The following is a 115,343-nucleotide window of genomic DNA, read 5'->3' as shown; positions in this document are numbered from 1 at the left end:
TCATGTTGTAGATTTGCGACATAATACAGAATTAGATAAGATCCTTGCAGATGAAAACGGCAGGGTAAGGGCGGTCACGACAAAAGATGGGGAAGAGATCGAATGTCAGCTAGTAGGCCTTTGTGCCGGCGTACGACCTAATATAGATTTTCTAAAAAATTCTAAACTGGAAACAGACAGGGGAGTACTGGTCAACGAATATTTGGAAACCAATATTCCAGATGTATATTCCATTGGTGACTGTGCCCAGCAACGAAATGCTATAGGTTTAAGAAAGCCGGTGGAAGCCGTATGGTATACGGGCAGGATCATGGGTGAAACTCTCGCCCAGACCTTAGTTGGAAAAAGGACTGCATATGAACCCGGTAACTGGTTTAATTCAGCTAAATTCTTCGACATCGAATATCAAACTTATGGCTGGGTCTGGCCTGAACCGAAGAAGGGTGAGGAACATTTTCACTGGAGGCATAAAAAGGAATTTAAGGCAATCAGCATTTCATATGAAGCAGAAAGTAGAAGATTTTTAGGTATCAATACTTTTGGGATCAGGATGAGACAGGAAGTCTTTGATCGCTGGCTGGATGAAAATAGATCTGTAGATCACGTGATGATGAATTTGAGCCTGGCTAATTTTGACCCGGAATTTTACGACACTCATGAAGATGAGATTTTAAGCAATTTTAAAAATAATTTACAGAAAGTATAGCATGAGCAGGATAGAACACAATATGTCCATGACCGGTGACGCACCGCGATCCATCAATACTCAGCAGAAAATCGCCACCCTTATTGGAATGTCTGGGTTAATGATACTGGTCCTTGCTGCTTTCAATCTTAATTTTCCCAATAAAACTCTCTGGCTTAGCCTGTCTTTAGCGGCGATTTCCGGAGGTATAGTCTGGTTTGCCCTGGCTGCCTATGCAGATAAACACCCGGGCATTAAAAATGATGGGCTATGGTTCAAGTCTATGACCAACAGGGGATACCTGGCCTGGTTGACGGGGATTGCGCTCACCGGTTTTTACATTATCCTTTATTTTTATCCGGAGTATCTAGGATTACAGGCAGAAGGAGATAATACCGGCCTTATCTCGCTTTTTGACCCGTTAAGCAAATTGCTGAGCGGTAATCCAGCCAGCCAGTGGTTTGTATATGGAACGCTCTATACCATAGCGATCCTGGCCTTTGGTGTAAAATTCATGTGGAAATACAGGCATAATCGGTACGAAAAAATAAGAACAGTATCTGTAATGTTCTTCCAGACGGCTTTTGCATTTCTTATTCCTGAATTCATGTCGAGATTAAACGGGAAGGGATTTTCCCTGCCTTATTATGATCTAAAAAATATCTGGCCCCTTAATTATTATAATTTTGAACAATACCGTGTCAATGATTTTTTAGATTCAGGCACAATTGGTCTTATTCTATTATTATTCGGGATAGCTTCTATTTTTATCATTACCCCCATCCTTACTTATAAATATGGTAAAAGATGGTATTGCAGCTGGGTGTGTGGTTGCGGTGGTCTGGCAGAAACTGCCGGCGATCCCTACCGTCATCTTTCAGATAAAAGTCTTTTTGCCTGGAAGGTAGAGCGCTGGGTGATTCATAGTGTACTGGTCTTCGTGGTCCTTATGACCACCGCGGTGATTTATTCGTATCTGGGGTATGATGCAGATAGGTACTGGTTAAACCGTGATGTGTTTCTCATTGGGGTTGGAACATTTCTAACCCTGTTGTTTGCCGGCATCTGGTATTTTAAAAGAGAAGAGCTTGAAAAGGATGCCAGGTATGGAGCCATAGGTTATTTGGTGATCATAATTTCTCTTATAGGGTTTCATTATTTCAGTGGCAGTAATCTCTTTCTGTTCAATGCGGAAACGCTGCGGCAAAGTTATGGCTTCCTTATAGGTGCCATTTTTAGCGGGGTAATAGGTACAGGATTTTACCCGATTTTTGGAAACAGGGTATGGTGCAGGTTTGGATGTCCCATGGCGGCAATTTTAGGAATGCAGCAACGATTGTTTTCAAAATTCAGGATCACCACCAATGGCGGGCAATGTATCTCCTGCGGCAATTGTTCAACCTATTGCGAGATGGGAATCGATGTAAGAGCTTATGCCCAGAAAGGTGAAAATATTGTAAGATCCAGCTGTGTAGGTTGCGGGATCTGTTCAGCCGTATGTCCAAGAGGAGTGCTTAAACTGGAAAATGGCAGTCATAAGAACCGGGTGGAATCTCAGGAAGCAGTGATGGGAGATAACGTGGACCTATTGGATCTCATCAAACAGAATAGCAAATAATTTGTAAGGAAATATACTATTTTTGCACTGCTTATCTAAAAAATAAATATTGCATATCCCCAATCCGCCTTATATCAAGGTAATTATTCCCGCATTCAACGAAGCAGATTCTATAGCAAGAGTGATCGCAGATATACCAGATCTGGTGGATGAAGTGATCGTGGTTAGCAATAACTCTACAGATGCTACAATAATCAATGCAAGAAAAGCCGGAGCCACCGTTCTTTCTGAAGAAAAAAAAGGATATGGTTATGCCTGTCTGAAGGGAATGGCTTATGTCGCAGATTTGCAAGAAAAGCCAGATATCTTGGTCTTTCTGGATGGTGATTATTCAGATTACCCTGATGAATTGCCAAAAATTTTACAACCAATTTTAAGCGAAGGCAAAGATTTCGTGGTGGGAGCGAGGGTTAGACAGTGGAGAGAGCAAGGTTCTATGACCTTCCCGCAGATCTTTGGGAATAAACTGGCAACAACCTTAATGAAAATCTTCTTCAACTCCAGGTTTACAGATCTGGGACCATTCAGGGCGATAACCTATGAAAAATTACTACAGCTGAAGATGGAAGATAAAACTTATGGCTGGACCGTTGAAATGCAATTGAAGGCATTACGACAAAACCTAAGCTATACCGAAGTTCCTGTGCATTACCGAAACAGAATTGGCGTTTCAAAAGTTTCGGGAACCGTCAAAGGTGCTATCTTTGCAGGTGTAAAAATTCTCGGTTGGATTTTTAAATACAGTTTTAAATGATAGATTTAGCGGTAATCATAATTTATACTCTTGCCTTACTCGTTATATTTATTTACAGCCTTTCCCAGCTTCACTTATTGATAAATTATCTGAAGGCGACCAAAGCCACTGATAACTCTGAAAAGTTCGATTTTTCCAAGGAGGACCTTCCCCTGGTTACAATTCAGTTACCTCTTTATAATGAATATTACGTAGTCGAACGGCTACTGAAAAATATTGCTGAGATCAATTATCCCCAGGATAAACTTGAGATCCAGGTCCTGGACGACTCTACAGATCATTCCTTGGAAAAGACGGCGGGAATTATAAAAGAGCTTCAAACAACCGGGCTGGATATCCAACATATCAGGCGAGAAATCAGATCTGGGTTTAAAGCAGGTGCTTTAAAAGAAGGACTAAAAGTTGCCAAAGGGGAATTTATCGCAGTTTTCGATTCAGACTTTGTGCCGGGTGAAAAATGGTTGATGGAAACCCTTCCATATTTTAAGAATGAAAAAATTGGGGTGGTGCAAACCCGTTGGGGGCATTTAAACCGCAACTACTCCCTGCTTACAAAGATCCAGGCCTTTGCGCTGGACTTTCATTTTATCCTTGAACAAACCGGAAGGAATTTTGGCAGGAATTTTATCAACTTCAATGGAACGGCCGGGATCTGGCGTAAAGCATGTATTCTTGATGCCGGCAACTGGAGCGGGGATACTTTAACTGAAGATCTTGACCTGAGTTACAGGGCCCAGATGAAAAAATGGGAATTTAAATACCTGGAAGATGTAGAAACTCCGGCAGAATTACCGGTGGTTATTAGCGCAGCCAGGAGTCAGCAATTTCGATGGAATAAAGGCGCGGCAGAGAATTTTAAAAAGAATTACGGGAAGCTGTTGAATGATAGATCGGTTTCCTTTAGTACTAAATTTCATGGTTTTTTCCATTTGCTTAATTCCAGTATGTTTTTGATCGTCCTTTTACTGGCTGTTTTAAGCGTGCCCGTCCTTTATATTAAACATAATAATCCGGCCTTTTCCTGGTATTTCAATGTTCTAGCCGGTTTTGCCATTAGTACTCTTATCTTTTTTGCCTGTTACTACGTGGCCTATACTAAAATTCACGGTAGGAGTATCAAAAGCTTTTTTAGCTTCCTCGGAATGTTTCTTACCTTTTTCTCCATCGCCATGGGCTTCTCAGTTCATAATACTCTTGCAGTTCTTGAGGGGCATTTTGGTAAAAAATCAGAATTTATCAGAACACCCAAGTTCAACATTAATTCTATGAAGGATTCCTGGAAAGGAAACAGGTACCTGACCAATCGCTTTTCGAAGAATGTGATCATTGAAGGCTTACTTTTCCTCTATTTTGGATTTGCCATCTGGAGCGCTTTCAAACTGAATGATTTTGGGCTTCTTATTTTTCACTTAATGTTGTTCACCGGCTTTGGCTTTGTATTTTTTAAAAGCATACGAGCCTGATTTTTTCTATTTTAGCGCAAAGCCCGCAGCTCTGCAATGAATCTGAACATCTTTAAAGCCTACCAGACTCCTATTATCCTGGCACTTGCTTGTGCGGTATTTCATTTCAGTTTTGCCCACGGGCTTGAAAGAACAGATTTTATAAAGCTCATCTCGTTATACGCAGCCTTGTTTTACCTGAGCTTTAAACTAATCCAGATACAGAAACATAATTTCTGGTTCCTGGCGGGGCTGGCTATAATTTTCAGGTTGATCCCCTTGTGGTCTTTACCTGAATTATCCCAGGATTTTTACAGGTTTATCTGGGATGGCAGGCTTATCGCGAAAGCCTGGAATCCATATCAGTTTGTGCCAGATGATCTTATTCTAAGACCGAATTTCAGCATTGCACAGGCTTCAGAATTATTAAAGGGGATGGGAAGCCTGAGTTCAGGGCATTACTCCAATTACGCGCCCTTAAATCAGCTCATATTCGCTATTGCGGGTTGGCTATCTCCTAAAAGTATCACCGGGGCAGTAATTATATTCAGGATTGCCATCATTCTGGCAGATGTAGGTATTCTATATTACGGCAGAAAACTTCTGAGATCTATGAAGATTCCTGAATACAGGATCTTCTGGTACATTTTAAATCCTTTCGTTATTATTGAAATGACCGGTAATCTTCATTTCGAATCGGTTATGGTGTTTTTGCTGGTACTTTCTGTTTATTTACTGCATCATGGGAAATGGTTCTGGAGTGCAGTATTTTTAGGAATGTCAGTTTCAATAAAATTATTGCCGTTGATGTTTCTACCATTGCTTTTCAAATATTTCATTCAGGCTGTGGGTAGTCTAGGGATGAAAGGTTTCCGGAGACTTCTCTTATATTACCTGGTTTGTATTTCAACAGTAATTATTTCATTTATCCCGTTCTATTCTGCGGAAGTGGTTTCGAATTTTTTCAGGAGTGTAGGTCTATGGTTCGGTAAATTCGAGTTCAATGCCAGCATATACTATATCGTGCGCTGGATAGGATTCCAGGTGAAGGGCTATAATATAATTGAGACCGCGGGAAAGATACTTCCATTCATTACGATTCTGATCATTCTTGGTCTTAGCTTATTCAGAAAAAATAAGAACACAAAACAGCTGTTAACCAATATGCTTTTAGCCGTCACCGCATATTTACTTCTTTCAACTACGGTTCATCCATGGTATCTGGCGATCCCCTTGATTCTGAGCGTTTTTACCGAGTATAAGTATATGATCATCTGGACTGCCGTAGTGATGCTAAGTTATTTTGCCTATTCCAATGCCGATTACAGCGAAAATCTATGGCTTATCACCCTGGAATATCTACTTGTATTTTTCTATATGCTAAAGGAAAGCCTATTAAAGCCTAGGCCTGTTTCTGCTTAGTGGAATTTTGCAAAAGGTACATATCCCTGATGTAAATAATGCCCCCAAAGAAATGTGCAGCGATGAGGACGGGATCATGGCGAAAAATGCCATAAGTGAATAGAAGAGCTGCACCTATCAGGCTCAATATCCAGAATCCCATAGGTAATGAAGACTCATTATTAACTTCAGAATAATACCATTGATAAAAGAACCTGGAAGTATAAACGATCTGGGCGATTATACCTAAGCCTATAAGCCAGCCCGGAATATTACCGGTACTCAACAAAACATCAGACCAGGTAAGGGAGCCAAAGAACATAATATAAGCTGCGATACCAAAGGGAAAAATGATTACAAGTCCTTTAAAAAACAGGTTTCTTTTCTTCCATTCATTCATCAAGACCAGGTTACGCCAGTATACACCATAAATAAGGAATTGGCCGAGCATGATTGCGAAATCCTCTCTTAGGTAGCCGTAGGTGAAAAGCAAAATGGAAGCTAACAAGCTTAATTTCCAGAATAGAACCGGAGTTTCCACTTTCTGAGATTTTTCAGACAGAAACCATTGAGAGATTAGCCTCGCCGAAAATAGCAACTGGGCTAAAAATCCGATAGCAAAAATTGGCCAGTTTTCCATTAATTTAAATTATCGATACGTCTAAGGATCTTTTTTAAACTCTTTTTCAGCATTGTATTAGAGGAAACCCCAAAAGAAAAATCCTGGGAATCGTCACGATCCTGCAAATATGCACGCACCCTGGAATAAAATATAGTTCCGGGATTGTTAAGATCGAAGATCTCCAGGGCAACAAATGTTTCATTACTATCAGACGGCGCAAGATTTCCAATTTGCATAGCGTCTATATTGTCACTGGAAATATTTGCTTTTATGTTAATCAGGTAATCAAAATCTCCGGTCGTAGCGCTTATATCCTTGATTTTTTCTGAACCCGGGTTTTCCGGGATATTGACCGGGAAAATCGCCACTCCTGAATTTTGCGCCAGGTGGGTATTCTTAGGAAATTTCTCCAGCAGCATATCCTGAAACTCTGTTCTTACCGCTTCCGGGGAATCGATATAATTTACCAGGTATTTTCCTTCTATTGGTTGAAATGAATTTGAGGAATTCCGAGTGAAAGTATAACTGGGAGTATGACAGGAGGTAAGACTAAGAAATAAGAAAGCTGAAAGTAACAGGAACCGTTTCATTAATATTCGAAATTAAAAAAGCTGTCCAATATTACTAATAATGTAATACTGAACAGCTATAACTCAATGCAATTATTTGTTAATTACATATCCAGGAGATATGCAAAAACCAGGGGGGCAACTATAGTCGCGTCACTTTCTATGATATGTTTAGGGGTGGTAATATCCAGTTTACCCCAGGTGATCTTTTCATTTGGGACAGCGCCCGAATAGGATCCGTAACTGGTCGTAGAATCTGAGATCTGGCAGAAATAGCTCCAGAAAGGAGTGTCTGTTCTTTCCATATCCTGGTATAGCATTGGTACTACACATATAGGGAAGTCACCGGCTATCCCACCACCAATCTGGAAGAACCCAATTCCTTGCTTAGAATTTTCCGTATACCAGTCTGCCAGGAAGGTCATATATTCAATACCAGATTTCATGGTGCTTGCTTTCAATTCACCTTTTAATACATAAGAGGCGAAAATATTACCCAGCGTAGAGTCTTCCCAGCCTGGAACTACCATGGGCAGGTTCTTTTCGGCGGCAGCATACATCCATGAATCTTTAAGATCTATTTCATAATGCTCTTCCATCACTCCGCTTAATAGCAATTTGTGCAGGAATTCATGCGGGAAATAACGCTCTCCTTTTTCTTCGGCACCTTTCCAGATTTTGAAAATATGCTCCTGTATTCTCCTGAAAGCTTCCTCTTCAGGAATGCAGGTATCGGTCACACGATTAAGTCCTTTTTCCAATAGATCCCATTCCTCTTGCGGAGTAAGGTCACGGTAATTAGGAACTCTTTTATAATGTGAATGCGCTACCAGGTTCATCACATCCTCTTCCAGGTTAGCACCTGTACAGGAAATAATATGAACTTTATCCTGGCGGATCATTTCAGCAAAAATCTTCCCGATCTCGGCGGTACTCATCGCCCCGGCAAGAGAAACAAGCATTTTAGCGCCTCCTTCAAGCTGTTTTTCGTAATCTTTAGCCGCATCTACAAGGGCAGCAGCGTTAAAGTGTAAATAATATTTCTCAATGAACTGAGATATCTGTCCTTTACTCATCTTCGTCTTCTTCGTTGTAATTTTGGTATTTAAATTTGTAGCTCAACATCTTGTAGTAAAGTTTTGCCGCCAGGAAATCTGAAGATTTTTCTTCCTTATTCGGGCAAAGCTCTACGATATCAAATCCTACAACATTTTTCTTTTTGAACATCATTTTAAGGAATTCCAGTGTTTCATACCAGAATAATCCACCCGGCTCAGGAGTTCCGGTAGAAGGCATGATGCTTGGATCGAACGCATCAAGATCTATCGTGATAAATACATTAGGCGTCATTTGTCCTATCGCATCTTCCTGCCAGTCTTCATAAAGGTCATGAGCAAAATAGACCTGGTTTTCGTCCATATGGTCTTTTTCTGAAACATCCATAGAGCGTATACCTACCTGTACGAGATTCGTATTTTTACTGGCTTCGTGCAAAGCGCAGGCGTGGTTACATTTTGAACCTTCATACTCTGGTCTAAGATCGGCATGTGCATCAAGCTGAACCACCGTAAGGTCTTCGAAGGCTTCATTAAAAGCTCTAATGCTTCCAATTGAAATTGAATGCTCTCCTCCAAAAAGGGTCACGAACTTCTCCTGTTTGATGTAATTCTTGGTGGTCATATAAACTGCCTCAACCATCTTTTCTGGTGAAGAGTTTTCTGTTACCGGCGGGGCAAGATAAATACCTTTTTTATAAACCTCGCTACGGGTTTCGATATCATACAGCTCCATATTTTCTGAAGCATCTAAAAATGCCTCCGGGCCTTTATCGGCGCCTTTTTGCCAGGTACTGGTACCATCATATGGAACAGGAATCAATACCACTTTTGCTTCGTCTATACGAGCGTATTTTTCGGGTATCCCGGCATAATTCTTTTTGCTCATGGCTAATTGAATTGATTAGTTAGTTGATTATTAAAGCGTTAAAATATTAATTGTTTCTGTCATAGCCCAAAATGTTCAGCATATCTTCAGAATTTTGTTGTTCACGAAATAACCTGCTGGTTAATTCTCCGTTTTCATCAAAGTCTATTAATATATGTTTAGGCTGTGGAATAAGGCAATGCTGTAATCCCCCAAATCCACCGATGGTATCCTGATAAGCTCCGGTATTAAAGAAGCCTATATAAAGTGGTTTGTCTTTTTTAAACTTCGGTAGGTAAATAGCATTTGTATGTTGCTCAGAATTGTAATAATCATCGCTATCGCAGGTCAAACCTCCCAGTAATACCCGTTCATATTCCTCATTCCATCTATTCACCGCCAGCATTACGAATTTTTTGCTAATAGCCCAGGTATCAGGAAGTGTCGTGATAAATGAAGAATTGATCATATTCCATTTCTCACGGTCATTTTGTTGCTTCTGGTAGAGAACCTCGTAAATAGCTCCTCCGCTTTCACCGACCGTAAAACTTCCGAATTCGGTAAAAATATTTGGAACATCCACATGGGCTTCTTCGCAGGTAAGCTTGATCTGATTCACAATCTCGTCTACCATATATGCATAATCATATTCAAAAGCCAGAGAATTCTTAATTGGGAATCCTCCTCCAATGTTCAAACTATCCAGATTGGGACATATCTTTTTTAACGCGATATATACTTTTAGACACTTGTTCAACTCATTCCAATAGTAGGCTGTATCGCGAATCCCGGTGTTAATGAAGAAGTGCAGCATTTTAAGCTCCACATTTTCATTGTCTTTTATCTGCTTATTATAAAACGGCACGATATTTTTATAACCAATACCAAGTCTGGAGGTATAGAATTCAAATTTTGGTTCTTCTTCTGAAGCAATTCGTATCCCCACCTGGAATTTTCCTTCGATCCTTTCAGAAAGAAGGTCCAGCTCTTCATAATTATCTATTATCGGAAGGCAGTTCTTGTGACCACCATTAAGCAAACGGCTGATGTTTTCAATATACTGGTCTCTTTTAAAGCCATTACAGATCACCCAGCGGTCATCAGATATTTTCCCGGATTTCTTCAGTTTTTCCACGATGTTAATGTCGAAAGCTGAAGAAGTCTCGATATGAATATCATTCTTCAATGCCTCATTAAGAACATGCTCAAAATGCGAACTTTTGGTGCAATAGCAATAATTATATTTCCCTTTATAATCATGCTTCTCTATAGCCGCTTTGAACCAGCCTTTAGCTCGATTGATATTCTGAGAAATTTTTGGGAGATAAGTAAACTTTAACGGAGCTCCGTATTGTTTAACAAGTTCCATAAGATCTATGTCATGAAACTTCAACTGGGATCCATCAAGGTTGAATTCTTCCTGCGGGAAGTAATATGTCTGGTCTATTAAATCGCTGTACTTTGTATTCAATTTGTTAAATAAATTTAGGGCAAGAAATTAGAGAATAATTTATAGGGTCGAAAGGATCGACTGGTAAATTAATGTTAAGAAACGAATTCCTGGAGGTCTCAAAGCCAGCGAAAGAATATCGGGACTTGAGATTTTGAGAGACTGAAACAAATCCAGTCTTGGAAATAATGATTCTTTTCAATTACATAAAATCAAAACGAAACATTAGTTTTTGCCTCGTTCTTTAACGCGGTAAATGTATTAAAAAAATAAAAGGAAAAATTAAAAAAAATGTTAGTGCATACCGAGGTTAATTACCTCTTGCTGAGTAAGATTTCTAAATCTTCCGCGTGGAAGATCCTTTTTGGTAAGTCCGCCAAAAACTACACGATCAAGACTTTCCACCTCGTAACCTAAACTCTTAAAAATACGGGTCACGATATGCTCCTTGATGCTGTAAAGTTCGATGCCAACTTCGTTGTGAGGTTTGTCATCAATAAAGCTTACATTGGTAATGATCACTTTAGATCCTTCCAGGTAAACTCCTTTCTGGATATTTTCAAGGTCTTCTTTTGTTAGGTTCTTGTTCAAGGCAACATGATATATCTGCCTGATCCCGTTTTTCGGCTTGGCCAGTTTTTTGGCCAGGGTACCATCATTGGTGAAAAGCAAAAGTCCTTTAGCCTGGTTATCCAGTTTTCCAACTGGACTTACCTTGGCTTTAGTCGCTCTGGCCACTAATTCCATTACCGTACGGCCACCTTTCTCCGGATTACCGGTTACAAAGAAGCCTGCCGGTTTGTTTATGAGAATATATTCTGGTTTTTCAGGATTTAGTCTTCTGCCGTCAAAACGAACGTCGTCTTCCAGTTTAACCCGGTAGCCCATTTCAGTAACAGATTTACCATTCACCGTTACATTACCGGCGGCAATATACATATCTGCATCACGACGGGAACAAACCCCGGAATTGGCAATATATTTATTGAGCCTTATTCCCTCTGTATTGGTCAATGGGCTTTGCTCCATTTTTGGTTTGATAGGGGCATTACCGCGGGCCTGGGACTTCTTGCGAATTCCACCACCCTGACGTCCACTTTGTTTTCCTCCAGAAGAACGGTCGCTTCTGCTACCTGTATCTTTATTAGTTTTTCTGCCTGAAGATCTATCGTGTCTGCTCATACCAAATTTTTTGCAAAGATACATTATCCCCAATGAGGAAGGCAAGTATTTGAGAAAAGTTTTAGACTGAGCGGTTTATCTAAAAAACCCGGTTAAGTACCTCGTCGAGATCGATCAGCAAAATACTGAAAACTCCCACCACGATGATAAGCTTCAGGATATTATGAAGCAGTAAATACTGCCATTTAGCCTTGCTGAAATAGAGTAGAAGCATGAACACGGTTAGCAATATAAGCGAGACAAAAAAGTAATAGTCCATATATCCAAGTTCAAACCGGGTTACTAAAAGGTAGATAGGGATGACCGCACATAAGGTACATATTGCTAAAAAAAATTTGCTCCACTTTTCCCCGTATACCAGAGGAATAGTATGATAATTCTGCACCAGATCACCCTGCATGTTTTCCAGGTCTTTTACCAGTTCCCGCATTACGATCATAAGGTATAGAAAGGTTGCGTGGATGAAAATGACCGTCTCAAAATTCTTGTAATAAATAAATATCACAAAGAATGGGGTGATTGTAAGTATGGAAGCAACCAGGTTGCCCAGAAAAAGGATTTTCTTGAGCCTGTGTGAATACAGCCAGATGACGAATATGTAGATCGAAAAGAAAACAACCGCTCTAAAGGAAACGTAGCTTGCAAAAAAGATGGCCGCGAAATTCAGGATAAAATATACCGAAAGTTTGGTTCTCTGGCTCACCACTCTGTCCAGCATGGTTTTCTTGGGCCGGTTGATTAAATCCTTCTCACTATCGTAGAAATTATTAATAATATATCCAGAAGCGATCACACTGGAAGAAGCGAGGATAAGAAAGAAAAGATTAGGGTCAAAAAGTATATCTCTAAGGGGTTTTTCTGGCGCGAGGATAAAAGCTGAGGTGAGATATTGCGCAATAACCACTACCAGAATATTATATCCCCTTACCACAGAAAATAAACTGAATATTTTCAGTAGCAGGCGCTTGTTCGCTGAAGCTGCCATAAGATCTGTTTAGAAGTTATAAACCACTTCTAAATTATAATCTTTCAAGGCTTTCCTGGCTTTGTCTATATCCTCGGTAAATCCAAGAATATATCCACCGCCACCGGAACCACAAAGTTTAAGGTAATAATCGTTGGTTTCGATCCCGTTCTGCCACAATTTATGGAATTGAGCAGGGATCATTGGTTTGAAGTTATTTAATACCGTGTGCGATAATTTCTTAACATTCGAGAAAAGAGATTTTACATCTCCTTTAAGAAAATTGTCTACGCAGGCATCGGTTTGTGTAATAAACTGTTCTTTCAGCATTTTTCTGAAAGGTTCCTGCTTCATGTTTTCCATAAAGATGCTTACCATAGGAGCTGTGTCCCCGGTAATTCCACTATCCAGTAAGAATACTGCGCCGGTTCCGTTCGCTGTTTGCGAAGGTATACCTGCCGGTTCTATATTCTCTTTAGAATTGATAAGAATTGGAATGCTTAAATATGAATTCAAAGGATCAAGTCCCGAAGATTTTCCATGGAAGAAAGATTCCATTTCTCCGAAAATCTTTTTCAACTTCAAAAGCTTATCCCGGGTAAGATTCTCCAGTACGGTGATCTTGTCCAGGGCATATTTATCATAGATAGCCGCTACCAGGGCTCCACTACTTCCAACCCCATAACCCTGGGGGATACTCGAGTCAAAATACATTCCTTTGGAAATATCTTCCCTAAGATCATCAAGATCAAACTGGACCAGATCTGGATTGTTTTCCTGTAAACTTTCCAGATGAGAAGCAAATTTCCTAAGATTTTCGTTAGACTTTCTGGAGGCTTCATCAGGATTCTCATCCAGTTTAAGCGCGCCATTATAAAAGTTATAAGGAATAGATAAACCCTTGGAATCCTTGATGATCCCATACTCTCCGAAGAGAAGGATTTTCGAGTAAAAAAGCGGTCCTTTCATAAGTATCTAAGATTCTTTCAGGCAGTTAATGGGCTGAAAACTGATTAAAATTACAATTTTTTCGCTCCACCTCCAACTTGGTCGCAAATATAGTGCCCGTTTTGACAATACACAACTAACTCATTATTAATGAATTCTAAAATTTTAGTTTCATGATTTTCAGGGTATAAAACGTGCACATTTGCTCCTGCATCCAGGGTGAAGCAGACTGGGATTCCGGTAGTTTCTCTGTAAGACCAGATTTTGTTGATGATCTCCAGGGTATTTGGTTTCATCAGGATAAAATAAGGCAGGCTGCTCATCATCATCGAGTGCAGGGTAAGTGCTTCGCTTTCCACGATCTTTATGAATTCTGTAGTGTCTCCGTGTTTCAGGACAGGGATTAGTTTATCCAGATTTTCATGTGCCTGTGCAAAGCGATTTTCAGCAAAAGGGTGACCATGCATCAGGTCATGACCAACGGTACTGCTTACCTGTTTTTCCCCTTTATCTACTAAAAGGATTGTATCCCTGTAATTTTTAAAAATGTCATGAATCTCAAAAGGAAAAGGGATCGCATACTCATTAGATGAACCCGGAATATTCTTATGTTCACCCCAAACCACCAGGCCACCGTCTATGCTTCTCGAAGCACTACCAGATCCTAATCTGGCCAGGAATGAGGATTTCTTTGAGAAATAATCCTTTTCCATACCCGGGTATAATTCTTTCTCAAGGTGCATGATACATAAAGCAATAGCACTCATGCCACTTGCAGAAGAGGCGATCCCGCTGCTATGTGGAAAAGAATTTTCGCTATGGATCTCAAACTTATATTCCCTCAGGTAGGGGCAGTATTTTTCTATTCTCTCGAAGAACTTGAAGATCTTTGGTTTAAAATCCTGTTTGGCTTTTCCTTCAAAATAAAAATCAAAGTCAAATCCTGAAGTTTTTGACGCTTCCTTTATTCTGGAATACTTAAGAGTGGTTGTACTTTGGCAATTATCTAAAGTGAAACTGATAGATGGGTTGGCCGGAATCTGATTCTCCTTTTTCCCCCAGTACTTAACCAGCGCTATATTGCTGGGCGATTGCCAGGTAACTTCTCCAGACGCTTTGTATTCAGGTTGCTGTCTGGGAATAAAATCCTTTTGGGTCATCCTCTAAAATTTTTGCCAAAGTTAAACTTTTATGGCTTGGATTCCTGATATGGCAATTCAAATAAATTCCTATTTTAGTACAATTAACCGGACCGGTATGAACAGTAAATTATTCATAAGGAGTTCTTTTGCAGTCGTGATCTGTCTCATTTTTGGATTTATGGGGACGGTTGCTACCCAGACCGGCCTTGCAGAATGGTACCAGCATCTGGAAAAACCATGGTTTCACCTGGATGTAGATCTCTTTAGCTGGGTATGGATCTTTATGTATGTTTTAATGGGAGTTGCTGCCGGAATCGTCTGGTCCAAAGGATTTTACCATAAATGGGTAAAAACAGCTTTAATCCATTTTGGATTTCAACTTTCTTTAAATGGATTCTGGTTCCTGATTTTCTTTGCTTTAGAACAACCGTTGATCGCACTTCTTGACCTTATAATCCTTTTTATAGTTATCTTATTTACTATTAAATGGTTCAGGATTGTAAGTTCAACGGCGGCATATATGCTTATACCATATGCGGTCTGGGTATTATTTGCGATCGTATTTAATTTCGAGATCTGGAGGCTTAACTCATAGCTTTTGCCGCCAGGTAGCCTCCCGTCCAGGCATTCTGAAAATTAAAACCACCGGTGATGGCATCAATATTCAGGATCTCTCCTGCGAAATACAGATTTTTGTGAAGCTTGCTTTCAAAGGTTTTAAATTCTACTTCCCGTAGATCTATACCCCCGGCGGTAACAAATTCCTCTTTAAAGGTGCTCTTGCCATCAACCTTATAAATTGCTGAGGTTAGTTGTTTTGCCAGGGCGAGTAATTGTTCTTTGTTAAGATCTGCCCATTTGGTTTCCGGTTTTATTAAAGAAGCAGTGGTTATGCTTTGCCACAGTCTTTTTGGTAATTCGAACTGAGCTCTTTTAGAGACCTGCTGCTTTGAATTCGCAAATTTGAGCTCTTTAAGTTGGTCCAATATCTCGCTTTCAGAATAACCGGGCAGCCAGTTGACATTCATGCTGAATTTATAATTCATCATATTTAACTCCCGTGCTCCCCAGGCAGATAATTTCAGAATTGCAGGACCACTCATACCCCAATGTGTAATTAGCAAGGGTCCCGAACTCTGCAGGTTCCCGCCAGGGATAGTAACTTCAGCATCTGCTGCGATGCCGGCGAGGTCTTTTATTCTTGTATCCTTAATATTGAAAGTGAACAGGGAAGGGACGGCCTGGACTATAGCGTGTCCCATTTTTTCTAAAAGGTTCCAGACTTTGGAATTGCTGCCCGTGGCCAGCATTAATTTCTTCGTGATAAAATCTCCTGCGCTGGTCTGTAAATTCCACTCATCACCAGACTTCTGAAAATTCTTAAGACTATGACCTTTTTGAATTTCGATGTTGAGCCGGGTACATTCCCTGGTAAAACAATTGATTATAGTTTCAGAACTGTCGGTAATAGGAAACATACGGCCATCCTCTTCAGTTTTTAGTTCTATGCCACGTTTTTCGAACCACTCTATGGTATCACCGGTCATGAATTTATGGAAGGGGCCCCGAAGTTCTTTCTCTCCGCGGGGATATCTTTTTACAAGTTCTGCAGGGATGAATTCGGCATGGGTAACATTACAGCGTCCACCGCCGGAGACACGAACTTTGGTAAGCACCTCTTTTCCTCTTTCGAGAATTAGAATTTTTGATGCGGGATTATTCTCAGCAGCGTTTATGGCTGTAAAAAATCCGGCTGCACCACCACCAACAATAATTATATCATAAAGAGCCAAATCCTGCAATTTTTTTGAAGGACAAAAATAGGCAGATAATCCGGGCTTAAGAAATTTGTCAGGACTTCAAAGCCAGCGTGGGATTATGCAGCCGGTTTGGATAGTCTGAAATGATACCATCCACTCCAAAATCTATCATTCTCTGGATATCTTCCCTTTCGTTAACGGTCCAGACATTCACTTTAAAGCCCGCGTCGTGGCTAAGTCTGGTATTATCCCTGGTTATAATGCCTAAGGAAGGATGAATTGCGATCGCGCTCAATCTTTTGCCCACTTCAATAGCTTCGGGCACACTGGCTTTACTCAGGACGGCAATTGGAACATCGGCATTTAAATTTCTTATTTCAAAAAGTTCATTTTTCTGAAAACTGGAAACGATAAAATCTTCATATTTCCATGTTCCTGCGGCGACTTTTTCCTGTAAAACACAATGAACCGGTGCAGCCGTATTAAGACCTTTTAATTCTATGTTGAGCATACAGCTGCCTTCCAGTAAGTCCAGCACCTCAGATAATAATGGGATCTTGTATTTACCTTCTATTCTTAATTTACGGATCTCTTCTGCAGGCCGTTTGGCAATTTCTCCACTTCCATCTGTGGTGCGATCCAGGGTGAAATCATGTATGACCCAAAGTTCGCCGGTGGCACATTTATGTACATCAATTTCTATAGCATCCACGCCCAGTTCGAGCGCTTTCTGAATACTTTCAAGAGTATTTTCAGCCAGATGACCCTTTGCGCCTCTATGGCCTATTTTTAAAAAATCAATCATATTCAAATTTATTCAATTAATTCATTTGATCACATTATTAACGGTATCAAGGCTATAAATGTAATATTGACAAAGGTTTATGAGTGCTTAACATTTAGTTAGAGGTGCAGCTGATTAATTTAGTGATCTAACCAATTTCAACAGATATGAAAAAGCGAAAATCTATTTCAGGTTTAAGTTTTAATCTGCAGGATTTATATTTCAAAAAGCAATAATTATGGAAAAATGGTTTCAGTTCAAAGAAGCGAACCTTCTTGCAATTTGTCTTACGGCTATTGGAATATATATAGCAATCATTGTTTATACCAGGCTAGCGGGGAAGCGAAGTTTTTCCAAAATGTCAAGTTTTGACTTTGCTATGACCGTGGCAGTGGGTTCCATGATCGCCACTACAGTATTATCCAAGAGCGTGAGCTTGTGGGAAGGTATAGTAGGTCTTGGTATGGTCTATATTTTACAAATATCGGTGGCTTTACTTCGGCGTTTTAAAACGGTTAAGAGAATGGTGGATAACAATCCTCTATTATTAATGGATGGTAAAGAGATTTTATATGATAATCTAAAAAAAGCAAGGGTAACCGTAGGTGACCTTCGCTCTAAACTGCGGGAAGCAAACGTCATCAAACTGGAAGAGGTAAAGGCGGTGGTTTATGAAGCTACCGGAGATATTTCAGTATTGCATAGCCAAAACTATGACCAGGATCTGGCAGATTGGCTTTTAAAGGATGTAGAGAGGGAGCAACATATTGGTTTTTAGATCATAAAGATAACGGCGCCTGTGGCAAATAATATATGAGCGATCAATAACTGGAAATAGAATTCTTTCATAGTAATCTCGGCGGGATTATTAGACAGGCTGAACATTAAATACCAGCTCAGGATAGATAGGCTTCCGGCAAATATTCCGTAGATAAAAATAGAAAAAAAGGAAATTTTAAAGGTGAAAATAAGATGGAACATATAGAATAAGGTCATTAGAATAATGCCGATAGAAAAATGTACCACCCAGCCGATCAGGGAATTGTTTGAGGGGTTCATGCTATCTGAGGTAGACCTGCGCAGGATCATATTTAGCAATTGCGGTTCGCGGAATTGTTTAGCCCTCAGCCTGGGAATTAAATAGCTAAAAGCAGTCATTAGTAGGGTTCCGAGAATGCCGGCCAATATAACCTTAAGAAGTTCCATTTGATCAAAGCTAGTTTTCGATTATATAAATTACTTAAAATAAGCATATTATGGAAATAAATTATGAAGTTCCTGTGAAGGGATCAGGAAAAGGTTCCAGGAAGAAAATGAAGATAAGGAAGGAATTTGAAAATTTTATTCTAGGCCAGGATCATCCATGTATCATGGCGAAGACTGTATTTAGTATGGACCAGGTGGAAATGCATACCTATCCAGATTTTGGAGAGTCGGGCAATGCAAAAACAATTCTAAAAGATCTCAGGGAATATATCCGGGACTATGATTTTGAATCAAATGATTTTAAAACTTTCCTGGCAGTATTTCCAGATTCGCCTGATTATTCCGAACTTGAATTCGAAAATATTTTATGGAAACAACTGGAAAACCTGCACCTGGCAGATGATGCAGAATGGGATAAGGAGGTAAGTCCAGATCCTGAAAGTGAACATTTTAGTTTTAGTCTTGCCGGGAAAGCTTTTTATATCGTAGGGATGCATCCCGGAGCTTCCAGAATGGCCAGACAGGCTCCTTATACGGCCATAGCTTTCAACCTGCACTGGCAGTTTGAGAAATTACGGGAGATGGGAAGTTATGAAACAGTTCGGGACAAAATAAGGGAGCGTGATAAAGAATTACAGGGCTCCATTAACCCCGTATTACAGGATTTTGGAAAAGATAGTGAAGCTAAGCAATATAGTGGCCGGAAGGTAGAAAAAGAGTGGAAATGCCCCTTCCATAATGCTAATTAGAATAAATGTACAGACCTGAAAAATATATAAAAGACGATAAGGATTTCGTCTTTTCCTTTATGCGAGAAAATCCTTTTGCTAGTTTCATTATGAAAGTGAAAGAGTTGGTGGGTACCCATATACCCGTTCTGGCCGAAGGTGATGAAAATGAGTGGATCCTTTATTCCCACATGGCAAATCATAATAAGCAGTCGAAACTACTCGAAAACGGAGCTGAAGCTCTGGTTATTTTTCATGGCCCGCACAGCTATATATCTTCCTCCTGGTATAAAGAAAAGGATATCAGCACATGGGACTATTCCGCGGTTCATGTCAATGCGAGGATAAGATTGCAAACCCGGAAGGAGCTGGAAGTTTCCCTGGAAAAACTTGTGAGGCATTTTGAAAAGGAACAACAAGAACCGCTATTCTATAAAGATATTCCGGAGGATATGCTATCCTCACATTTACCACTTATTACCGGCTTCTGGCTTGAACCCTATAAGGTTGAGGGGATTGCGAAATTACATCAATCCTACTCTTCTGAAGATATTTTAAGGGTTACCGATAAACTGGAGCAGTCGGGTGAATGTATGCATAAAAAAATTGCTCAGGATATTATGAACCAGAATAAGAATAAACTAAAATCTTAAAATGAATACCATAGAGAAACAAACCGGTACCGCTTTTAAATTGAAGAATGGGGAAAAACTTAAGGTAATAGATCCAAAAGGGCAGCAGGTAAGTGATATGGTTCTTTTCAATGCGAAGGATCCCCGGGAAAAAATATCTGGTGGAAAAACACTTGATTTTGAAGAATCCATTCTTATAACAAAAGGAGATCATCTATGGAGCAACCGAAGCAACAAAATGATGGAAATCATTGAGGATACCAATGGCAGGAATGATTTTTTGCTGGCTCCCTGTAGTCCGGAAACTTTTAAGATCATGTATAAAAATGATGCATATCATCCCAGCTGCTTTGAAAACCTTCATACCAACCTGGCTAAATTTAATATAGAGCCAGATGATATTCCTACAGCTTTCAATATTTTCATGAATGTTCAATTTGCTGCAAATGGAAAATTAAGCGTTGATCCACCCCTAAGCAAGCCCGGAGATTATGTTCTTTTTGAAGCTAAAATGGACCTGATCGTGGGTTTAACAGCTTGTTCTGCTGAAGATAGTAACGGTGGCAGCTTTAAGCCTATACATTACGAAATCATCAACCAGTGATGGTTTTTAATATGACTATTGAAACTTGTCTTTTCAGGTGTTTTTCTTCCTGTATCTCATGTTCAGCATTTCTATGGCAAGAGAGAAGAAAACCGCGAAATAGATATACCCTTTAGGAACATGATAATGAGCGCCTTCCACGATAAGCATGACCCCGATCAATATTAGAAATGAAAGAGCCAGGATCTGTATGGTGGGGTGATCATTTACAAACTCCCCTACCGGTTTCGCAAAGATCATCATAACAATGATCGCAATTGCCACGGCGATGATCATAAGAATGATCTCATCTGTAAGACCCACCGCGGTTAAAATCGAATCGAAGGAAAAAACCAGGTCCAGTAATACAATTTGAACGATCGCAGTAGAGAAGCTCATCATCTTCGTTTTCTTTCCTGTTTCAAGGTTCGTTTCCTGTCCTTCTACTTTATGATGTATTTCCAGAGTACTTTTCACAAGTAAAAATATACCGCCGGCAATTAGAATAATATCCCTCCAGCTTAGTTCAAAACTTGCTACCGTAAGTACCGGTTTGGTAAGACCAATAATCCAGGTGATGCTTAATAAAAGCAATATTCTCATCACCAGCGCAATCGTGAGACCGCCCAGACGAGCCTTTTTCTGACTTTCTTCTGGTACGCGCCCGGCCACCAGCGAAATAAAAATAATATTATCTATTCCCAGAACTATTTCCAGAAAAGTCAGGGTAAGTAAGGCTACCCATGTATCGGGTTGTAAAAAAATTTCCATTTAATAGCGATTGGCGAAGTATCAAAATTATTGAAAAAACAATAGCATGTAGTTAAATAAATTACAAAGCAACTGCTATAAAATGGTTAAAAATTGATCACTCGAAGCCAAATTTGATACTGATACCACCATAAACCGAGATCTGGTAAAAGTCATAATCTGTTCTCCAGCGGTTCTCCCCGCGCAGATATACAAAAAACCTGTCGAAATGATATTCGGCCCGGGCATTAAGTGCCAGGGAGGGATAAGTCTTCCATGGTCTTCTAATGAATGAAAGGGATAGATCTGCGGCCGGAGTAAATTTTTTGCCAGGTCTCAAAACAAACCCCGGATTAACGCCCATAGATTCATATTCTATAGCCTGGAAAGTTTCGTAATAAGCAAGAATACTAAAACCTACATTGCGGTACCCGATACTAAATGTGCCGTCATAAGATGCATCATTTACAGTGCCGCCTATGGTGGCATTTCGTAAATCTACCCCCATGCCGGCGAACCAGTAAACTTCTTCCCGGGTGAGCCAGGATTGCGAATATGTGGTCTGGGAAAGCAGCAGCACTAAAATAAAAATTAACCTTTTCATCCAATCTCGTCTAATAGCAACTTTGCGATTTACCGCCCGCCTGCCGTGAATTAGTCGATTTAAGTTGTTGGTTTAAGGTTGATTATGAAGATACTAATAATAATTGACCGGGTTGCTTTACATAGTAATTCTTAACTTAAATATAAGTCACTTTTAAGTAATCGGGATGGAGATGATGAGCAGAATTAGCAAAATTTGGAAAAGGTATTACGGGAGGTATTATAGAAAGCAATTTTCGATATAAATGAATTTTCTACTTTACTACTGCAAGAACTCACTGCATGAAATTAAAAAAGCTCTTTCATTACGTAATTCACAATAAATCTGTTTCAAAGCAAATTATTCTGGAATAATATAATGCTGGAACATTATCACGTGCTGGACAGTCTGGCGGTCAAAATTATAGATAGTACTGGTTAGGGTTTTAATAGATCCTTGAAATTACCGCAGACTATTTTGTTCAAATTACAGGAGTTTGTTAATTTCATTAAAATTATGATTAGTTCATGAAGAACATTCTTTACCTCACAGATCTCTATTACGAGGCTAATGGCCGAGTCTATTCTGAAGAAGATCTTTATATAACCTCCAGGTTAAGGTCGCATTTTGACATCACTATTGCCCATCCCCTTGAAGCGATCCCGCTGCTGAATGAGACAGACCTGGTGGTATTTAGAAATACCGGACCGGTCATTGGTTATCAGGAATATTTTAATGAATTCCTTAATGCAGTAAAGCAAAGAAGCATGCTGACTTTTAATTCCTTCGACGGAAAAGGGGATATTAAAGGGAAACAATATTTACCAGAACTCACCAAACTGGGTTATCCTGTGATTCCAACTATTGAAGATAAAGACCAGCTGCATCAACTGGGGGAACATGAAAAATATGTGCTGAAATTGAAGAATGGTGCCGATTCTATTGGAATGCAGATCTTGAACGCACAGGAATTAGGAAACGCAGATGTTACCGGAATGCTTATCCAGCCTTTTATAAATTTTACCTATGAAGTATCGTTCTATTTCCTGAATAATAAATTTCAATATGCCTTATACGCTCCAAATCCAAATAAACGCTGGGAGCTTTCAGCTCACGAGCCAACACAGGAGGATCTTGATTTTGCTGAAAAATTCATAAAATGGAATAATATGACTCATGGAATAACCCGGATAGATGCCTGTAAATTACCCGATGGTTCATTACTGCTCGTAGAACTGGAGGATCTAAATCCATATCTTTCCATAGATCGTCTTAACGATGAAAAGAGAGAGCGGTTCATAAAGAACCTTCAGGAAGTCCTGACAGATCTGAAAGAACCACTGGATAAAATCATGCCTCAGGAAATATGATTTTAAGACCTCAAATCAAAATATTAAAGCTTCAGAACTAAATTTTAATTTTCTTATATGATAAGCAAGAATCAACATCCAATGAAGTTAGCTATGGTTAGTATCTTCGTCGAAGATCCTGCCAAGGCTTTTAAATATTACACCAATACGCTTGGTTTTCTTGAGGTTATGTTCTCTCCGGAAAATTATATTGCTATCATAAAATCTCCTCTGGGAACAGACCCTACTACCATTTTGCTGGAACCAACTGAGCCTAACGGTATACAGGTTGCCAGGGATTACAAGAAGAAATTATATGAAATGGGTATCCCGGTGATCAGCTTCAGTGCACAGGATATTCATGAAACTACCCGGGAACTAAAAAATAAAGGAGTGGTTTTTAAAAAGGATCCGGTTAAAACTGACTATGGTTTTGAAGCGGTTTTTGACGACGATAACGGGAATTATATTCAGCTTTTACAAATGGATTAATAGTCCTTCCCGAAAAGGGCTTATTTAACCTGTTTCTGGTATTTCCAAAAGCCGAAATCAAAAGGTTTTCAAAACTACCGTTTTATATGGTGACAGACTCTCCATCCGGTACTAGAAATCTGGAACCTAATTTCCAGCTCGATCGAAATTAATCTGCTTTCTCCTAAAATACCCGGGAAAAACCATTGACCTCGGATAACATTGCTCATTATATGAATTACAGCATATAGTAATGTTGCAGGGTTTCTGCCTTAGGATTGCGAAAAAGGTAGATCTTAAATCTGAACCTGAGTTATTCATGAACTCACGGCTTTTTTATGAATTTAAATGAACTAAATTTCAGGTAGTTTGATAAGCATTATCAACACATAAAATATTCTAAATATTTGATTACCTTTAACTTATGCCGATCTGCCTCACGGTTTTAATTTCAAAACTTTAATAAAACAATTCAAATTATGAAAAATTTCATTTTATCTCTGGCGCTTATTTTATTGAGTGGGAATATGCTCTTGGCTCAAAGCAGTTCGATCGAAAAGGATGTCGAAATGTATAACCGGGTTTGGGATGAGGTCATTAATAGTGGCGACTTAGATCAAATAAATAAAGAGCATTTTCAGGAAGATGTAGTTCTCGTGAACACTCCAGAGAACATTGTAGGTATAGAGGCCTTTAAAGCCCATTACAAAAATTTTATCACGGGCTTTTCAGAGCGTGAATTCACGGTAAAAAACATTTTTGGAGAAGGAGATAATATTGCAAAACACTGGCATTTTAAAGGCAAGCATAGCGGAACTTTTTTTGGTATTCCAGGAACGGGGAAGGAAGTGGATGTGGAAGGAGTTACTCTGGTGAAAATGAAAAATGGAAAAATAGCCAAGGAACATGATTTTATGGATAGTATGGTCTTTCTTCAGCAATTAGGCCTGATGTCTAACCCGGACAATGTTAAAATCGTTGACGGTTTGTATAAATCTTTTAGTGCTGGAGATATTCCCGGTGTACTTGCTAAGATGGATAAAGATATAGTATGGAATGAGGCAGAAGGTAATGATTATGCCGATGGAAATCCTTATGTGGGACCAGATGCTGTATTGAATGGGATTTTTGCCAGGGTAGGAGAAGACCATGAATATTTTAAACTCACAGACATTAAATTGCATGAAATGAGCAATAATCAGGTGCTGGCCACTTTAAGGTATAATGCCAAAGTGAAAAAGAATGCGAAAACCTATGACGTTCAGGCGGCCCATTTATGGACCCTGAATGATGGGAAGATCATAGCTTTCCAGCAATATGTAGATACAAAGCAACTCAGCGAAGCCAATGCAGATTAGAATCCGGTTCTGGAGAAGGTTAAAGTTACCAGGCCTTATCCAATCCGTAATTGAGCTTTTTAAAATGTGATAAAGAGAGGTAATATGAAAATTTTAAAATTACTTTTTATTACGCTTTTTCTGGCCTTTAGTTCCTGCGAGTCCAATGCAAAAAAAGAAAGAAAGCTGGAAGAGGTTGAAAAAGAAATGGCCCATACCAGGATCGAGCGTATGGAAAAGGATATCGGTGCTACTTTAAATGATATTCAGGAAGCATGGAATACAAATAATAAAACCTTATTTAGAAAAGTCACCAATGAAGATCTAACCCGGTTTACCAATGGAAAAAAAGAAATTTCTACACGTGCAGAATACCTTAATATGATGAATTCTTTTCATGAAGGTTTCTCCAATGTGAATGTTGAAATTACCGGCGAGACTCAATTTGCAGACCATAAATCCTATTCCAGTTTTATATTTTCCGGGGATAATACAGGTGATTTTATGGGAAATCCACCAACTCAGCGATCTGTGAGTATAATTGGTTTTTCCATCTGGTCATATAATGAGGATGGCATAGCTATTCAGGAAGAAGTATATTATGATAACCATGAACTTCTTAATCAGCTCGGCTACGTTACAAGCTTTCCGGAATAGTAAGCGTAATTATAAATTAGCGGTGAGAAAACTTTACATCCATATCTTCATTTATTAAATATAAAACACTGAAAATCAAATACTTTTAACTAACTTTAAGAATAGCTCCGGATTTTTATGTTAAAAATTCGACCTCATGAAAAAATATATCATTTTCCTCGCTTCCTGCATTCTGTTTTCCGCCGTATCACTGGCGCAAAAAAAAGAAAAGGTCAAAGGTGATAAAGAAGTAATTAGCACCAGCAACGAGATCATTGGTGAATTCAACCATCTTGAAATTTCTGATAACCTGGAAGTCGAAATACAAACCTCGAACAGGAATTCTTATGTTCTTACCACAGACCAGAATCTCGCCGAGGAGGTTGAGGTGAGAGTAAGTAACGGGGTTTTGAAAGTTTACACCCGCAGTAAAATTGTAAAAAATAAAAAACTCCATATTTTCCTTAACCTTACGGGTATAGAAAGTATTACTATAAATGATGATGCGGTGCTCGAGACCAGCTCTGAATTCGATACAGACAAGATCACCATTTATGCAAACAATTCTTCACAATTTGATATTAAACTGGATGTAAATTCTTCAGCAGAGATCATTATGAGTGATAATTCCAAAGGGAAATTAGATTTACGTGCCGGGAATATTGTGATTAATATGGAGAAAAGATCAGATCTAAAGGCAGACCTTCAAACCGATGATCTAAATGTAGTGCTGAATAAATCTGCAAGTGCGAAACTAGATGGAAAGGCCACTAATGTGGTTTTTAACCTGGAAGGAAATTCAAACCTGAATGCTAAGAAACTCAATGCTCAAACGGCTGTTTTAAATTCAAAGAACAAGTCTGATATTTACGTTGATGCCAGCAAAAGTATCGAAATAGATGCCGAAGGAAAGAGCACTATTTATGTATATGGTAATCCTGATATTCAGGTAAAGGGGTTAACCGATAAATCGAAAATCATAAAAAAATAAACGGAGCATCAACCGCATTAAATATATAATTCAAATTTTCTTCCGCTCCGGCATTAGTAATTTTTAAAGTAACAATCTCTTCAAATCTATAAAATGAATGCTGACTTTCCAGGCTGGGAACAGAATCATTAATACAATACACAATTTATGAAACGTAGAGAATTCGCCCGCTTAGCGGGTCTTAGTGTAATCGCGATCTCTGCAACAGGATTTCTAAAATTTAATGGTGAAAATTATGTGGCAGATTGCGTGACCACCACAGATATCTTAGGTCCTTTTTATCGCCCGGACAGTCCTTTAAGAACTAATCTGGTAATTAAGGATATGCCCGGAGAAATAGTGGAACTATCCGGAAAAATAAGGCATAAGGACTGTTTGACGGCTTATAAAAATGCAAAAATAGAACTATGGCATTGTTCCCATGATGGAGTCTATGATAATAGTTCAGATGAATTCAGGTATCGTGGAACCACGATTAGTGATGATGAGGGAAAATATAAATTCATCACCCAGATGCCGGTGCCCTATGATACCGGTGGTGGAAATTACAGGCCGGCACATTTTCATTTACTCATTACCGCCAACGGTTACAAGAGTTTGATAACCCAGATATATTTTAAAGACGATCCTTATCTTCTTTCAGACCCTTCTTCCTCCAGTCCTCAGGCTAAGGAGCGAATCCTGAAACTTAAAAAAAATAATGATATTTACAAGATCGGTTTTGACTGTAACATGAACGATGTGCTAAAGGTTACCGACGATTCTATTCAAAAAATAACCGGTGAGTATAGGAATATTGGTACTGGAACAGTTGTAACGTTTTTTGCCCGGGATGGCGATTTATGGGTTAAGAATGAGGTCTTCGGAAAAATATATACCTACAGCGGGAATAATTCTTTTGAATACGGAGGCTTGCCAGAAGGAATGTTTGAAAAACTGGATTTTAAGCTTGAAAAGGATGGAGAAGTAAGCCTCACTAAAACAACTTCTTATGGTGATGGCAAACAAAAGGTGAACAGATTTAAAAGATTGAAAGCTTTATAAGAGTTTTTTATTTACCGGACTTTCTAAATTTAACTTAGGTTTGCAGCGATTTTATTATCAAGCCTGAAGTTAATATGAGATCTGAATTAGATATTTCTACCTGGAATCGTAAAGAGCATTTTGAATTTTTCTCAAAATTTGAAGAACCGTTTTTTGGAATGGCGGTGAATGTCGATTGTACCCTGGCTTATAAAAAAAGTAAGGAAGAGGGCATGTCCTTTTTTCTATATTATCTCTATCTGGCTTCCCGGGCTGTTAATTCCATTGAAAATTTTAAGTACAGGATATCCGGGGAAAAGGTTTTTATTTACGATAAGATCAACGCGTCGGCGACAATAAGCCGGGAGGATAATACCTTTGGTTTTTCGAATATTATCCACGATGATGATCTCAAGGTTTTTTTACAAAATGCCGAAAATGAAATTGCCAGGGTAAGGTTTGGCAGCGGCTTGATGTTAGACGAAATTCGTCTTAATGAGGTACATTATTCTGCAATTCCCTGGGTAAATTTTACCTCGCTCTCTCATTCCCGGAGTTTTACCGGCCAGGACAGCTGTCCAAAAATATCATTTGGTAAATGTATTTCTGATAATGGTAAAAAAATAATGCCGGTTTCCATACATGCTCATCACGCATTAATGGATGGTTACCATATAGGATTGTTTGTAGAAAAGTTTCAGGCACTCCTTAATGATTAGACGAAACAGATCTGCTAATTAAGTCTTTCCTAACCTTTTTTTCAATCCTCCAGATCTGGAGAATTATCGCTTCTGGCTCCAGTATTTGCAGCATAATATCTAACAATCAAATACAAAGATATTTTCAGTCTAACGCATCATGGTTAATGTAATCAATTAAAAATCATATATTTATGATTGATTGGTGATCCTTTCAGGACCTGTGTTATGTCAGAATTTTTACTAATGTTGTTGATTACCCCTGGAAATACCAGATGACCATTTTTCCGCCCCTGCTTTAAACACGCCTTTGCAAAAAGTGTAATTTTTATTTCTGTCGATATGAATTTGAAAAGATCTATGATCATAGGGATTGTTGGTGCCTTAATAGGCCTTGTTGCCTGGGAAATATATTGGAGAAATCACAACTTGGTACCAGATCTTGATGATGATGACGACCTATGGGTGATCCATAGGGAAGCCGTAGAAGATGCGACTGAAGATGATGTGGTCATAGTTGGGTCGTCAAGAGTATATTTCGACCTGCAGCTTGATAAATGGGAGGAAGAAACCGGGAAAAGACCAATACAACTGGCCATTGAGGGTACTTCGCCCTTATACGCCTTTGACGACCTGGTGAATAATACTGACTTTAATGGTACCATTGTGGTAGGTGTAACTGCAGGGCTGTTTTTTTCCACCCTTTTTCCAGAAGCTCCTCCCAATGAGAAGGTGGTGAGCAGAATCAAATATTATGAAGACCGTACCTATGCTGATAGATTAAACTACAACCTTTCCATACCATTGCAAAGTTCATTTGCATTTATCAGTGATGTTTCGGGAGTTGACGGAATCAAACTGAAAGCATTGCTCGATGAAATAGAAGTAGGTCAGCGGGTTCCCGATCCTATGCCTCCTTTCCATAAATTTTCAGAGGTGGATATCAATAGAAATTTGAGGATGACCACTAGAACCGCTACAGATACTGCTTTTGCTGGTACTATAAAGAAAGTCTGGCTTTTCTTCAACCAGGCTGGATCTGAAAATGTTCCGGAAAAAGAAGCGACCACCAATTTTTTTATAGAAAATGTAAAGAAATTCAAGAATAGAGGAGGCGAGGTTATTCTCGTGCGATGTCCATCTACTGGAGAATTGAGAGAACACGAGAATCAGGTTTTTCCGCGTAATGAATTCTGGGATCCATTGGTGGAAAAATCAGATGTTCCTGCTTATCATTTTGAGGATTATGAATCACTAAGAGGATTTGATTGTCCCGAATGGTCCCACCTTTCAGCTGAGGATGCAGATATTTTTACCGCTTCCCTGGTACGTATTTTAGTAAAGGATGGGTATCTGTCTAAATGAATTTTAAGCTTTAATGATCTAATAAATTAGAATATGCTATTTAACTCTTTGGGTTTTATTTTGTTCCTGGGACTGGTTCTTTTTCTTTATTATACCGGGATATTAAGCTGGACGAACAGAAAGCGAATGCTTTTACTGGCAAGTTATCTCTTCTATGGATTATGGAACCCACCCCTAGTGATCCTTTTATGGATTTCAACAATCGTAGATTGGACAGCCGGAAATAAACTGGCCGTAGAGAAAAATAGTGGACGTAGAAAAATGTGGTTGCTGTTGAGCATGTTTACCAACCTGGGCTTCCTTGCCTTTTTTAAATACGGAGACTTTCTTCTTGAAAATTTCACAACTGGTGTTAATGCCCTAGGAATGACCTATGAACCACAACCCATGGATATTATTCTGCCAATGGGGATTTCTTTCTACACATTTCAAACCATGTCTTATACCATAGATATGTATTATCAAAGAATAAAACCGGCCAGGACATTTCTGGATTTTGCCCTCTATGTAACTTTTTTTCCCCAATTGGTGGCAGGGCCAATCGTACGCGCAAAAGATCTCATAAGCCAGTTTTACGATGAGAAAAAAGCAACTGCAAATCAATTCATGTGGGGCAGCTTTTTGCTGACTATTGGATTATTTCAAAAGGTAGTCCTTGCAGACACGTTGTTATCTGGCACAGCAGATGCGGTATTTGGAGCCGGTGTGGTTTTGAATGGCCTCGATGCGTGGATTGGAACACTTGCATTTTCAGGACAGATTTTCTTTGATTTTGCCGGTTACTCCACCTGTGCTATCGGAATTGCTTTGATGTTGGGGATCATCCTGCCAGATAACTTTAAATATCCCTATGCGGCAATAGGTTTTTCAGACCTGTGGAGCAGATGGCATATCTCACTATCAACCTGGCTAAGAGATTACCTTTACATTCCTTTGGGAGGAAATAAAAATGGAATAACCAGGATGTATGTTGCTCTTATTCTCACCATGCTTCTGGGAGGTTTGTGGCACGGGGCGGCCTGGACCTTTGTGGTTTGGGGGGCACTGCACGGTTTATACCTCGTAGTTGAAAGGTTTCTCAGATCTAAGGTTAGACTCAAGATCAACCCAATAAATGGTATTTTTCTGGCGCTGTTAACCTATACTTGTGTAAATATTACCTGGGTTTTCTTCAGGGCCAGGGAATTCGAAACTGCCAGGAACATGATAAGTTCTATGTTCTTTATCAATAACGATGGGGTAAAACTTTTACAATATTTCGATATTTTCAAGGTGATGGTGGTGGTTAGCCTTTTGTTTATTTGCCATTATTTAATGCGAAACTCTTCTTTAAAGGAACTTTCGCTTAAAGCCCCTGCCTGGTTATTCGGAGTAGGATGGGCCATCATGCTATTTCTTATAGTAATCTCACAGGGTAGCGGGCAACAATTTATTTATTTTCAGTTTTAGGCATCTGGATAAACAATGAAAAATGGAAATACTTAAAACCGATCTGGAAAGATTCAGACATATAGAAGATTTTCCTTACAAGGAAAACCATATAAAATTCGGAGCGCTGGACATGCATTATATCGATGTAGGGGAAGGTGAGGTAATACTCGCTTTACATGGCGAACCCACCTGGTCTTACCTCTACAGGAAATTCGTTCCTGTTTTAAAGCATTACCGCTTTATAGCTCCAGATATGATAGGTTTTGGTAAATCTGATAAGATCGTAGGCTGTAAGAACTATACTTTTGATCTTCATTTTAGATCGCTTAAAAATTTTATTGACAAACTCGAGCTGAACGATATAACCTTGGTAGTTCAGGATTGGGGTGGTCTTTTAGGTTTGAGCCTGGTTGGCGAATTGCCTGAAAGATTCAAAAGGGTGGTCATATTGAATACGTTCCTGCCCAAGGGAAAAAAACTTCCCTGGTATTTCAGGTTATGGCAAATGTATGCCCGGTATCACCCTTGGCTTTCAGCTGGGCGAATAGTAAAATTCGCCAGTTTCGGAAAGATCTCAAAGCAGGTTAGAAAGGCCTACGACAGTCCTTTCCCTTCCAAAAAATACAAAGATGGGGCCAAAGCCTTTCCGCAACTGGTGCCTTCGAGCCCCGATGATGAAGGAGTAGATAGGATGATAAAGGCCAGAAAAGTCCTTTCAGAATGGAATAAACCGGCATTGATCATGTTTTCTGATAAGGATCCCGTATTTAGTGGTTTGGAAAACTTCTTTCATAAACTAATTCCGGGAAGTATTGGTGATAAACCAATCATCATAAAAGGAGCCGGACATTTTTTACAGGAGGAGAAAGGAGAGGAGATAGCTGCTTATATAGATAGGTTTATGAAAGGAGAAAAAGTAGAAGCTGAGTCCTGATCTTATGTAACATTCTCATCTTTGAGCGTCCTATAAATAGAAGATCATAGAATATGGATCGATTAAGACTTCCGCAAAACTACCTGGTTTTTGGCCTTCCCCTGTTAATGATCTCCGCCATGGTCGTTCTTTCAATGACAGCAACTTTTAAAGAGAATGTTGAGCTCTTTTCTATAGGTGTTAGCTTCGACCTATTAATCACTATTCCGCTGGTTTATTTTCTATTAATCAGGAAAACCAGGATCCCGAAAACTACCCTTGTTCCTTTACTGGTTTTTTCTTTAATCATAGGCAAATATATTATCCCGGGTGAGCACCATTATTACCTTGATCTTTTCAAGATTTGGGGACTTCCAGTAATAGAAATATTCGTTTTAGGCTTCGTTATTTTAAAGGTTCATAAGGCGATTAAGCAATTTAATCTGAATAAAGAAAATGAAACTGATTTTTACAGCATATTAAAAAAGAGCTGTAATGAGCTTTTTCCTAAACCATTTGTAGTTCCTGTGGTTACCGAAATTGCTGTTTTTTATTATGGATTTCTATATTGGAAAAAAAGACCAATAAGAACAAATGAGTTTCTATATCACAAAGAGAGTGGCTCGGTTTCTTTACTGGCCGTGTTGATCTTCCTGATCATAATTGAAACCATCGTACTGCATATTCTTTTGGCTATGTGGAGTAATACTTTCGCGTGGTTACTTTCATTACTTAGTGCTTATTCATTGATCCAGATATTTGGCTTTATGCGTTCTATGTCTAAAAGGCCTGTTATTATTGGGCAGAACAAGTTATATCTACGATATGGGATAATGAGTGAAGCGGTTGTAAAAATAGAGGATATAAAAGCAATCGAAATTTCATCTAAAGACATCGAATTGAATTCCGAAACCAGGAAACTTTCATTTCTCGGTTCTCTTGAAAGCCATAATCTGGTCCTGTATTTAAAAAGGGAAAATACTTTATATGGACTTTATGGAAGAAAAAGTACCTTCAAGACACTGCTTTTACATATTGATGAGAAACATAAATTTAAAGAGCAAATTGAAGTCTCTGTAAACTTTAATGCTGAATAAAAACTTCTCATATCTTTATTTTAATCCCGGGTTTCTGAATCGCGTTTCGAGGTCTTAGCCACTTGAACTTTTCTTTTTTGTATTTTAGAAATCAATTAAGGATTTCCAAAAAATCAATTCACATGAATCTTAGATCTATTTTAATTTTACTGCTTTGTATTTTACCAATAATTTCATTTTCACAACTAAACAGGAAAGAAAAGAAGATTGTGAAATCTGTTGATAAGCATGAAGCTGAAGCTCTGGAATTATTGACTAAAGCGGTAAACATTAACAGCGGGACCATGAATTTTCAGGGTGTCAGGGAGGTAGGAAAACTGTTTCAGAAAGAACTGGATAAACTGGGATTTGAAACTAAACTCACTTCGGGCGAAGCCTTTGGAAGGGCTGGACATCTCGTGGCTACTCATAAGGGTAAACCTGGTCTCAAATTGCTTTTAATAGGTCATCTTGATACTGTTTTTGAACTCGATAGTCCGTTTCAAACTTCCACTAAGGTCAATGATTCGGTAATGAAAGCGCCGGGAGTGGCAGATATGAAAGGCGGGGACGTGATTATAATTCTGGCGATGCAGGCTCTTAAGGAAGCCGGAGTGCTGGATAATATGTCTGTTGAAATTGTAATGACCGGCGATGAAGAGAAGAGTGGTTCTCCTCTGGATCTTTCAAAAAAGGATCTCATAGATGCAGCAAAATGGGCAGATGTGGCTTTAGGTTTTGAGAATGGTGATGGTAATCCAGAAACTATCGTAGTGGCCAGAAGAGGTTCTGCGGGATGGAAACTGGAGGTAACCGGGAATGCTGCACACTCATCCCAGGTTTTTTCTGAAAAGGTGGGAACAGGAGCTATCTATGAAACTTCAAGGATTCTGAATGAATTTTATCAGCAATTATCGAAAGAAGAAAATCTAACTTTTAATCCAGGATTTATTCTCGGAGGAACCTCAGTGGATCTTAAGGAAGATGAAACCGGGGGCACAGCATTTGGTAAAACTAATGTCGTAGCCGAAAAAGCTGTGGTTAAAGGTGATATCCGGGCAGTTTCCTTAGAACAGCTTGAGATGGCTAAGAAGCTTATGAATAATATAGTTTCAGAAAATTATCCCGGGACAAATGCCAAACTCACCTTCGACCCTGGAGGTTATCCTCCCCTGGGTCTTACTGATGGGAATACCGAATTATTAGAATATTACAGTCAGATTAGCCAGAAGCTTGGTTATGGAATTGTTTATCCTGTAAACCCGCGCAATGCCGGTGCAGCAGATATTTCATTTACCGCTGGTCATGTAGATATGGCCGTGGATGGCCTTGGGCTCAGTGGAGCAGATGACCATACGGTCAATGAAACAGGTAATATTAATAAGCTTGGGGTTCAGGCGAAAAGAGCAGCTTTATTGATGTACCGTTTATCTGAAATGAAAAAATTTAAAGAGTAATAGCCAGTTAAAATATTTGTAAGAATTTTATTAAATTCACCTATTACCTGTAGAGAAGGAATTTGGCTAAATAAGATTCAGGTATCAGCTTTAGATATTAATCTTCAATCTTATATATGGAATTCGCCGGAAAAAAAACAGTTACCATTGGTACATACGTTCCTAAGCCAATCGACAGGATCTGGGAATTATGGACAAATCCTGATCATATTAAAAAATGGAATTCTGCGGGAGTAGACTGGCATTGCCCTAATGCCGTTAATGACTTAAAACCTGGCGGAAAATTTAACTGGCGCATGGAGAATGTCGATGGCAGTGACGGCTTTGATTTCTCGGGTACCTTCAGAAAAATATCCGATAAGCATAAGATTATTTTGAAATTAGACGACGATAGAATGGTAACTATAGATTTTACCAGGCTTGAAAATGGAACCAAAATAACGGAAACCTTCGAGGTGGAAGATGAAAATTCTATAGAGAATCAGAGAAAAGGCTGGCAGGCAATTCTGGATAATTTTAAGGTTTATGCCATGAACGAAAGTGCTGACAATCCTTAATTAAAACAAAGTCTTATTCAGACCATTTCCTAACCTCTGTCCATATTAACCTGATAAAACTTCTTCTTTTTATCTTGCCTGCAATAGGTTACAATTTTCCATATCTGAAAAAAATATAATTTTCCTACTTCTGAAGTTTAGATTTCGAAAATTAATACTTAGTTTTATCGTTCAAATCGGGCCTTCATCTATTTTATGCTATCCCTACGGCGCACATTTGTAAAGGTCGCAAATGATAACAATGAATTTAATCCGGATCGTAGGTATAGGGGCAATTATCGTGGGAGTTCTTCTGGGATATTTTTTCGACAGGACAGAGATACATTTATTATCGGGAGTGCTCATTGGTGTGGGTATTGGCTGGGCTATAACCGGTAAATTGAATACTGGATCCAGGCCTGTTGGATCTAAGGTACGTTCTGAATGAATTACTCCTTCTTCCTTGAATTTATTTAGCAGCTAATTTTCAATATTAGTAGTCATACTGCTTTTTTCCAGATTCTTCTTAACTCCGTTCACATAGTACATTTTTAGGATCCGCTGATTTTTCACCTCGACTTTACCCCGGTATTCGCAGTCAAACTGGTCTTTCACCAGTTCGTAAGTATGTTCTGATATATTTATCCTGCCAATTTCTGAATGGGATTCCATTCTGGAAGCAATATTGACCGTGTCGCCCCAGATATCATAAGCGAATTTCTTGATTCCCACGACTCCGGCGACTACCGGACCTGAATTCAAACCTATTCTTACTTCAAAATCTGCATCATCGAAAAGCGATTTTTCCTTGGTTTCCCTGACAAATTCGGTCATTTCAAAAGCTGCCTGGAGCATTTTCGTGGCGTGATCATGTGCAGGAAAAGGCAACCCGCTTGCAGCCATATAACTGTCACCTATAGTTTTTATTTTTTCGATACCATATTTTTCCATTATGCGATCGAATTGTGAAAAATAATAATCGATGGTCTTTATCAAACGTTCTGGAGGTAATTTCTCTGCAACAAGAGTAAACCTTTTAAAATCTGCGAAAAGTACAGTAACAGAAGCAAATTTTTTCGCCTTTACCTTACCATTGGTTTTTAATTCTTTCGCCGTTTCTTCAGGAAGTATATTTAATAGTAAACTATCAGATCGGTTACGCTCTGCCTCTATAATTGAGCTGGTTCTTTTAATAAACCTGTTTCTGCGATATAATCCGAAGGCGATAAGACAGACCAGAAAGGAAGCTATAGCAATAGAGATCACTACCAATTGCTGATTTTCCTGCTTAGCATTCAACAGGTCTACCTCGGCCTGTTTTTGCGAAACTTCATAGTCTGCACGTATACCGGCCATATCCTGTGCCGTGGATACATTTAATACGCTATCACGGTACGTGATGTATTCCTTATAATATTCATAAGATTCCGGTATGTTTCCGGTTTTCTCATAGATCCTCGAAAGTCTCAGGTTAGCTTCCCGAATTTCGTTTTTAAATCCATAGGCTTTGGCAAGCTCGCGGCTTATCTGGGCATATTCAATAGCGGTTGAATCCAGACCTCGTTCAGTATAAATATCTGCCATTCCAATTAAAAATTCACAGATGGGGGAAAAATCTTCTTCTTTCTCTATGGTCTGTATAGCTTCCTGTAAGTTAGCTTCGGCATCGGCATACCTGCCCAGCCTTGCATAGGCCAGGCCCAGAGTGCCTTTACAATAGGCCAGCCCGAGGCTAAAATTCTCTTCTGTAAAAATCTTTTCAGCTTCTTTTAAATAAGATATAGATTTCTCTATCTGGTTATTTTTAAGATATTCATCACCAGCATTAAAGAGAGCCCTTCCCAGGGTTTCATTATCATTTATTTCCCGGAGAATTTCTATTGCTTCATTATAATAATTAATGGATCTGTTGTGATTTTTAGAAAGGGAATAAACATCTCCCAGGGTAACCTTGACCACTGCCAGATCTTCTTTGCTCTCTGCCAGTGTAGCTGCGCTGAAAAAATTTTCCAGGGCTTCCTTGTTGTTCCCTTTATTCATGTGACCATACCCCATATTAAAATAGGCGTGAAAGAAATACTCTGGAGCATCTTTTTCACGGGCGATTTTCAAAAGTTCAGCACTATATTTCAGTTTTTTATCCGGTTCAGTAGAATTTGATGCCAGTCCCTTAAGAATCTCAAGATCTTTTTTTGCCCTTTTACCTGAGTTATATTTAACCTCAAGACTATCCTGCAAATCCTGATCCTGGGAAAATGCAGTTCCAGTGATAAACAACGCCAATAGAAAAACTGCAGAAAATATCCTGCATTTAAAGTATAGGTGGAGTTTATCACTTATCTGCATATTAAAACCTATTTATATTAATTCATTTTGAGCTTTGGATCAATAAAATATTCTGTCCAGTCACCTCCACTTTTCCTTACCTTTATCACAAGCATATATTTTTCCACTTCATTCGGTACACCCTGTACAATGGTTCCTTTTATCCTACCAAAAGTTACAGGTATCGAATCTTTGTTAAAAAATTTAAGGCCGCTTTCGTGTTTAAATTTTTCCAGTTTGACTTTGCCGCTATTATCTGCTGCTTCCTCTGCCTTCCATTTAATCTCATCGCCGAGGTCCACAAGGGTAGTATAATCGATAATGCTTGTTCCCTCAGCCTGATCTTCGAACCTGCAGGTCTCAGAAATATTATCCTGGGTAATAATATCTGTTTCCACGATTAATACTAGATCTATCTTTTTCTGGCCATAAGAAAATGCCGAAAGAAATATTAAACTAAAGATCAATGGAATAAAATTCTTTGCTTTCATAATTGTTGGTTTTAGTTAGTTATTAGTAAGTAGGAAAAAGATGCTGATATAGAAAATCAGAATGCGTAGCTGCGGGGGTTAGTTTAAATTAATAAATGAACTGATAGAGGTTTACCCTTCTCAGAGGCTAATAAAGATAGAAAATTAAATCAAATAATTGATAGTCAGCAATATATATGCCTTGTATTAAGTGTTATTTATACATGAAACCTATCCTGGAGGGAAGGTAAAGTACAGAATTCATTATCAATAATTGGAAAGTAAATTAAATTACATGATTGCCAATAAGGCATAGGTAAACCCGGGTCTAATAGGGAAATCGGATATACAAGATCCTTAATTTTTAAAATGGACGCTGAGGCTAATGTCAGGTATTTAAATTTTGGGAAAGCCACAATTCATATCAAGCTCCTGGTAATAATACCGGTTAGTTAAAATAATTAGGATTATTTAAAAAGCCGACAAATATGTCGGCTTTTTGCTTCAGGAGAATAATTAATCGATTACGATTATTCCTGTGAGAATTACAATTTCAACCAATTCATCATCCTCAAATTTTTCTTCTTTAATAAACCCTGTTCCAGGCGCATAATATTTTAATTCATACACACCACTTTCAAATGGGTTTATATCCTTGGTTACCAGGACATTTTCAAAAGTTCCAACATCGAGAATCACTGTTTCGTTCAGGGCTATTACTTCCGCCCAATCTTCTGCTTCACCTTCATAAAACTCCTGATAATAGCGCTGGCCTACTTGCGGATTTCCAGGTAACCAATAACCAGGTAGAGCTCCGTCTACACCTGTCTCCCATGAGCCTTCGGTATCTAAGAAATTCCCCTCATCATCATAATTCAAAGACAATTCACCCATATACCAGAGATTGCCTTCGTCGTCCTGCGCCAGCCAGTCGTCTGTGTCTTCAATTATTACGCCATCTTCAGCCACATAATCTCTTTGAATTACCGTGGAAATACCAAGAATATTTTTATTTTCTGCCCTTCTTTCTACGATAATCACTTCGGAAGGTTCGTCGGGAAATTCTCCGTCTTCAATTTCGTATCCTTCGTATTCGTAGATGTATCCTTCATCCGGACCATAATATGGATTAGTAATATTTGTCGGGTCTGAAAAAACCGCTGATTCAAAATCTGGTAAATCTATATCTGCAACCTGTTCATCGCAATTGATAAAGATATGCTCATATTCCACGTTATCATCTCCATCAAATTGGTCTTCAATATCCTCAAGACTAAGACTTCCGCTAATTTCCTGAGGTTCATTAATAGTGTATACTTCATCCCAGTCCAGCAGGGTAATAGCATAGTCTATATACTCCTCATCATCTTCAAATTCTGATAAAACCGGAATTGCTGCGCAAAGTGGCTCTGCAAAATAGTTTCCCGCTTCATTAATACCTGTAGTATTTACTTCAGAATAAATTATAATGTCATTAATGGAAATTTCTAATGAATACCTTGCAGGATAATGCCTGCCGCTATCATCACAATAATTCGCGAAGAAGCAATATGGCAAAAGAGGGGTGGCATCAAGCTCAAAAAACAAATATCCGTACTCATTGACATCGCGATTATCATAACATAATACCGGGACGTCTATATATGGTTTGGTTCCTGCCAGCAACTCTATATCAATTGGAAGAGGATCACTCGAAAATAATGCCATATCACCATTATTTTTAGGCGCCAGCCACAGGAGATCTCCAGCTTCATTGTGTACAGAAAAATGCTCCAGGCTGTAATTACCTGGCGGAAGTTCGAGTTCAGAAGAATATTTAGTAAAAAGTTGTCCGCTGGCAAGGTCTATTCTAAAAGGATCCTGGCTACTGCCAACAATTTCTATATCATCCTGCATTAGAATAATCTCCACGAAAAATGGGGTGTCCTCAGAACATTCTGGTATGTCATTAATAGACTGTTTTTGAATACTTTGCCTGGTGAGATCATGAATGATCATGTTGAAGGATAATGTGACCAATTCGTCTGATGGAGGGTGGACATTTTCGTCTTTGCTACAGGAAATAAACAACAGAGTAGCTATGAATATAACTATCGTGCTAAATTTTGAATGTTTCATTATTGAAAAAGTTTAAAATAAAGAATCAGTTAATAGTCTTTATGGTAAACTTGAGAAGACGGATTGAGCAAGGATAGCAGAAGATTAAGTATCAAAAGGAATTTAGCAATTAAAGTCCGGTTATTTATTGGGTATTTCCCCTTGTTTTTAGGAATGTTAGTAGAATTTGTAGAATGGAAATAAGGTCGAATCGCACCCCGAAATTCAAATCTATATATTCAGTAAATAAGTCTCAATGCTTCCAAACTTCTCTGAAGCTTTTTCTGTGTTCGGGCGATAGCCCCGATGCTTCGGGGGAACCTCCAAAACCTGTTTGAATTTTAATTTTGAGAATAGTGTAAATAAAAAAAGCTCCAGATTTCTCTGAAGCTTTTTCTCGGTGCGGGCGATAGCCCCGACGCTTCGGGGGGACCTCCACACTTGTTTATTATTATTTTGAGAATAGTGCAAATAAAAAAAACTCCAGATTTCTCTGAAGCTTTTTCTCTGTGCGGGCGAGAGGACTCGAACCTCCACACCTCACGGCACTAGATCCTAAGTCTAGCGTGTCTACCAATTCCACCACGCCCGCATTTAAAGTTTCACAACACTTAGGACTCGTTGTGATCCCTGCTTAATTACCTAAGCGGGTGCAAATATAATTATACTTTTTAAATATCAAATAGTGATAGCAGAAAATATTGAAAAATTTTGATTCAAAATTTAATCGATTTTAAACTATGTTTTCAAGGTGCTGATATTCAGTAATTCCTGTAAAGGAAATTTTTAGTGAATTTTTTTAAAATTTAGCTTAGGCTTATAAAAAGAGGGCAGGATTGGATTACAGTATCCAATCTTATCTTATTAACTTTACGCAAACTTGAAATTAAATTCATGGATTCAATAAAACAATATTTAGAGAAAAATAAAGACAGGTTTCTAAATGAGCTGGTTGAGCTTTTAAAGATACCTTCAATTTCAGCCGATCCCGCTTATAAAGGGGATATGCTAAAAGCAGCCGATGCGGTAAAAGCAAGACTTTTGGAAGCCGGTTGTGATCATGCCGAGGTTTCTCCCACTCCGGGTCATCCTGTAGTATATGCTGAAAAAATTATCGATAAGAATTTACCAACGGTGCTGGTGTATGGGCATTATGATGTACAGCCACCAGATCCATTAGATCTTTGGGATTCGCCGCCTTTCGAGCCAGTTATCAAGGAAACCAGGATACATCCTGAGGGTGCTATTTTCGCCAGGGGATCCTGTGATGACAAGGGCCAGATGTATATGCATGTGAAGGCTATGGAATATATGACCCAGAACAATGAACTGCCTTGTAACGTGAAGTTCATGATCGAGGGTGAGGAGGAAGTTGGTAGTGAACACCTGGACTGGTGGATCAAGGAGAATAAAGATAAACTTCAGAATGATGTTATCCTTATTTCAGATACGGGAATGATCTCTAAAGATACTCCTTCAATTACCACAGGTCTTCGCGGACTTTCGTATGTTGAAGTTGAGGTTACCGGGGCGAACCGTGATCTGCATTCAGGATTATATGGTGGAGCGGTGGCCAATCCTTTGAATATTTTAAGTCAGATGATCGCTTCCCTTACCGATGAGAATAATCACATCACTATTCCTGGATTTTATGATAAAGTTCAAAATCTGAGCGAGGAGGAAAGGTCAAAAATGGCAGAAGCACCGTTTAGTTTAGAAGAGTATAAAGAGAAGCTGGACATTAAAGATGTTCATGGGGAAAAAGGCTATTCTACCCTGGAAAGAGGTTCCATTAGACCAACCCTGGATGTGAATGGTATGTGGGGTGGATATATTGGTGAAGGTGCCAAAACTGTGCTTCCATCTAAGGCTTATGCAAAGATCTCCATGCGACTGGTGCCAGACCAGGATTGGAAAGAGATCACCGAATTGTTCAAAAAGCATTTTGAAAGTATCGCTCCAGATAGTGTCAAGGTAGAAGTGAAGCCACATCATGGTGGGTACCCTTATGTAACTCCAATTGATACTGTGGGCTACCAGGCGGCAAGTGCTGCTTATGAGGAAACATTTGGTAAAACACCAATTCCACAAAGAAGTGGTGGTAGTATCCCTATCGTATCGCTTTTTGAAAAAGAGCTGAAAAGCAAGATCATTTTAATGGGCTTTGGTTTGGATACAGATGCGATACATTCACCAAATGAACATTTTGGGATCTGGAACTATTTGAAGGGGATAGAAACCATTCCATGGTTTTACAAGCATTTTACTGAAATGAGTAAAAAATAGTTTTACCTGTGGAGGCGTCACCCTGAACTTGTTTCAGGGTCTTTAAATTGAGAAGCTGAAACTAGTTCAGCTTGACGATAAACTAAAAATGCAGCGCGTCACCCTGTCCCTAAGCCTCGGGAGTTTCAGGATCTACTAAAAGGATTTTTTTATAAATACCGGGGAATCAGATTTTTTAAGATTTGATTCCCCGTTTTGTTATCTTAGCGCCTCAAATTTTTTAACAACATGAACAAAATATTAAGTACCTGTCTGCTGGCAACCGCGCTGACCTTTGTATCCTGTAATGAGGATAAGAAGGATTCAGACCTGGCTCAGACAGAAAAAACTTCACAGGAAGATTTCAATTTTAAAGCCGATGAATTTGCAGATCTTAAGATCCTGCGTTATCAGATCCCGGGATGGGAAAACCTTAGTCTTAAGGAACAAAAACTGGTTTATTATTTAACTCAGGCGGGACTTGCCGGTCGTGACATTATCTGGGATCAGAACTATCGTCATAACCTGACAATCCGTGAGGCTTTAGAGAATATTTATGCGAATTATGAAGGGGATACATCTTCAGAAGATTGGAAAGCTTTCGAAACTTACCTGAAAAGAGTTTGGTTCAGCAATGGTATTCACCATCACTATTCGAATGCCAAGTTGAAACCTGGATTCAGCAAAGAGTATTTCGATACTTTGCTAAAAGAAACCAATACCGATCTTACCGGAGAAGCTTATGAAGTGATCTTCAACGATAAGGATGCTAAAAAAGTGAATCTTAATGAAGCTGATGGACTTATTGAAGGTTCTGCAGTGAATATGTATGGTGAAGGGATAACTGCTGCTGAGGTAGATGCATTTTATGCTAACAAAAAATCTCCAAATCCTGAAAAACCACTTGCTTATGGCATCAACACAAAACTGGTTAAGGAAAACGGGAAACTGGTTGAGAAGGTATATAAAAGCGGTGGACTTTACGGAGATGCTATCGATGAGATCGTAAACTGGCTGGAGAAAGCTAAAGGAGTTGCTGAAAATGAAAAGCAGGCAAATGCTTTAGGTCTGTTGATCAAATATTATAAGACCGGGGATCTTCAAACTTGGGACGATTATAACGTGGCCTGGGTAGAAGCAACTGAAGGGAATATCGATTATATAAACTCATTTATCGAGGTTTATAATGATCCAAAAGGATATACAGGATCTTACGAGAGCATTATCCAGATCAAGGATTTCGATATGTCTGAGAAAATGAGCGTTGTAGAAAAGAACGTTCAGTGGTTCGAGGATAACTCACCAATTATGGATGAACATAAGAAGGATTCTGTAGTAGGGGTAACCTACAAAACCGTGATCGTTGCCGGTGAGGCAGGAGATGCTTCTCCAAGTACACCTATCGGGGTAAATCTTCCAAACTCAAGCTGGATTAGAAAAAACCATGGTAGTAAGTCTGTTTCCCTTGGAAATATTATCCATGCTTACGAAAGTGCTGGTGGAACTGATAAGCTGAAGGAATTTGCTTATGATGAAGAAGAGATCGCTCTTTCTGAAAAATATGGCAACCAGGCAGATAAATTGCATACAGCCCTTCATGAGGTAGTTGGTCATGCTTCCGGACAAATGAATCCTGGAGTAGGGGAAACTAAAGAAACATTGAAGAGTTATGCTTCTACTTTAGAAGAAGGTCGTGCAGATCTTGTTGGGCTTTATTATTTGATGGATCCAAAACTTGAAGAGCTAGGACTTACAGATGACTATGAAAAGCTTGGAAAAGCCGCTTATAACGATTATATCCGTAACGGACTGGCAACTCAGTTGGTGAGACTTGAGCTTGGAGACGATGTTGAAGAGGCTCATATGAGAAACCGCCAGTGGGTTAGTGCCTGGGTTTTCGAAAAGGGTAAAGAAGAAGGTGTGATCGAAAAAGTTAAAAAAGACGGAAAGACTTATTACGACATCAAGGATTACGCAAAACTTCGTGAGCTATTTGGAGAGTTGTTAAGAGAGACTCAGAGAATTAAATCTGAAGGCGATTACGAAGCTGCCAAAAATCTTGTAGAGAACTACGGAGTGAAAGTAGATCAGGACCTTCATAAAGAAGTGCTTGACAGAAACGCGAAATTCAAGTCGGCTCCATATAGCGGATTCATCAATCCGGTATTGGTTCCTGAAATGGATGAGAACGGTGAGATTACTGCGATCAAAGTGACCCAGCCAGAATCTTTTGAAAAGCAGATGATGGATTACTCTAAAAATCATAGCTTCTTAAATCAAAAGAAAGAAGTGAAAAAAGAAGAAGCTGTTGAGGCAGCTGAAATGTAATATTTCATTCTTCTGAAATATAAAAGCCCGGCAATTGCCGGGCTTTTTGTTGTCATCATGAACTTGTTTCAGGATCTATTTTAAATGTCATTTCGACCAGAGGGAGAAATCTCTTCAAGGTTAGATTTCTCAGTCGTTTCACTTCTTCGAAATGACAGTATTTTAAAAATCTGTTTTCAAATAAAGTCTTTCCACTTTTTCCCTTGCCCATGGTGTTCTTCTTAAGAATTTAAGACTGGATTTAATGGTCGGATTACTTTTAAAGCAATTGATATTGATGCGATCTGCAAGGCCATCCCATCCGTAATGAGCGTGTAGCTTTTCCATGATGGTAGCCAGCTTTACTCCGTGCAGCGGATTGTTTGGTTGCTCGTTCTTATTAATATTTTCGCTCATACTTTTTGTTTTATGTCATTCCGATCCCCATTTATCGGGAGTAGGAATCTCATTTGAGAAGCTGAAACGAGTTCAGCTTGACGATTTTTAAAAATTGGTTTTTTCTGCCAGCGTCATCCTGTCCCGAAGCATCGGGAGTTTCAGGATCTCTTGGAACAATCTCTAATTCTCAATCGAAACTAAACTTTTTTGACAAATTTAGTAAGGATCACGATCTGCTGCCCTTCTACCTTACCTTCTATCTGTTCGGCATTATCATGAACCAGTGATACCCTTCTTACAGCAGCTCCCCTTTTTGCGGTTAAACTAGAACCTTTTACGTTGAGGTCTTTAGTTAAAACCACAGTATCTCCAGCTTCAATGATCGCTCCGTTACTGTCTTTATGAACTATTACATTTTCAGCCTTTTTTTCCTGAATTCCGGCCTTCGCCCATTCTTTTACCTCATCTTCCATATACATCATATCCAGAAGGTCTTGCGGCCATCCTTCAGATCTCAATCTATTGAGCATTCTCCAGGCCATCACTTGCACCGCGGGCACAGTGCTCCACATAGAATCATTTAAACAACGCCAATGGTTAGGTTCGGTTTTTTCCGGATCTTCTAACTGGGTGTGGCAGATATCACAAATAAGAATTTCCTTTAGAAGTACCTGTTCAGGAGAATTTGGTATCTCGTAAACTTTAAGGGTTTCCTTGTTTCCGCAGAGTTCACAGGAGGAATCACTGCGCTGTTTTAGGCTTTGTTCTAAGGTCATTTTTTCTAAATTTCGCTGCAAAGATAGTTTAAACTCAGGCTATGAGTCTTATAAAGATCTAAGAATTAGATTTGATATACTCCATCACCCTTTTCTCGAGAATTGGTAAGGTCAATACTCCTTCTTCCAGGATCACTTCGTGAAATTTCCTGATATCGAAATCGGCTCCTAAAGCTTCTTCCGCTTTCTTTCGCAGTTCACGGATCTTTAGCTCCCCGATCTTGTATGAAACAGCCTGCCCCGGCCAGGAAATATAACGGTCTACTTCGGTATTGATCTCGTGAATGGAAAGTGCAGTATTCTTTTTCATAAAATCTACGGCCTGGTCTCTTGTCCAGCCCTTTGCATGAATTCCGGTATCCACAACCAGTCGGCAGGCACGCCATTGTTCGTAAGTAAGTTTTCCGAAAACCTCATAAGGATTACGGTAAATGCCCATTTCTTCCGCCAGAAATTCCGAATATAATCCCCAGCCTTCACCAAAAGCGGAGATATAAAACCTTCTCCTGAATTCAGGAATTTCATCTCCAAGTTCATTGTTTAAGGAGATCTGTAAATGATGTCCCGGCACGGCTTCATGCGCCGTTAATGAGGGTAAAACATATTTTGGCCTGCTCGGCAGGTCGTAAGTGTTTACCCAGTAATATCCCGGCTGAGTTTCATCTGAAGCGCCAATATACCTTCCGGTGGTATACTTCGGAGCAATTGCCGCAGGAACTTCTGCAACACCATAAGGCTTTCTTGGCAGTTTGGTGAAATATGCCGGTAATTTCGCGTCGATACGTTTAGCGATATCCCTGGCGAACATGAGCAGTTCCTCAGGGGTTTCAGCATAGAATTGTTCATCTGTTCTCAGGAAGTCAAAGAATTCAGAAAAAGAACCTTTAAAACCGGTTTCGGCCATCACCTTTTTCATTTCGGTATTGATTCTTTGCACCTCGTCCAGTCCGATGTTATGAACTTGATCGGCACTTAGGTCTAAAGTGGTATAATATTCCAGTAGGTAATCGTAATATTCTTCTCCATTGGGGATTTCTGAAACTCCTAAAGCAGTCTTAGTTTTTGGATAATATTCAGTTTCAAAGAATTTTTTGATGCGCTTGAATTCAGGAATCACGTTTTTTGAGATCGCTTTTTCAGCAGCAATTAAAACCGAATCTTTTTGCTTTTTAGATAAAGTTGCAGGCAGGTTTTCAAAAGGTTTATAGAAATAGCTGTCCTTATAATTATCTACGATCTGAGAATCATACGTATTCTCATAACCTTCGAATATTATTAGTGGTTGGGTGATCCCTTCTTTTAAACCTTCACGCAATAACTTAAAATGCTGATCTACATATTCTGGAATCGCATTTAATTTATTCAGGTAGGCCCTGACCTGTTCATAATTGTTCAGGTCACGGATTTGATAATTAAGGCTTAGGTGAAAGCCGGAATCAGATAAAAGCGGATTCAGATAAGCCTTGAATTCATAAGTTTTCACTGTGTTCTTCAGATCATATTTCAGAAGATCAGCAGATATTTTTTGAGATTCTGAAAGTTGAGAATAATCTAAATCCTTTATTTCTTTCAGCAATGTTTCAGCAAAATCAGCTTCCTTTTTATAATGCTCTTCAGTATAAAGCCCAAGCGGATATTCTGAGCGTTTAAAAGGCTCGTGTTTCTGAAATTTCGTAATGATCTTTTCGAGGGCTATAGAATCCTTTTGAGCGTAAACCGAAGCGGAAAAAAACATGAAAATGGCCAGAAGTGCCGGGAGAAATCGCATAAATAGAATTTTTTCCTAAATATACTGATTTGTAAATTCTAGAAGATCAAAGAAAAAAAAGTGAAGTTGAGATTTAAAATCACTGTCTCTGCGCAGGAACGAAATAACTTGAGCAGTTTTATTATTCAAAGTTCCAAAAATGAGATTGTTTCGCTCCGTTACACTCCGCTCGCAAAGACTCTTAAAAGGTGAAAGAAATAGATTGAATTCAAAGATTATTAGTGCATTAGTGGCAATTTTAATGAATTAGGATTAATTACCGAGAATACGTGCCCAAAGTCTCGGCAGAAAATTCTTGGCATCGGTCATTTCCTTTTCAGTTTCAGTTGCGGTTAGTTCACCGTGTTCTTCGGCTAATTTGTAGCTGAAAATAAATTCGGAATCAGGATCTTCGATATCCATATTACCAAACCTGAGGTCATTGAAATAGAGATCGCCGTTCTTTTCTGAAAATGTATACCAGCCATCACTTATCTGGATCAACCTGTTCAGGTTGGGATCATCAGCCAGATCGGCGGCCAGATCATAGTTTTTGGGGACGGTATAAAAATCTATTGGCTGAGTATCAAAAACAGAATAATTCCCGATAAGAAAGGATTCATCTGTTTCGATATTGGCAGTCCATAAAATCGAATTTAGAGGCGTTGGCCTGGTGTCCATTCTTTCATAAGTGATATTTTGCTCTTCCAGGGCAGCTTCAAATTTTTGGAAAGTATAGAATTTTAATGCCGGAGTGATCACTAACAAATAAATACTACTCACAATGAGCCCAAGCCGGTTGTATTTCCTTCTTTTTGGATCTGTCCGGTTAAATCTCATGGCCATGATTAGAAAGAACAGAAACGGCAGGGTGTAAAGCGGATCTATTACAAAGATATTCTTGTAGGCAAGTCTCAGATCGAAAGGCCAGAAAAGCTGGGTTCCCCAGGTAGTATGTGCATCGAGTAAGGGATGTGTGAACAAGCCCCAGAACATTAACCATGACCAGTTCTTCCAGGTAGCTTCAGAATTCGATTCGATCTTTGAAATGATCCAGCCAAATATGGGGGCAAAGAGGACCGCGAAAACTATGGAATGGGAAAAACCACGGTGAATTTCAATAGCCGTGATGGTATCAAAAAAGTTGCCGACCAGCGTATCGAGATCTGGAATGGTCCCGGCAATTGCTCCGTAGAGTATTGCTTTTTTACCGACTTTCTTACCAAGAACAGCTTCTCCAACAGCTGCTCCTAAAACGATCTGGGTTACTGAATCCATATTTGGTAAAGATAGTTTTACTTTACAAAAGATCCTGAAACTCCCGAGACTTCGGGACAGGGTGATTTTTAACTAATTGTCATGCTGAGCGGAGTCGAAGCATTAATCATGATATCACATTTCGACTGCGCTCAATGTGACATAAGTCATCGCGAATGTAATGAAGCGATCTCAGGCTAAAATTGCGCCAACCGCCTTACTTCTTCGAACAGATCTTACAGGTATTAAAAACCTGTGAAGTCTAATCAACTCAATCTTCCACGATCTTCATCTTCCTCAGTAAAAAGGAAGCATTCATATTCTGACACACGCCATCTTTTAAATGATAATCAAAGTGAAGTTCATTGTTCACGATTTCAGCATCAAAATAGAAGTTCTCCACCTGCTCTAATTCCTGACTTATCTCACATAAGCTCAGATCATGCGTCGCAATGATTCCGGTGGAATTAGTACCTACCAGGCGCTGCACAAATTTCCTTGACCCTATTGCTTTATCGGTACTGTTGGTTCCCTTCAGGATCTCATCCAGAATGATGAAATAATCTTCAGTCTGTATCTTATCAACAATAAACTTCAACCTTTTTAATTCTGAAAAGAAATAAGATTCATCATCGCCCAGGGAATCGCTGGTACGCATACTGGTAATGAGTTTGGTAGGAGCATAGCTGCAAGATTCAGCACAAACCGGAAGTCCGATATTTGCCATCACGATCTGCAGCGCGACCGTTCGCAGGAATGTACTTTTTCCGGCCATATTCGCACCGGTAATAATAAAGAACTGTTCCCCATCGATCCTGAAATCATTGTTCACGCGCTTTTGTGGATGCAATAATGGATGGCCTAAATTTTTGGCGGTAATACCTTCTCCTGTTTTCAGAATTTCAGGGAAATGATAGGACTCGTGGTTAAAGCTGAAATTCCCCAGGCTGTTATAAGCATCTGTCCTTTCTACAGCTTCAAACCAATGTTCCACTGCTGTATGATGATGCTGAATCCATTTTTCCAGTCGATAGCATTGCCTAAGATCCCAGAGAAAGAATCCGTTAGCGAATATCCCGAAAAGGAAATTGTTTCGTTGATCCAGCGCATCTATGGCCCGGGAAAATTCCTTTAAAATGACGGAAGCTTTTTTAGATTCTGAAGTAATGGAATTCTTTACTTCTTGCATTAATGCCGATTCGAATTCTTCTTGTTCAAGGAAATCCAGTAACTGGTGATATTGCTGAAATGTATCCTGCACCTTGCTTACAGTTCCAGACAGGTCATTGACTTTTTTCAGAAAAACTCCGGTTATAAGTACGCCAATTATAAACCATAGCAGCACCTGGGAGCCGCCAATGATATCGAAATAGAATAGCGCCAATACGGCAATCGATAATATTGAAAATACCGCCGGAAACCATTTCATGTATTTCGGCACAAAACTTTTGTAATTCTGTATCCAGTTAAGGATGAATTTGGAATCGGTTTCGGTCTTTACCAGGGTGGCCGTGGCAGAATAATTCTGTCTCCAGTCGGCTTTTAAAGCCAGTTCTTTTACCGCTTCCTGTTTCTTTAGAATGTCTTCGGTTTTATTCGCGAGTAGAATTTTAGCGAGCCTGGCCTTTCCTTCTTTTAAAGCGGTTCTGTTGAGAAACTGGAAGAATGATTTTCTGCCAAAAAGGTCGATGTCCCGGGCATACTCGTGATCCTCAGGTTCAAACTTTTTTCCGTCTGGCAGATCTGAGAAATCCCTTGTTTTAAGGATCCTAAGTTCCAGTCTGTTGATATCGATCAAAGCAGCAAGCTTATCCCGTTCTTTTTTCAGATCGGTATGCCTTGAAATTAAGAATATGAAAACAGCTATAAGCGCAATTACCAGGGGTAACTGGATAGTAATATTTCCGAAGAAAAAATAATTTGAGGCGCAGATCGCCAGAAAGACTACTAACCTTAAGGTGCTTGACAAAGCTAATTTCCTGGAGATCTGTTTTTTTAATTCGGAGTATTTCGCCTGTCGCGAGGAGTAAAATTCTTCAGCTTTTGTCATTATAAATCTTCAAGTTCCTTTTTCAGCTTTGCGGTGAGTCCGTTAACTACAAGTTCGTAAGAATGGTCAATCAATTCAAAAACCAGTTTTGGATCCAGCCGACCATCCAGTACCAGAGTATTCCAGTGTTGTTTATTCATATGATAACCCGGCAGAATATTGTCTTCATATTCTTCCCGAAGCTCTATGGCCCGTTCTGGATCACATTTTAAATTTGCCCTAAGCGGCACCTCGTCCAGAGAAACGATAGAAAACATCTTGCCCATTACCTTTAAAACGAGATTATCCGGACCAAAGGGAAGGCCTTCGGTAACTCCTTTTTTTGCCAGGCAATAATCTCTGAATGTATCGATGTTCATGTTTTAATTCTTAGACCCTGTAACGAGTTCAGGGTGACGTTCAAAATGGTATTTGGTAATCGTCATGCTGAACTTGTTTCAGCATCTCATAGTTCAGAGAATAAATCTCTCATCTCTGGATTTTCAGTTTTGATCAAATTCAATTTCCAATCCTTATGCCAGTTTTTCAATTGTTTTTCTCTTGCTATTGCCTGATTAATATCTGAAAATTCTTCGAAATACATCAGGTCGTAAATTTTGTATTTTCTTGTGAAAATTGATCCTTCACCATTTTTATGCTGTATCTGTCTTGATTTCAATTCAGAAGTTACGCCTATATAAAGTACAGTTCTTGTTTTATTTGCCAGTATATAAGTATAACTGTTTTTCATTTTTTAAAAGAAAGACCCTGAAACAAGTTCAGGGTGACGTGGTAAAACAAATTAAAATATTAGGCGTTATACCTAACTATTTACAGCATCTCCTAATTTCACTTTTCAATCTTTTTGTTTTCAGTATTTTCAATCGTCAGAGCCGTGTAATCCAGTTTCCAGCCAATGGTTTCAACGATCTTTTCCATGAGAAGAATAGTATCCAAAGCTTCAGCTTTCGCTTTGTCCAGCAGCCCGCTTTGAGGGATCTTATCTACAATGGTCTTTTTCGCGTCACGGTTAATATCGGTTAGATCTGAAGTTGTAAACGGGTTTGCCCATCCTTCACGTTTGTCGTAATATTTGAAATCTGTTTCAATAGTTAACAATTCCGGCTGCGGAAAATTGGTGAGGATGATCTTTTTATTCTCATTGTCACTATCCATCCTGATCTTACTCAGGTCGAAACCTACATGCGCTTTAGCAGTTACCAGGACAATGGCTTTTTTCTTTCCGAGGATGAGGCTAAGATATTTCTCCTTCAGATTTTCATAATGATAGATCTCAGAAAAATCGCCTTCCACGGTAATGAATTTGCAAACACTTTTGATCTTATCCATTAAAACAACTGATTGTTCGCTGGTCTTTGATCTTGAGCGTTCCTTATTAAAAGCTGCAAAAATGAAGTATGCTGCCACGGCGCCAATGGCCAAACCTATAAAGAGTAATTCCATATTAATTTCCTATTTCTCCCAGATGTGTAAATTTAAAGCCTTTTTCGAACTTCAATCCGTATCCAAGCAAGCGGTCAAAGCTGGAATGCGCGAACAAAATAATGCCGGCAACTTCCAGTTCCTGCAATTTAAGATAATATCCAGTTAAGCCAATGACAATCGCCAGGCCTTTAAGGTGAAAGAAATTATAGAATAAAGCGCCCCATTTATTATTAATAAGGTAGCCCAGCATTCCAACATCTGGTACGAAGAACAAACCAATGAACCACCACCAGCTGAGGTCCTGAAGGCTAAATGCCCAGGTTGCCAGAAGGAGCATGGCAAGTTCTTCTAGTTTTATGGTAGTTTTCATCACTCAATAATTTTATACAATACCGGCTTGCAGGGAGCGGCGTCATTTTCAAACGAAGCGGGTTGAAGATTTAAGAAGTAATCTCCATCTTCGATCTTATTCGGAACATAGATCAATTCTGTAATTGTCGCATCAAACCTGGTGTTCTTAGGATAATCCCAGAAGGCCCGATGAGCAAGTAGCTTCCCTTCATCTTTTTCCCTGTCGACTGAAGGCTGGTCGGTCAACAAATGTTTAATGCCTAATTCACGAATATAGATCATGGCATTTTCCTCAATATATGGCCAGTTGGTATGCGAATGATTTTTAGAGATCTTCCCGATATAATTCGGAAGTGTTCGCAGCACAAGCGCTTCAGCCTTGAAATCTTTTAGTTTCTTTTGTAACTGCTCTTTAGTGAAAACGAGATCAGTTCCTTTTTTCTGAGGTTCAATAGAAATAAGTTCCGCCTTAAAAAAGAAGGTTTTCAAATGTTGCTGAATAGTATGTGTTTCGCTGCTAATGTGGCCCACACATTCGGTATGCGTGGCATGAGCATGCGGATTAAACCAGATATTATTGAAATTCACCGAAGATCCCTTGCTCACCTTACCAATAAAATCACCATCAATTACAGGTTCGATCTCCGGATGCTTTAAATACCAGGCCATTGGATTCTTATTATCCCCGCGTAGACTGATGGAAATATCGAGTGGATGAGAGAAATCTATTTTATATGAATTACCGTGATGGCTTATGTTCGCTAACATGTTGTTTGATTGGTCCTAACAAATGTAGTATTGTTAGTTGATAATTGACAATGGACAATTGAGATTTATCTCGATTTTGATAAAATCGTCATGTTTTCCTGAAGCTTCGGGATTTTCAACATCTTATGAGGCCCTGAGACTCCTGATCAATTTTGATAGTAATGACTGGTATAAAGCAGTGCGTCATGCTGAACTTGTTTAACTTCGTTGAATCTTTGATTACAGCATCTCAGGAGACCCTGAAACTCCCGAAGCTTCGGGACAGGGTGACGAAAGTATTAAGTAAGTGAGGTTTTAATCAATATAAAAAAGATCTGCTGCGATCCCGTCACTAAGGAATTTTCCTTTTGTGGTAATATGAAAAGTGTTTCCAATTTTTTCCATGAGTCCGTCATCCAGGAATTTACCGGTTTCCTTAAAAAAGTGATCACGGTATTTTTCTCCAAATTTTTGCTGAATATCATCTGTGGAAACACCGAATTTGGTTCGCAGCCGGGTCATTACATATTCGTTATAAGAATCGGTGGTGGAAAGTTCTTCGGTTTGCTGAGGTAGATTTCCGGCCTCAATGGCTTTTATATACAGCGTATTATTACTGATATTCCATTTTCTGTAAGTACCATCGTAGGAATGGGCTGATGGACCAATTCCCAGGTAAGGGTTTCCCAGCCAGTAAGCCATATTGTTCTGAGAATGAAAACCCGGTTTTCCGTAATTCGAAAATTCATAATGCTCAAATCCGTTTTCGCTGAGCTTGTTTACCAGAATATCGAATTGTTCCCGATAAGTTTCATCTTCAACAGGCTTGACTTTCCCTTTTTCTATGAATTTTTCAAGGGCGGTTTTTGGTTCTACGGTGAGCGCGTAACTTGAAATATGTGGAATACCAAGCTCAACGGCTTTGTTTAAATTTTCTATCCATTGTTCATTGGATTGCCCGGGAATCCCGTAGATAAGATCGATACTGATATTATCAAAATATTGCTTTGCTAGCTGAAGAGAGCTCAATGCTTCCTCAGAATTATGAGCCCGGTTCATCAATTTAAGGTCCTCTTCAAAAAATGACTGAACTCCAATACTTAATCGATTTACCGGAGAAGCATCAAGCATTTTGATCACTTCTTCTGAAAGATCATCGGGATTTGCCTCCAGAGTGATCTCGGCGTTTTCAGAAACATTAAAGTTCTTATAGATTGCATTGAAGATGGAATTTAATTCTTCAAAATTCAGTAGGGAAGGAGTTCCTCCACCAAAATAGATGGTTTGAATGTTCTGTCCTATTTCGTCCTTCCTAATTTCCAGTTCCCTACAGAGCATTTCTACCAACTCTGTTTTCTTCTTCGTGGAAGTGGAAAAATGAAAATCACAGTAATGGCAGGCCTGCTTGCAAAAAGGAATATGTATGTAAATTCCGCTCATATTATATAGGAGACGATAAGATAGGATAATTCGAAACTTCCTGCTACATAGATCAACATGGCGATGAGAAACGCCAGAAATGATTTAACTCCTATCACAAATCTATTACCCTCAAAAAATCTAATGCAGCAGTAGATAAAATAAACTAATGCTAAAAGGATGATTACAGGCTGGATTTGCTTGCTGCCATAAACTGTAATGACCGTTCCAAAAATGGTAAGCAAAGTATAAATCCCTGCGATATAAAAGGCTATCACCCAATACTCAATAATACGCAAGCGATTATAAAAAAAGAGCTTTAATGAGATGCCTAGCCCAAATACCAGTAGAAATAAAAACTTATTGATATTTAAGATCATAAATACCGTCGCCTCCTTTTGTACATCGGCTGTATTCTCATCTACCGTGGCAATGGTGTCCATATTTGTTTCAAAACCTATTAGTGATCTAACCAGGAGGTATAATGCCGTCATTAAAATGAAAAATGCAACCGGGCGGTAATATTTTTTTCTACTACCATTCAAATATTCAGAAAATAGTTTTTCAGGCTTTAGAAATAAAGTTTTGAGAGTAATTGCTATAGGAGATTCTACAGAAAATAAACTTTGAGAAAAATCCTCCCGTAGTTCTGAAAACGTAATGGGTCCAATTTTAGCACGCTGGCCGCAAGTTGAGCAATAATTCCCAGACAGTCTGGCGCCACAATTATTACAGATGCCACTCATTACTTTATTATTCTTTTTTCATTTTGCTTTACAAACGCATCCCAGCCCGTATAGCTTTTTCCTATTTCGGTCTTGCCGGAATTATAGAAATGACAAACCGCGGCAGCGAGACCATCTGTAGCATCCAGGTTTTTGGGAAGCTTTCCAATATTAAGCTGACTTTGCAGCATTTTTGCCACCTGTTCCTTACTGGCATTTCCATTACCGGTAATGGCCATTTTGATCTTTTTGGGAAGATATTCTGTGATAGGAATTTCCCTCGATAGCCCGGCGGCCATGGCTACTCCCTGCGCCCGTCCCAGTTTCAGCATGGATTGTACATTCTTTCCGAAGAAAGGAGCTTCGATTGCGATCTCATCAGGATGATAATTATCTATAAGTTCAATAGTGCGTTCAAAGATCAGTTTCAGCTTTTTATAGTGATCACTGTATTTGCTCAATTGAAGTTCATTCATCTGGATAAAACTCATCTTTTTGTTCTCCACTTTTATGAGTCCGAAACCCATAATAGTAGTTCCCGGGTCGATGCCGAGAATGATCCTTTCGCCTTTCAAAACTGATTTTTCCGAAGATTTGCTCACTAAAATTACCTAATTTGGGACATTCACAAAGCTAAACAATTCTGCTTTGGCAGCATCAAACTAATCGGTTATGCTTTTACTGATCTTTTTCGGACTTATTACAGCTGCCTACCTGGGGCTTGTTATTTCATTCCTTTACGGGTGGAAGCGTTTGCCAGATTTTGATTTAAAAGGCCTGCCTGCGGAAAATACATTTTCCATTATAATCCCTTACCGCAATGAAGCCCATAACCTGCCACGGCTTTTTAACTCTCTGACCAGCCTGAATTATCCGGGTAGAAAATTTGAGATCATACTGGTTAATGATAAGTCGACCGACCATTCTTCACAGTTAGCAGAAATTTTTCAACATGACTTTCGGGAGCTTAATATTCAATTGCTGGAGAATAAAAGGAGAAGTGCTTCCCCAAAAAAGGACGCGATACTTACAGCTATTGAAGTTTCCAGATTTGATTACATCGCAACCACCGATGCTGATTGTATATTACCTGCAGACTGGCTGCATTATTTTGATGAGGTCATTCAGCTGGAAAAACCTGAATTAATTGCAGCACCGGTTGGTTTTGCTTCTTCCGGAACCGTTCAAAAAAGACCATATTTTCAAAATTTTGAGGAGATGGATTTTATGAGTTTGCAGGCATCTACTATTGGAGCTTTTGGGATCGATAAAGCCTTTATGTGTAATGCTGCTAATCTTTGTTATAGAAAAGAAACTTTCCTACAGAAAGCCGGATTTACTGAAAATAGTGAGATTGCTAGTGGAGACGACGTTTTTTTATTGCAGACATTCCGTAGGCAGGGTAAGAAGCTATTCTTTATAAAATCGAGGAAAGCCGGTGTTTTGACCAATTATCAGGAGAGCCTTGGAAGCCTGATCAGCCAGCGGATACGCTGGGCTGCAAAAACTTCTTCCTATACCAGTATACTGGCAAAGTTTACCGGTGTTATTGTTTTCCTAATGAATTTTTCTCTAATCTTTTTTATGGTTTTAACCTTTCTGGATCTATTCTCTTACCGGTACTTAATGTTGGTGTTTCTTCTCAAATTTAATGTGGATTTTATCCTGATTTTCAAGGCCGCAAAATTCATGAACCGGGAGAGCTTAATGCGTCATTATTTCTGGTGCAGCATCGTTTATCCTTTTTTTACAGTGTATGTGGCTGTCGCTTCGCTATCTGGAGGTTATGATTGGAAGGGGAGAAGGTTTAAAAAGTAATTGAGAATGAGATTCCTTTACTTCGTTAGAAATGATAAAATTAATATTACTTCGTCATGCTGTCCCGATGCTTCGGGAGTTTCAGCATCTCAACCAAAAACAATTAAACTCCCGAGGAATCAGGACTATGTGACGTCAGCTTAATAGAAGAAACTTAAAAATTTTAATTATGAATTACTACATACTTAATTACAAACTAGCCGATAATTATCTTCAAGACCGAGGTCAGTATAGAGCTGAACATCTGGAGATGGCCCAAGAAGCTGCCGGGAAAGGTGAGCTTGTTCTGGGTGGAGCACTTGATGAACCGGCAGATGAGGCATACCTGATCTTTCGCAGCGAAAATGAGGATGCGGCAACTGCTTTTGCAAAGAATGATCCTTATGTGAAAAACGGTTTGATCAAGGAATGGACCGTTAGAAAATGGAACGCCGTGGTAGGTAGTAACATTCAGAATTGAGAATGAGATTTCTCTTTGTTCGAAATGAAAAAATCCAATAGTTGGGACTTCGTCATGCTATCCCGATGCTTCGGAAGTTTCAGCATCTTTTTGAGACCCTGAAACAAGTTCAGGGTGACGTTTCCAAATCTCTTTATATTCCAACTTCTTCCTTCTAAATTCGAACTTCGGTTTATTCAGCCTTTACTACTACGGGCATTTTAAACATGGTTGAAACCGGGATGCCGCGTTTACTTGCAGGATAGATCTTTGGAAGTGAATCTATGCTTTGTCTTAACCATAGTTCTATGTCTGGAAGCTGCCTGGTTACGGTGGAATCTATTAAAACTGAATCTATCTGAGGTTTCCCTTCTTTTGTGATCTCGAGGTATAGAATGATAGTATCATTAATGCTTTCGGTAACGACGGGTTGCTGACTAGCCAGAAAGGAATAAATTGTTGTGGCTACCTGGCGTTCAAAACAAATTTTAGCAGCCTTGAGCCCCGATTTTTGCTGGCAGTCTTCGAACGCAGGATATTCATCAACTTCTTTCCAATTCAAAGACCGCGATTCCTCCTTAAAAACATCTTCTGCAGAGATCTTTTTAGTTTCAAAATTGCAGGAGGTAAGTATTAAAGTAAATACAAAAAGTAGAACTTTTTTCATTGGCAATCCGCTTTCGGATTTCAAAAATAGTGAAATATAGGAGCTTAGGAAAAAAATATGTCATTCGGCCATATGTATTTCCTTTTTCAATTCACTAATTCTGTATTCGGCAAGCGAAAGCATATCTTTTCTGCCTTCCTCATGGTAATTATTCAGGTAATTCTGATATAACTTTAAAATCTCCTCTTTATCCTCAAAATGAGCATCAGCGGCAATGGCCTGTTCCAATAGCGCCCGTTCGTTTTCCGGATTCTCTTCCAGGGCCCTGGTAAAGCTAAGGTATGCGCTTCTATAATCCTCCTGTCTTTTATAGGTAAGACCAAGATTAAGATATTCGCGATCTACAGGTTGCTTTTTAATAAGAAGTGCCATGGTAAAATGTTGCTGTGCTTTTCTGATTTCATTTTTGTTTAAATAGATTACGCCAAGGTTGGAATGAACTGCACTATTTGCATCATTGATATCCAAAATCATCTTATAAGTTTTAATAGCTTTATCAACTTGGGAAGTCTGGCGATAAGAAATCGCTAGTTTTTCCAGAATGAATTCTGAACTTTCCCCCATATCTATGAGTTGCCTGAAAGGTTTAATTGCTTTCCCAAATTGTAAGTTAGAAAAATAGGCCTGTCCCAGAATTGAAAGTAAAGAGACGTTGTTGGGACGTACATTTAAACCTGTTTTACATAAAGAAATAGCATTGTTGGATTTTCCCGTTTTCAACTGATGTTTTGCTGTTTTATATAACGCTCCCTGATGGGTAGAATCCAATTGTATGGTTTTAAAGAATAGCTCCATGGCAGTGCTGTCTTTTCTTTTTTCTCTGGTAAGGCCTAATCTGTAAGTAAAACCAGCATTAGTTGGATATTCTTTGGTTAGATTGTTGAAAATACTATCTGCCTGTTCAAGTTTTCCAGACTCAAGAAGTAATTCGCCATAATCAAGGACAGTTAGAATACGATCGGGATTTTCGACCAGCACCTTGCGGTAATTTAGTAGGGCATCTTCTGTCTTGCCTGCAGCCTGTTGAAATTTAGCCAATTTGAGCAGGATAGAGACAGATTTAGGATTTTCCTGTTGTAACATTTCGATTGCTGTATTGTGTCTTCCTACGGCCGCGAGGCTATCGGCAATTTTAGTACTTTCTGGCTGAGCTTTTGAGATGGTTACCTGCAATAGTATTATAAATAGTAGGTAGCCAGGCATGACTTTTTTCTTAGGTCGTAGCATAAACTTTTGATTAATCCTGTCTGGATAAAGAATCCTTAGGGGCTTTATTATTTATTTTCAGAACCACGAGTTGGAGGTGATCTTTATTTGGTTTTGAAATTTCTCAAATTTTGTTTTTGGTAATCATAATTTCCAGTTTGGTCATTAGAATAGACTTACCGAATAATACGCTTCAATAGATCTCATTACTATGTCTTAGTCATGAATCCGTTTTTATTTTCTATACGCAGGTGAAATTTATTCATCTATTTTAAAAACTATGGGCAGTGCATACTTCACACTAACCGGATTGCCATTGTGAATTCCGGGTTGCATTTGCGGTAAACTTGAAATTACTCTTTTTGCTTCTTCCTCCAGGCTTGTATGGGCAGCCTTTGAAGTTACATCCACAATATTACCTTTCTCATCGATTTTAAATTCTACGATCACTCGGTTGGTACCCGTTAAACCAGCTTTTTTTCCTAAAGAAGAATCGAAATTTTCGCCTACGTAGGCAGAAATCTTTCTCGTTGTACAATTTCTCCTGGCATCTCCATTTAAATTTTCACATCCTGTAAAAGCAGGAGCTTTATCTATTTCTGCATACGCATATTGTTGACTTTTTTCCTGTTCTTCATTTATTTTTTTCAACTCGTTCAAGGTTTGATCCAGGTCTTCACTGTTTTCATTTGTGGTTTCGTGAATAGTTTCTTCTTCAGAATCTGCTTGCTGGGAATCTGAGCATGCAACATAAGTCAGCATAACCAGTATGGCAGGAACAAGCAATAAAAATTTGAATTTTGATAACTGGGATGATTTATTTTTCTGTGACATAAGTATTCGTTTTTTGATTAATGAATGGCTATAAAATTGATTTGTAAATGAAATATTCTGAGTGTTGAAGGCGGTATTAAGCAACTGTTGATAATATGATTGCCTGTCGGTGGTCTTTATTACTTCATCATCTGCAATGAATTCATGTAGTCCGGCAATGCGCGCCTGGTAGATGTAGATAAGTGGATTAAACCAGAAAACAATTCTCATCATCTCAAAGAATAGCAGATCCAGGCTGTGTTTTTGTTTTACATGTACCACTTCATGAGAAAGAATCTGGGATCTTTCAATTTCTGATAGCTGATCTCCCAGGAAAATAGTATTTAAAAAAGTACAGGCTATATTCGAATTTGGTACTTCGATGATCTTAAAATCCTTCTCTTCGGTAATTTTTCTGAATCGGAATAGCCGGTTAAGGCTTTGATATTTTTTCAGAAAAAGGAAACAATTCACGGCAAATCCAGCGAAGTAGCTAAGATACCACCAGTTTATCTCCAATCCGGAGTTTATTTGCATAGCTGCCTGAGTGCCAATTTCAGAAGAAGGTTTTTTTCCTAAAAATACTTCAGGTAACAAGATACCGGTGTTCTGGGGTATGGCTTCTGCCAGAAATTCCATTTTCAGGAAAGGGATGAATAATGCCAGAACTGGAGTAGCCAGTAAGTAAAGCCGGTTGTAATTAAAATATGTTTCTTTTTTCAGAAAGAGATCGTAAACCAGCAAGAACAAAAGCTGGAAAAACAAAACCTGCAGTATATAATGGATCATGACTTTTCGTTTTTGTTAATTTCTTTCATAATGCTTTCCAGCTCACTTGTGCTGAGGTCATTTTTCTTCATGAAAAAACTTACCATGCTTTTAAAAGATCCATTGAAATAGTTATTCATAAGCTGATTGATGCTTTGGTTGCTGTAAGTCTCTTTTTCAAGTTTAGGAAAATAGATATATCCCTTTCCCTTCTGGCGATGATCTACAAAACCCTTGCTCTCCAGGATCCTCACAATGGTAGAAACCGTGTTGTAAGCAGGTTTTGGCTCAGGCATATTCTCTATAATTCCGGCAACATTAGCTTCTTTAAGCTCCCATAAGATCTGCATGATCTCTTCTTCTGCTTTGGTGAGTTGTTTCATTTGTATGAATTTGGTTCTGCTAATATAAACTAATAATTTAGTTTTAACTAATTCTTTAGTTCAAAAATTTTCTGAAGTTGATTATATTCGTCCATTCAAAATCAAAAAATGGAATTAATATTATTAATAATTGCGGGCATATTTATGATCCTGGGACTGCTGGGAAGTTTCCTGCCGGTGTTGCCGGGAGTTCCATTAAGCTGGGTGGGTTTGTTGATTCTTTACTTAATCCCGGGAATTGAGATAGATTACTGGTTTCTGGGTATAACCCTGGCTGTGGCTCTATTGATCTATATTCTGAACCTGGTAATCCCGGCTATGGGGACCAAAAAATTTGGAGGTAGCAGAAAAGGAATGATTGGCGCTACCATTGGTTTGATCATTGGGATTTTTGCACCAATTCCGTTTGCTATTCTAATCTTTCCTTTCATTGGAGCATTCATAGGAGAGATCCTGAATAAAAGTGATTCTAAAACAGCCGGCAAAGCTGCCTTTGGTTCATTTGTAGGCTTACTGGCTTCCAGTTTTATGGAGTTCTTAGTGGCCTTTGCATTTCTTTTGCTCTTCATATATAAATTCTGGATTTATAAAGATTTCTTCTTTTAGCAGCCATTTTCAGAAACCTTTAAATAGCCTTACTTTTGCAAAAAAGAAAAGGAATGTTGGATTTTATTGTAGTTGGTGCTGCCCAGGCCGGTTTGGCCATGGCTTACTATCTTAAAGAACAGGGAAAGAATTTCCTGGTCGTAGATAAAGAGTCTGAAATTGGTGCATCCTGGCTAAATCGATGGGATTCTCTTACTTTATTCACTCCTTCGGAATTTAATAATATGCCAGGGATGGAATTTCCGGCAGAAAAAGGACACTATCCTTCAAAAACCGAGGTGGCGAAATATTTTAAAGACTACGTTGAAGAATTCGATTTTCCAATCAAGCTCAACACTTTTATAGAAAATATATCAAAGGAGTCAGGACATTTTATTCTCAAATGTCCGCAGGGAGATCTTGAAGCCAGGAACGTGGTGATTGCAACCGGGCCTTTCCATATTCCCTATACGCCGCCCTTTTCCAAAAAGATAGACGAGGATATTTTTCAGATACACAGTAACTATTATAAAAATCCAGAGCAGCTGCAAGAAGGTAAAGCCATGGTAGTGGGAGCAGGAGACAGCGGATTCCAGATCCTGGATGAGGTTTCCCAGGATGATCGGGGCGTTTATTTCTCCGGGACTACAGATGTAAAAGTTCTTCCGCAGGAGATACTGGGAAAGACCTTATGGTGGTGGTTCACTAAATCTGGATTCTTAAGTTTTAGCCGGGATACCTGGCTGGGGAAAAAAATTTCCAAATCCAGGCAGCCGGTTATTGGAACGCCGGTAAAAGAAATTCTCGAGAGAGATAATGTGGAGCCGGTTGGCAAAACCAAAGATGCTGAAGGGGAGTTGATCCAAACCGAAAAGAAAAAAATAAAGGATCTGAAGAATATTATCTGGGCTACCGGTTACCGGCCAAATTTCAGCTGGATTGAAGGCCTGGAGCTGGCCAAGAATGGTTATCCCGAGCATTACCGTGGTGTTAGTAATATTGAAGGGCTTTATTTTATTGGCTTGCCGTGGTTACATACCAGAGGATCTGCAACCTTAGGAGGAATAAAGAAAGATGCTAAATATTTGTCAGATTATATTCAGGACAATGCAGGCGGATAAATGATTTAGCCGAGGAATAATTCGTTTATTAACAAATAATACATAAATTTATTAGGGTATAGTGCAAAACTATACCCTTTTTTATTTCGTAAATATTTGAAATGCGTCTCTTGCCACTTCTAATATTGTCCATCCTCATCGGGAGTTTTGCTCCGGCAAAAGCTCAATTCTATCAAACAACCAATGCCGAAATAACTTTTTTTTCTTCAGCACCAGTAGAAGATATTGAAGCTGTTTCCAACGATGGAGTTTCGGTGTTAAATATAGATAACGGGGCCATTTCCTTCAAGGTTAAGCTAAGGTCATTCAAATTCGAAAAAGCTCTTATGCAGGAGCATTTCAATGAAAACTATATGGAAAGTGAAAAATTTCCAGACGCGATCTTTAAGGGGCAGATCTCAGGAGGTTTTGATTCCCGCTCGTCAAATTCTCAGGAATTGATCATTAAAGGAGATCTTACAATTCACGGGGTAACTCGGGAAAGAGAGATACCCGTGGTAATTCAGATTTCTAAAGATGGAGAACAGTTGAGACTTAATTCAAAATTTGAAGTCGCTTGTAAGGATCATAAGATCAGGATCCCAAAATTACTTTGGGAGAATATAGCAGAGGTGATAGAGGTCACCGTAAATGCCAATTATCAAATTATCAAACCATGAAAAAAATTTATTTGCTGGTATTCCTTTTATCCTGTTCTGGTTTGTATGCCCAGGATGTGGATAGTTTGATGGCTACTCTTAATGAAGAAAAAGACTTCAGGACCATAGCTACCTTTAAGAGTCCAAGGCTGGTATTGCTGCAAACCAACGAAACCCAGAAAGCCAGAAACCTAGCTTTTTGGGTAGGTCACAGGTTTGGAGATATCGGTGGTGAATTTGGAGGCTCAAATACCCTATTCGGTCTTGATGTTGCAACAGATCTGTACCTCGGTTTTGACTATGGGATAACAGATGCCTTAACCGTGGGGATTGGTAGAAGCAAATTTAATGAATCCTATAGTGGTCTGGTAAAATACAGGCTACTCTGGCAGGAAGAGGAAGGTATGCCTTTGTCTGTCACACTCTTTGGACAAAGCAGCTGGATAACCAGGGAGCCTTTTTCAAGCAACGAATTCGATAAAGAATTAGACCGAATTTCCCATTTCCTGCAGGTGATCATAGCCAGAAAATTCAGTCCCGGTGTATCTGTTATGATTAATCCCGGATACCTGATTAGGCCAGAAGCACAGGTTCAGGATTTTGAAGATTCAGATAATCTTTTTTCGCTTGGATTCGGGGCAAGGGTAAAGATACTTAAGAGAATATCAATTATTGCCGATTATACCATTGTTAATGGTCTAAGCAGGCCAGACGACCTGGGTATCGATTACTATAATCCTTTTGGTGTTGGCGTTGAGATAGAAACGGGAGGTCACGTATTTGCATTAAATTTCCAAAATTCGCAGGCGATTATTGCTAATAATTTTATCCCTAATACGACTAAATCCTGGACAGATGGTGGAGTTAGATTTGGCTTCATGATTTCAAGAAATTTTAATCTAGGGCCTAAAAGAACTATTAACTAATTGTTGAACTTATTAAATCCAGAATTATGAAAAGAGGTGAATTTATAGTTAAGGGAGTTTTGCTGGCTTGTTCGGGAGCATGTGTAATGTCTGCCTGTAGTTCCGGCGATGACAGCAGTCCTGCCCCCAACCCTCCAGGGAACGGAGGTCCTGCCACGGTTGCCGTTAGTCTTTCGAATTTAGTCGAGGTGGGTGATCAAATAAGTAGCAACGGGGTATTATTCTTCAGGATTGGAGAGGGTAATACTTCTGCAGATTTTGTGGCCACCGAGTCGGTTTGTCCGCATCAGGGAGGCCAGTTGGTTTGGCAGGAAGACCAGGGGTATATTGAGTGTCAACTGCATTTTGCCAGGTATGAGGATGATGGTGATGTAATAAGAGGTCCCCAGGGTGTTTCAGGTAATACCAGGGATCTTCGTGTTTACTCTACCAGTATTAGTGGCAATACCATTACTGCTACTATAGGTTAAAATAAAATTTCCTTGTTAATGCATTTCCCGGAATATTTCCGGGGGTAATTCCTGTGCGATTAATTAATTCTGTTTTATCCTTTTGCTTTCTTCTCTTACTTTTGCAGTTATGATAATTACAGATACTCACACTCATTTATATAGTGACGCTTTTGATGGCGACCGCCAGGATGCGATCCAAAAAGCTGTAGATAATGGGGTAAAAAGATTCTTTATTCCCGCCATAGACTCTGAAACCACCCAAAGTATGTATGATCTGGAGAAAGAATTTCCGGAGAATATATTTTTAATGATGGGGCTTCACCCCACTCATGTTAAGGCGAACTTCGAGCAGGAATTAAAGCATGTAGAAGAAGAGCTGGATAGGCGAAAGTTCTATGCTGTTGGTGAAATAGGGATTGACCTGTATTGGGATAAATCTACCCTGGATATACAGAAAGAAGCTTTTAAAAGACAGATCCAGATGGCGAAAGACAGGAATTTACCTATAGTGATCCATTGTCGTGATGCATTTGAGGAAATCTTTGAAGTCCTTGAAGAAGTGAAAGATGATAAGCTTTTTGGGATATTTCATTGCTTTACCGGAAATTTAGAACAGGCGCAAAAGGCATTGTCCTTTAATATGAAACTGGGGATTGGTGGGGTAGTTACCTTTAAAAATGGAGGTATAGATAAATTTATAACTCAAATCCCTTTAGAGGATATTGTCCTGGAAACAGATGCTCCCTACCTGGCACCAAAACCTTACCGTGGAAAAAGAAATGACCCTGTCTATATATTAAAGGTAGCAGAAAAGTTAGCAGATCTTTACAATTTACCAATCGAAAAGGTAGCAGAAGTGACTACAAAAAACTCCAAGGAAATATTCGGAATTTAAAGCTGTTAAACAGAATTTTTGTTCATTTGTCAAACAAATTTGAATATAGGTGCAAAATTTTGATGATATAAGATTCTATAAGGATGAAGAGGTAAATGATGCTCTGCGTGAATACGTGAAACATCCTATGGTAAAGGCTTTATTACAATTTACATTTCCAGATATGGCCTTTAGCGATATTCAGGCTATAGTGAATGAATGCCACTCAATTTCAGACTTTCAAAGCAAGGTAATTTACCTTAGTGTGGAAAAGGTCCTCGAGAAGACCAGCGAAGGCTTAAGTGATATAGGGTTTGAAGAACTGGATCCAAAAGAGTCCTATTTTTATATTTCGAATCACCGTGATATAATCCTGGATACATCTTTAATAAATTATACGCTTCATGACCACGATATGGTGATGACTGCCTCGGCAATTGGAGATAATCTTGTACAAAAGCCATTCCTTATGGCTCTCTCCAGGTTAAATCGGAACTTTCTTGTATTGCGTAATCAAAGTCCGCGGGAAATGCTGAAGAGTTCTCTTAAGCTTTCAGAATACATAAAAAAGTTATTGGTGGAAGATAAGAGATCTGTCTGGATGGCGCAAAGAGAAGGAAGAACCAAGGATGGGAATGATTTCACCCAGCAGGGAGTTTTAAAGATGCTGGGAATGGCTAAGGGAGATATGGATATTCTTGATTATTTCGCCAGGCTAAAGATCGTTCCGGTAGCTATCTCCTATGAATTCGATCCAACAGATATGCTTAAAATGCCGGAAGTTCTGGCTAAAAGAAAGCAGGAAGAATATAAGAAATCTGCCAATGAAGACTTTAATAGTATCATGCAGGGGGCCATGGGGCAGAAAGGTCGTATAGAGATCAATGCAGGCCCGGTATTAACATCAGAGGATTTTGATGCGATCAGGGAAAAAGGTCTGTCTATTAATGATCAGTTAAAAGAAGTTTCCTCATTAATAGATAATGCTATCTACCGCAATTACAAATTGTGGCCAGCCAACTATATCGCCTACGATCTGCTGAAGAATGAAACCAGGTTTGAAGATCGTTATACTGAAAAGGAAAAAAGACAATTCGACAGACGCGTAAGCAGAAGGGTAGATGTAAAAAATCCGCTTGCACTAAACAGTTATTTATTGATGTATGCTAATCCCGTGGTCAATAAAATGTCTTTAAATGAAGAATAGATCCAGGATTTTACTGATTTATACCGGTGGAACCATTGGTATGATTAAAGACTATGATACTGGAGCCCTTAAGGCTTTCAATTTTGATGAGCTTTTACAGAATATACCCGAGCTAAAGATCCTGGAGCATGAGATAGAAACACTTAGCTTCGATGATCCTATAGATTCTTCTAATATGAACCCGGAGTACTGGGAAAGGATAGCCAGCACGATAGATGAACATTATAGTGAATATGATGGTTTTGTGGTTTTGCACGGGAGTGATACTATGTCGTATACCGCATCGGCATTGAGCTTTATGTTCGAGAATCTTACCAAGCCCATTATATTTACTGGATCTCAGTTGCCCATAGGAGATCTTAGGACCGATGCCAAGGAAAATCTTATAACGAGCATTCAGATAGCCGGACTTCAGAAAAATGGCAGGCCCGTCATTTCAGAAGTTGGATTGTATTTTGAATATAAATTGTACCGGGCCAACCGCACAACCAAGGTGAATGCTGAGCATTTTCAGGCCTTTGCCTCCATGAATCATGAGGCTCTGGCAGAATCTGGGGTCTACCTTTCGGTTAATTACAACTCATTATGGAAGCCAAACCGCAAGCAAAAAACCAAGCTGCATACAGGTTTTGAGAAGGAAGTTCTTGTATTAAAAATGTTCCCAGGAATAACTAAAAGTACTGTAGAGCATATATTATCCAAAGAAAACCTGAAAGGGGTGATCCTTGAAACATATGGCAGCGGAAATGCTCCCAATGCTCCCTGGTTTCTGGACATACTTAAGGAAAAAATAAAAAACGGTCTCAGGATCGTGAATGTTACTCAGTGTATTGGCGGAAGTGTTACGATGGGCCAGTATGAAACCAGTGTTGGTTTAAAAAAGATAGGGGTGGTTTCCGGAAAAGACATCACTACAGAAGCTGCGGTCTCAAAATTGATGTATCTTTTAGGTAAAGATTTATCGCCTAAAGTATTCAGGACGATCTATGAAACCTCATTAAGAGGGGAAATGTCCTAAAATTAACGGTTGGTACTTGACGGGGACGTTTTTTTTTTGTTATTTGCCGGCCCTAACAAAACAGAGAGGTGGCCGAGTGGTCGAAGGCGCACGCCTGGAAAGTGTGTATACGTCACAAGCGTATCGAGGGTTCGAATCCCTTCCTCTCTGCTAAGTGTTTTATTAAAAATAATTTATATCTTTAACCCTTTAACTAATTAAATTAAGACAAACAGTAATGAAAAGATTATTTTCTATTTTGGTAATCGCCGCGATTACGGTTCTTGGGGCCTACAATCTACAGGCGGCTAACAGTGTGAATACTTTGCCAGGAACGATTGTGACCTTTGTACAGGATGACGAGGAAGCAATGGCCGGTGATGAATTGGAAGAAGAAGAACTTGGTTTTCACCAGGAGCTTAAAAAACGTTTCATCGAAGGTGGTCCTGCCTTTATGGGGATCGTTCTGTTGTGTTTAATTCTTGGTCTGGCCATTGCCATTGAGAGAATTATCTTTTTAAACCTATCTACAACTAACACTAAGAAACTTGCTCAGGATGTTGAGGACGCTCTTAATAGTGGTGGTGTTGAGGCAGCTAAGGAAGTTTGTAGAAATACAAAAGGACCTGTTGCATCTATATACTATCAGGGTCTTGACAGAGCAGACGAAAGCATCGAAGCTGCAGAGAAGGCAGTAGTTGCTTACGGTGGTGTTCAAATGGGACAACTTGAAAAGAACGTATCTTGGGTTTCTTTATTTATCGCACTGGCTCCAATGCTTGGTTTCATGGGTACTGTAATCGGGATGATTCAGGCTTTTGACCGTATTGAGGCAGCTGGAGATATGCAGCCATCACTTGTGGCAGGAGGTATTAAAGTAGCACTTCTTACTACAGTATTTGGTTTGATCGTAGCGATTATTCTTCAGATATTCTACAACTATATCATCGCTAAGATAGACAGTATCGTTAACGATATGGAAGACGCTTCTATCTTACTTATTGATATGTTGGTAGCTTACAAGAATAAAAAAAGAATCTAAGACAAAGTAAATTATGACCTTACATAAAATATTAAAATATCTGGCACTCGCTCTTGGTGTTATAGGTATGATCCTTCTGGGAAGGATTATCGCCACCGGAGACGATGCCATTAAAGCCTCGGCAGACCTTCAGGGGAGTCATTTAGACCCTTATATGTGGATTGCTTATTTGGTACTAGCTGCAGTCGTTGTACTAGTTGCAATATTTGTGATCGTAGGTTTATTCAGAGGCAATATTAAGAACACGATAATTGCTATAGGATCATTTTTAGTGATCGTAGTCGTAGCTTATGTATTAAGTGACGGTACAGCAAAGGAACTTAAAGACGGTAGCATGCTTTCAGCATCTGGCGATCATTGGGTAGGAGCAGGTTTAATTACTTTCTATATCCTTGCCGGAATAGCTATCGCTTCGATGGTATTCTCTGGAATTAAAAAATTGGCTAAATAATATGGCAAAGAGATCAGCACCGGAAGTTAACGCCGGGTCCATGGCAGATATCGCCTTCTTGCTTCTTATCTTCTTCCTGGTAACTACTACCATTGAGACAGATAGCGGGATAAGCAGGAAATTACCGCCATGGCAACCTGAAGAAGTGGAGCCTCCGGTTATTAAACAACGAAACATCTTTACCGTACTGGTAAATAGTAACAATCAGTTGCTGGTGGAAGATGAGGAGATGGAACTTTCTGAATTAAAGGAAGCAGCCGTTGAGTTTTTAGATAATGGTGCTGGTACTGGTGATGAGGCATGTAGCTTCTGTCAGGGTGCTAAAGATCCAAATTCTTCAGTAAATCCTCAAAAGGCTATTATTTCCCTGGTGAATAACCGTGGAACAGAATATGGAACTTACATTGCTGTGCAGAATGAACTTGTGGCTGCTTATAACCAGCTTAGAGATCGTGAAGCTCAGAGAATGTACGGGATGACATTTACTCAAATGGAGAAAAATTACAACGATCCTAATTACAATGGCAATAAAGACGTGTTGAAAGAAAAGATCGATGTAATTACCAATATGATCCCACAGAAGTTATCTGAAGCCGAACCAACAAGCTAGAGCTTTTAACAAACGAAAACGACTTTAATTATGTCTAAATTTAAAAAGAAGAAGTCTGGAGATTTGCCTGCCATTAGTACGGCATCTTTACCTGATATCGTTTTCATGCTCTTATTTTTCTTTATGGTGGCAACGGTAATGCGTCAGAACACTCTGATGGTTCAAAATAAATTACCATTTGCAGATCAGGTTGAAAAACTTGATAAGAAAGATTTGATCATGTATATCTATGCCGGGAAACCTAGCAAAAGATACCAGGCTCAATATGGAACAGAAGCCCGAATTCAATTAAATGATAAATTCGCCAGTGTTGAAGAAGTACAGCAATTTATCTATGCTGAAAGAGAGTCTAAGAGAGAGGAATTAATTCCTTACCTCACTACTGCTCTTAAAGTAGATGAAGAGACGAATATGGGTCTAGTTTCTGATATTAAACAGGAATTGAGAAAAGCTGAAGCGCTCAAGATCAACTACACTACTGTGGTTGGTGATGCTCAGCAGAACGTTGAATAATCTTTTCGATTTAATTATATTAAGCATCCTGTCTGTTAATTCAGACAGGATGTTTTTTTATATTTAATCCTCAGATCCCGGTTGTCATGAGCTATAAAGACATTTTATTAATCATTTTATTCTCATTGCCTTTCCTGGCGTTTGCGCAGGAGGAAGAGGATCAATATGAGATTCCAGATACAATTCCCTTTACTATAGATAGCCTGTATCGCGAGGATCAATTCTATGCCGGTTTTCATTTTAATCTTGTCACTAATCAGCCTCCGGGTGTTTCGCAGGAAAGCTTTTCAGGAGGACTTAATCTTGGTTTTATTCGGGATTTCCCTTTAAATGAGAGGCGTAATGTTGCCTTGGGCTTAGGTTTGGGCTGGTCTATAAATACCTATGGTCAGAACCTCTTCATAGGAAAGGGAAATGATGGAGCGACAATTTTCCGAAGCCTTGGTAATAATGAAACTTACAGTACTAACCGGTTTACCACCCAGTTAATAGAAGCGCCAATAGAATTCAGATGGCGTACTTCCACGCCTGAAAGTTATAAATTCTGGCGGATCTATACCGGGATGCGTTTAGGTTACGTGTATCATTTCAGAAGCCGTTTCCGCGATGATAACCGGGAAGTCATAGTGAATGATCTTGAAGAGCTTGAACGCCTAAGATTAGGTGCCACCTTCACCTTTGGATATAATACCTTTAATTTTCAGTTCTACTACGCACTGAACCCTTTCTTCAAAAATGCCACGGTCAACGATGCTCCCATTGATCTTTCTACCTTGAAAATAGGTCTGACATTCTATATTCTGTAAACCAGAAACTGAATAAGGCCAGTTGTGGTATCAAACCGGCAAGGAATCCCAGGAAAAGCTCCCATTTTGTATGTGCCTTGTAATAAAGTCTTGAAGAAGCACTTAGACCTGATGCCACGATCAGAAAACTTATAGTGTAGATAAAATAAAGGTGAAAATAAGTACAGAATCCAATAATGAACATTAAAAGGCCCCCAATACCTGCCATATGCAAGCTTATTTTCATTCTAAGCCACGTGAACAAATAGGTGATTATGGTGGTAAGGAGTATACCGGTAAAGTAATAGAACAGGCCGGGATAATTATAAATATTCAGCACCTGGTTGAGCACCATGATATTTAAAAGAATGAAAAAGAATAAAGGCCATTGCCGTTCCTTTACATTCTCTAGAAAAATCGATTCAGCTTTTCCTAAATTTTTCAGAAGAAAATAAAAGACAACTGGTATAAATATAGTGATGATGGAGATCGCCAGTAATTTTGCTTCTATGATCTCTCGTGGAAAAAACCTGGGGGTGAATGTAAAATAGAACAAACTGCCGGCAAAGGGCATCCAGAGAGGGTGAAACAGGTAGGAGACAAGCTTAAGTAATATTCTCATTAAATTTCTTTGCGTAGTCTGGCCACCGGAATATCTAACTGTTCCCTGTACTTGGCCACGGTTCTCCGGGCAATTGGATAACCCTTATCTTTTAAAACTTTTGCCAGTTTCTCATCTGTAAGTGGCCTCCTTTTATCCTCTTCTTCTATGGACATCTCCAGGATCTTTTTGATCTCTCTGGTGGATACTTCTTCACCCTGGTCATTGGTCATCGATTCTGAAAAGAATTCCTTGATAAGTTTTGTACCATAAGGTGTATCTACATATTTAGAATTTGCCACCCTTGATACCGTTGAGACATCCATTTCAATTTCATCGGCGATATCTTTAAGGATCATAGGTCTCAAATTTCGTTCATCTCCGGTAAGGAAATACTCTTTTTGATAGTTCATTATGGAGCTCATTGTAACCATTAGAGTCTGTTGCCTTTGTTTAATTGCCTCGATAAACCATTTGGCGGCATCCAGCTTCTGTTTAATGAACATTACCGCATCTTTCTGTGCTTTTGTCTTCTCTTTTGATTCCTTATAGCCTTTAAGCATGTTATTGTAATCCCTGGAAATATGCATTTCGGGTGCATTTCTACCATTCAGGGTTAATTGCAATTCCCCGTCTTCAATTTTTATAGTAAAATCGGGGATCACATGCTCTACCATTCTTGTGTTCCCTGAATATGCTCCTCCCGGTTTGGGATTCAGGTGTTCTATGACTTCAATAGCATCTCTAAGTTCATCTTCGGTAATGTCATGACGGGCCAGTAATTTGGTATAATGTTTTTTGCTGAAATGATCAAAAGACCTTTCCATTATATCCTTTGCCAGTTCCACCTGTTTGGTTGGTTCCTTGCGGTTGAGTTGTATAATAAGGCATTCTTCCAGGCTTCTTGCTCCTACACCCGCCGGATCCAGTTTCTGTACTTTCTGCAGTACTTTTTCCACGGTTTCCTCATCTGTATAAATATTCTGGGTGAAAGCAAGATCATCCACAATATCCTGAACGCTTCTTCTTATATAACCGCTTTCATCAACACTACCTACAAGGAATTCTGCGATCTCCTCTTCAATCTCATCCAGGCGAATTGTGCTTAGCTGGGTTTTTAAATATTGTGTAAAGGAAGTTCCTGCAGCATATGGTACCTGCCTGTCCTCATCATCTGCACTATAATTGTTGGCATTTAGCCTGTAACTTGGTATTTCATCATCACTAAGATATTCATCAACGTCTATATCGGTTTCAATAGTTTCAGAATCATAATCATCCTCGGTATTTTCATTTCCAATGTCATCATACTCATCAATGCGTTCCTCCTTACCATCTTCCAAAGCAGGGTTTTCCTCCAGTTCCTGCTTGATCCTCTGTTCAAATGCCTGTGTAGGTAATTGAATGAGTTTCATAAGCTGGATCTGCTGCGGAGATAGCTTCTGTGATAATTTGAAATTTAATTGTTGCTTAAGCATAAATTTTAGGGTCTCTAACAAAAATAAGGAAAATACAGGCCATACCACCTTTGGCATATAACATGATTGTAATAAATTTTTGTTAAGGCATCTTATAATTATTCAGGTTGCGAAATCTCTTGGGAAGTTTAGTTTCTATTTCCAGCGGCCTATGGTTAACAGGGTGTTGCAACTTTATTCCACCTGAAAAGAGGAAAAGGTTTTTATTCCTGAAATAGTCACTTTCCTTATCTCCATAAATTTTATCTCCCACGATAGGATAGCCAATATTATTTAAATGTACTCTTATTTGGTGGGTCCTCCCTGTTAACGGTTTTGCTTCTACCAGCGTATACAGAGATCCTTTTATTTGATAAAAATTTAGAGGCTTTACCAGAGTGTTAGCCGGTTTATCTTCTATCGCTGAATCTATTTCCCGCTCCTTTGAGATCTTACCATAAACCAGGGCATAATATTTTTTCTGGATTGTCTTTTCTGCGAATGCCTGTTGAAGCTTGAGTAGGGCCCGGGTTGTTTTGGCGCAAAGTAAAATGCCAGCGGTAGGACTGTCTAATCTGTGCACGGGCAGGGGGTAAGCTAATGCATCGGGTTCTTTTGAAGGTCCAAGATTATGTGGCAAGGCATTTTCTATGGTCTTAAAGAAATTGCCGCTGGTGGGATAACCCGCAGGCTTTAAAATTGCTGCAATATGCTCGTCCTCGAATAGAACTTCAAGATCCAGGTTGAAGATTTTTTTTTCTGATAATTCTTCCTGAAGGAGTGAAATGGCCTGACCTTCCGTTATCCAGTCGCCGGTTTTGGCTTCTTTACCATCTATTAAAAGTAAATTCTTCTTAATAGCTTTTTTTAAACCGCTTCTGGATTGAATAGGACTGAAGATAGAAACCGCATATTCCTGCAATCGTATGGGTTCTGTGATTGCAGGAGCTATATGCGTTTCTAGTATTTTCAAATTATTAAAATTCTGCGTTTTGCGGGGTTCGCGGAAATGGAATCACGTCCCTAATGTTACCCATCCCGGTAGCAAACTGTACCAGTCTTTCAAATCCAAGACCAAATCCGCTATGTACACAGGTTCCAAACTTTCGGGTATCCAGGTACCACCAGAGTTCTTCTTCAGGAATATTGAGCTCGGCCATTTTTTCTTTCAAAACATCCAGTCTTTCCTCACGCTGACTTCCTCCCACGATTTCGCCTATTCCCGGGAATAATATATCCATGGCTCGCACGGTTTTACCATCCTCATTTAACCTCATGTAGAAGGCTTTAATATTGGCAGGATAATCAAATAATATTACCGGGCATTTAAAGTGCTTTTCTACAAGGTATCTTTCATGCTCACTTTGTAGATCTGCGCCCCATTCTTCTATTATATAATTAAATTTCTTCTTCTTGTTAGGTTTGCTGTTCTTCAGGATCTCGATCGCCTCGGTATAGCTAACTCTTTTAAAGTTGTTCTCCAAGACAAAATTGAGCTTCTCAAGAAGTCCCATTTCACTTCTCTCGGCTTTTGGTTTAAGCTTATCTTCATTATCCTGTCTTTCAGCCAGGAATTCGAGATCTTCCTTGCAATGTTTCAATATATATTTAAGAACATATTTGATGAAATCTTCTGCCAGGTCCATATTGCCGTCAAGGTCGCAAAAAGCAACTTCTGGCTCTATCATCCAGAATTCTGCCAGGTGACGGGAAGTATTCGAATTTTCAGCTCTGAAAGTGGGTCCGAAGGTATAAACCTGCCCCAATCCTAAAGCAAATGTTTCTGCTTCCAGCTGTCCGGAAACCGTCAGATTGGTTTCTTTCCCGAAGAAATCTTCTTTATAATTAATACTGCCGTCTTCGTTTTTGGGAGTATTGGCGATATCCATACTTGTAACCCGGAACATTTCGCCCGCTCCTTCAGCATCACTTCCTGTGATAATAGGAGTATTTACATAAAAGAAGTTCCTGTCCTGGAAGTATTTGTGAACCGCAAAAGACAACCTGCTACGAACACGCATAACAGCACCAAAGGTATTTGTTCTTACTCTTAGATGCGCCTGCTCCCGAAGCTTCTCCATACTGTGTTTCTTTGGAGATAGTATCGTAAGCTTTACCTCTTCAGGGTTTGCATCCCCCAGAATTTCAAGCTCGGTCACTTCGATCTCAACCCGCTGCTGGCTACCCAGACTTTCCTTTAAGACTCCCTTTACAGAGATGGCAGCACCTACATTGATCCTTTTGATAAGATCTTCATCGGTATTTTCAAAATCTATAACACACTGAAGGTTTTTTAGGGTTGAACCATCATTAAGGGCAATAAATCTATTGCTCCTGAAAGAGCGTACCCAACCTTTAACATGGTGTTCCTGTAAAAACTGGTCGCTTTCCAGTATATCAGCGACTTTTGCTTGTATCATTTAGTTGAAATTTTAGAAAAACAAAGATAGTTTTTCGCCTGAAGCTTAGCAAGCAGGCTATTTTATTAATAATATTAATTCTTATTGTCCTCTGTATTGAAGTCCTTATCATCCTCTTCAGTCTCAATGATCCTCATCGCCGGTTCTTTTAGAACCTTTTTGTTGGCGATACTTCTTTCCAAGGATAGCAGCAGAGACGGTAAAAGTAGAAGATTGGCCAGCATGGCGAAAAGTAAAGTTGCTGATACCAGTCCGCCTAAAGCTACGGTACCCCCAAAACTACTGATCATGAATACTGAAAATCCAAAAAACAGAACAATTGATGTGTAGAACATACTAACCCCGGTTTCTCTCAGTGCTGCATAGACCGATCGCTTGATCTTCCAGTTGTTCGCTTTTAACTCCTGCCGGTATTTTGCCAGGAAATGAATGGTATCATCTACAGAGATCCCAAACGCAATACTAAAGACAAGAATTGTAGATGGTTTTATAGGAACCCCTATGAATCCCATAACACCTGCTGTGACAATCAATGGCAGCAGGTTGGGCACCAGAGAAATGATGATCATTCTAAAGCTTCGAAACATCCAGGCCATAAGAATGGCGATAAGGAAGATGGCGAGTCCCAAAGAAATAATAAGATTCCTCACCAGGTAATTGGTTCCTTTTTGAAAAAGAAGGGCTTTACCGGTTAGCGAAACATTATATCGATCTTCCGGGAATATTTTTTGGATCTGTGGCAAAAGATCGTTTTCGATCTCTTCCATCTGCTCTGTGCCCACATCCTTCATAAAAGTAGTGATCCTGGCGTACTGACCTGTAGAATCTACATAAGATTGCATAAGCCCTTCACTGGAAGAAAGATTTCTTGCGTATGGCATTATGAAATTACGTTCCTGTGAGGATGGTAACTGGTAATATTTAGGATTACCATTATAATAGGCTTGTTTGGAATATTTTACCAGTCTGTTTACAGACAGTGGTTTGGAGAGCTCCGGGATGTCCTGTATAAAGGACTCAAGCTGGTCCATCTTTTTAAGAGTGGAAAGCTTCATGACGCCTTTAGGTCTTTTGGTATCTATTAAGATCTCTAATGGCATCACCCCGTCAAATTCATTTTCAAAGAATTTTACATCCTTAAAAAATGTGGTATTCTGTGGCATATCCTCTAGGATACTTCCGGATATTTTAATCGTATAGATCCCTATAATGCTTGCTACAAGCAGGACTAGGGAAGAGATATATATCGCGATACGATGATTTCGTACCATATTCTCCATCCAGTTCACAAATCCACCAATCCATTTTTTATTAAGATGCTTTAAATGCCGGTCCTTAGGAGGATTAAGATAACTGTAAATGATCGGGATGATCAACAGGCTAAGCACGAAAATGGCAATGATATTGATGGATGCCACCACCCCGAATTCTGCAAGTAATTTACTGTCGGTCAATATGAATGTTGCGAAACCTGAGGCAGTGGTAAGATTGGTCAATAAAGTGGCATTCCCCACTTTAGTAATCACGCGCTGTAGTGATTTTGCCTGGTTGCCATGTTTTTTGATTTCCTGTTGGTATTTATTTATCAGGAAGATACAGTTAGGGATTCCTATCACGATAATTAGGGGCGGGATCAATGCCGTAAGTATTGTGATCTCGTAGTGGAGAAGCCCAATTACGCCAAACGCCCACATTACCCCAATACAAACCGTAAACATGGAAATAAGGGTTGCTCTTAAAGATCTGAAAAAGAAAAAGAAGATCAGGGACGTAACAAAAAGGGCGGCCAGGATAAAGAGACCTATTTCATCTACAATATTCTGTGCATTTAAAGTCCTGATATATGGCATCCCGGAGACGCGAACATCAATTCCATATTTATCTTCAAATTCCTGGATAAGTGGGTCCAGTTCTTCCAGCACAAATATCTTCCTGGCTTTTGTATTAACGAGGTCCTTATTTAAATATAAAGCAGATTGTATGGTATTGGAATTTGAACTGAAAACCAGGTTTTCATAAAATGGCAGTTCAGTAAAGAGCTTATTTTCAAATTGCTTTAGCTGAATACTATCAGGTGAGGCGGTGTCAAGCACCGGTACCATTTCGAATCTTTTTGGATCTTCGAACTTTTTGAGTTCCTGCAGGCTGGCCGGAGAAATGATATGATCCACCTCCGGATAGGTAGATAATTTATTGGTGAGTTCATTCCAGGCCCTGAATTTTTCCGGAGTGAAAATAGTAGAATCCTGCACTCCCAATAGGATTAGGTTCCCCTCTTCCCCAAACTTATTAAGAAAATCATTATAGTTAATATTCACGGGGTGATCATCGGGCATCAGGTTTGCTTCCGTATAGGAAAAACGCATATTTTTCCATTGCGTGGAAAGCAGGAAAGTAGCAACCGAGATCAGAATAATAATAATGATCCTGTTTCTTAGAATAAGGCGGGCGATGGAATTCCAAAATCCAAAGCTGAATATCTTATGCATGGCCATGTTTTAGCGGCGCAAAGTTAGAAAAAGCTACCTTAAATAGTTCAGATAAGAGGATTTATCTTGTGCTTTTTAAAGCTGAAGCTGTAATGTAAATTTTAAAGCAAAGTTATCTTTGAATGTTTCCCGGTGGTAAGCACCATATCTATAGGCTGCGCCAAGACCAAGACCGGCCAGGATTTTATTCAGTTCGATTCCGGCTTCTGAATATCCATGGTTTAAAGTATTGAAAGTTATGTTCTGATGCTTAGCCATATTATCAAAATCACCGATGGCATGCCTGGAAATAAATACCAGTTCGGGTTGAAAATGGTCAGAGATCAAAAAAGGTCTTAGTTGATGTCTAACGTGCAGACTCGCCTGTCTTTCACTAAAAAATTCATTAAAGAACATTGTTTCAAAACCATTCCTTCCCGCAATAGAAAATCGCCGGAAGACGCCTTCTCTGCCAGGGTTATTGGGGTTTGCATGGAAGGTATGCGTCAGGGGCAGGTCGCCAAAGCCGTAGTTGCCCTCAAGAATAAATTCGGTTCTGGATCTGTCCAGCCGGCGAATTTCGTGCTCTGCCTTTAAACCTATCCTTGTAAAATTAAAGGTACCGTCAAATGAAGAAAATGATTGTTCTATATGTCCTGTAAACTGGGGGAAGTTTTTTTCGAGTATGATATTACTTTCCGGGGTATTGAGGAATTTTGAAAAAGGTCTCCATAAAAATGAAAGGCTAAGGGAAGAGAGGTCATAATCCCTGTATTCTGTGCCATTGTGTAGAAAGCTATACTGCCTAATCTGCCAGATTTCCTCGCGGGCCACCTGTAATTCCATATCTAGCTTTGGAGTGATCCTGTGCTCCACGCTGCTGGCATATTTTCTATAATTGTAATAGAAGTTGATATTTACAAAACGCGGCTGCAGAATGGCAAAGGTGCGCTGACCTTTCAGGTAATGAAAGGAAGCCGTTTCCCGGATGTCCCTTTCGAAGGAAAAATTCAGGCTTGTACCGGTCTTTTTATTGAGGTAGAGCTCTGTGCCTGCTCCATATTTTAAAACTTCGTCTTTAAAGCCATAAGTAGTATAGCCGTTAAGATTAAAATCATCAGAAAATTTATCGTTTGTTTTTCCGCCAAAACCAAGCCTGATTCCCTCATAATTGTTGAATTTAAAGATACGGCTTAAGTCCACATCCCAGAAACCTACGGGATAATAGCCCGATGCGATGGCTTGTTTTACCTGGATCTTGCGCTCAACATTTCCGGCTTGTATGATACTATCTACCTTTTCCCTGGTGGCTTTATCCCTTTCTGTAAAATCAATTTTACGATTCTCAACCCAGTAGAGGCTATCCCTGGAAGTAGCCTTTGCATACACGTCTATCGCGGCACCGGGATTTTTAATTTCACCGTCATAATCCAGGTCAACTTCGTAATTTGTTGTTAAGGAGTTTAAAAATAAATTTTTTGAAACCTCTTCAGATCCGAAAATCAAATCTAAAACGCCTTTTTTCTGCTGGACGGTGCCTAAAGTTATGGTTCCGCCAAAAACTGCGATCTCCTTGCCGCCGGAGCCAGGTCTTATTTTCGTTGATTGCTCTGAAGGAAACCAAACATCTTTTGCCGGATAGTACTTATAATCATGCTCCACTTCCAGCCTGATCTCTCCAAGTAGTTGCGCCTTTGCCTTCTGTATGCCCAGGCTTATGGTGTCAAGATATAGAATTCCTTCCAGGCCGGCTACGACTTCTTCACGTCTGGGATTAAAATAAACCACATAAGCGGGTCTTTCGCCAGAAGTTGTGTCGAGGATTTTGTATTGATAATTCTTAAAGGCATTCGTTGCCAAAGGACCAGCATATTCTGTTTTATACAATTTGTAATTGTGCTTATACAGTGATAATGGATGCAGCTCCATCCCCAGTATTTTATAAACCGGTTTCTTAAATCCTGCTGTTTGAATGCCCAAGACCTCTTCTTTGTGGATATTGTTTGCAGAAAAGTAATGCTCAGAAACCTTCTCAGAAAGATAGGCTCTCCCTTCATTTATTATAGTTCGAATGGCTGCAGAAGTAGAGTCTGCCTGCATACTCATGCCTCCGGATTCATTATCAATGATAAATTTCGAATATGAGCGATATTTAAAGCCACTCAATACTTTCTCCGGATCGTTTTTTTCGCGGTTTCGAATGGCTTTTTCTATGAGGACTTCCGCAGGGTCTCTTTCGTTGGAGATCATAACCGTTTCAAGTTGTTCGTAAGCCGGCGTCATTCCAACCTGCAAATACCTGGTGTCTTTACTTATCTGTACTTTTATGGTTTTATAACCAACATAGGAAAAACTGATACTGTCCCTGTCTTTTTCCAATGGTAACTCAAAGCTGCCGTCGATATTGGTTAATATCTGCCTGCCCTCATTCCATTCTATTTTTGCGTAAGCAAGTGGTTCTTTTGTTTGTTTATTAATTACCCTGCCGGGGATCGTCTGCCCGAATAAACCTGCACTTAAAAAGAATAAAAAAACAATTAAGGTAGAGCGCATTTAAGATTTTAATTAATAGCAGGATTAAAATAAAAATGCCGGGTCAAATCTGAAGATAATTCAGATCCAAGCCGGCAAATTTCTGTAGTTCAGAGAACATTAAACGGTCATGATCTCTTTTTCTTTCACAGCCAGTATACTGTCTATTCTCTCTATATAGGTATTGGTCAATTCCTGAACATCATCTTCTGAACTTTTCAAAAGATCTTCAGAAATATCAAGTTTCTTTAATTCCTGCATCGCCTGCTTGCGGTCGTTTCTTACCCCAACTTTAGCGTCTTCAGCTTCAGCTTTCGCCTGTTTGGTCAATTGCTTTCTTCTTTCTTCTGTTAATGGCGGAACATTTATGATCACACTCTCCCCATTGTTCATTGGGTTAAAACCAAGATTCGCCATCATAATTCCTTTTTCGATCTCCTGGATCAAACTTTTTTCAAAAGGCTGAATAGAAAGGGTTCTGGCATCGGGTGTATTTACATTCGCCACCTGTTGCAATGGAGTCTTTGCACCGTAATATTCCACCATGACACTACCTAGCATATTTGGACTGGCTTTCCCTGCACGTATATTTGAAAGTTGTTTTTTAAGATGCGAAATGGCGCCTTCCATTCCTTCTTTTGCTGCTTCTATAATAAATTCAACTTCATCCATTTTTTAAAAATTATTTACAAGTTCAGATTTATAGGTTCACTTTTGTTCCTACACGCTCTCCAGTTGCAACCTTTAAAAGGTTACCCGGTTTGTTCATGTCGAATACAATAATTGGTAATTCGTTTTCCTGGCTTAAGGTGAAGGCAGTGGTGTCCATCACTTTCAGCCCTTTCTTGATTACATCCTCAAATGTAATGAAATCGAATTTAGTCGCTTCTTTATCTTTTTCAGGGTCGGCAGTGTAAATACCATCTACACGGGTTCCTTTAAGGATAACATCTGCTTTGATCTCAATGGCCCTTAGAACTGCAGCCGAGTCTGTGGTGAAATATGGGTTTCCGGTTCCACCTCCAAAAATTACTACCCTGCCCTTCTCCAGATGCCTGATAGCTTTACGACGAATAAAAGGCTCTGCCACTTCGTTGATTTTTATTGCAGATTGTAGCCTGGTTTGGATATCTGCATCTTCCAGGGCACTCTGTAAAGCAAGACCGTTAATTACCGTGGCAAGCATTCCCATATGATCTCCCTGGACTCTGTCCATTCCGCGGCTGGCTCCTGCAACTCCACGAAAAATGTTTCCTCCACCAATTACAATCGCCAGCTCAACACCTTTGTCAACTACCGTTTTAATTTCCTCTGCATATTCTGCCAACCGCTCCGGATCAATGCCATATTGGCGGTTTCCCATCAAAGCCTCTCCAGATAGTTTTAAAAGTATTCTCTTGTATTGCATAGCTGATTTTTATTAATCGTTGCAAATATAGCTAATATCTGAATTTGTGAAATATAATGGCAGCTTTTTGAAAACCATTAGGATGCTTTTAATAGAAATTAACTTGTGACAGGTAATTTGTCACGCTACCAGTTAAGTAGCTATGGCCGGATTTTTGATATATTTGATTTGAAAAAATTAAATAAAATTTACACCTATGATGGGATATTATATAATAGCGGGACTTATTTTTATAGTAAGTATGTATGTGAGTAATAAGCTCAAAAGTAAATTCAAGAAATACTCTAAAGTTCACCTGCAAAATGGAATGAGCGGTAAGGAAATCGCAGAAAAGATGTTGCGGGATAATGGTATTCACGATGTTAAGGTTATTTCCACCCCGGGAATGCTTTCAGATCATTATAACCCCGCGAAGAAAACGATTAATTTGAGCGAGGGAGTGTATTCTCAGAGAAATGCTGCGGCGGCGGCGGTTGCTGCCCACGAATGTGGTCATGCTGTACAGCACGCAACGGCTTATAGCTGGTTACAAATGAGAAGTAAACTGGTGCCGGTGGTAAGCGTTGCTTCTAAATTATCCCAATGGGCGATCTTTGGAGGTTTGATCCTTATGACCATGGTAGGAGCAGGAGTAGGGCAAACCGTTTTACTACTTGGTATTATAATGTATGCTGCGGGAACGCTGTTTAGTTTTATAACCTTGCCGGTAGAGTATGATGCCAGTAAAAGAGCACTTGTGTGGCTGGAAAATGAAAATATGCTGACAGGAGCTGAACATGATGCAGCTGAAGATTCCCTTAAATGGGCGGCAAGAACCTATGTGGTTGCTGCGGTGGGATCGCTGGCTACCTTACTGTATTTTGTTAGCCTTTATATGGGTAGAGATTAATCGAAAATGATATTGAACTAAAAAAGCTGTCTTGTTAAGAGACAGCTTTTTTAGTTTAAATTTTGATCTGCCTGTCTATTTGTTGGTTCAGGGAGATAAATGTTTCGGTTCTCGAAACTCCGTCAATGGCCTGGATATTTTTGTTTAGTACATTCATTAAATGCTCATTATCTCGGCAAAGGATCTTTAGAAAAATTGACCAGTTTCCTGTGGTGTAGTGGCATTCTATAACTTCCGGGATTTGGCTCAGCTGCTTTACGGCCTGTGGGTTACTTACCGCCTTGTCTAAATAAACTCCCACGAAAGCCATGGTTTTATACCCCAGCAATCTCGCATCAAGCTTCATTTTAGACCCTTCGATGAGTCCCGACTTTTCAAGCTTTCTAAGTCTTTGATGTACCGCAGCACCGGTTATTCCAATATTTTTAGCGATCTCCAGAATAGGCTTTTTAGCATCTTTCATCAGGAAGTTCAGAATCGTTTTATCAATTCCATCAAGCTTTACACTATCATTGACAATTTTCATTCAGCAATTTATTTTGATTTTAAAGCTAAAATACAAAAATGCTTCTCAAATTTAATTTCCTACCTCTCCAAATGGATTATATCCCAGGTATTCCGTCTCTTCCTCTTTAAATTTAATACCCTGGTCTTCCAGTTTTTTCAGAATGGGCTGATACACCTCTTTTTTAATAGGAAGCTGAACTCCGGGAGTCTTAATTTTTCCATTTAAGATCATTATCGCGGCGATCGCCACGGGTAGACCAACGGTCCTGGCCATTGCTGTCTTGGTCTGGTCTTCTCCAATATTGACCATAGTTGAGTCAATTTGCTTTCTTTCGCCATTTAGCTCGTACCCAAATTTGTGGTACATCACGATCATATCCTTATCATCTTCAGACAGGGTCCATTTATCCATCAATATCTTTTGCAGCGCCTGAGCCGGGGTAGCGTTTTTGATTCCTATCTTTTTATCAGGGTTGAAAAGGTCCAGCTCTATTAGCTTATCCCACATGATATCATCCTGATCTATTTTCAGATTATGCCTCACCTTTAGTTCTACAGAATCGCTGGGTGAATATGGAAGGAATGCATTAATGAAATCGCGATAGCTCATCTCTTCTGAATTCTTCATGGCAAAACTATCATCTGTCATACCTAATTGTACAAACATATTCCACGCACGGCTGAACCCAACTTTACGAATGGTACCACGGTAAAGGGTCAAAACATCTTCCAGCCCGTAAATACTCTGGTACTTTAGGGAGTTTCTGTTAGCGTAAGCTTCAAATTTACCGTGTCCCTCAATTTTCAAAAATTCGGTTCTTCTGAACAATCTTTGGTAGGGAATATATTTATATTTTCCTTCCTGAATAAATTCAGCAACACCGCCCTGGCCCGCAACCACAACATTCCTGGGATTCCAGGTGAATTTATAATTCCAAAGGTTATTGTCGCTTTCCGGGGCGACCAGCCCACCGGTAAAAGATTCGAAAAGAAGCATCTTACCGCCTTTATCCCTAATCCTGTCTATGACCTGCATGGCGCTCATATGGTCAATTCCGGGATCCACGCCAATTTCATTCATAAATACCAGGCCTTTAGCTTTAACTTCAGCATCCAGGGCCTTCATTTCGTCGCTGATGTAAGATGCGGTTACCATATTCTTACTATACTTCAAACAATCTCTGGCTACCTCGATATGGAATCGCGCCGGAAGCATGGAAATGATTATATCGGCTTTTTTAATGGCGGGTTCGCGGCTTTCAGATTTAAAGACATCCAGCTCAAAAGCTTCACATCTTTGGTGATCCCGGCAGGCTTTGCGGGCATTATCAATATCCAGATCTCCTATTCTTAGAAAAAGATCCTCAGTTTCGGCCTGTTTCAGTAGGTAATCTATAAGAACGGAAGTGGATTTTCCTGCTCCTATAATTAAAATTTCTCGCATAAATTAAGTTAGTTTTGTGTAGTGGCTGACGAATGTATTAAAACTTTGAGTTATAAAAAATTGAAATAATGCATAGAAAATTTTTAATCAGTGGAGCTGTTTTTGGGCTAACGGCGGTAATTTTAGGTGCTTTTGCTGCTCATGGACTCAAGGAGGTGATTTCTGCAGAATCTCTTAAATCTTTCGAAACCGGGGTTCGCTTCCAGATTTATCATGCATTTCTTTTTTTAATAATTGGAGGATTAAAAGTGCTATCCTTTGAGAAGCTAAATACAATCTATTATTTACTATTTACAGGAGTCATTTTATTCTCGGTTTCAATTTACTTATTATCTGCAGGAACTATATTGGGGATGAATTTTAGAGCGATAGCCATATTAACACCCTTAGGTGGCACCCTGTTAATACTGGGCTGGTTCTTATTATTACTGAAATTCATAAAGTTAAAAACTAAATAAATTGATTTTGTTTAACGTTTTATCTACATAAGATTTTTACTTTTGTATGCCTAAACAAACAACAGAATTGATTTTTTATGGTCGATAACACCCAAATTACGAAAACGATTTCGTTAGAGGATTACGGCATCAAAAATGCCACAGTACATTATCAGCTATCTCCAGAACAACTTCACCGTGAAACATTGCGACTTGGGCAGGGTGTGGAAAGCTCTTTTGGAGCTTTGGCAGTGAATACCGGCGAATTTACCGGTAGGTCTCCCAAAGACAGGTTCATAGTGAAAGATGAGGTAACCGCAGATAAAGTATGGTGGGGGGATATCAATATTCCTTTTGATCCGGAGAAGTTCGATAAATTATATAAGAAGGTAGTAAATTATCTGAACGGGAAAGAAGTCTATGCCCGTGATGCTTATGCCTGCGCACAGGATGCATACCGTTTAAATATCAGGGTGGTTAATGAATATCCCTGGTCTAATATGTTTGCCTATAATATGTTTCTGCGACCAGAAGAGGATGAACTGGCAGATTTTAAAGAAGACTGGTTAATTGTAAACGCTCCTGGGTTTAAAGCAGATCCCGAGACTGATGGTACGAGACAGGAAAATTTTGCAATCCTAAATTTTAGTAAGAAAATTGCCCTTATAGGTGGTACCGGTTATACCGGAGAAATTAAAAAAGGTATTTTTTCTGCTCTAAACTTTATACTTCCGGTATACAAGAATACCCTGCCTATGCACTGTTCTGCTAACGTGGGTGAAGATGGAGATACCGCGATCTTTTTCGGATTATCCGGGACAGGTAAGACTACCCTTTCTGCAGATCCAGAAAGGAAATTAATTGGAGATGATGAACATGGCTGGACTTCAGAAAATACGATTTTCAATTTTGAAGGAGGTTGTTATGCCAAAGTGATCAATCTTACTGAAAAAAACGAACCAGACATTTACCGTGCGATCAAGCCGGGAGCTATCCTGGAAAATGTTGTTCTGGATAAAGACGGCAATGTAGATTTCCAGGATACCAGTATTACTCAGAACACAAGGGTGAGCTATCCTATTCACCATATAGATAATATACAGGAGCCTTCCTCGGGTAAGAATCCAAAGAATATATTTTTCCTAACGGCCGATGCTTTTGGGGTATTGCCTCCAATCAGCAAACTAACTCCGGGACAGGCTGCCTATCATTTTATTAGCGGTTATACTGCTAAAGTAGCTGGAACTGAAGCAGGTGTAGATGAACCGGTACCTAGTTTTTCTGCATGTTTTGGTGCACCGTTTATGCCATTGCATCCAACAGAATATGCTGAAATGCTAAGCAAGAAAATGAAAGCTGCTGAAGTGAACGTATGGCTGGTAAATACCGGTTGGACTGGCGGGCCTTACGGGGTAGGAAACAGAATGAAGTTAAAATATACCCGCGAAATGATTAGCTCGGCTCTAGAAGGAAAGCTTGATGATGTGGAATATGAAAAGCACGAGATCTTTGGCCTGGAAATGCCAAAGACCTGTGAAAATGTACCTTCAGAAGTACTAAATCCAAAGAATACCTGGAAAGATAAAGATGCCTATGATCGTAAAGCGAAAGAGTTATCAAGATTTTTCAGAAAGAACTTTAGTAAATTCGAAGAGTATGCCAATGAGGAAATCATGAATGGTGGTCCAATCGAATAGTTTTAAATTGTTAGTTGAAAAAAAAATCCGGTCTGTGACCGGATTTTTTTTATTTGAAAGTGAAGGAGAATAAAATAATTACTTCTTATTAACCTCGCTAATATATTTATTTATAGCCATGGTCATGCTTGGAGTTTCGGGCGTTGGAGCCTTAATATTCACAGTAAGTCCATGTTCCTTTGCTGCTTTAATAGTGGTGTTTCCAAAAACAGCGATCCTGGTTTCGTTTTGCTTGAAATCCGGGAAATTCTCAAATAGAGATTTGATTCCGCTAGGGCTAAAGAAAACCAGAATATCATAAGTTACGTCCTTTAGATGCGAAAGATCACTAACAACAGTTCTGTAAAAAACTGCCTTGGTCCAGTCTACCCCTAATTTGTTCAAAGTTTTAGGTACATCAGGCTTCAGCATATCTGAAGACGGCAGAAGAAATTTTTCGTTCTTATATTTCTTAATAAGCGGAGCAAGTTCAGTAAATGTTCTTTTACCTACATAGATCTTCCTTTTACGGTAGACGACATACTTCTGTAAATAATAGGCAACCGCCTCACTTAAACAAAAATATTTCAAACTATCTGGTACCTTAAACCTCATTTCTTCAGCAATTCTAAAGAAATGGTCCACTGCATTACGACTGGTAAGAATGATTGCGGTGTACTTGGTAAGATCAACCTTTTGCTGTCTTACTTCTTTCGATGGAACTCCTTCAACATGAATAAAAGGGATGAAATCAATTTTAACTTTTTGCTTTTCCTCTAACTCAAAATAAGGTGAGTTTTCCACCTTAGGCTCAGGTTGAGAAACCAAAATTGTTTTCACTTTCATATATTAAACTTTATTAGGTCCTCTTTAGATTGTAATTAGCTTATATAAAATTATATAAGGTGCTATTTCAAGTGCGCAAAGGTACAAAATAAAATAAAACCAATTGGCGCTTAAAAGGCTTTGATTTCTCCTGTATATTATAATCATGCCCAGAGAATTCGCGAGAATTGCTGAACCGGCGATAAATCCTAATATAAGGCCTGTAGGGTAGAACCCGTAAATTAATAATAAAGAAGCAAATAACAGAAATATGGAGATGAAATTTCTATAACTAAACTTCTGAAAGATATAGTAGTCTATTTTTTCGTCTATATCGAAAATATTTCCAATGATTTTCTCTACTCCGGCTTTGATTAAAATAAGACAAAAATAGGCGGTAAAAATCCTGATAAAGAGTATAAATGGTCCGGGCTCTGCCCCCCTGAAAAAACGGTAGGCTATAAATAAAAATATAGAAACAGAAATCGCCTGCAGAGTTAACAATAAAATGTTAAAAGCATGAAAAGCTTTATTCTCTTTTCCTTTAAAGGCTATAAATTTGCCGGAGTTTAAAAGGGATGTAAATTCCTCAAAACGTTGGGGGAATAAAATTTTTGCCGCCACTAAAAGAATAAAACAGGCCAGAAAAAGGATGGTCATCCAATCCTGGTATTCGTAAATTCTTTCTATTGCCTGCATGTAAAAAATTTTTACAAATGTAAAATTTTGACCTTTATTCCGGAGGCCTAACATAAAGATTTGAAGTTTTAATTTGCATACATTTGTGCAAAACTTTTGGGAATGGTAAATGGGCTAATTATTATACCCACCTTTAATGAAATTGAAAATATTGAGCGCATAATTAGAAATGTGTTCTCTCAAAGACGCAAGTTTCATATACTGGTAGTAGATGATAATTCTCCCGACGGCACTGCAACCAGGGTTAGGACCCTGCAGGCAGAATTTCCTGAAAGGCTGTTCCTTGAAGAAAGACACGGTAAACAGGGACTGGGTACCGCCTATATTCATGGTTTTCGCTGGGCGCTAAAAAAGCAGTATGATTACATTTTTGAAATGGATGCTGATTTTTCGCATAATCCCAATGATCTTATCAGGTTATATAATACCTGCAAGAGGGACGGAGCAGACGTGGCTATAGGATCCCGCTATATCACCGGAGTGAATGTGATTAACTGGCCAATGAACAGGGTTTTAATGTCCTGGCTGGCCTCAAGATATGTCAGGTTTGTGACCGGCATGGATATACAGGATACCACTGCCGGATTTGTTTGTTATAAAAAGGAAGTGCTGCAAGCAATAGACCTCGATAGAATTCAGTTTATTGGATATGCATTCCAGATAGAGATGAAGTTCAAAGCTTATCTCCTTAATTATAAAATTGTGGAGGTCCCGGTTATCTTTACAGATAGGACCAGGGGTACTTCTAAAATGAGCGGTTCCATTATTTCGGAAGCCGTTTTTGGGGTAATTAAAATGAAGCTTAAAAGTCTGTTTAACAGGAAAAGGATCTAATGAAAAAGGTTTTAATAAAGAACGCTAAGATAGTTAACGAAGGAAAGATCGTAGATGGGGATGTATTTATTGAAGAAGGCATTATCGTCGAAATTGCTGAAAGTATCAGTGCAAAATCTCCAGATGTAAATATTTTTGATGCCGAAGGAACTTATCTGTTGCCTGGTCTTATAGATGACCAGGTACATTTCAGGGAACCTGGCCTCACCCACAAGGAATCTATAGAGACCGGCTCCAGGGCTGCTGTCGCAGGAGGTATTACCTCATTTATTGAGATGCCAAATACCCTTCCGCAAACTACAACTATAGAGGAGCTGGAGGAGAAATTCAGGATTGCTTCTGAAACTTCTTATGCCAATTACTCATTTATGTTTGGCGGTACTAACGACAACCTGAGTGAGATCGAAAAAATAGATCCTAAGAATGTCGCGGCCTTAAAATTATTTTTGGGCTCTTCTACGGGAAATATGCTGGTTGACGATGAAAAAGTTCTGGAGCAGATCTTTAAAAAATCTCCGGTATTGATCGCTGTTCATTGCGAAGATGAAGAAACCATCAGGAAAAATCTTCAGGAATGTATTGAAAGATACGGGGAAGATATCCCTATTGAATTGCACCCAAAAATAAGAAGCGAAGAGGCCTGTTATAAATCTTCTTCCAGAGCTGTTGCCCTGGCTAAAAAGACCGGCGCGAGATTACATGTTTTTCATGTTTCTACCGCCAAGGAATTAAGCCTTTTCAGTAATAAAAAACCTTTAAAGGATAAAAAGATCACTGCAGAGGTCTGTATACATCATCTTTGGTTCAATGATTCAGATTATCAGAAAAAGGGAACTTTAATAAAATGGAATCCTGCAGTTAAAACTAAGGCAGACCAGGAAGCCCTTCTGGATGCTCTTAATGATAACAGGCTTGATGTGCTGGCCACAGACCATGCGCCTCATACCAAGGAAGAAAAGAAAAATGTATATACCAAGGCGCCAAGTGGTGGTCCTTTAGTGCAACATGCCCTCCCGGCATTGTTACAAATGCACCACCAGGGAAAGATCACCCTGGAAAAGATTGTGGAAAAAGCCTGTCATAATCCAGCCATTCTTTTTGATGTGGATAAAAGAGGATTTATCAGGGAAGGGTATAAAGCAGATCTTGTTTTAGTAGACCTTAATTCTCCATGGGCGGTGCAGCCAGATAACATCTATTCAAAATGCCAGTGGTCCCCGTTTGAAGGAACAACCTTTAAATCCAGAATTACCCATACATTCGTAAATGGAAAGCTGGTTTACAAGAACTTCAAACATGCACCTTTTACTAAAAACGCCGAAAGATTAAGCTTTGATCGATAACCTGAACATTAAGATCTTGTTCGTACTTCTGCTGTTGTTTTCTGTATCCTGCCAGAACCTGGAAAAAACAGAAAGACCAGAAGACCTTATTCCTGAAGATCAAATGATAGATGTTTTGACCGAAATTGCGCTGCTTAATGCTGCGCGAAATTATAATAAGCAAAAACTCGAAAGCACCGGGATAGACCCTACCGGTTATGTTTTTGCAAAGTATAATATAGATAGCCTTCAATTTGAAAGAAGTAACGATTATTACGCAGAGCAATATTCAGATTACGAGCGTATATATGACAGTGTAAAAGTCCGGTTACAGGTTATTAAGACCAGGATGGATTCGTTAAGGGCTATCGAGGTAAAAATTGAAGATAGTATTAAGCTGGCCAGGAAAGATTCTTTGAGACGAGTGGATTCCCTGGGGCTTAGAATTATTGATTCTGTACCGGTAAAGACTTTAAAAGCTATCAATAAAGACAGCATAAGGCAGAAGAAAGATAGTCTTATTGTGCCTGCCGTAAAATTTGATGCTAGTATGAACCGGCAGGGTTAATGCTCTTTTCGGTAAATCTCGGCTGTGTCCCCTATCATCTTTTCAATGGGTTCAAAACTGAAATTTAATTCCTCTGTAAGCTTTTTGTTGCTGTATTGAGTTTCAGCATACAATCCGTTGATGGATTCGTAAGTGATCTCTCTCTTTAAACCAAACCAGCTTCCTATTTTTTGAAAGAACCAGCCCAGAGCGATCATCCATTTTTTTAATTTTTTCGCAGGTGCCGGTTTGTTCAGGTGCTTCGCGGTCATTTTGAATACCTCTTCAAAGCTGATATTTTCGGCTACCACGATATAATTTTTATTAACAATGGGAGATTCCATTAGTTGGATCATAGACTTCACCACATCATGAACTCCCACAAACCCGGAAATTTTCGGGAAATGATAGTTTAACCCCTGATCTATTTTTGAAAAGATCCTGCCACTGCCCGAATTCCAGAATCCTGGGCCCAGAATGATCCCGGGGTTGACAATCACAGTATCTATACCTTCCTGAGTGCCCCTCCAGGCTTCGATCTCAGCTCCGTATTTCGAAATGGCGTAATTGCTGTGATCTTCTTCAGGAATCCATTTAGCGGTTTCATCTACTACAGCTTTATTCAGAGGATTACCTATTGCCGCCACACTGCTCACATAACAAAGCTTTTTAATTTTGTTATGGATGCATTGATTTACAATATTGGCCGTACCCTCAATATTGATTTTGCGCAGTTTTTTTTCATCAGAGGGGTCAAAGGAAATCAACGCGGCACTGTGATAAACATATTCCACATTTTCGAAGGCCTTTTCCAAAGAGGGAATATCGTTAATATCTGCTCTTATCCATTCTATCTTTTTAAACAAACGGTCAGCTTCAGCAGTATTTCTGTAATAGCCGAAAACTTTCCTAACAGCCTGGGTATTGCTGGTGGATCTCGCAATAGCTCTAAGCTTTTCGTGTTTATGCGCCAGTTCAAATAGTAGATGTGCGCCAACTAAACCTGTACCTCCGGTTACCAGAATCATGGGGTAAATATAGCTAAACCACTTAGGAAAAATAAAGCTTTATGGTATCTTTACGCCTGTTTTTAAGAAGAGTAATTAATTAATACAAACTGAATTTGATCTTTGGAAAAGATTCAGTTCTTGCAGATCACAACTTAAAGTGATCTAAAACCGAAAGAAAATGATAAAGAATCTGGTAGAAGAACTACGTTGGCGGGGAATGATGCATGACAGCATGCCGGGAACCGAAGAACATTTAATTGAAAAAATGAGATCGGCCTATGTTGGTTTTGATCCCACCGCCGATTCATTACACATAGGTAATTTAGTACCCATCATGCTACTGGCTCATTTGCAGCGAAGCGGTCACAGACCTGTTGCGTTGGTGGGTGGAGCAACCGGAATGATTGGAGATCCCAGCGGAAAATCAAGTGAGAGAAATCTGTTAGATGAAGAAACCCTGAGACACAACCAGGAATGTGTAAAGTCCCAGTTGTCGCAATTTCTGGATTTTAAAAGCGGTAAAGAGAATGACGCGGTACTGGTTAACAACTATGACTGGATGAAGGAGATTAGTTTTCTTGATTTCATCAGGGACGTGGGTAAACATATCACCGTAAATTATATGATGGCTAAAGATTCTGTAAAAAACAGAATATCGGGTGAGGGAACAGAAGGAATGTCTTTTACAGAGTTCACTTACCAGTTGGTGCAGGGATATGATTTCTACCATTTATATGAAGAGATGCAGTGTACACTGCAAATGGGGGGGAGCGACCAGTGGGGAAATATTACCACCGGTACAGAATTGGTAAGAAGAAAAGCCGGGGGTAAAGCTTATGCCCTAACCTGTCCTTTGATCACTAAAAGTGACGGAAGTAAATTTGGAAAAAGTGAAGGTGGAAATATCTGGCTGGATGCAAAAAGGACTTCGCCTTACAAATTCTATCAGTACTGGTTGAATACGAGTGATGAGGATGCAGAAAAGTATATCAAGATCTTTACCTTCCTGGATAAGGCCGAAATAGATTCGATCATTGCCGAACATAAGGAAGCGCCTCATCAAAGAGCGCTGCAGAAAAGGCTGGCGAAAGAAGTAACCATTACTGTGCATAACGAAGAAGAATATGAAAATGCCGTAACTGCTTCTGAAGTTCTTTTTGGTAAGAGTACGGCAGATGATTTCAGAAAACTGAACGAGTCAACCTTCCTGGATGTATTCGATGGTGTGCCCCAGGCAGAGGTTTCCATGGGTGATATAGATACAGGACTGGACATGATTGGCGCACTAGCGGCTAAAACAGGATTTCTAAATTCTAACGGAGAGGCCCGTAGAGCTTTGAAAGAGAATTCTGTATCTGTGAATAAAGAAAAGGTAAAAGAAGATTATACCATTACTGAAAAGGATCTTATAAACGGGAAATATGTTATTCTGAATAAAGGCAAGAAAAATACCTACATTATTCGGGTAGTTTGAGTACTCTTCAAAATTTAGAGAACCGGGTTTATAAAAATTACGTAAATTAAGAAACCAGATCCTATTTTATGAGTCAGTCTAAAGCAGAGAATACCATTAGCTATGTAATAATCGTGGTTGCGATTTGTCTTATTGTATATATCGCTTTTTTCTCCCGAACCTGAATTCTTACCGAAAATTTTAACAGTTAGAAAAAAATACAAAAGCCTTCAGGAGAGATCCTGAAGGCTTTGCAACTAACTAACCAATCTAATATGAAAAATTTTCACTTAGCCACAGAATAAAGATGTTTGGGTGCCATCTTATCCTGCACTGAATAGGTCGAAAAACTTTCTTTTACTTTACAAACCCAAGTGATAATTTTATAATAATAATAGGTTGCAGCCTCTAATGTCGCTATTATCAAATCTTCCCAGAATTTCAATCCCGCTATTTTTTATTCTTCCAAGATCCTGAGTGGCAATAAATGAACAGGAATTTATGTTGGCCAGGTCAATAACATTTATTCCCCCGGTCTTTCCGCCTGGAATTAAGCTTAAGGCATCTTCAGGATCACGAATAAGTATTTTCATCCAGGGAGGACAATCGAATATACCATTTCCATTGGAGTAAGCCTGAGAAAGCAGCTCGGTCATCCCGTATTCGCTATGAATACGATCTACATTAAAACCCTTCTTCAAAACAGAATGCAATTCCTCTCTGATCATTTCCTTACGTCTGCCTTTCATTCCACCGGTTTCCATGACAATAGTATTTTTTAAATTAAATTGGTAGCTTTCCACCAGGTCTAACAAGGCAAAAGAGACTCCAATAAGAAAAACTTTTTCACCACTTTTATCCAGCGCTTCTAATTTTTCAGACAGTGCTCCAATATCATTAAGATAAAAGCCGCTTTCCTTATGGCTGGAAAGTTTAATAAGCGCATCTGCCATATAAATAAGTGAGGAGCCAGTGCGTTCCAGGTAAGATGGTAACAGCGCCAGGAATACAAATTTTTCAGGGTTACCGTAGAATTTTTCAAATGCTTTCAGGAAGCTTTTTTCGTATAGCTTTAGGCTGGTGACATAGTGTTTACTGGTATTTCCCCCGGTGGTTCCGCTGGACGTAAAAGTGATTTCTGGAGATGCATTGCCCGTGATTAGTTTTTTGCTCTTGAAGAACTCTATAGGTAAAAATGGAATATCCCGAATGGAATTTACGGCAGATGGTCTTTTCTTCAACAAACTGCAATACTGATTATAAACCCGGTTATTTTTAAACTGATGATTGAATACTTCTAAAGCCAGAGTTTCAAACTCATCTTCATTGGAGATATTAAAAATGTCATTTTCCAGCATTGGGCCAATTCAGAATTTTCTCAAAATTAAGCAATAAAAAAAGCCTCTGAAACAGAAGCTTTTTAAATCTATATCGTATGTATGTTATTTCACAACTAACTTTCTGGTAGCCTTCGCTCTGCCTTCCTGGATCTTTAAAATATAGATCCCGGGAGTCAAACCAGAAACATCCATCTCTCTCCCTCTTAATCTAGTTTTATGAACCGGTTTGCCTAGCACATTGTAGATCTCGATCACTTTATCCTGATTCTTATTTGAAGAAATATAAACTTTACCACCGGTAACCGGGTTAGGATAGATTGATAAACCTTCAATTGGGACTTCTGTTCGCGTAGGAACACGAGCAGATTCCTGAGCATTAGCCGGTAAGGCAATCATCAGGAAACAGAAAAGAAAAAAGGTAAATAGGTACTTTTGCTTCATTCTTTATAGTGGAGGTTTAAACAAACTTACAAATAAAAATTCAAAAATCTTGCCATTAAAATCATCTAAATATAAAAAAATAAAATAAAAAAAAGGGTTGCACGTTGCAACCCTTTTAAATTGGCTAATTATTGATATTCAAATTGTTATGAAACGGTATTTTATTTACATTACCCAGTTGAACATGTTGATATCTACCGTCGCTTCTGTATCATATGCCGCCGATAGATCGGCAATATTACCCTCTATGATTATGCCTGATAAGTCAGTTCTGTTTTCATCTGTGATATCTATGATGTTTTCATATCCACTCAGGGATAAACCTTCAATCACTGCTCCAGAAGTGGCTTTGAACTGTAATGCGGTTCCGCCGGTGGTAGATACAGCAGTGAAATTTATGATCCTGGGAGATGCATCTCTTTTATCTGCCTCTATTGCTGTAGAAAAGTTTTCTATGGTGTGACTCACATAAGTATTTTCGATGGTTCCGCTCCATCCTTCAGTCCAGTCTACGGCATCATCCTCGTTATTTTCCAGGTAAAGATTCTTTACAGAAACCGTTCCTCCAAAGAACTCAACCCCATCATCTGCACCGTTTATAATGGCAATGTTCTGGATGGTTGTTCCAGATCCAACCGCGTAAAGGGATAAACCATTGTACTGAGATTCAGAATTAATTGCGGCTCCTGCATCTTTCAGGATAAGGTAATTTATAGAACCTGAATTGTCGTCATCTGTAGTCCCACCATATAGGATACCACCAACTTCAGCAGTAGCATTCGTGCCGGCATCTGTAGAAGCTTTACCCGCGATCACCAGACCACCCCAGCTTCCGGCTTCACCAGAAGTTGAAGACATCACTACAGGCTTAGACTCGGTCCCGTTCACTTCGATCTTTCCTCCCTGCTGAACCACGATATAAATGTTTGTTGCATCGGTTTCACCATCACTTCTGGCAGTGATCTCTGTTCCTGCTGGAATAGTTAGTTTCGCACCGTCTGCGATAGAAACGGTACTGCTTAGTACATATTCATTGCTTGCATCCAGGGTAAGGTTGCTGTCAATGATTGTGGGTAAAACGCTCACCTGGCCTCTGTTGCTAATCCAGTCGAACAGGGATGCATCTACCGTAGGGTCACCGGAGTAATCTGCATTTAGATCTGCAACTGCACCATTAAGGATGATTCCCGAAAGATCTGTTCTCGATTCATCTGTAATCTCTACGGCAGTGTCATATCCAGAAAGTGAAAGTCCTGTGATCGTTGCTCCGGAAACAGACTTGAACTGAAGCGCCGTTCCGCCGGTAGTAGATACCGCGGTGAAATTTGTGATCTGTGGGTTTCCATTCTCCTTATCTGCCTCAATAGCCGTGGAGAAGTTTTCTATGGTATGAAGCACATAAACATTCTCTAAAGATCCGGTCCATTCTTCTGTCCAGTCTACCGCGTCGTCCTCGTTATTTTCGAGGTACAGGTTAGTGATAGAAACAGAACCTCCGAAGAATTCCACTCCGTCATCTGCTCCATTCACTAAAGCAACATTTCGTATAGAGGTTTCAGAACCTACCCCATAAAGAGATAATCCATTGAACTGAGACTCTGAGTTGATAGCTGCCCCGGCATCTGAAAGTAGCAGGTAATTGATAGACCCGGAATCGTCTGATGAATCCTGACCTCCATATCTAATTCCGCCTACTTCGGCAGTTGCATTCGCACCGGCTGCAGTGGGTGCATTACCGGCGATGATCAATCCACCCCAGGTTCCTGATTCTCCACTGGCAGAACGCATGATTACCGGAGATCCTGCAGTTCCCTGTATGTTAATCTGCGCTCCTTTTTGCACAACGATATATACATTGGTTGCTGAACTTTCATCTCTGTCTGTATCGGCGATGATCTCGGTACCTGCAGGTATGGTTAGTGTCGCTCCGCTTTCTATAGAAAGTACTCCGGTGAGGCTATATATTTCAGAGCCGTCCAGTGTCATATCTTCATTTACAGACCCGTTAAGTTCCAGGTCGATCCCGCTGGTTGGGGCGTCATCAATTGGGTCAATTTGCTCAATGATATTATCATTACTACAGGAGGTCGCTAGTAATGCTATAGAGATGGCAGCCATTGACATGATTTGTTTTGCGTTTTTCATAATCTTGATACTAATTTTCAAAAATGGTTGTGGTTATATTTAATTCTAATTGGTTAAAAAGAATAGCTTACTCCTAAGCTTAACACAGCTCCACGATCGTAAGATCTCACTGTTTGGTTCGTTTCGCCTGCATTTCCTGAAATTGGTCTGATCGCCTGGATTCTTTCGATCTCCGGATTTAGTAAATTCTGTCCTCTGAATTCAAGCTCCCAGTGATCATTTATTTCCTTAGACATTATAAGATCCAGGGTGACGAATCCTTTTTCGATGATCTCATCATTAAACTGAATGTCTATCTGGTCTAGTCTCTGGCTTTCAGGGTTACCTAATGCAAAGATCTTATCTGAAGCGTAGGCCCCAACCAGTGTTGCTGTAAAAGGATTTTCAGTTTCGGTGGATACATTTAAAGATGCGTTGAAGATCCAGTCTGATGCTCCCTGGAGTCCTATCTCATCTTTTCCGTTATAACGGAAGGTTCTGATAAAATCACCATTCTCGTTGTATACATCTTTAAGATCCTGTTTATGCCACATTCTGGTAACGTTACCGGTTACGGCCACATCTAATCCGGCTTGGTTCTCATTCTCGATGATATCCATTCTGGCTTCAAGTTCCAATCCATAGATATTTGCTTCGTGACCGGCGTTGAAGTAAGAGAAAACCGGGGCAGAACCTCTTTCTCTCGCTTTGTTGATAGGATCGTTGATATTCTTATAAAATCCGGTTAGGGAGATAAGTTCTCCGGAGCTTGGGAAGATCTCATATTTAAGGTCAAAATTGGTGTTGGTAGAAGCTTCCAGCTCTGGATTACCTCTGGTGATCAAACCAGTTTGTGATACATATTCAAATGGAGCGATCTCCTTGAATTCCGGTAAAGTAATAGTTCTACTCGCTGCCAGTCTAATATTCGAGTCTTCGTTTGGAGAAAACCTGAAATTGATGCTCGGGTAAATATTGTCGTATGATTTGTTTACAAAGTTTGGCAGGTTTGTAGGGTAGTTATTCACGTCGAAGATGACATTGAGATCATCTTTCTGAAATCTCGCACCTGCATTAAGGTTCCATTTTTCGTTTCCGTAGTTGAAGAATGCGAAACCAGATAAGGATTCCAGGCTTCCAAAATAAATATCCGGATCCAGAATATTAAGTTTAAGTCTTCTGTTATTAAAATTCTCTGTGGTAAAGATGTCCGTAAGATTGTCTATAGAAGATGGATTTACGGTATTGAAATTTCTTTCTTCAGCTCCAAAGAACCTGGAATAGAAATCCCTGTCCTTATTTCTGTAATTACCTCCAAATTTCACGAATGCCATCTTTCCATTTTCTTCATCCTGAATAAAGTTGTACCGGTCCTGGATGAATGCGTTGAACTCGCGATCGTCGATCCTTTGGGTAGATTTTCTTTGTTGAAAAGCTCCTGTCTCACCAAGTAGAATTGGTTCAGTTGGGTGAATGTTAACCTCGTTTCTAATTCGGTTTGGTTCATCTGCATCTACCATATTGTAACCTGCAGCCCATTCAATCTCGTTTTTGCCATCCAACATTTCATGAAAACCGTGCAATTGGTTTACCCAAAGTCTTGTTTGTTTGGTGTTCTGGTCGCGTACAAATTGATTGAAACCATCTCCCTGGTCGCTCTCTTCAAAAACAACACCTTCACCATTTCTACCACCTTCAAATACTTCATCGCTTACTTTATTGATGAATAAACTGGTAGCTTTGATCCTGTTGTTGTCGTTGATCTGGTAACCAAGATCTAAAAGGGCAGTATTGTTATCTGTCTTTTTATAATTGGTTGCATCTGTGAAACCGTCCTCAAAGTCATTATTTCGGTAATTAGCGAAGGTTCCCGTGTTATATTCAGAATCAACTGAATTGGATGCTGTAAAAAGCACTTCCAGATCTCCAAATTCCTTTCCTGCGGTTAGAGCATATCTTCTGTTAATTGGAAGAACCGCGTTCTGTGGATCCCAGCTCTGGTTGTTTAAAGAAAACTCGGTAGGTATGCTTTGATCGTAGAATCCAAAATATACATCCTGTTGATTAGGAGAAACTTTGAAATCACTGAATTGTCCCACTGCATTTGTGTTTACTCCAAATCTTACTCCCAGGTCCAGTTCACTGTTGCCTCTAAGTTCTCTGGAAGTAATGTCGATACTACCTGAAGCCTGGTCTGCAGAATTCTCTGCGGAATAGTTCTTACTAATAGAAATATTCTGGATAACTCTGGTAGGGAATAGCCCAAGATCAATGTTCTTGCGCTCCACATCGTCTGAAGGGATAGGAAGACCATTCATGGTGGTATACAAATATCTGTCACCAAGTCCTCTCACAAAAATATCGCCTGAAGCTTCACTGCTGGTAACCCCTGAAATTTTTGTGGTTGCTGTGGCTGCATCAGAAACTCCCAATTTGGCTAATTCCTGGGCCCCGATGCTTTCCTTGATATTTACTGAATTCTTTTGTTCTATAAGAAGAGCTACTTCAGAATCTCTTCTGGAAACAGTAGTGATCAAAACCTCATCCAGAGAGGCTGCACTGGAGCCAAGCTCTGTATTTACTTCGGTTACTTTTCCTGCCTGTACAACCACATCTGGTATTTCCAGGGTCTCGTAACCCACGAAACTGAAAACTACTGTGTAGGTTCCCGGTTCCAGTTTATCCAGTAGGTATATACCGTCATAATCTGAGGTTGTTCCTTTAGAAGAGTTTTTTAATAACACGTTGGCGAAAGGAAGGGGCTCGCCATTCATCTCCTTATCAGAAAGTTTACCGCCAATGGCTCCAGATTTATTTTCCTGAGCCTGCATTATGGTTGCTAATAATAGTAGGGATGCTAATAAGATTCGTTTCATTTCTTTTGCTGTAATATCTCGGTGCAAATAAACAATGAAGCGTCTTCAAGCGTGTTACCTCAGAATTAATCTTTGTTGAACAAAGAGTTAGTTTAATGTTACTAATAGGTTAACCGGTCTATAGTTTAAATTATTGGTTAATTTTATGGTCTCAAAACCAACTCAAGCAATCAAGATGAAGAAAAAAGACATTCAGATTTTACTGGTAGACGATGAGCCCGATATCCTTGAAATCGTAGGTTATAATCTGTCTTCTGAAGGTTATAAGGTAATTACTGCAAATAATGGAGCAGAAGGAGTAAAGCTTGCTAAAAAACATACTCCCCACCTTATTATACTGGATGTTATGATGCCTGAAATGGATGGGATCGAAGCCTGTGAACAAATAAGAAAGATACCAGACCTCGAAGGGACGATCATAACCTTTTTAACCGCCAGGGGAGAGGACTATTCTCAAATGGCTGGATTTGATGCCGGTGCAGACGATTATATTACCAAACCTATAAAGCCCAAGGTGTTGCTGAGCAAGGTTAAGGCACTATTAAGGCGCTACCGGGAAGAAGACACCGTCTCAATGGCAGTAGAACTTGGAGATATCATTATAAACCGCGAGGAATATAAAATAATTCAGCAAGGAGAAGAGATGGCTTTGCCCAGAAAGGAATTTGAGCTGCTCTCTCTGTTGGCTTCAAAACCGGGCAAGGTTTTTACCAGGGAAGATATCCTGAATACCGTTTGGGGAAATGATATTGTTGTAGGCGGAAGAACCATAGATGTTCACATTAGAAAACTAAGGGAGAAGATCGGCGATAAAAAAATCAAAACCATAAAAGGTGTAGGTTATAAGTTTGTAGTTTAATGCCACAAAAATTTAAACGATCATACAGGTTTGCTCTTAGAACTGCTCTTTATATAAGTGTTTTTCTCACCCTTTTGCTGGCTGTTTTTATATTACTTGATTTCGATTCCCCCTGGGGTTACCTGCTCATCTTTGCAATTTTCTGCTACCTGTTTACCTTTTTTATTATTCAGTACAGAGTAGAACGCTTTATCTACCGAAGGATCAAAAAAGTGTATGATAATGTATCGCTATTAGATTCCACTACTTTAAGGCCTAACCAGATCACTACAGATATGTCCAGCCTTACCCGCGAGGTAAAGAAATTTGCCGAGGACAAAAAACTGGAAATTGAAACTTTAAAAGTACGGGAGGAATACAGAAAAGAATTCATGGGAAATGTATCCCATGAGCTCAAGACTCCGTTATTTACGGTACAGGGATATATACTCACCCTGTTGGACGGAGCACATAAGGATAAAGCCATTCGAAAAAAATACCTTGCCCGGGCAAATAAAGGAGTAGAAAGACTTATTTATATAGTAAAAGATCTTGATATGATCACCAAACTGGAAACCGGCGATCTGCATTTGCGATATGAAACTTTTGATATTGTTGATCTTATACATGCCTCATTTGATCTGCTGGAAATGAAAGCAGCCAAAAAAGAGATCACCCTCACTTTTGACCTGGAATATGAGGAACCTATTTATGTAAGGGCAGACCGGGAAAGGATCCAGCAGGTTTTAACCAATCTTATAGTGAATTCCATAAAGTATGGCAAGCGCGGGGGTACCACCGAAATAAGTATAGAAAACCTTATAAAAAATAAGGTTATCATCAGGGTGACAGATAACGGTGAGGGTATAGCAAAGGAAAATATTCCAAGGTTATTTGAGCGTTTCTACAGGGTAGATAAAAGTGGTTCAAGAAAAGAAGGTGGTTCTGGCCTGGGATTATCTATTGTTAAACATATCCTGGAGGCACATGAGGAAAAGATATATGTAGAAAGCGTTTTCGGGGTAGGAAGTGAATTCTCATTTACCCTGGAAAAAAGCAAGGCGATCCCTGAGGACAGGGTTATTCCCGAAATTACTTAATCCCTTATAGTTTTCAACTTCTTTTAATTTTGAAATCCTGAAATCTTTCTGATCACAACAGGGCGTAATTCCATTATTTTTCAGTCTTTCTGCCAGGTATTCCTGTTCCTCCTGCCCGGGTGTGGGAATAAAAAAAGCTTTTTTTTCCAGTTTAGATAAATCCATGACCGTGGTATATCCCGATCTGGCAATAATGATCTCACTTTGGTTAATATAACTCTCCAATTCTTTCCCATAGGAATAATTAAGAATGCTGAGGTTGGGATTGTTACTGCAAATTTCCTCTTCGGAAAAGACCCCGCGTATAAAGAGAGTTTTCGATTCTGTATTCTTAAACTCTTTTGAAAGCAACTTTTCAAGTATACCGCGTTGAGGTTCTGGACCGCTTAATAATACCAGGTAATTATAAGTTATCGTCATTTCTTTCTTCTTAAACCTGCTCAGGACACCAAGGTATTTGATGTTTTCAGATTCTTTATTTACGTGGCCCAGTTTGCCACTAAGATTGGGTTCATTCTCCACATCTGGTACCCAGCACTGGTCGAATTTTTTGATATATTGTTGCTGAATATAGCTGCTAAGAAAAGTAGTGTTGCCACTTAACACATTTAACTGGTGCGTTATAAAAACATTTTTATTCAGCAATTCACTTCTTACTCCCCAGCGATTATCAGATATTATTCCGGTTAGCTGATGCTTTTCAACAAGGTTTTGAGTAAGATCATATTCAGCTTTAATAGTCCTTAGAATATGGGGTGTATTCAGCAACAATTTCCATTTGAGCAGAGAACCTTGTTTGGTATAAGTAATATTATATGGAGGAAGTTCTTCGAAGAGTAATCCGGGAAATTCTTTTTTTAAAAGCAGAAATGCTGCCCCATCTGAAGCGATAATGACCTGGTATTTCAGCGATATAAGCTCCCGTATGATGGGAATGCAACGGGTAGCGTGGCCAAGGCCCCAGTTAAGAACACCTACCAGAATCCTCTTATTTTTCATATTACATATATATTATACCGGCAGGTGATTGAATTTCTTTAATTTTGCCAAAATATTAAAATTTAGTGGGAAGTAAGAACAAACTCAAGCGCTTTAGGGAAAACGAGAAATTCGAAAATGTAATTCAGCCCTCAAGGGAAGAACTAACAGATGGTTCCTTTAAGTTAAAGGCTAACTGGAGCAGAGACTTTTTTAAGAATGACAATCCAATAGTTCTGGAACTGGGATGTGGTAAGGGCGAGTACACCGTGGAACTGGCACGACAAAATCCCGGTAAGAACTTTATAGGAATAGATATTAAGGGGGCCAGGTTCTGGCGTGGCGCAAAGACAGCTATTGAAGAGGGGCTGGAGAATGTTGCGTTTGTGAGAACACAAATAGAGCTGATTGAGTATGTTTTTGCAGGCAGTGAGGTTAGTGAGATCTGGATCACGTTCCCCGATCCTCAGATAAAATATAAACGTACCAAGCACAGGTTGACCAATAAAGAATTCCTGCAGAGGTATAAGCACATTTTAAAAGAAGACGGGTTAATGCATCTCAAAACCGATTCTGAGTTCATGCATGGTTATACTTTAGGCTTGTTGCATGGTGAAGGACACGAGGTGCTATATGCTCACCACGATATTTATAAAAATGAATATTCTCCAAAGGAAGTAACAGGTATACAGACTTTCTATGAAAAACAGTATCTTGAAAAAGGAAAACCTATCACATATATTCAGTTCAAGATAAAATAAGGCGTATTGGAAGAAACTAAAATTTTCCTCATTACATATTTCGCGGCTTTCATTGGGGTATTACCCCCGGGGCTGGTAAATATGACCGTCGCCAAGACCTGTGTTGAAAAAGGAAAAAAGAGTGGTTTATATGTTGCCCTGGGTGCCGGAATTGTAATTCTCATCCAGGCATTTATTGCCGTTTTACTGGCTAAATATATTTTTGATCATCCTTTCGTTAGAAGAATGATCCTGCGTGCTGGCCTAGTGGTCTTCTGTATCCTGGCAGTGTACTTCTTCATTAAAGCGAGACATAAAAAAGGAGTGAATGAAAACAGGCAAAAAGCGAAGGCTCAAAGTTTGTTCAAGGGAATGCTTATCTCGGCGCTTAATGTATTTCCTATTCCGTATTTCGTAGCAATTGCCGGTGCTATGGACCTTAGCGGAGGCATTGAATATGAAATATCATTAATTATATCTTTCTCTGCCGCAGCCTGTCTGGGTAGCTTTACCTCTCTTTACCTGTATGTGGAACTATTTGACAAGATTGAAAAGAAAGCGGAATCTTTTGCCAAATATTCAAACTATTTTATGGCGGGGCTCATGTTGGTGCTGATCATTGTAGCCCTGTTCAGAATTTTTAATACCTGAAATTGAGCGATAATTCCGGATTTTTTGAAAGAGTTTATGAGGTCTGCCGAAAGATTCCTGAAGGTAGGGTAACTTCTTATGGGGCCATTGCAAAATATCTTGGAGCGGCCAGAAGCTCAAGAATGGTTGGCTGGGCCATGAACTCATCCCATAATCTCGAGGATATTCCTGCTCACCGGGTGGTGAATCGAAACGGTGTACTTACCGGGAAGCATCATTTTGGAGGTACTAATGCCATGCAGCAATTACTGGAGGCAGAAGGAGTGAAAGTACGCGAGCTTCAGATTATAGAATTTGAGAAGCATTTCTGGGATCCTATGAAAGAACTTTCCTGAGATATACCGCACTAATCGGCTATAATTTTCTACTATCCTTCCATAAATCTAATATTGTTTAATTCTTCGTATTCTTAGCTTTTCCGACTATATTTGCATTTAGAATCAGTCTACATAAGCTTAAGAATCTGATTAAAATTCATATATGAAATTAGACAGAAAAGAGATTTTAAAAGCCCTGGAAACCATATCCGTAGCAGGCGAAGGAAACAATATGGTAGAAAGCGGTGCAGTGCAGAATGTAATGACCTTTGGTGATGAGGTAGTTGTAGATCTTGTCCTTGCTACACCGGCTCTTCATATCAAGAAAAGAGCAGAGGTGGATGTAATGAAAGTTATTCATGAAAAGGTTTACGAAAAAGCTAAGGTTAAAGTAAATATAAAAGTAGAGGCTCCTGAGAAGAAACCGGAGATCAAGGGTAAAGCGATCCCGGGAATTAAAAATATCGTGGCGGTTGCTTCTGGTAAGGGAGGTGTTGGAAAATCTACGGTTACTGCAAATATCGCAGTGACCCTTGCCAAAATGGGCTTTAAGGTCGGGATTCTGGATGCAGATATTTATGGACCTTCTGCACCAATCATGTTCGATGTGGAAGCTGAAAGACCACTTTCGGTTAACGTGGATGGAAAGTCTAAAATGAAACCGGTTGAAAATTATGGTGTGAAGATTCTTTCTATTGGATTTTTTACCAAACCTAATCAGGCGGTGGTTTGGAGAGGCCCTATGGCCGCCAAAGCGCTTAATCAAATGATTTTTGATGCAGCCTGGGGGGAACTGGATTTTATGCTTCTGGATTTGCCTCCGGGAACAGGTGATATTCACCTTTCAATTATGCAATCTCTTCCAATTACCGGAGCTGTGATTGTAAGTACTCCGCAAAATGTTGCCCTGGCAGATGCCAAGAAAGGGGTGGCGATGTTCCAGCAGGAAAGTATCAACGTACCTGTATTAGGGATCGTAGAGAATATGGCTTACTTTACTCCAGATGAACTGCCTGAAAATAAGTATTATATTTTTGGTCAGGAAGGAGCTAAAAATCTTGCTGAAGACCTGAAAGTGCCATTTTTAGGAGAAATTCCGTTGGTGCAAAGTCTAAGAGAATCTGGTGATATAGGAAGACCTGCAGCTTTGCAAACTGCGACTCCTTTGGAAGCTGCATTCGAAGAGATCACCCGGAATATGGTACAGGAAACCGTAAACAGAAATAAACAGTTGCCTCCAACTGAAGCCATTAAGATAACGACGATGGCTGGTTGCAGTGCTGTTAATAAGAAATAGATGACAAGCGAAGAAGTTAAAATTAATGTTGAAAAGGCATTGGCCGAGATACGTCCATTTCTTGAAAGTGATGGGGGGAATATATCTTTAGTTTCCATAGAAGATGACCGTCTGGTTAAGGTGCAGTTGGAAGGAGCATGCGTTGGTTGTTCTGTAAATCAAATGACCCTTAAGAGTGGTGTTGAAATGACCATCAAGAAATACGTGCCTCAAATAGAACAGGTAGTAAATATTGAAAGATAGCGTTCACTGCCTTTTAATTGAACTCAAACATGATTAAAACCGATATACTTATCATTGGCGCTGGTCCTACGGGGCTTTTTGCCGTTTTTGAAGCCGGATTATTAAAATTAAAATGTCATCTTATAGATGCCCTGCCGCAACCCGGTGGGCAATGCTCAGAGATATATCCTAAAAAACCTATTTATGATATTCCTGGTTTTCCGGAAGTTTTGGCCGGAGACCTGGTGGATAACCTAATGGAGCAGATCAAGCCTTTTGAGCCGGGGTTTACCCTGGGAGAAAGAGCTGAAACTATAGATAAACAGGACGATGGAAGTTTTATTGTTACTACCAGTAAGGGGACCAGGCATCACGCTCCGGTAGTGGTGATCGCCGGTGGGCTTGGCAGTTTCGAGCCTAGAAAACCACCTATTCCTTCCATAAGAGATTATGAGGATAAAGGTGTGGCCTACATTATCCGCGATCCTGAAGTTTACCGCGATAAGAAAGTGGTGATCGCAGGTGGGGGAGATTCTGCTCTGGACTGGAGTATTTTCCTTGCAGATGTGGCTTCAGAAGTTTCCCTGGTTCACAGGAGAAAAGACTTCCGCGGAGCTTTGGATTCTGTTGAAAAAGTGGAGGAATTATCGAAGATAGGGAAGATCAATTTAATTACAGATGCTGAGGTGGTAGACCTTAAAGGAGAGGATCATTTGGATTCTGTGCTTATCCGTCACCGGGATAAAGCGATTGGTGAGGAACTAAAGGAAACAGACCATTTTATTCCGTTATTCGGACTTTCACCCAAGTTAGGTCCAATAGCAAATTGGGGACTCGAAATCGAAAAGAATGCCATTAAAGTTGATAATGCTTATGATTATCAAACCAATATTCCCGGGATCTACGCTATTGGAGATGTAAATACCTATAAGGGGAAATTGAAACTTATTCTTTGTGGATTCCATGAAGCAGCTATCATGTGCCAGAGCGCATATCAACGCATAAACCCGGATAAAAAATATGTGATGAAGTATACCACGGTAAGTGGGGTTAGCGGTTTTGACGGTAGCAAGAAAGAGGCGAAAAAAGAAGTTGTAAAGAGTATAAATTAGAATTTTCGTCATCCTGTCCCGATGCTTCGGGAGTTTCAGGATCTTATGAGAAGCTGATTCGGGTTCAGCTTGACGAATAAAAAGGATATTAAAAGAATGTCTGACATTAAGATCACCATAATAGACCGCGAGGGAGAAGCTCACCGGGTAGATGCTCCAACAGATATGAATATGAACCTGATGGAAGTGATCCGGTCTTATGAACTGGCACCAGAAGGGACCATTGGTATTTGCGGAGGTATGGCTATGTGTGCTTCCTGCCAGTGCTATATTTTAAATTTTGAGCATATGCTTCCCGAAAGGAGCTATGAGGAAGAAGATATGCTGGACCAGGCATTTTTCGTAGAAGATAATAGCAGGCTTAGTTGCCAGATCCCGATTACATCAGGTCTGGATGGATTGGAAGTAAAGATCGCTCCGGTTTCTGAATAATTCCTTTTCAAGTTTTGCGATTCAAAAGAAGTGCGGTGAATGGGAAATTTCTTTAGAAATTAAATTCGGTCAGGGCTTTCACGCTGTAGATAGCATCATGATAACCAGCTAATAATTCGATAAAATAAAAAAACCTGAACTTTTGAGTTCAGGTTTTTTTATTATTAATCATTCGGAATAAAACCGGGTATCTTTTAGCTAGGCATATTCAAGTTTAGCTTTTTGAATTTCTGCTTCAATACCATCCCATAGTATTAATCTGCTTTTCAGAGATTTCTCTGCTGTAACTTTTACTTCCTGCCATTTTCTTTCATCATTGCCGCAAAGATCTGCCACCATTTTAAAGGCCATGGGGCCGTGTTCATCACCGTCAAGCTCTATATGCCGGTCAAAATAGTATTTAAAAAGGCTTAGATCCTCTTTAGGGAAGTTCTTCTGTACTTTTTCTATAATGGAGGAGAACATGTCTGGAATAAGTCCTTCCCGCCCAAAAGTAAAGGCTGAAGCGATCTTGTGAGGCTCCCTGCTATACACTACCTCAAAAGTGTGTTTAAGGAATTGCTTGATACTAACGGGTAACTTACTGGTCGCAATGATCAGGAAAATATCGGTACCATGAGTGACCTGCATCAAAAGTTCTTCTACTTTCTTTCTGTTAGCTCCCGCGGCATCCATCGCGTCCAGGTACATTTCAAAATGACTTTGTCTTTTACCGTGTATGTTGATATCGGTTTCTTCAGCAAGAACGATTTCATTTATGAGGTATCGTATTTCGGGATCTCCTACCGGTAACCATGGATTGGTGGTTTTGGTAAGGATCTCCTGTAGGGAGGTAAGTAAAGACATAAAATCCCAAACGGCATATACGTGATGCTCCATGAATATCTGAAGCTGCTCAGGGGAATCTATTTTTTGATATAATGAATGATTTATTAACTGGTTGGTTAGAGGTTTTAAACTTTCGTTTATCTCTTTGATCATATTCGTTGCAAATTTATTGCAAAGGTAAAATCTGAACTGCTATTTAGAAAATCTTAAACCGTTTTTATAGCTTGTTTAACGCAGTAGGTCAGGCTTTTGAGTTAAATTAAATATATGGCCTTGAGGATTATCAATATTATAAATGTGATCGTATTCTATTCAGATAAGTCAAAAGATTATTTGATGATAGAAGGTATTTCTCCAAAAAAGCCAAAACCTCTAAAGAAAGAATGCTGCGATAAATATAAAAAGGGCAAGCGTTGTAAGCGTTGCCCTTGTTTTGATCTATTATAATCTAACAGTTTTCTTCGCAGACTTCCTTCAATTTCTGAAGTGCCTTAGGCCAGGTTTTTTCGAAGTACTTTATCCAGTCATCTTCAGTGTCCATTTCAACCTTTAAAATGGTGGAGTCATTTTTCTCTTCCAGATAATAATTCTCATATAGTTCAGCCTCGAAAGGAGTCTCCTCGCCTTTATCAAGCATTCCCAGGTGTTTTATACTAATTAATTTTCCCGCTTCAATTTTTTCAACCAGGCTGTACATTCCTGCTTTTTCTCCATCTTCATTCTCACCGAGAAATAAGATCCTGCTGCCTTCTTCCCAGGTACCTTCATACTGCGAAGTCGGGTTAAATTCTGCAGTCCATTCCCGGTAATGCTCTTTATCCAGCATTAGGGAGAATACTTTATCCCTTGGGCAGTTGATCTCTATCTGATAGCTGATTTTTTGCATAGCGGTAGATATTAAAAAGCTGCATGCCCTGTGATATCCAGTCCCGTTATCAATAAATGAATATCATGTGTTCCTTCATAAGTGATCACACTTTCCAGGTTCATCATGTGCCTCATGATGCTGTATTCGCCGGTAATTCCCATTCCGCCTAAAACCTGCCTTGCTTCCCTGGCTATCTTAATGGCCATCTCCACGTTGTTTCTTTTTGCCATAGAGATCTGGGCAGAGGTCGCTTTCCCTTCATTTCTTAAAGTTCCCAGTCTCCAGGCCATAAGCTGCGCTTTGGTGATTTCTGTAAGCATCTCGGCCAGTTTCTTTTGCTGAAGTTGTTTTGCCGCGATAGGCACCCCGAATTGTTCTCTTTCCTTGGCATATCTAAGGGCAGTATCATAACAATCCATAGCTGCACCTATTGCGCCCCAGGCGATCCCGTATCTCGCAGAATCCAGGCATCCCAGTGGGGCTCCTAAACCGGATTTATTGGGCATCAGGTTTTCTTTTGGCACCTTGACATTGTCGAAGATCAATTCTCCGGTGGCACTGGCCCGTAAAGACCATTTATTATGGGTTTCAGGAGTAGTAAAGCCTTCCATCCCACGCTCTACGATCAATCCATGAATACGACCTTCTTCGTTTTTTGCCCATACAATAGCGATATCAGCGAAAGGAGAATTAGAGATCCACATTTTTGCACCATTCAGCAGATAATGATCACCTTTATCTTTAAAATTGGTGGTCATTCCACCGGGGTTTGAACCATGATCTGGTTCGGTTAATCCAAAGCATCCTATCATTTCTCCGGAAGCCAGCTTTGGAAGAAATTTCTTCTTTTGCTCTTCTGTGCCGTATTTAAAAATTGGATACATTACCAGTGAAGACTGCACTGATGCGGTAGAGCGGATGCCGCTGTCTCCGCGTTCTATCTCCTGCATGATCAGTCCGTAAGAGATCTGGTCCAGGCCTGCCCCGCCGTACTCTTCAGGAATATATGGGCCAAAAGCGCCAATTTCGGCGAGACCGTTTATTAGTTGTTTTGGAAATTTAGCTTCCTGAGCAGCCTGCTCTATTATAGGGGATACTTCGCGCTTAACGAACTCTCGTGTGGCATCGCGTACCATTTTATGTTCATCGGTCAAAAGCTCGTCAAGATTATAATAATCAGGAGCCTGAAAAAGATCTGGTTTCATTTTGTGTAGTGTTTCCAACAAATGTAACCAAGTCTTTATTGAGAAGCAATCTTTTATTTTTTAACCTGTGAGGTTTCTATAACCTCACAGGTTTTTTAAAATGAATTTTACCTCCTCCATGATTTGTAGATATTTAGCATCTTATCTTCAACCAATTATTATTGGTCCTTCATTTCTTTTGCTCGTCCAAAAGAAACGAAGCAAAGAAAAAGACGCCTTTTTCAAGGAATTTTTTGGCTTAGGCCAAAAATCGTATATAAATTTCCGCGGCAGCCCGATTGAAAAAATCGGTCTACCTGTATTTCGAAAATTTATATACCTATTCTTCGAAAAAGGGATAAGGAATACACAGGGAAATTATAACTTCAGGTAGAAATCTTCAACCAGAGCCTTGAATTCCTCGGTATAATTATGTCTCGAAATCTCTAAAATGAGTTCATCTATTTCCGGGTCTTTATTTTCAAAAGTGAAACTGATAAGACTTCTTTTTACCAGAGAAGATTCTGTGCCTTTTACCCTGGTGATTTGGACAGGAAAAAGCTTATGATCTTTGGCAATTTTAAGAGACTTTTGTTCTTCTGTGAACGGGATGATAAGATCAAAATGGCCTTTATCAGAAAGCAGTAGGGAAGCTCCTTCTATGAGTTCTTCTAACGGAAGAGCATCTGAAAACCTGGCCTGGTCACGATTTTCGTTTCCAGATTTATAATCTTCAGAGTAAAATGGCGGGTTGGATATGATAAGATCATATTTCTCCTCGTCCTGCATTTCTTTAACAAATTCATCGAAACCTGCGTGGTAACAGAACAAGCGGTCACCCCAGTCGCTTTTTTCGAAGTTATCTACCGCCTGCTCGTAGGCATTCTCTTCAATTTCAAGCGCATCGATAAGTCCGGCCTCAGATCTTTGGGCCAGCATCAGGGCGATTAATCCGGTTCCCGTACCAATATCCAGGATACTATCGGGTTGGTGTTGCAAAGAAGTCCAGGCTCCAAGAAGCACACCATCTGTACCTATCTTCATAGCACAACGGTCCTGGTCTATACTGAATTGTTTGAATTTGAAAGGTTTTTGTGACATTTGATAAAGGTAAAAATTTATTGATTTTGTCATTCCGACGCCAGGAGGAATCTCTGGTTTTAAGAGATTACGATGAAAAGATTCTTCACTTCGCTACGCTTTGTTCTGAATGACAATTCACTTCGCTGCGCTGCGTTCTGAATGACAAAAGACTTCGCTGCGCTTCGTTCTGAATGACAGCTGAGATTAAAACAAAAAAAAGAGGTTTTAAATGAATAAAACCTCTTTTGATGAATTATGTTAATCAGGATTTATCCTAAAGCAACTCTTTCAAATCCAACAACTTCAAGTTCGCTGTCTACAGACTTAACGTATTCAGCAACACTTTGCTTGTTTTCTTTGATGTATGCCTGGTGTACCAAAGTATTATCCTTGAAAAAACGCTGAAGTTTACCCTGAGCGATCTTATCAAGCATATTTTCTGGCTTACCTTCCTGTCTTAAAGTATCTTTAGCGATCTCGATCTCTTTATCGATAGTTTCCTGGTCTACTCCGCTTTCATCTAAAGCAACCGGGTTCATCGCTGCAGCCTGCATAGAAACGTTTTTCGCAGCTTCTTCAGCTCCGTCTACGTTCTTAGAAAGACCGGTTAGAACTGCGATCTTGTTACCAGCGTGGATGTAAGATCCTACGAATGGAGCCTCAAGAGTTTTGAAAGCACCTATCTCGATCTTTTCACCAATAACACCTGTTTGCTCAGTAAGTTTTTCTTCAACAGTGATCCCGTTGTATTCTGCTTTTAAAAGCTCTTCTTTAGAAGAATAATTTAGAGCAAGATCAGCGAAATCATTAGCTAGTTTGATGAAATCATCATTCTTAGCCACGAAATCTGTCTCACAGTTAAGTGAAATGATCACACCTTTAGTATTGTCTGAATTTACATTAGCTATAGCAGCTCCTTCAGAAGAATCTCTGTCGGCTCTCTTAGCAGCAACTTTCTGACCTTTCTTACGAAGCAATTCGATTGCCTGATCAAAATCACCATCAGCTTCAACTAATGCCTTCTTGCAGTCCATCATTCCTGCACCAGTAGCTTTTCTTAATTTATTTACTTCAGCGGCGGTTATCTTAGCCATAATATTGTCTTTTATTTAAAAAAGTCGTTTAGAAACTCACTGTAAAGAAAGAAACTAAACGACTTTTAGATTTTATGAAAACGTTATTTTATTCTTCTTCGTTAGACGATTTAGCTTTCTCTAAAGTTTCAGATTTAGATTCAAGCTTCACATCTTTCTTAGCTTCTTTCATTGCTTTTTTGTCCTCAGCATCATTCGAAGGAACTTCAGCTTTCTCCTTTTTTACTTTTGGAGCCTTTTCTTCTGAACCTTCTTCTTTTGAAGACTTTTCTTCTTTCTTCTTAGATGGCTTATCTGATTTTCTCTCAGAAAGACCTTCTACGATAGCATCTGCAACATAAGAAACAACTTTGCTAATAGATTTAGAAGCATCGTCGTTAGATGGAATTAGATAGTCAACCTCACGTGGGTCTGAGTTGGTATCTACCATCGCAAAAATTGGAATGTTTAGTTTTTGTGCTTCTTTGATCGCGATGTGCTCACGTGTAGTATCTACAACGAAAAGCGCAGCAGGAAGTCTTGACATGTCTGAGATAGAACCTAAGTTCTTCTCCAGCTTAGCTCTAAGACGGTCAACCTGAAGACGCTCTTTTTTAGAAAGAGAGTTAAAAGTTCCGTCTTTCTTCATTCTGTCGATAGAAGCCATTTTCTTAACAGCTTTACGAATAGTAACGAAGTTGGTAAGCATACCACCAGGCCAACGCTCAGTGATATAAGGCATATTCGCCTTTTCAGCCTGTTCAGCAACGATCTCTTTCGCTTGTTTCTTGGTAGCTACGAACAGGATCTTTCTTCCGCTTGCTGCGATCTTGGCAAGGGCTTCACCAGCCTCCTGCATTTTAGCAGCACTCTTATATAAGTTGATGATGTGGATACCATTACGCTCCATATAGATATATGGGGCCATGTTTGGGTTCCAACGTCTGGTTAAGTGTCCAAAATGAACACCAGCATCAAGTAATTCTTTTACTTCTACTTTGTTTGCCATTTTTGTAATAGTTTACGTTCTGTTGAGATAGCAACATTCAGGTGGCTACATTTAAGTACGGCCCTGACTGTTTAGATGCTAAACTAACTTCTGCCCGGCATGAACAGAATAACAACAAAAAATTAATTTTTTTATGAACTTCCCGGAAATCAATCCGGTAATAAGATTAACGTTTAGAGAACTGGAATTTCTTACGGGCTTTCTTCTGACCGAATTTCTTACGTTCTACCATACGTGGATCTCTTGTAAGAAGACCTTCTGGCTTAAGTGCGCCATGGTTTTCTTCGTCTAGCGCTACCATAGCTCTGGAAAGTGCAAGACGGATCGCTTCAGCTTGTCCGGTAATACCACCACCATATACATTAACTTTAATATCGAAGTTACCTTCGTTCTCAGTTAACATTAACGGCTGGTTCACTTTGTATTGAAGTGTTCCGGTTGTGAAGTAATCATTAAGGTCTTTCTTGTTTACGCTTATGTTTCCTTTTCCTTCTGAAACATATACACGGGCCACAGCTGTTTTTCTACGGCCAATTTTGTGAATTACCTCCATTACTTAACGTCGTTTAAGTTAATAGTTTTAGGTTTTTGAGCTTCGTGATCATGTTCAGATCCTACATAAACCTTTAAATTTCTG

At 39.4% G+C, this 115,343-nt stretch carries 117 protein-coding genes and 2 tRNA genes (2 of these 119 only partly in view); 58 read left to right on the top strand and 61 right to left on the bottom strand.

What is annotated here, in order from left to right; genetic code table 11:
- The 5 genes in view from FGM01_RS13020 to FGM01_RS13000 are tightly spaced (at most 49 nt apart) and all read left to right on the top strand, a layout consistent with a single transcriptional unit that may run on beyond the window.
- Nucleotides 1-706, top strand: the 3' portion of a protein-coding gene (locus FGM01_RS13020; protein ID WP_143411600.1) for an NAD(P)/FAD-dependent oxidoreductase. The gene continues 581 nt to the left of window position 1, outside the view; 706 of the gene's 1,287 nt are visible here — the last part of the coding sequence; its start codon lies off the left edge, out of view; the stop codon is at nt 704-706.
- 1 nt (nt 707) lies between these two features.
- Nucleotides 708-2,303, top strand: coding sequence for a 4Fe-4S binding protein (locus FGM01_RS13015; protein WP_143411599.1), 1,596 nt, complete (start codon nt 708-710; stop codon nt 2,301-2,303).
- A gap of 49 nt (nt 2,304-2,352) precedes the next feature.
- A complete protein-coding gene (locus tag FGM01_RS13010) occupies nt 2,353-3,057 on the top strand; it encodes a glycosyltransferase family 2 protein (protein ID WP_143411598.1) in 705 nt (234 codons plus the stop codon).
- Nucleotides 3,054-4,520, top strand: coding sequence for a cellulose synthase family protein (locus FGM01_RS13005; protein WP_143411597.1), 1,467 nt, complete (start codon nt 3,054-3,056; stop codon nt 4,518-4,520). Before FGM01_RS13010 ends, FGM01_RS13005 begins: the two co-directional genes overlap by 4 nt.
- A 36-nt stretch (nt 4,521-4,556) precedes the next feature.
- Nucleotides 4,557-5,921: an MptA/MptB family glycosyltransferase gene (locus FGM01_RS13000; RefSeq protein ID WP_143411596.1), complete on the top strand. Its 1,365-nt coding sequence runs from the start codon at nt 4,557-4,559 to the stop codon at nt 5,919-5,921.
- Here the strand turns inward: FGM01_RS13000 and FGM01_RS12995 are convergent.
- The 9 genes from FGM01_RS12995 to FGM01_RS12955 form a co-directional block, all read right to left on the bottom strand.
- Nucleotides 5,902-6,540 (bottom strand): lipid-A-disaccharide synthase N-terminal domain-containing protein, encoded by a 639-nt coding sequence (locus FGM01_RS12995; RefSeq protein ID WP_143411595.1) that lies wholly within the window; start codon nt 6,538-6,540, stop codon nt 5,902-5,904. The genes FGM01_RS13000 and FGM01_RS12995 overlap by 20 nt on opposite strands.
- Nucleotides 6,540-7,112, bottom strand: a complete 573-nt coding sequence (locus FGM01_RS12990; protein ID WP_143411594.1) for a hypothetical protein — start codon at nt 7,110-7,112, stop codon at nt 6,540-6,542. The genes FGM01_RS12995 and FGM01_RS12990 overlap by 1 nt, the downstream gene beginning before the upstream one ends.
- 83 nt (nt 7,113-7,195) lie before the next feature.
- The gene (locus FGM01_RS12985; RefSeq protein ID WP_143411593.1) at nt 7,196-8,167 is read right to left on the bottom strand and encodes a deoxyhypusine synthase family protein; all 972 of its coding nucleotides are present in this window, start codon (nt 8,165-8,167) and stop codon (nt 7,196-7,198) included.
- Nucleotides 8,160-9,035: an agmatinase gene (speB, locus tag FGM01_RS12980; protein ID WP_143411592.1), complete on the bottom strand. Its 876-nt coding sequence runs from the start codon at nt 9,033-9,035 to the stop codon at nt 8,160-8,162. The genes FGM01_RS12985 and speB overlap by 8 nt, the downstream gene beginning before the upstream one ends.
- 46 nt (nt 9,036-9,081) lie before the next feature.
- The gene (locus FGM01_RS12975) at nt 9,082-10,485 is read right to left on the bottom strand and encodes an arginine decarboxylase (protein WP_143411591.1); all 1,404 of its coding nucleotides are present in this window, start codon (nt 10,483-10,485) and stop codon (nt 9,082-9,084) included.
- Between the two features lie 273 nt (nt 10,486-10,758).
- On the bottom strand, nt 10,759-11,646 hold the full coding sequence (locus FGM01_RS12970; protein WP_143411590.1) for a pseudouridine synthase: 888 nt from the start codon (nt 11,644-11,646) through the stop codon (nt 10,759-10,761).
- 79 nt (nt 11,647-11,725) lie between these two features.
- Nucleotides 11,726-12,631, bottom strand: coding sequence for a geranylgeranylglycerol-phosphate geranylgeranyltransferase (locus tag FGM01_RS12965; RefSeq protein ID WP_143411589.1), 906 nt, complete (start codon nt 12,629-12,631; stop codon nt 11,726-11,728).
- Between the two features lie 9 nt (nt 12,632-12,640).
- Nucleotides 12,641-13,579: a mevalonate kinase family protein gene (locus FGM01_RS12960; protein ID WP_143411588.1), complete on the bottom strand. Its 939-nt coding sequence runs from the start codon at nt 13,577-13,579 to the stop codon at nt 12,641-12,643.
- A gap of 50 nt (nt 13,580-13,629) precedes the next feature.
- Nucleotides 13,630-14,718 (bottom strand): diphosphomevalonate decarboxylase, encoded by a 1,089-nt coding sequence (locus FGM01_RS12955; RefSeq protein ID WP_143411587.1) that lies wholly within the window; start codon nt 14,716-14,718, stop codon nt 13,630-13,632.
- A gap of 97 nt (nt 14,719-14,815) precedes the next feature.
- On the opposite strand from FGM01_RS12955, the gene FGM01_RS12950 reads away from it, so the two are divergent.
- Nucleotides 14,816-15,295 (top strand): TspO/MBR family protein, encoded by a 480-nt coding sequence (locus tag FGM01_RS12950; RefSeq protein WP_143411586.1) that lies wholly within the window; start codon nt 14,816-14,818, stop codon nt 15,293-15,295.
- Here the strand turns inward: FGM01_RS12950 and FGM01_RS12945 are convergent.
- Nucleotides 15,285-16,493, bottom strand: coding sequence for a BaiN/RdsA family NAD(P)/FAD-dependent oxidoreductase (locus tag FGM01_RS12945; protein ID WP_143411750.1), 1,209 nt, complete (start codon nt 16,491-16,493; stop codon nt 15,285-15,287). The two genes, FGM01_RS12950 and FGM01_RS12945, sit on opposite strands and share 11 nt — an antisense overlap.
- Nucleotides 16,494-16,551: 58 nt before the next feature.
- Nucleotides 16,552-17,265, bottom strand: a complete 714-nt coding sequence (locus FGM01_RS12940; protein ID WP_143411585.1) for a glycerophosphodiester phosphodiesterase — start codon at nt 17,263-17,265, stop codon at nt 16,552-16,554.
- A 217-nt stretch (nt 17,266-17,482) separates the two neighbouring features.
- Here FGM01_RS12940 and FGM01_RS12935 point away from each other — a divergent pair, with 217 nt between their 5' ends.
- Nucleotides 17,483-18,022 carry a DUF421 domain-containing protein gene (locus FGM01_RS12935; protein WP_143411584.1) on the top strand — a complete coding sequence of 180 codons (540 nt, stop codon included), beginning with the start codon at nt 17,483-17,485 and terminating at the stop codon, nt 18,020-18,022.
- Here FGM01_RS12935 and FGM01_RS12930 read toward each other — a convergent pair.
- On the bottom strand, nt 18,019-18,450 hold the full coding sequence (locus FGM01_RS12930) for a hypothetical protein (RefSeq protein WP_143411583.1): 432 nt from the start codon (nt 18,448-18,450) through the stop codon (nt 18,019-18,021). The genes FGM01_RS12935 and FGM01_RS12930 overlap by 4 nt on opposite strands.
- A 50-nt stretch (nt 18,451-18,500) precedes the next feature.
- Here FGM01_RS12930 and gntA point away from each other — a divergent pair, with 50 nt between their 5' ends.
- From gntA to FGM01_RS12915, 3 genes are read left to right on the top strand one after another with little or no spacing between them, the layout of a single operon-like run.
- Complete coding sequence (gene gntA / locus FGM01_RS12925) at nt 18,501-19,199, top strand: guanitoxin biosynthesis heme-dependent pre-guanitoxin N-hydroxylase GntA (protein WP_143411582.1); 699 nt, start codon at nt 18,501-18,503, stop codon at nt 19,197-19,199.
- A gap of 5 nt (nt 19,200-19,204) precedes the next feature.
- Nucleotides 19,205-19,831, top strand: a complete 627-nt coding sequence (locus FGM01_RS12920; protein ID WP_143411581.1) for an FMN-binding negative transcriptional regulator — start codon at nt 19,205-19,207, stop codon at nt 19,829-19,831.
- Between the two features lies 1 nt (nt 19,832).
- Entirely contained in the window at nt 19,833-20,414 is a 582-nt protein-coding gene (locus FGM01_RS12915) for a DUF1989 domain-containing protein (protein ID WP_143411580.1), read from the top strand.
- Nucleotides 20,415-20,447: 33 nt separating this feature from the next.
- Here FGM01_RS12915 and FGM01_RS12910 read toward each other — a convergent pair whose 3' ends face one another.
- Together FGM01_RS12910 and FGM01_RS12905 are read right to left on the bottom strand one after the other, a co-directional pair.
- Nucleotides 20,448-21,164 carry a TerC family protein gene (locus FGM01_RS12910; protein ID WP_143411579.1) on the bottom strand — a complete coding sequence of 239 codons (717 nt, stop codon included), beginning with the start codon at nt 21,162-21,164 and terminating at the stop codon, nt 20,448-20,450.
- 97 nt (nt 21,165-21,261) lie between these two features.
- The gene (locus FGM01_RS12905; protein WP_143411578.1) at nt 21,262-21,747 is read right to left on the bottom strand and encodes a hypothetical protein; all 486 of its coding nucleotides are present in this window, start codon (nt 21,745-21,747) and stop codon (nt 21,262-21,264) included.
- 506 nt (nt 21,748-22,253) lie between these two features.
- On the opposite strand from FGM01_RS12905, the gene FGM01_RS12900 reads away from it, so the two are divergent.
- From FGM01_RS12900 to FGM01_RS12835, 14 genes are all read left to right on the top strand, one after another.
- Nucleotides 22,254-23,096 (top strand): hypothetical protein, encoded by an 843-nt coding sequence (locus tag FGM01_RS12900; RefSeq protein ID WP_143411577.1) that lies wholly within the window; start codon nt 22,254-22,256, stop codon nt 23,094-23,096.
- A gap of 57 nt (nt 23,097-23,153) precedes the next feature.
- Entirely contained in the window at nt 23,154-23,567 is a 414-nt protein-coding gene (locus FGM01_RS12895; RefSeq protein ID WP_143411576.1) for a VOC family protein, read from the top strand.
- Nucleotides 23,568-24,025: 458 nt separating this feature from the next.
- The gene (locus tag FGM01_RS12890) at nt 24,026-24,904 is read left to right on the top strand and encodes an ester cyclase (protein ID WP_143411575.1); all 879 of its coding nucleotides are present in this window, start codon (nt 24,026-24,028) and stop codon (nt 24,902-24,904) included.
- An 84-nt stretch (nt 24,905-24,988) separates the two neighbouring features.
- A complete protein-coding gene (locus FGM01_RS12885) occupies nt 24,989-25,540 on the top strand; it encodes an ester cyclase (RefSeq protein ID WP_143411574.1) in 552 nt (183 codons plus the stop codon).
- A 136-nt stretch (nt 25,541-25,676) separates the two neighbouring features.
- Nucleotides 25,677-26,510 carry a GIN domain-containing protein gene (locus FGM01_RS12880; RefSeq protein WP_143411573.1) on the top strand — a complete coding sequence of 278 codons (834 nt, stop codon included), beginning with the start codon at nt 25,677-25,679 and terminating at the stop codon, nt 26,508-26,510.
- A gap of 147 nt (nt 26,511-26,657) precedes the next feature.
- Nucleotides 26,658-27,554 (top strand): dioxygenase family protein, encoded by an 897-nt coding sequence (locus FGM01_RS12875; protein WP_143411572.1) that lies wholly within the window; start codon nt 26,658-26,660, stop codon nt 27,552-27,554.
- Between the two features lie 74 nt (nt 27,555-27,628).
- On the top strand, nt 27,629-28,252 hold the full coding sequence (locus tag FGM01_RS12870; protein WP_143411571.1) for a chloramphenicol acetyltransferase: 624 nt from the start codon (nt 27,629-27,631) through the stop codon (nt 28,250-28,252).
- A gap of 321 nt (nt 28,253-28,573) precedes the next feature.
- Nucleotides 28,574-29,596: a hypothetical protein gene (locus tag FGM01_RS12865; protein WP_143411570.1), complete on the top strand. Its 1,023-nt coding sequence runs from the start codon at nt 28,574-28,576 to the stop codon at nt 29,594-29,596.
- 33 nt (nt 29,597-29,629) lie between these two features.
- Entirely contained in the window at nt 29,630-31,045 is a 1,416-nt protein-coding gene (locus FGM01_RS12860) for an MBOAT family O-acyltransferase (protein WP_143411569.1), read from the top strand.
- A 22-nt stretch (nt 31,046-31,067) separates the two neighbouring features.
- Nucleotides 31,068-31,961 (top strand): haloalkane dehalogenase, encoded by an 894-nt coding sequence (locus tag FGM01_RS12855; protein WP_143411568.1) that lies wholly within the window; start codon nt 31,068-31,070, stop codon nt 31,959-31,961.
- Nucleotides 31,962-32,014: 53 nt separating this feature from the next.
- Nucleotides 32,015-33,037: a hypothetical protein gene (locus FGM01_RS12850; RefSeq protein ID WP_143411567.1), complete on the top strand. Its 1,023-nt coding sequence runs from the start codon at nt 32,015-32,017 to the stop codon at nt 33,035-33,037.
- 122 nt (nt 33,038-33,159) lie between these two features.
- Nucleotides 33,160-34,473: a M20/M25/M40 family metallo-hydrolase gene (locus tag FGM01_RS12845; RefSeq protein WP_143411566.1), complete on the top strand. Its 1,314-nt coding sequence runs from the start codon at nt 33,160-33,162 to the stop codon at nt 34,471-34,473.
- Nucleotides 34,474-34,589: 116 nt separating this feature from the next.
- Complete coding sequence (locus tag FGM01_RS12840; protein ID WP_143411565.1) at nt 34,590-35,030, top strand: SRPBCC domain-containing protein; 441 nt, start codon at nt 34,590-34,592, stop codon at nt 35,028-35,030.
- Between the two features lie 241 nt (nt 35,031-35,271).
- Nucleotides 35,272-35,457 (top strand): hypothetical protein, encoded by a 186-nt coding sequence (locus tag FGM01_RS12835; RefSeq protein WP_143411564.1) that lies wholly within the window; start codon nt 35,272-35,274, stop codon nt 35,455-35,457.
- A gap of 32 nt (nt 35,458-35,489) precedes the next feature.
- Here the strand turns inward: FGM01_RS12835 and FGM01_RS12830 are convergent, their stop codons facing one another.
- From FGM01_RS12830 to FGM01_RS12815, 4 genes are all read right to left on the bottom strand, one after another.
- The gene (locus FGM01_RS12830; protein ID WP_143411563.1) at nt 35,490-37,355 is read right to left on the bottom strand and encodes an adenylate/guanylate cyclase domain-containing protein; all 1,866 of its coding nucleotides are present in this window, start codon (nt 37,353-37,355) and stop codon (nt 35,490-35,492) included.
- 17 nt (nt 37,356-37,372) lie between these two features.
- Complete coding sequence (locus tag FGM01_RS12825; protein ID WP_143411562.1) at nt 37,373-37,825, bottom strand: hypothetical protein; 453 nt, start codon at nt 37,823-37,825, stop codon at nt 37,373-37,375.
- A 495-nt stretch (nt 37,826-38,320) separates the two neighbouring features.
- Nucleotides 38,321-39,922 carry a hypothetical protein gene (locus FGM01_RS12820; RefSeq protein WP_143411561.1) on the bottom strand — a complete coding sequence of 534 codons (1,602 nt, stop codon included), beginning with the start codon at nt 39,920-39,922 and terminating at the stop codon, nt 38,321-38,323.
- A gap of 489 nt (nt 39,923-40,411) precedes the next feature.
- Nucleotides 40,412-40,493 (bottom strand) — tRNA-Leu (locus FGM01_RS12815).
- Nucleotides 40,494-40,795: 302 nt separating this feature from the next.
- Here FGM01_RS12815 and FGM01_RS12810 point away from each other — a divergent pair.
- The gene (locus FGM01_RS12810) at nt 40,796-42,187 is read left to right on the top strand and encodes a dipeptidase (RefSeq protein WP_143411560.1); all 1,392 of its coding nucleotides are present in this window, start codon (nt 40,796-40,798) and stop codon (nt 42,185-42,187) included.
- A gap of 228 nt (nt 42,188-42,415) precedes the next feature.
- Nucleotides 42,416-44,494, top strand: coding sequence for a dipeptidyl-peptidase 3 family protein (locus FGM01_RS12805; protein WP_143411559.1), 2,079 nt, complete (start codon nt 42,416-42,418; stop codon nt 44,492-44,494).
- Nucleotides 44,495-44,656: 162 nt separating this feature from the next.
- Here FGM01_RS12805 and FGM01_RS12800 read toward each other — a convergent pair whose 3' ends face one another.
- The 13 genes from FGM01_RS12800 to ruvC all read right to left on the bottom strand — a co-directional run bounded on the left by FGM01_RS12800 (nt 44,657) and on the right by ruvC (nt 55,944).
- Nucleotides 44,657-44,890, bottom strand: coding sequence for a VF530 family protein (locus FGM01_RS12800; RefSeq protein ID WP_143411558.1), 234 nt, complete (start codon nt 44,888-44,890; stop codon nt 44,657-44,659).
- A 179-nt stretch (nt 44,891-45,069) separates the two neighbouring features.
- Complete coding sequence (locus FGM01_RS12795) at nt 45,070-45,648, bottom strand: PhnA domain-containing protein (protein WP_143411557.1); 579 nt, start codon at nt 45,646-45,648, stop codon at nt 45,070-45,072.
- Nucleotides 45,649-45,706: 58 nt separating this feature from the next.
- On the bottom strand, nt 45,707-47,416 hold the full coding sequence (locus FGM01_RS12790) for a DUF885 domain-containing protein (protein ID WP_143411556.1): 1,710 nt from the start codon (nt 47,414-47,416) through the stop codon (nt 45,707-45,709).
- 252 nt (nt 47,417-47,668) lie between these two features.
- Nucleotides 47,669-48,673, bottom strand: coding sequence for a metal-dependent hydrolase (locus FGM01_RS12785; protein WP_143411555.1), 1,005 nt, complete (start codon nt 48,671-48,673; stop codon nt 47,669-47,671).
- A 250-nt stretch (nt 48,674-48,923) separates the two neighbouring features.
- The gene (locus FGM01_RS12780; RefSeq protein WP_143411554.1) at nt 48,924-50,702 is read right to left on the bottom strand and encodes a MutS-related protein; all 1,779 of its coding nucleotides are present in this window, start codon (nt 50,700-50,702) and stop codon (nt 48,924-48,926) included.
- The gene (locus FGM01_RS12775) at nt 50,702-51,061 is read right to left on the bottom strand and encodes an MmcQ/YjbR family DNA-binding protein (protein ID WP_108170545.1); all 360 of its coding nucleotides are present in this window, start codon (nt 51,059-51,061) and stop codon (nt 50,702-50,704) included. The genes FGM01_RS12780 and FGM01_RS12775 overlap by 1 nt, the downstream gene beginning before the upstream one ends.
- A gap of 86 nt (nt 51,062-51,147) precedes the next feature.
- A complete protein-coding gene (locus tag FGM01_RS12770) occupies nt 51,148-51,432 on the bottom strand; it encodes a GIY-YIG nuclease family protein (protein ID WP_143411553.1) in 285 nt (94 codons plus the stop codon).
- A gap of 98 nt (nt 51,433-51,530) precedes the next feature.
- Complete coding sequence (locus FGM01_RS12765; protein WP_143411552.1) at nt 51,531-52,145, bottom strand: DUF4230 domain-containing protein; 615 nt, start codon at nt 52,143-52,145, stop codon at nt 51,531-51,533.
- A 1-nt stretch (nt 52,146) separates the two neighbouring features.
- Nucleotides 52,147-52,497, bottom strand: a complete 351-nt coding sequence (locus FGM01_RS12760; RefSeq protein ID WP_143411551.1) for a DUF4260 domain-containing protein — start codon at nt 52,495-52,497, stop codon at nt 52,147-52,149.
- A complete protein-coding gene (locus FGM01_RS12755) occupies nt 52,497-53,246 on the bottom strand; it encodes a cyclase family protein (RefSeq protein WP_143411550.1) in 750 nt (249 codons plus the stop codon). Before FGM01_RS12755 ends, FGM01_RS12760 begins: the two co-directional genes overlap by 1 nt.
- 294 nt (nt 53,247-53,540) lie before the next feature.
- On the bottom strand, nt 53,541-54,665 hold the full coding sequence (gene hemW, locus FGM01_RS12750; RefSeq protein WP_143411549.1) for a radical SAM family heme chaperone HemW: 1,125 nt from the start codon (nt 54,663-54,665) through the stop codon (nt 53,541-53,543).
- Entirely contained in the window at nt 54,662-55,390 is a 729-nt protein-coding gene (locus tag FGM01_RS12745; RefSeq protein WP_143411548.1) for a DUF3667 domain-containing protein, read from the bottom strand. The genes hemW and FGM01_RS12745 overlap by 4 nt, the downstream gene beginning before the upstream one ends.
- Nucleotides 55,390-55,944, bottom strand: coding sequence for a crossover junction endodeoxyribonuclease RuvC (gene ruvC, locus FGM01_RS12740; RefSeq protein WP_143411749.1), 555 nt, complete (start codon nt 55,942-55,944; stop codon nt 55,390-55,392). Before ruvC ends, FGM01_RS12745 begins: the two co-directional genes overlap by 1 nt.
- Before the next feature lie 97 nt (nt 55,945-56,041).
- Here ruvC and FGM01_RS12735 point away from each other — a divergent pair, with 97 nt between their 5' ends.
- Together FGM01_RS12735 and FGM01_RS12730 are read left to right on the top strand one after the other, a co-directional pair.
- Nucleotides 56,042-57,187, top strand: a complete 1,146-nt coding sequence (locus tag FGM01_RS12735) for a glycosyltransferase (RefSeq protein WP_143411547.1) — start codon at nt 56,042-56,044, stop codon at nt 57,185-57,187.
- Between the two features lie 169 nt (nt 57,188-57,356).
- Nucleotides 57,357-57,647 carry a YciI-like protein gene (locus FGM01_RS12730; RefSeq protein WP_143411546.1) on the top strand — a complete coding sequence of 97 codons (291 nt, stop codon included), beginning with the start codon at nt 57,357-57,359 and terminating at the stop codon, nt 57,645-57,647.
- A 172-nt stretch (nt 57,648-57,819) separates the two neighbouring features.
- On the opposite strand, the gene FGM01_RS12725 is transcribed toward FGM01_RS12730, so the two are convergent.
- From FGM01_RS12725 to FGM01_RS12710, 4 genes are all read right to left on the bottom strand, one after another.
- Nucleotides 57,820-58,293 carry a hypothetical protein gene (locus FGM01_RS12725; protein WP_143411545.1) on the bottom strand — a complete coding sequence of 158 codons (474 nt, stop codon included), beginning with the start codon at nt 58,291-58,293 and terminating at the stop codon, nt 57,820-57,822.
- 60 nt (nt 58,294-58,353) lie between these two features.
- On the bottom strand, nt 58,354-59,520 hold the full coding sequence (locus tag FGM01_RS12720; protein ID WP_143411544.1) for a tetratricopeptide repeat protein: 1,167 nt from the start codon (nt 59,518-59,520) through the stop codon (nt 58,354-58,356).
- Between the two features lie 237 nt (nt 59,521-59,757).
- Nucleotides 59,758-61,101: a M56 family metallopeptidase gene (locus FGM01_RS12715; protein WP_143411543.1), complete on the bottom strand. Its 1,344-nt coding sequence runs from the start codon at nt 61,099-61,101 to the stop codon at nt 59,758-59,760.
- Nucleotides 61,098-61,463 (bottom strand): BlaI/MecI/CopY family transcriptional regulator, encoded by a 366-nt coding sequence (locus FGM01_RS12710; RefSeq protein WP_143411542.1) that lies wholly within the window; start codon nt 61,461-61,463, stop codon nt 61,098-61,100. The genes FGM01_RS12715 and FGM01_RS12710 overlap by 4 nt, the downstream gene beginning before the upstream one ends.
- A gap of 108 nt (nt 61,464-61,571) precedes the next feature.
- On the opposite strand from FGM01_RS12710, the gene FGM01_RS12705 reads away from it, so the two are divergent.
- From FGM01_RS12705 to FGM01_RS12640, 14 genes are all read left to right on the top strand, one after another.
- Nucleotides 61,572-62,069, top strand: a complete 498-nt coding sequence (locus FGM01_RS12705; RefSeq protein WP_143411541.1) for a DUF456 domain-containing protein — start codon at nt 61,572-61,574, stop codon at nt 62,067-62,069.
- A gap of 53 nt (nt 62,070-62,122) precedes the next feature.
- On the top strand, nt 62,123-63,169 hold the full coding sequence (locus tag FGM01_RS12700; RefSeq protein ID WP_143411540.1) for a flavin-containing monooxygenase: 1,047 nt from the start codon (nt 62,123-62,125) through the stop codon (nt 63,167-63,169).
- 101 nt (nt 63,170-63,270) lie between these two features.
- Nucleotides 63,271-63,828 carry a YceI family protein gene (locus tag FGM01_RS12695; RefSeq protein ID WP_143411539.1) on the top strand — a complete coding sequence of 186 codons (558 nt, stop codon included), beginning with the start codon at nt 63,271-63,273 and terminating at the stop codon, nt 63,826-63,828.
- A complete protein-coding gene (locus FGM01_RS12690) occupies nt 63,825-64,733 on the top strand; it encodes a DUF5777 family beta-barrel protein (RefSeq protein WP_143411538.1) in 909 nt (302 codons plus the stop codon). Before FGM01_RS12695 ends, FGM01_RS12690 begins: the two co-directional genes overlap by 4 nt.
- 26 nt (nt 64,734-64,759) lie before the next feature.
- Complete coding sequence (locus tag FGM01_RS12685; protein WP_143411537.1) at nt 64,760-65,203, top strand: QcrA and Rieske domain-containing protein; 444 nt, start codon at nt 64,760-64,762, stop codon at nt 65,201-65,203.
- Between the two features lie 109 nt (nt 65,204-65,312).
- On the top strand, nt 65,313-66,080 hold the full coding sequence (locus tag FGM01_RS12680) for a TatD family hydrolase (protein WP_143411536.1): 768 nt from the start codon (nt 65,313-65,315) through the stop codon (nt 66,078-66,080).
- Nucleotides 66,081-66,129: 49 nt separating this feature from the next.
- Complete coding sequence (locus FGM01_RS12675; protein WP_143411535.1) at nt 66,130-67,266, top strand: 1-acyl-sn-glycerol-3-phosphate acyltransferase; 1,137 nt, start codon at nt 66,130-66,132, stop codon at nt 67,264-67,266.
- Nucleotides 67,256-68,284 (top strand): asparaginase, encoded by a 1,029-nt coding sequence (locus FGM01_RS12670; protein ID WP_143411534.1) that lies wholly within the window; start codon nt 67,256-67,258, stop codon nt 68,282-68,284. The genes FGM01_RS12675 and FGM01_RS12670 overlap by 11 nt, the downstream gene beginning before the upstream one ends.
- Nucleotides 68,285-68,346: 62 nt before the next feature.
- Nucleotides 68,347-68,434: transfer RNA gene (locus tag FGM01_RS12665), tRNA-Ser, on the top strand.
- 67 nt (nt 68,435-68,501) lie between these two features.
- Nucleotides 68,502-69,305 carry a MotA/TolQ/ExbB proton channel family protein gene (locus FGM01_RS12660; protein ID WP_143411533.1) on the top strand — a complete coding sequence of 268 codons (804 nt, stop codon included), beginning with the start codon at nt 68,502-68,504 and terminating at the stop codon, nt 69,303-69,305.
- Nucleotides 69,306-69,318: 13 nt separating this feature from the next.
- Nucleotides 69,319-69,756: a hypothetical protein gene (locus FGM01_RS12655; protein ID WP_143411532.1), complete on the top strand. Its 438-nt coding sequence runs from the start codon at nt 69,319-69,321 to the stop codon at nt 69,754-69,756.
- 1 nt (nt 69,757) lies between these two features.
- The gene (locus FGM01_RS12650; RefSeq protein WP_143411531.1) at nt 69,758-70,366 is read left to right on the top strand and encodes an ExbD/TolR family protein; all 609 of its coding nucleotides are present in this window, start codon (nt 69,758-69,760) and stop codon (nt 70,364-70,366) included.
- 30 nt (nt 70,367-70,396) lie between these two features.
- Nucleotides 70,397-70,879 carry an ExbD/TolR family protein gene (locus FGM01_RS12645; RefSeq protein ID WP_143411530.1) on the top strand — a complete coding sequence of 161 codons (483 nt, stop codon included), beginning with the start codon at nt 70,397-70,399 and terminating at the stop codon, nt 70,877-70,879.
- Between the two features lie 86 nt (nt 70,880-70,965).
- The gene (locus FGM01_RS12640) at nt 70,966-71,685 is read left to right on the top strand and encodes a porin family protein (RefSeq protein ID WP_143411529.1); all 720 of its coding nucleotides are present in this window, start codon (nt 70,966-70,968) and stop codon (nt 71,683-71,685) included.
- Here FGM01_RS12640 and FGM01_RS12635 read toward each other — a convergent pair.
- The 8 genes from FGM01_RS12635 to pyrH form a co-directional block, all read right to left on the bottom strand.
- Nucleotides 71,648-72,286: a hypothetical protein gene (locus tag FGM01_RS12635; protein WP_143411528.1), complete on the bottom strand. Its 639-nt coding sequence runs from the start codon at nt 72,284-72,286 to the stop codon at nt 71,648-71,650. The two genes, FGM01_RS12640 and FGM01_RS12635, sit on opposite strands and share 38 nt — an antisense overlap.
- Complete coding sequence (gene rpoN / locus FGM01_RS12630; protein ID WP_143411527.1) at nt 72,286-73,743, bottom strand: RNA polymerase factor sigma-54; 1,458 nt, start codon at nt 73,741-73,743, stop codon at nt 72,286-72,288. The genes FGM01_RS12635 and rpoN overlap by 1 nt, the downstream gene beginning before the upstream one ends.
- A gap of 82 nt (nt 73,744-73,825) precedes the next feature.
- Nucleotides 73,826-74,695: an RluA family pseudouridine synthase gene (locus FGM01_RS12625; protein WP_143411526.1), complete on the bottom strand. Its 870-nt coding sequence runs from the start codon at nt 74,693-74,695 to the stop codon at nt 73,826-73,828.
- A 4-nt stretch (nt 74,696-74,699) separates the two neighbouring features.
- Nucleotides 74,700-76,142, bottom strand: a complete 1,443-nt coding sequence (gene asnS / locus FGM01_RS12620) for an asparagine--tRNA ligase (RefSeq protein ID WP_143411525.1) — start codon at nt 76,140-76,142, stop codon at nt 74,700-74,702.
- Nucleotides 76,143-76,216: 74 nt separating this feature from the next.
- Nucleotides 76,217-78,631, bottom strand: coding sequence for an efflux RND transporter permease subunit (locus tag FGM01_RS12615; protein ID WP_143411524.1), 2,415 nt, complete (start codon nt 78,629-78,631; stop codon nt 76,217-76,219).
- 75 nt (nt 78,632-78,706) lie between these two features.
- Nucleotides 78,707-81,163, bottom strand: a complete 2,457-nt coding sequence (locus tag FGM01_RS12610; RefSeq protein WP_143411523.1) for a DUF5686 family protein — start codon at nt 81,161-81,163, stop codon at nt 78,707-78,709.
- Between the two features lie 99 nt (nt 81,164-81,262).
- The gene (gene frr / locus FGM01_RS12605; RefSeq protein ID WP_143411522.1) at nt 81,263-81,814 is read right to left on the bottom strand and encodes a ribosome recycling factor; all 552 of its coding nucleotides are present in this window, start codon (nt 81,812-81,814) and stop codon (nt 81,263-81,265) included.
- A 28-nt stretch (nt 81,815-81,842) separates the two neighbouring features.
- A complete protein-coding gene (pyrH, locus tag FGM01_RS12600) occupies nt 81,843-82,550 on the bottom strand; it encodes a UMP kinase (protein WP_143411521.1) in 708 nt (235 codons plus the stop codon).
- 196 nt (nt 82,551-82,746) lie between these two features.
- Between pyrH and FGM01_RS12595 the strand changes: the two genes are divergently transcribed.
- Nucleotides 82,747-83,439, top strand: a complete 693-nt coding sequence (locus FGM01_RS12595; RefSeq protein WP_143411520.1) for a zinc metallopeptidase — start codon at nt 82,747-82,749, stop codon at nt 83,437-83,439.
- A gap of 55 nt (nt 83,440-83,494) precedes the next feature.
- Here FGM01_RS12595 and FGM01_RS12590 read toward each other — a convergent pair whose 3' ends face one another.
- A complete protein-coding gene (locus FGM01_RS12590) occupies nt 83,495-83,965 on the bottom strand; it encodes an Lrp/AsnC family transcriptional regulator (RefSeq protein WP_143411519.1) in 471 nt (156 codons plus the stop codon).
- A gap of 51 nt (nt 83,966-84,016) precedes the next feature.
- Nucleotides 84,017-85,390 carry a saccharopine dehydrogenase family protein gene (locus FGM01_RS12585; protein ID WP_143411518.1) on the bottom strand — a complete coding sequence of 458 codons (1,374 nt, stop codon included), beginning with the start codon at nt 85,388-85,390 and terminating at the stop codon, nt 84,017-84,019.
- Nucleotides 85,391-85,458: 68 nt separating this feature from the next.
- On the opposite strand from FGM01_RS12585, the gene FGM01_RS12580 reads away from it, so the two are divergent.
- On the top strand, nt 85,459-85,848 hold the full coding sequence (locus FGM01_RS12580) for a DUF423 domain-containing protein (RefSeq protein ID WP_143411517.1): 390 nt from the start codon (nt 85,459-85,461) through the stop codon (nt 85,846-85,848).
- Between the two features lie 77 nt (nt 85,849-85,925).
- Complete coding sequence (gene pckA / locus FGM01_RS12575) at nt 85,926-87,524, top strand: phosphoenolpyruvate carboxykinase (ATP) (RefSeq protein ID WP_143411516.1); 1,599 nt, start codon at nt 85,926-85,928, stop codon at nt 87,522-87,524.
- A gap of 78 nt (nt 87,525-87,602) precedes the next feature.
- Here the strand turns inward: pckA and FGM01_RS12570 are convergent, their stop codons facing one another.
- A complete protein-coding gene (locus FGM01_RS12570; protein WP_143411515.1) occupies nt 87,603-88,349 on the bottom strand; it encodes a uroporphyrinogen-III synthase in 747 nt (248 codons plus the stop codon).
- A gap of 24 nt (nt 88,350-88,373) precedes the next feature.
- Entirely contained in the window at nt 88,374-89,027 is a 654-nt protein-coding gene (locus FGM01_RS12565) for a DUF4271 domain-containing protein (RefSeq protein WP_143411514.1), read from the bottom strand.
- 102 nt (nt 89,028-89,129) lie between these two features.
- On the opposite strand from FGM01_RS12565, the gene FGM01_RS12560 reads away from it, so the two are divergent.
- The 3 genes from FGM01_RS12560 to FGM01_RS12550 are packed head-to-tail and all read left to right on the top strand — an operon-like array spanning nt 89,130 to nt 91,751.
- A complete protein-coding gene (locus FGM01_RS12560) occupies nt 89,130-89,861 on the top strand; it encodes a polyprenol monophosphomannose synthase (RefSeq protein ID WP_143411513.1) in 732 nt (243 codons plus the stop codon).
- Nucleotides 89,861-91,204: a dihydroorotase gene (locus FGM01_RS12555; RefSeq protein ID WP_143411512.1), complete on the top strand. Its 1,344-nt coding sequence runs from the start codon at nt 89,861-89,863 to the stop codon at nt 91,202-91,204. The genes FGM01_RS12560 and FGM01_RS12555 overlap by 1 nt, the downstream gene beginning before the upstream one ends.
- A complete protein-coding gene (locus FGM01_RS12550; RefSeq protein WP_143411511.1) occupies nt 91,194-91,751 on the top strand; it encodes a DUF4296 domain-containing protein in 558 nt (185 codons plus the stop codon). The genes FGM01_RS12555 and FGM01_RS12550 overlap by 11 nt, the downstream gene beginning before the upstream one ends.
- On the opposite strand, the gene FGM01_RS12545 is transcribed toward FGM01_RS12550, so the two are convergent.
- The gene (locus FGM01_RS12545; RefSeq protein WP_143411510.1) at nt 91,748-92,758 is read right to left on the bottom strand and encodes an NAD-dependent epimerase/dehydratase family protein; all 1,011 of its coding nucleotides are present in this window, start codon (nt 92,756-92,758) and stop codon (nt 91,748-91,750) included. The two genes, FGM01_RS12550 and FGM01_RS12545, sit on opposite strands and share 4 nt — an antisense overlap.
- A gap of 160 nt (nt 92,759-92,918) precedes the next feature.
- Between FGM01_RS12545 and tyrS the strand changes: the two genes are divergently transcribed.
- Complete coding sequence (tyrS, locus tag FGM01_RS12540; RefSeq protein WP_208012730.1) at nt 92,919-94,214, top strand: tyrosine--tRNA ligase; 1,296 nt, start codon at nt 92,919-92,921, stop codon at nt 94,212-94,214.
- Nucleotides 94,215-94,576: 362 nt separating this feature from the next.
- Here the strand turns inward: tyrS and FGM01_RS12535 are convergent, their stop codons facing one another.
- The 4 genes from FGM01_RS12535 to FGM01_RS12520 form a co-directional block, all read right to left on the bottom strand.
- Nucleotides 94,577-95,551 (bottom strand): LuxE/PaaK family acyltransferase, encoded by a 975-nt coding sequence (locus tag FGM01_RS12535; protein ID WP_143411509.1) that lies wholly within the window; start codon nt 95,549-95,551, stop codon nt 94,577-94,579.
- An 84-nt stretch (nt 95,552-95,635) separates the two neighbouring features.
- Nucleotides 95,636-95,974, bottom strand: a complete 339-nt coding sequence (locus tag FGM01_RS12530; RefSeq protein WP_143411508.1) for a T9SS type A sorting domain-containing protein — start codon at nt 95,972-95,974, stop codon at nt 95,636-95,638.
- Between the two features lie 165 nt (nt 95,975-96,139).
- A complete protein-coding gene (locus FGM01_RS12525; protein ID WP_143411507.1) occupies nt 96,140-98,119 on the bottom strand; it encodes an autotransporter outer membrane beta-barrel domain-containing protein in 1,980 nt (659 codons plus the stop codon).
- Nucleotides 98,120-98,172: 53 nt separating this feature from the next.
- Nucleotides 98,173-100,974 carry a TonB-dependent receptor gene (locus tag FGM01_RS12520; RefSeq protein ID WP_143411506.1) on the bottom strand — a complete coding sequence of 934 codons (2,802 nt, stop codon included), beginning with the start codon at nt 100,972-100,974 and terminating at the stop codon, nt 98,173-98,175.
- Between the two features lie 175 nt (nt 100,975-101,149).
- Here FGM01_RS12520 and FGM01_RS12515 point away from each other — a divergent pair, with 175 nt between their 5' ends.
- Nucleotides 101,150-101,833, top strand: a complete 684-nt coding sequence (locus FGM01_RS12515) for a response regulator transcription factor (RefSeq protein ID WP_143411505.1) — start codon at nt 101,150-101,152, stop codon at nt 101,831-101,833.
- The gene (locus FGM01_RS12510) at nt 101,833-102,912 is read left to right on the top strand and encodes a sensor histidine kinase (RefSeq protein ID WP_143411504.1); all 1,080 of its coding nucleotides are present in this window, start codon (nt 101,833-101,835) and stop codon (nt 102,910-102,912) included. The genes FGM01_RS12515 and FGM01_RS12510 overlap by 1 nt, the downstream gene beginning before the upstream one ends.
- Here FGM01_RS12510 and FGM01_RS12505 read toward each other — a convergent pair.
- Nucleotides 102,850-103,911, bottom strand: a complete 1,062-nt coding sequence (locus FGM01_RS12505; protein ID WP_143411503.1) for a glycosyltransferase — start codon at nt 103,909-103,911, stop codon at nt 102,850-102,852. The genes FGM01_RS12510 and FGM01_RS12505 overlap by 63 nt on opposite strands.
- Before the next feature lie 65 nt (nt 103,912-103,976).
- Between FGM01_RS12505 and trmB the strand changes: the two genes are divergently transcribed.
- From trmB to FGM01_RS12470, 7 genes are all read left to right on the top strand, one after another.
- Nucleotides 103,977-104,651 carry a tRNA (guanosine(46)-N7)-methyltransferase TrmB gene (gene trmB, locus FGM01_RS12500; RefSeq protein WP_143411502.1) on the top strand — a complete coding sequence of 225 codons (675 nt, stop codon included), beginning with the start codon at nt 103,977-103,979 and terminating at the stop codon, nt 104,649-104,651.
- A gap of 6 nt (nt 104,652-104,657) precedes the next feature.
- Entirely contained in the window at nt 104,658-105,281 is a 624-nt protein-coding gene (locus FGM01_RS12495) for a LysE family translocator (RefSeq protein WP_143411501.1), read from the top strand.
- A gap of 2 nt (nt 105,282-105,283) precedes the next feature.
- Complete coding sequence (locus tag FGM01_RS12490; protein WP_143411500.1) at nt 105,284-105,616, top strand: MGMT family protein; 333 nt, start codon at nt 105,284-105,286, stop codon at nt 105,614-105,616.
- 145 nt (nt 105,617-105,761) lie between these two features.
- Nucleotides 105,762-106,895 (top strand): Mrp/NBP35 family ATP-binding protein, encoded by a 1,134-nt coding sequence (locus FGM01_RS12485; protein WP_143411499.1) that lies wholly within the window; start codon nt 105,762-105,764, stop codon nt 106,893-106,895.
- Nucleotides 106,896-107,138, top strand: a complete 243-nt coding sequence (locus tag FGM01_RS12480) for a NifU family protein (RefSeq protein ID WP_143411498.1) — start codon at nt 106,896-106,898, stop codon at nt 107,136-107,138.
- Nucleotides 107,139-107,167: 29 nt separating this feature from the next.
- Entirely contained in the window at nt 107,168-108,229 is a 1,062-nt protein-coding gene (locus tag FGM01_RS12475; protein ID WP_143411497.1) for an NAD(P)/FAD-dependent oxidoreductase, read from the top strand.
- A 96-nt stretch (nt 108,230-108,325) separates the two neighbouring features.
- Nucleotides 108,326-108,661 carry a 2Fe-2S iron-sulfur cluster-binding protein gene (locus FGM01_RS12470; protein ID WP_143411496.1) on the top strand — a complete coding sequence of 112 codons (336 nt, stop codon included), beginning with the start codon at nt 108,326-108,328 and terminating at the stop codon, nt 108,659-108,661.
- Between the two features lie 198 nt (nt 108,662-108,859).
- On the opposite strand, the gene FGM01_RS12465 is transcribed toward FGM01_RS12470, so the two are convergent.
- The 8 genes from FGM01_RS12465 to rplM all read right to left on the bottom strand — a co-directional run.
- Nucleotides 108,860-109,642 carry a DUF3050 domain-containing protein gene (locus tag FGM01_RS12465; protein ID WP_143411495.1) on the bottom strand — a complete coding sequence of 261 codons (783 nt, stop codon included), beginning with the start codon at nt 109,640-109,642 and terminating at the stop codon, nt 108,860-108,862.
- 295 nt (nt 109,643-109,937) lie between these two features.
- Nucleotides 109,938-110,375 (bottom strand): SRPBCC family protein, encoded by a 438-nt coding sequence (locus tag FGM01_RS12455; RefSeq protein WP_143411493.1) that lies wholly within the window; start codon nt 110,373-110,375, stop codon nt 109,938-109,940.
- A gap of 11 nt (nt 110,376-110,386) precedes the next feature.
- Entirely contained in the window at nt 110,387-111,562 is a 1,176-nt protein-coding gene (locus tag FGM01_RS12450; protein ID WP_143411492.1) for an acyl-CoA dehydrogenase family protein, read from the bottom strand.
- A 357-nt stretch (nt 111,563-111,919) separates the two neighbouring features.
- The gene (locus FGM01_RS12445) at nt 111,920-112,642 is read right to left on the bottom strand and encodes a tRNA1(Val) (adenine(37)-N6)-methyltransferase (protein ID WP_143411491.1); all 723 of its coding nucleotides are present in this window, start codon (nt 112,640-112,642) and stop codon (nt 111,920-111,922) included.
- A 251-nt stretch (nt 112,643-112,893) separates the two neighbouring features.
- Nucleotides 112,894-113,718, bottom strand: a complete 825-nt coding sequence (tsf, locus tag FGM01_RS12440) for a translation elongation factor Ts (protein ID WP_143411490.1) — start codon at nt 113,716-113,718, stop codon at nt 112,894-112,896.
- Between the two features lie 88 nt (nt 113,719-113,806).
- Nucleotides 113,807-114,706 carry a 30S ribosomal protein S2 gene (gene rpsB, locus FGM01_RS12435; RefSeq protein WP_143411489.1) on the bottom strand — a complete coding sequence of 300 codons (900 nt, stop codon included), beginning with the start codon at nt 114,704-114,706 and terminating at the stop codon, nt 113,807-113,809.
- Nucleotides 114,707-114,872: 166 nt separating this feature from the next.
- Complete coding sequence (gene rpsI, locus FGM01_RS12430; protein WP_143411488.1) at nt 114,873-115,259, bottom strand: 30S ribosomal protein S9; 387 nt, start codon at nt 115,257-115,259, stop codon at nt 114,873-114,875.
- Nucleotides 115,259-115,343 carry the 3' portion of a 50S ribosomal protein L13 gene (gene rplM, locus FGM01_RS12425; protein WP_143411487.1) on the bottom strand. Its footprint extends 371 nt past the window's final position, so 85 of the gene's 456 nt are visible here — the last part of the coding sequence; its start codon lies beyond the right edge, outside the window; it ends in the stop codon at nt 115,259-115,261. The genes rpsI and rplM overlap by 1 nt, the downstream gene beginning before the upstream one ends.

It is taken from the genome of Christiangramia sabulilitoris (assembly GCF_007050985.1).
GTDB lineage: Bacteria > Bacteroidota > Bacteroidia > Flavobacteriales > Flavobacteriaceae > Christiangramia > Christiangramia sabulilitoris.
This window is presented reverse-complemented; position numbering and strand designations above follow the sequence as displayed.

Coding starts and splice junctions, on each gene's coding strand:
- FGM01_RS13015 (WP_143411599.1), top strand. CDS start 708: ATGAGCAGGATAGAACACAATATGTCCATGACCGGTGACGCACCGCGA.
- FGM01_RS13005 (WP_143411597.1), top strand. CDS start 3,054: ATGATAGATTTAGCGGTAATCATAATTTATACTCTTGCCTTACTCGTT.
- FGM01_RS13000 (WP_143411596.1), top strand. CDS start 4,557: ATGAATCTGAACATCTTTAAAGCCTACCAGACTCCTATTATCCTGGCA.
- FGM01_RS12995 (WP_143411595.1), bottom strand. CDS start 6,540: ATGGAAAACTGGCCAATTTTTGCTATCGGATTTTTAGCCCAGTTGCTA.
- FGM01_RS12990 (WP_143411594.1), bottom strand. CDS start 7,112: ATGAAACGGTTCCTGTTACTTTCAGCTTTCTTATTTCTTAGTCTTACC.
- FGM01_RS12985 (WP_143411593.1), bottom strand. CDS start 8,167: ATGAGTAAAGGACAGATATCTCAGTTCATTGAGAAATATTATTTACAC.
- speB (WP_143411592.1), bottom strand. CDS start 9,035: ATGAGCAAAAAGAATTATGCCGGGATACCCGAAAAATACGCTCGTATA.
- FGM01_RS12970 (WP_143411590.1), bottom strand. CDS start 11,646: ATGAGCAGACACGATAGATCTTCAGGCAGAAAAACTAATAAAGATACA.
- FGM01_RS12965 (WP_143411589.1), bottom strand. CDS start 12,631: ATGGCAGCTTCAGCGAACAAGCGCCTGCTACTGAAAATATTCAGTTTA.
- FGM01_RS12960 (WP_143411588.1), bottom strand. CDS start 13,579: ATGAAAGGACCGCTTTTTTACTCGAAAATCCTTCTCTTCGGAGAGTAT.
- FGM01_RS12955 (WP_143411587.1), bottom strand. CDS start 14,718: ATGACCCAAAAGGATTTTATTCCCAGACAGCAACCTGAATACAAAGCG.
- FGM01_RS12950 (WP_143411586.1), top strand. CDS start 14,816: ATGAACAGTAAATTATTCATAAGGAGTTCTTTTGCAGTCGTGATCTGT.
- FGM01_RS12940 (WP_143411585.1), bottom strand. CDS start 17,265: ATGATTGATTTTTTAAAAATAGGCCATAGAGGCGCAAAGGGTCATCTG.
- FGM01_RS12935 (WP_143411584.1), top strand. CDS start 17,483: ATGGAAAAATGGTTTCAGTTCAAAGAAGCGAACCTTCTTGCAATTTGT.
- FGM01_RS12930 (WP_143411583.1), bottom strand. CDS start 18,450: ATGGAACTTCTTAAGGTTATATTGGCCGGCATTCTCGGAACCCTACTA.
- gntA (WP_143411582.1), top strand. CDS start 18,501: ATGGAAATAAATTATGAAGTTCCTGTGAAGGGATCAGGAAAAGGTTCC.
- FGM01_RS12920 (WP_143411581.1), top strand. CDS start 19,205: ATGTACAGACCTGAAAAATATATAAAAGACGATAAGGATTTCGTCTTT.
- FGM01_RS12915 (WP_143411580.1), top strand. CDS start 19,833: ATGAATACCATAGAGAAACAAACCGGTACCGCTTTTAAATTGAAGAAT.
- FGM01_RS12910 (WP_143411579.1), bottom strand. CDS start 21,164: ATGGAAATTTTTTTACAACCCGATACATGGGTAGCCTTACTTACCCTG.
- FGM01_RS12905 (WP_143411578.1), bottom strand. CDS start 21,747: ATGAAAAGGTTAATTTTTATTTTAGTGCTGCTGCTTTCCCAGACCACA.
- FGM01_RS12900 (WP_143411577.1), top strand. CDS start 22,254: ATGAAGAACATTCTTTACCTCACAGATCTCTATTACGAGGCTAATGGC.
- FGM01_RS12895 (WP_143411576.1), top strand. CDS start 23,154: ATGATAAGCAAGAATCAACATCCAATGAAGTTAGCTATGGTTAGTATC.
- FGM01_RS12890 (WP_143411575.1), top strand. CDS start 24,026: ATGAAAAATTTCATTTTATCTCTGGCGCTTATTTTATTGAGTGGGAAT.
- FGM01_RS12885 (WP_143411574.1), top strand. CDS start 24,989: ATGAAAATTTTAAAATTACTTTTTATTACGCTTTTTCTGGCCTTTAGT.
- FGM01_RS12880 (WP_143411573.1), top strand. CDS start 25,677: ATGAAAAAATATATCATTTTCCTCGCTTCCTGCATTCTGTTTTCCGCC.
- FGM01_RS12875 (WP_143411572.1), top strand. CDS start 26,658: ATGAAACGTAGAGAATTCGCCCGCTTAGCGGGTCTTAGTGTAATCGCG.
- FGM01_RS12870 (WP_143411571.1), top strand. CDS start 27,629: ATGAGATCTGAATTAGATATTTCTACCTGGAATCGTAAAGAGCATTTT.
- FGM01_RS12865 (WP_143411570.1), top strand. CDS start 28,574: ATGAATTTGAAAAGATCTATGATCATAGGGATTGTTGGTGCCTTAATA.
- FGM01_RS12860 (WP_143411569.1), top strand. CDS start 29,630: ATGCTATTTAACTCTTTGGGTTTTATTTTGTTCCTGGGACTGGTTCTT.
- FGM01_RS12855 (WP_143411568.1), top strand. CDS start 31,068: ATGGAAATACTTAAAACCGATCTGGAAAGATTCAGACATATAGAAGAT.
- FGM01_RS12850 (WP_143411567.1), top strand. CDS start 32,015: ATGGATCGATTAAGACTTCCGCAAAACTACCTGGTTTTTGGCCTTCCC.
- FGM01_RS12845 (WP_143411566.1), top strand. CDS start 33,160: ATGAATCTTAGATCTATTTTAATTTTACTGCTTTGTATTTTACCAATA.
- FGM01_RS12840 (WP_143411565.1), top strand. CDS start 34,590: ATGGAATTCGCCGGAAAAAAAACAGTTACCATTGGTACATACGTTCCT.
- FGM01_RS12835 (WP_143411564.1), top strand. CDS start 35,272: ATGAATTTAATCCGGATCGTAGGTATAGGGGCAATTATCGTGGGAGTT.
- FGM01_RS12830 (WP_143411563.1), bottom strand. CDS start 37,355: ATGCAGATAAGTGATAAACTCCACCTATACTTTAAATGCAGGATATTT.
- FGM01_RS12825 (WP_143411562.1), bottom strand. CDS start 37,825: ATGAAAGCAAAGAATTTTATTCCATTGATCTTTAGTTTAATATTTCTT.
- FGM01_RS12820 (WP_143411561.1), bottom strand. CDS start 39,922: ATGAAACATTCAAAATTTAGCACGATAGTTATATTCATAGCTACTCTG.
- FGM01_RS12810 (WP_143411560.1), top strand. CDS start 40,796: ATGGATTCAATAAAACAATATTTAGAGAAAAATAAAGACAGGTTTCTA.
- FGM01_RS12805 (WP_143411559.1), top strand. CDS start 42,416: ATGAACAAAATATTAAGTACCTGTCTGCTGGCAACCGCGCTGACCTTT.
- FGM01_RS12800 (WP_143411558.1), bottom strand. CDS start 44,890: ATGAGCGAAAATATTAATAAGAACGAGCAACCAAACAATCCGCTGCAC.
- FGM01_RS12795 (WP_143411557.1), bottom strand. CDS start 45,648: ATGACCTTAGAACAAAGCCTAAAACAGCGCAGTGATTCCTCCTGTGAA.
- FGM01_RS12790 (WP_143411556.1), bottom strand. CDS start 47,416: ATGCGATTTCTCCCGGCACTTCTGGCCATTTTCATGTTTTTTTCCGCT.
- FGM01_RS12785 (WP_143411555.1), bottom strand. CDS start 48,673: ATGGATTCAGTAACCCAGATCGTTTTAGGAGCAGCTGTTGGAGAAGCT.
- FGM01_RS12780 (WP_143411554.1), bottom strand. CDS start 50,702: ATGACAAAAGCTGAAGAATTTTACTCCTCGCGACAGGCGAAATACTCC.
- FGM01_RS12775 (WP_108170545.1), bottom strand. CDS start 51,061: ATGAACATCGATACATTCAGAGATTATTGCCTGGCAAAAAAAGGAGTT.
- FGM01_RS12770 (WP_143411553.1), bottom strand. CDS start 51,432: ATGAAAAACAGTTATACTTATATACTGGCAAATAAAACAAGAACTGTA.
- FGM01_RS12765 (WP_143411552.1), bottom strand. CDS start 52,145: ATGGAATTACTCTTTATAGGTTTGGCCATTGGCGCCGTGGCAGCATAC.
- FGM01_RS12760 (WP_143411551.1), bottom strand. CDS start 52,497: ATGAAAACTACCATAAAACTAGAAGAACTTGCCATGCTCCTTCTGGCA.
- FGM01_RS12755 (WP_143411550.1), bottom strand. CDS start 53,246: ATGTTAGCGAACATAAGCCATCACGGTAATTCATATAAAATAGATTTC.
- hemW (WP_143411549.1), bottom strand. CDS start 54,665: ATGAGCGGAATTTACATACATATTCCTTTTTGCAAGCAGGCCTGCCAT.
- FGM01_RS12745 (WP_143411548.1), bottom strand. CDS start 55,390: ATGAGTGGCATCTGTAATAATTGTGGCGCCAGACTGTCTGGGAATTAT.
- FGM01_RS12735 (WP_143411547.1), top strand. CDS start 56,042: ATGCTTTTACTGATCTTTTTCGGACTTATTACAGCTGCCTACCTGGGG.
- FGM01_RS12730 (WP_143411546.1), top strand. CDS start 57,357: ATGAATTACTACATACTTAATTACAAACTAGCCGATAATTATCTTCAA.
- FGM01_RS12725 (WP_143411545.1), bottom strand. CDS start 58,293: ATGAAAAAAGTTCTACTTTTTGTATTTACTTTAATACTTACCTCCTGC.
- FGM01_RS12720 (WP_143411544.1), bottom strand. CDS start 59,520: ATGCTACGACCTAAGAAAAAAGTCATGCCTGGCTACCTACTATTTATA.
- FGM01_RS12715 (WP_143411543.1), bottom strand. CDS start 61,101: ATGATCCATTATATACTGCAGGTTTTGTTTTTCCAGCTTTTGTTCTTG.
- FGM01_RS12710 (WP_143411542.1), bottom strand. CDS start 61,463: ATGAAACAACTCACCAAAGCAGAAGAAGAGATCATGCAGATCTTATGG.
- FGM01_RS12705 (WP_143411541.1), top strand. CDS start 61,572: ATGGAATTAATATTATTAATAATTGCGGGCATATTTATGATCCTGGGA.
- FGM01_RS12700 (WP_143411540.1), top strand. CDS start 62,123: ATGTTGGATTTTATTGTAGTTGGTGCTGCCCAGGCCGGTTTGGCCATG.
- FGM01_RS12695 (WP_143411539.1), top strand. CDS start 63,271: ATGCGTCTCTTGCCACTTCTAATATTGTCCATCCTCATCGGGAGTTTT.
- FGM01_RS12690 (WP_143411538.1), top strand. CDS start 63,825: ATGAAAAAAATTTATTTGCTGGTATTCCTTTTATCCTGTTCTGGTTTG.
- FGM01_RS12685 (WP_143411537.1), top strand. CDS start 64,760: ATGAAAAGAGGTGAATTTATAGTTAAGGGAGTTTTGCTGGCTTGTTCG.
- FGM01_RS12680 (WP_143411536.1), top strand. CDS start 65,313: ATGATAATTACAGATACTCACACTCATTTATATAGTGACGCTTTTGAT.
- FGM01_RS12670 (WP_143411534.1), top strand. CDS start 67,256: ATGAAGAATAGATCCAGGATTTTACTGATTTATACCGGTGGAACCATT.
- FGM01_RS12660 (WP_143411533.1), top strand. CDS start 68,502: ATGAAAAGATTATTTTCTATTTTGGTAATCGCCGCGATTACGGTTCTT.
- FGM01_RS12655 (WP_143411532.1), top strand. CDS start 69,319: ATGACCTTACATAAAATATTAAAATATCTGGCACTCGCTCTTGGTGTT.
- FGM01_RS12650 (WP_143411531.1), top strand. CDS start 69,758: ATGGCAAAGAGATCAGCACCGGAAGTTAACGCCGGGTCCATGGCAGAT.
- FGM01_RS12645 (WP_143411530.1), top strand. CDS start 70,397: ATGTCTAAATTTAAAAAGAAGAAGTCTGGAGATTTGCCTGCCATTAGT.
- FGM01_RS12640 (WP_143411529.1), top strand. CDS start 70,966: ATGAGCTATAAAGACATTTTATTAATCATTTTATTCTCATTGCCTTTC.
- FGM01_RS12635 (WP_143411528.1), bottom strand. CDS start 72,286: ATGAGAATATTACTTAAGCTTGTCTCCTACCTGTTTCACCCTCTCTGG.
- rpoN (WP_143411527.1), bottom strand. CDS start 73,743: ATGCTTAAGCAACAATTAAATTTCAAATTATCACAGAAGCTATCTCCG.
- asnS (WP_143411525.1), bottom strand. CDS start 76,142: ATGATACAAGCAAAAGTCGCTGATATACTGGAAAGCGACCAGTTTTTA.
- FGM01_RS12615 (WP_143411524.1), bottom strand. CDS start 78,631: ATGCATAAGATATTCAGCTTTGGATTTTGGAATTCCATCGCCCGCCTT.
- FGM01_RS12610 (WP_143411523.1), bottom strand. CDS start 81,163: ATGCGCTCTACCTTAATTGTTTTTTTATTCTTTTTAAGTGCAGGTTTA.
- frr (WP_143411522.1), bottom strand. CDS start 81,814: ATGGATGAAGTTGAATTTATTATAGAAGCAGCAAAAGAAGGAATGGAA.
- pyrH (WP_143411521.1), bottom strand. CDS start 82,550: ATGCAATACAAGAGAATACTTTTAAAACTATCTGGAGAGGCTTTGATG.
- FGM01_RS12595 (WP_143411520.1), top strand. CDS start 82,747: ATGATGGGATATTATATAATAGCGGGACTTATTTTTATAGTAAGTATG.
- FGM01_RS12590 (WP_143411519.1), bottom strand. CDS start 83,965: ATGAAAATTGTCAATGATAGTGTAAAGCTTGATGGAATTGATAAAACG.
- FGM01_RS12585 (WP_143411518.1), bottom strand. CDS start 85,390: ATGCGAGAAATTTTAATTATAGGAGCAGGAAAATCCACTTCCGTTCTT.
- FGM01_RS12580 (WP_143411517.1), top strand. CDS start 85,459: ATGCATAGAAAATTTTTAATCAGTGGAGCTGTTTTTGGGCTAACGGCG.
- pckA (WP_143411516.1), top strand. CDS start 85,926: ATGGTCGATAACACCCAAATTACGAAAACGATTTCGTTAGAGGATTAC.
- FGM01_RS12570 (WP_143411515.1), bottom strand. CDS start 88,349: ATGAAAGTGAAAACAATTTTGGTTTCTCAACCTGAGCCTAAGGTGGAA.
- FGM01_RS12565 (WP_143411514.1), bottom strand. CDS start 89,027: ATGCAGGCAATAGAAAGAATTTACGAATACCAGGATTGGATGACCATC.
- FGM01_RS12560 (WP_143411513.1), top strand. CDS start 89,130: ATGGTAAATGGGCTAATTATTATACCCACCTTTAATGAAATTGAAAAT.
- FGM01_RS12555 (WP_143411512.1), top strand. CDS start 89,861: ATGAAAAAGGTTTTAATAAAGAACGCTAAGATAGTTAACGAAGGAAAG.
- FGM01_RS12545 (WP_143411510.1), bottom strand. CDS start 92,758: ATGATTCTGGTAACCGGAGGTACAGGTTTAGTTGGCGCACATCTACTA.
- tyrS (WP_208012730.1), top strand. CDS start 92,919: ATGATAAAGAATCTGGTAGAAGAACTACGTTGGCGGGGAATGATGCAT.
- FGM01_RS12535 (WP_143411509.1), bottom strand. CDS start 95,551: ATGCTGGAAAATGACATTTTTAATATCTCCAATGAAGATGAGTTTGAA.
- FGM01_RS12530 (WP_143411508.1), bottom strand. CDS start 95,974: ATGAAGCAAAAGTACCTATTTACCTTTTTTCTTTTCTGTTTCCTGATG.
- FGM01_RS12525 (WP_143411507.1), bottom strand. CDS start 98,119: ATGAAAAACGCAAAACAAATCATGTCAATGGCTGCCATCTCTATAGCA.
- FGM01_RS12520 (WP_143411506.1), bottom strand. CDS start 100,974: ATGAAACGAATCTTATTAGCATCCCTACTATTATTAGCAACCATAATG.
- FGM01_RS12515 (WP_143411505.1), top strand. CDS start 101,150: ATGAAGAAAAAAGACATTCAGATTTTACTGGTAGACGATGAGCCCGAT.
- FGM01_RS12510 (WP_143411504.1), top strand. CDS start 101,833: ATGCCACAAAAATTTAAACGATCATACAGGTTTGCTCTTAGAACTGCT.
- FGM01_RS12505 (WP_143411503.1), bottom strand. CDS start 103,911: ATGAAAAATAAGAGGATTCTGGTAGGTGTTCTTAACTGGGGCCTTGGC.
- FGM01_RS12485 (WP_143411499.1), top strand. CDS start 105,762: ATGAAATTAGACAGAAAAGAGATTTTAAAAGCCCTGGAAACCATATCC.
- FGM01_RS12480 (WP_143411498.1), top strand. CDS start 106,896: ATGACAAGCGAAGAAGTTAAAATTAATGTTGAAAAGGCATTGGCCGAG.
- FGM01_RS12475 (WP_143411497.1), top strand. CDS start 107,168: ATGATTAAAACCGATATACTTATCATTGGCGCTGGTCCTACGGGGCTT.
- FGM01_RS12470 (WP_143411496.1), top strand. CDS start 108,326: ATGTCTGACATTAAGATCACCATAATAGACCGCGAGGGAGAAGCTCAC.
- FGM01_RS12465 (WP_143411495.1), bottom strand. CDS start 109,642: ATGATCAAAGAGATAAACGAAAGTTTAAAACCTCTAACCAACCAGTTA.
- FGM01_RS12455 (WP_143411493.1), bottom strand. CDS start 110,375: ATGCAAAAAATCAGCTATCAGATAGAGATCAACTGCCCAAGGGATAAA.
- FGM01_RS12450 (WP_143411492.1), bottom strand. CDS start 111,562: ATGAAACCAGATCTTTTTCAGGCTCCTGATTATTATAATCTTGACGAG.
- FGM01_RS12445 (WP_143411491.1), bottom strand. CDS start 112,642: ATGTCACAAAAACCTTTCAAATTCAAACAATTCAGTATAGACCAGGAC.
- tsf (WP_143411490.1), bottom strand. CDS start 113,718: ATGGCTAAGATAACCGCCGCTGAAGTAAATAAATTAAGAAAAGCTACT.
- rpsB (WP_143411489.1), bottom strand. CDS start 114,706: ATGGCAAACAAAGTAGAAGTAAAAGAATTACTTGATGCTGGTGTTCAT.
- rpsI (WP_143411488.1), bottom strand. CDS start 115,259: ATGGAGGTAATTCACAAAATTGGCCGTAGAAAAACAGCTGTGGCCCGT.